This is a genomic window from Limnothrix redekei LRLZ20PSL1, from assembly GCF_043235035.1.
Classification (GTDB): Bacteria; Cyanobacteriota; Cyanobacteriia; order CACIAM-69d; family CACIAM-69d; genus CACIAM-69d.
The window spans coordinates 1-115,343 of record NZ_JAZAQF010000059.1 but is presented as its reverse complement, the minus strand read 5'-3'; the positions used below and the strand labels follow the sequence as shown (position 1 = coordinate 115,343).

At 54.3% G+C, this 115,343-nt stretch carries 105 protein-coding genes, 1 tRNA gene and 4 pseudogenes (1 of these 110 running past the window's edge); 50 read left to right on the top strand and 60 right to left on the bottom strand.

Annotated elements, in window-relative coordinates; all coding sequences use genetic code 11:
* Together VPK24_RS10230 and VPK24_RS10225 are read left to right on the top strand one after the other, a co-directional pair.
* Positions 1 to 568: the 3' portion of a cysteine desulfurase family protein gene (locus VPK24_RS10230; RefSeq protein WP_393012794.1), read on the top strand. 653 nt of this gene lie to the left of the window's left edge; only the last 568 of its 1,221 coding nucleotides appear in the window; its start codon lies off the left edge, out of view; its stop codon occupies positions 566 to 568.
* A 75-nt stretch (positions 569 to 643) separates the two neighbouring features.
* The gene (locus VPK24_RS10225) at positions 644 to 2,119 is read left to right on the top strand and encodes a sensor histidine kinase (protein ID WP_393012791.1); all 1,476 of its coding nucleotides are present in this window, start codon (positions 644 to 646) and stop codon (positions 2,117 to 2,119) included.
* A 29-nt stretch (positions 2,120 to 2,148) separates the two neighbouring features.
* Here the strand turns inward: VPK24_RS10225 and VPK24_RS10220 are convergent, their stop codons facing one another.
* The 4 genes from VPK24_RS10220 to dxs all read right to left on the bottom strand — a co-directional run bounded on the left by VPK24_RS10220 (position 2,149) and on the right by dxs (position 6,132).
* On the bottom strand, positions 2,149 to 2,346 hold the full coding sequence (locus VPK24_RS10220) for a hypothetical protein (protein ID WP_393012789.1): 198 nt from the start codon (positions 2,344 to 2,346) through the stop codon (positions 2,149 to 2,151).
* 273 nt (positions 2,347 to 2,619) lie between these two features.
* The gene (locus VPK24_RS10215) at positions 2,620 to 3,309 is read right to left on the bottom strand and encodes a PEP-CTERM sorting domain-containing protein (protein ID WP_190528211.1); all 690 of its coding nucleotides are present in this window, start codon (positions 3,307 to 3,309) and stop codon (positions 2,620 to 2,622) included.
* Between the two features lie 464 nt (positions 3,310 to 3,773).
* Positions 3,774 to 4,097, bottom strand: a complete 324-nt coding sequence (locus VPK24_RS10210) for a DUF2499 domain-containing protein (protein ID WP_190528209.1) — start codon at positions 4,095 to 4,097, stop codon at positions 3,774 to 3,776.
* 130 nt (positions 4,098 to 4,227) lie between these two features.
* Entirely contained in the window at positions 4,228 to 6,132 is a 1,905-nt protein-coding gene (gene dxs, locus VPK24_RS10205; RefSeq protein WP_393012785.1) for a 1-deoxy-D-xylulose-5-phosphate synthase, read from the bottom strand.
* A 533-nt stretch (positions 6,133 to 6,665) separates the two neighbouring features.
* On the opposite strand from dxs, the gene VPK24_RS10200 reads away from it, so the two are divergent.
* The 3 genes from VPK24_RS10200 to VPK24_RS10190 all read left to right on the top strand — a co-directional run bounded on the left by VPK24_RS10200 (position 6,666) and on the right by VPK24_RS10190 (position 11,970).
* Complete coding sequence (locus VPK24_RS10200; protein WP_393012782.1) at positions 6,666 to 9,710, top strand: GAF domain-containing sensor histidine kinase; 3,045 nt, start codon at positions 6,666 to 6,668, stop codon at positions 9,708 to 9,710.
* A 60-nt stretch (positions 9,711 to 9,770) separates the two neighbouring features.
* Positions 9,771 to 10,070 (top strand): 2Fe-2S iron-sulfur cluster binding domain-containing protein, encoded by a 300-nt coding sequence (locus VPK24_RS10195; protein WP_393012779.1) that lies wholly within the window; start codon positions 9,771 to 9,773, stop codon positions 10,068 to 10,070.
* 136 nt (positions 10,071 to 10,206) lie between these two features.
* Positions 10,207 to 11,970 (top strand): FAD-dependent oxidoreductase, encoded by a 1,764-nt coding sequence (locus VPK24_RS10190; protein ID WP_393013186.1) that lies wholly within the window; start codon positions 10,207 to 10,209, stop codon positions 11,968 to 11,970.
* Between the two features lie 85 nt (positions 11,971 to 12,055).
* Here VPK24_RS10190 and VPK24_RS10185 read toward each other — a convergent pair whose 3' ends face one another.
* The 5 genes from VPK24_RS10185 to VPK24_RS10165 form a co-directional block, all read right to left on the bottom strand.
* A complete protein-coding gene (locus tag VPK24_RS10185) occupies positions 12,056 to 12,817 on the bottom strand; it encodes a polysaccharide deacetylase family protein (RefSeq protein WP_393012776.1) in 762 nt (253 codons plus the stop codon).
* Positions 12,818 to 13,049: 232 nt separating this feature from the next.
* On the bottom strand, positions 13,050 to 14,198 hold the full coding sequence (locus VPK24_RS10180) for a hypothetical protein (RefSeq protein WP_393012774.1): 1,149 nt from the start codon (positions 14,196 to 14,198) through the stop codon (positions 13,050 to 13,052).
* A 93-nt stretch (positions 14,199 to 14,291) separates the two neighbouring features.
* Positions 14,292 to 15,203, bottom strand: coding sequence for a hypothetical protein (locus tag VPK24_RS10175; protein WP_393012772.1), 912 nt, complete (start codon positions 15,201 to 15,203; stop codon positions 14,292 to 14,294).
* A complete protein-coding gene (locus VPK24_RS10170) occupies positions 15,196 to 15,360 on the bottom strand; it encodes a hypothetical protein (protein WP_393012769.1) in 165 nt (54 codons plus the stop codon). Before VPK24_RS10170 ends, VPK24_RS10175 begins: the two co-directional genes overlap by 8 nt.
* Before the next feature lie 27 nt (positions 15,361 to 15,387).
* Entirely contained in the window at positions 15,388 to 16,056 is a 669-nt protein-coding gene (locus tag VPK24_RS10165) for an Npun_F0813 family protein (protein WP_393012766.1), read from the bottom strand.
* 606 nt (positions 16,057 to 16,662) lie between these two features.
* Between VPK24_RS10165 and VPK24_RS10160 the strand changes: the two genes are divergently transcribed.
* The 4 genes from VPK24_RS10160 (at position 16,663) to VPK24_RS10145 (ending at position 20,916) form a co-directional block, all read left to right on the top strand.
* Positions 16,663 to 16,735: transfer RNA gene (locus VPK24_RS10160), tRNA-Arg, on the top strand.
* Positions 16,736 to 17,255: 520 nt separating this feature from the next.
* The gene (locus VPK24_RS10155; RefSeq protein ID WP_393012763.1) at positions 17,256 to 17,996 is read left to right on the top strand and encodes an EndoU domain-containing protein; all 741 of its coding nucleotides are present in this window, start codon (positions 17,256 to 17,258) and stop codon (positions 17,994 to 17,996) included.
* A 160-nt stretch (positions 17,997 to 18,156) separates the two neighbouring features.
* Positions 18,157 to 19,608, top strand: coding sequence for a class I SAM-dependent methyltransferase (locus VPK24_RS10150; protein WP_393012760.1), 1,452 nt, complete (start codon positions 18,157 to 18,159; stop codon positions 19,606 to 19,608).
* 1,041 nt (positions 19,609 to 20,649) lie between these two features.
* Positions 20,650 to 20,916, top strand: a complete 267-nt coding sequence (locus VPK24_RS10145; RefSeq protein ID WP_393012757.1) for a hypothetical protein — start codon at positions 20,650 to 20,652, stop codon at positions 20,914 to 20,916.
* Between the two features lie 250 nt (positions 20,917 to 21,166).
* Here VPK24_RS10145 and recA read toward each other — a convergent pair whose 3' ends face one another.
* The 7 genes from recA to VPK24_RS10110 form a co-directional block, all read right to left on the bottom strand.
* Positions 21,167 to 22,213 carry a recombinase RecA gene (gene recA, locus VPK24_RS10140; protein WP_370567694.1) on the bottom strand — a complete coding sequence of 349 codons (1,047 nt, stop codon included), beginning with the start codon at positions 22,211 to 22,213 and terminating at the stop codon, positions 21,167 to 21,169.
* A 460-nt stretch (positions 22,214 to 22,673) separates the two neighbouring features.
* A complete protein-coding gene (gene ureC, locus VPK24_RS10135; RefSeq protein WP_393012754.1) occupies positions 22,674 to 24,383 on the bottom strand; it encodes an urease subunit alpha in 1,710 nt (569 codons plus the stop codon).
* Complete coding sequence (locus VPK24_RS10130; protein WP_393012752.1) at positions 24,368 to 24,991, bottom strand: glutathione S-transferase family protein; 624 nt, start codon at positions 24,989 to 24,991, stop codon at positions 24,368 to 24,370. Before VPK24_RS10130 ends, ureC begins: the two co-directional genes overlap by 16 nt.
* A gap of 318 nt (positions 24,992 to 25,309) precedes the next feature.
* The gene (locus VPK24_RS10125; RefSeq protein WP_393012749.1) at positions 25,310 to 25,684 is read right to left on the bottom strand and encodes an urease subunit beta; all 375 of its coding nucleotides are present in this window, start codon (positions 25,682 to 25,684) and stop codon (positions 25,310 to 25,312) included.
* A 99-nt stretch (positions 25,685 to 25,783) separates the two neighbouring features.
* Positions 25,784 to 26,086, bottom strand: a complete 303-nt coding sequence (gene ureA, locus VPK24_RS10120; RefSeq protein WP_099534820.1) for an urease subunit gamma — start codon at positions 26,084 to 26,086, stop codon at positions 25,784 to 25,786.
* A gap of 110 nt (positions 26,087 to 26,196) precedes the next feature.
* Positions 26,197 to 27,078, bottom strand: coding sequence for an urease accessory protein UreD (locus VPK24_RS10115; RefSeq protein WP_393012746.1), 882 nt, complete (start codon positions 27,076 to 27,078; stop codon positions 26,197 to 26,199).
* Positions 27,075 to 27,653: a Uma2 family endonuclease gene (locus VPK24_RS10110; RefSeq protein ID WP_393012744.1), complete on the bottom strand. Its 579-nt coding sequence runs from the start codon at positions 27,651 to 27,653 to the stop codon at positions 27,075 to 27,077. The genes VPK24_RS10115 and VPK24_RS10110 overlap by 4 nt, the downstream gene beginning before the upstream one ends.
* 811 nt (positions 27,654 to 28,464) lie before the next feature.
* On the opposite strand from VPK24_RS10110, the gene VPK24_RS10105 reads away from it, so the two are divergent.
* The 8 genes from VPK24_RS10105 (at position 28,465) to VPK24_RS10070 (ending at position 35,703) form a co-directional block, all read left to right on the top strand.
* A complete protein-coding gene (locus VPK24_RS10105; protein ID WP_393012741.1) occupies positions 28,465 to 29,658 on the top strand; it encodes a KamA family radical SAM protein in 1,194 nt (397 codons plus the stop codon).
* 61 nt (positions 29,659 to 29,719) lie between these two features.
* Complete coding sequence (locus VPK24_RS10100; RefSeq protein ID WP_393012738.1) at positions 29,720 to 30,298, top strand: GTP cyclohydrolase I; 579 nt, start codon at positions 29,720 to 29,722, stop codon at positions 30,296 to 30,298.
* Between the two features lie 28 nt (positions 30,299 to 30,326).
* Positions 30,327 to 31,304: a D-alanine--D-alanine ligase family protein gene (locus VPK24_RS10095; protein ID WP_393012735.1), complete on the top strand. Its 978-nt coding sequence runs from the start codon at positions 30,327 to 30,329 to the stop codon at positions 31,302 to 31,304.
* A 64-nt stretch (positions 31,305 to 31,368) separates the two neighbouring features.
* On the top strand, positions 31,369 to 32,415 hold the full coding sequence (locus VPK24_RS10090) for an amidinotransferase (protein WP_393012732.1): 1,047 nt from the start codon (positions 31,369 to 31,371) through the stop codon (positions 32,413 to 32,415).
* Positions 32,416 to 32,464: 49 nt separating this feature from the next.
* Positions 32,465 to 33,181, top strand: a complete 717-nt coding sequence (locus VPK24_RS10085; protein WP_393012729.1) for a methyltransferase — start codon at positions 32,465 to 32,467, stop codon at positions 33,179 to 33,181.
* An 8-nt stretch (positions 33,182 to 33,189) separates the two neighbouring features.
* The gene (locus VPK24_RS10080) at positions 33,190 to 33,849 is read left to right on the top strand and encodes a methyltransferase domain-containing protein (RefSeq protein WP_393012726.1); all 660 of its coding nucleotides are present in this window, start codon (positions 33,190 to 33,192) and stop codon (positions 33,847 to 33,849) included.
* A gap of 170 nt (positions 33,850 to 34,019) precedes the next feature.
* The gene (locus VPK24_RS10075) at positions 34,020 to 34,850 is read left to right on the top strand and encodes a radical SAM/SPASM domain-containing protein (RefSeq protein ID WP_393012723.1); all 831 of its coding nucleotides are present in this window, start codon (positions 34,020 to 34,022) and stop codon (positions 34,848 to 34,850) included.
* Positions 34,851 to 34,953: 103 nt separating this feature from the next.
* Positions 34,954 to 35,703 (top strand): capsular polysaccharide synthesis protein, encoded by a 750-nt coding sequence (locus VPK24_RS10070; RefSeq protein ID WP_393012720.1) that lies wholly within the window; start codon positions 34,954 to 34,956, stop codon positions 35,701 to 35,703.
* A 347-nt stretch (positions 35,704 to 36,050) separates the two neighbouring features.
* On the opposite strand, the gene bchD is transcribed toward VPK24_RS10070, so the two are convergent.
* Complete coding sequence (bchD, locus tag VPK24_RS10065) at positions 36,051 to 38,096, bottom strand: magnesium chelatase ATPase subunit D (RefSeq protein WP_393012717.1); 2,046 nt, start codon at positions 38,094 to 38,096, stop codon at positions 36,051 to 36,053.
* A gap of 341 nt (positions 38,097 to 38,437) precedes the next feature.
* On the opposite strand from bchD, the gene VPK24_RS10060 reads away from it, so the two are divergent.
* Both VPK24_RS10060 and VPK24_RS10055 read left to right on the top strand, forming a co-directional pair.
* Positions 38,438 to 38,896: a DUF29 domain-containing protein gene (locus VPK24_RS10060; RefSeq protein WP_393012715.1), complete on the top strand. Its 459-nt coding sequence runs from the start codon at positions 38,438 to 38,440 to the stop codon at positions 38,894 to 38,896.
* A gap of 11 nt (positions 38,897 to 38,907) precedes the next feature.
* Complete coding sequence (locus VPK24_RS10055) at positions 38,908 to 39,402, top strand: DUF29 domain-containing protein (RefSeq protein ID WP_393012712.1); 495 nt, start codon at positions 38,908 to 38,910, stop codon at positions 39,400 to 39,402.
* Positions 39,403 to 39,428: 26 nt separating this feature from the next.
* Here the strand turns inward: VPK24_RS10055 and VPK24_RS10050 are convergent, their stop codons facing one another.
* The 3 genes from VPK24_RS10050 to rsfS form a co-directional block, all read right to left on the bottom strand.
* Entirely contained in the window at positions 39,429 to 40,382 is a 954-nt protein-coding gene (locus VPK24_RS10050) for an asparaginase (RefSeq protein WP_393012710.1), read from the bottom strand.
* A gap of 205 nt (positions 40,383 to 40,587) precedes the next feature.
* Complete coding sequence (locus VPK24_RS10045; protein ID WP_190528179.1) at positions 40,588 to 41,088, bottom strand: CGLD27 family protein; 501 nt, start codon at positions 41,086 to 41,088, stop codon at positions 40,588 to 40,590.
* Between the two features lie 72 nt (positions 41,089 to 41,160).
* Complete coding sequence (rsfS, locus tag VPK24_RS10040) at positions 41,161 to 41,550, bottom strand: ribosome silencing factor (protein WP_370567079.1); 390 nt, start codon at positions 41,548 to 41,550, stop codon at positions 41,161 to 41,163.
* A 567-nt stretch (positions 41,551 to 42,117) separates the two neighbouring features.
* Between rsfS and VPK24_RS10035 the strand changes: the two genes are divergently transcribed.
* The 3 genes from VPK24_RS10035 to VPK24_RS10025 all read left to right on the top strand — a co-directional run bounded on the left by VPK24_RS10035 (position 42,118) and on the right by VPK24_RS10025 (position 43,698).
* A complete protein-coding gene (locus VPK24_RS10035) occupies positions 42,118 to 42,621 on the top strand; it encodes a DNA-processing protein DprA (protein ID WP_099533428.1) in 504 nt (167 codons plus the stop codon).
* 38 nt (positions 42,622 to 42,659) lie between these two features.
* A complete protein-coding gene (locus VPK24_RS10030; protein WP_393012707.1) occupies positions 42,660 to 43,073 on the top strand; it encodes an MAPEG family protein in 414 nt (137 codons plus the stop codon).
* 133 nt (positions 43,074 to 43,206) lie between these two features.
* Positions 43,207 to 43,698: a YajQ family cyclic di-GMP-binding protein gene (locus tag VPK24_RS10025; protein ID WP_099533429.1), complete on the top strand. Its 492-nt coding sequence runs from the start codon at positions 43,207 to 43,209 to the stop codon at positions 43,696 to 43,698.
* Here VPK24_RS10025 and VPK24_RS10020 read toward each other — a convergent pair.
* Positions 43,685 to 43,885 (bottom strand): hypothetical protein, encoded by a 201-nt coding sequence (locus VPK24_RS10020; RefSeq protein WP_393012704.1) that lies wholly within the window; start codon positions 43,883 to 43,885, stop codon positions 43,685 to 43,687. The genes VPK24_RS10025 and VPK24_RS10020 overlap by 14 nt on opposite strands.
* A 126-nt stretch (positions 43,886 to 44,011) precedes the next feature.
* On the opposite strand from VPK24_RS10020, the gene VPK24_RS10015 reads away from it, so the two are divergent.
* From VPK24_RS10015 to VPK24_RS10000, 4 genes are all read left to right on the top strand, one after another.
* Positions 44,012 to 45,043, top strand: coding sequence for a helix-turn-helix transcriptional regulator (locus VPK24_RS10015; protein WP_393012702.1), 1,032 nt, complete (start codon positions 44,012 to 44,014; stop codon positions 45,041 to 45,043).
* Between the two features lie 97 nt (positions 45,044 to 45,140).
* The gene (locus tag VPK24_RS10010; RefSeq protein WP_393012699.1) at positions 45,141 to 47,630 is read left to right on the top strand and encodes a TonB-dependent siderophore receptor; all 2,490 of its coding nucleotides are present in this window, start codon (positions 45,141 to 45,143) and stop codon (positions 47,628 to 47,630) included.
* 49 nt (positions 47,631 to 47,679) lie between these two features.
* Positions 47,680 to 48,837 carry a PepSY-associated TM helix domain-containing protein gene (locus tag VPK24_RS10005; protein ID WP_393012696.1) on the top strand — a complete coding sequence of 386 codons (1,158 nt, stop codon included), beginning with the start codon at positions 47,680 to 47,682 and terminating at the stop codon, positions 48,835 to 48,837.
* Positions 48,838 to 49,293: 456 nt separating this feature from the next.
* Complete coding sequence (locus VPK24_RS10000) at positions 49,294 to 49,815, top strand: ankyrin repeat domain-containing protein (RefSeq protein ID WP_393012693.1); 522 nt, start codon at positions 49,294 to 49,296, stop codon at positions 49,813 to 49,815.
* A gap of 140 nt (positions 49,816 to 49,955) precedes the next feature.
* On the opposite strand, the gene VPK24_RS09995 is transcribed toward VPK24_RS10000, so the two are convergent.
* The 5 genes from VPK24_RS09995 to ribBA form a co-directional block, all read right to left on the bottom strand.
* Entirely contained in the window at positions 49,956 to 50,735 is a 780-nt protein-coding gene (locus VPK24_RS09995) for a hypothetical protein (RefSeq protein WP_393012691.1), read from the bottom strand.
* Positions 50,736 to 50,752: 17 nt separating this feature from the next.
* Positions 50,753 to 52,501, bottom strand: a complete 1,749-nt coding sequence (locus tag VPK24_RS09990) for an ArnT family glycosyltransferase (RefSeq protein ID WP_393012688.1) — start codon at positions 52,499 to 52,501, stop codon at positions 50,753 to 50,755.
* A gap of 103 nt (positions 52,502 to 52,604) precedes the next feature.
* Positions 52,605 to 54,377 (bottom strand): hypothetical protein, encoded by a 1,773-nt coding sequence (locus VPK24_RS09985; protein WP_393012685.1) that lies wholly within the window; start codon positions 54,375 to 54,377, stop codon positions 52,605 to 52,607.
* Positions 54,350 to 56,167: a hypothetical protein gene (locus tag VPK24_RS09980; RefSeq protein ID WP_393012682.1), complete on the bottom strand. Its 1,818-nt coding sequence runs from the start codon at positions 56,165 to 56,167 to the stop codon at positions 54,350 to 54,352. The genes VPK24_RS09985 and VPK24_RS09980 overlap by 28 nt, the downstream gene beginning before the upstream one ends.
* 140 nt (positions 56,168 to 56,307) lie before the next feature.
* The gene (ribBA, locus tag VPK24_RS09975) at positions 56,308 to 57,993 is read right to left on the bottom strand and encodes a bifunctional 3,4-dihydroxy-2-butanone-4-phosphate synthase/GTP cyclohydrolase II (protein WP_393013182.1); all 1,686 of its coding nucleotides are present in this window, start codon (positions 57,991 to 57,993) and stop codon (positions 56,308 to 56,310) included.
* Positions 57,994 to 58,325: 332 nt separating this feature from the next.
* Between ribBA and argC the strand changes: the two genes are divergently transcribed.
* Both argC and VPK24_RS09965 read left to right on the top strand, forming a co-directional pair.
* Positions 58,326 to 59,384, top strand: a complete 1,059-nt coding sequence (argC, locus tag VPK24_RS09970) for an N-acetyl-gamma-glutamyl-phosphate reductase (RefSeq protein WP_393012679.1) — start codon at positions 58,326 to 58,328, stop codon at positions 59,382 to 59,384.
* 224 nt (positions 59,385 to 59,608) lie between these two features.
* Positions 59,609 to 60,649 carry a DnaJ C-terminal domain-containing protein gene (locus tag VPK24_RS09965; protein WP_393012677.1) on the top strand — a complete coding sequence of 347 codons (1,041 nt, stop codon included), beginning with the start codon at positions 59,609 to 59,611 and terminating at the stop codon, positions 60,647 to 60,649.
* 45 nt (positions 60,650 to 60,694) lie between these two features.
* On the opposite strand, the gene hisH is transcribed toward VPK24_RS09965, so the two are convergent.
* A complete protein-coding gene (gene hisH, locus VPK24_RS09960; RefSeq protein ID WP_393012674.1) occupies positions 60,695 to 61,351 on the bottom strand; it encodes an imidazole glycerol phosphate synthase subunit HisH in 657 nt (218 codons plus the stop codon).
* A 131-nt stretch (positions 61,352 to 61,482) separates the two neighbouring features.
* Here hisH and VPK24_RS09955 point away from each other — a divergent pair, with 131 nt between their 5' ends.
* Complete coding sequence (locus tag VPK24_RS09955) at positions 61,483 to 62,007, top strand: peptidase C15 (protein ID WP_393012671.1); 525 nt, start codon at positions 61,483 to 61,485, stop codon at positions 62,005 to 62,007.
* 12 nt (positions 62,008 to 62,019) lie between these two features.
* On the opposite strand, the gene VPK24_RS09950 is transcribed toward VPK24_RS09955, so the two are convergent.
* The 5 genes from VPK24_RS09950 to VPK24_RS09930 all read right to left on the bottom strand — a co-directional run bounded on the left by VPK24_RS09950 (position 62,020) and on the right by VPK24_RS09930 (position 66,617).
* Positions 62,020 to 62,748, bottom strand: a complete 729-nt coding sequence (locus VPK24_RS09950) for an ATP-binding cassette domain-containing protein (protein WP_190526321.1) — start codon at positions 62,746 to 62,748, stop codon at positions 62,020 to 62,022.
* A gap of 77 nt (positions 62,749 to 62,825) precedes the next feature.
* Entirely contained in the window at positions 62,826 to 63,983 is a 1,158-nt protein-coding gene (gene devC, locus VPK24_RS09945; protein WP_190526319.1) for an ABC transporter permease DevC, read from the bottom strand.
* Between the two features lie 93 nt (positions 63,984 to 64,076).
* The gene (locus tag VPK24_RS09940) at positions 64,077 to 65,375 is read right to left on the bottom strand and encodes an HlyD family efflux transporter periplasmic adaptor subunit (protein ID WP_393012667.1); all 1,299 of its coding nucleotides are present in this window, start codon (positions 65,373 to 65,375) and stop codon (positions 64,077 to 64,079) included.
* Positions 65,329 to 65,946, bottom strand: coding sequence for a TetR/AcrR family transcriptional regulator (locus VPK24_RS09935; protein ID WP_393012665.1), 618 nt, complete (start codon positions 65,944 to 65,946; stop codon positions 65,329 to 65,331). Before VPK24_RS09935 ends, VPK24_RS09940 begins: the two co-directional genes overlap by 47 nt.
* Before the next feature lie 506 nt (positions 65,947 to 66,452).
* On the bottom strand, positions 66,453 to 66,617 hold the full coding sequence (locus VPK24_RS09930) for a hypothetical protein (RefSeq protein WP_393012662.1): 165 nt from the start codon (positions 66,615 to 66,617) through the stop codon (positions 66,453 to 66,455).
* Between the two features lie 34 nt (positions 66,618 to 66,651).
* Here VPK24_RS09930 and VPK24_RS09925 point away from each other — a divergent pair, with 34 nt between their 5' ends.
* The 4 genes from VPK24_RS09925 (at position 66,652) to VPK24_RS09910 (ending at position 71,245) form a co-directional block, all read left to right on the top strand.
* Entirely contained in the window at positions 66,652 to 66,861 is a 210-nt protein-coding gene (locus VPK24_RS09925) for a glycogen debranching protein (RefSeq protein WP_393012659.1), read from the top strand.
* Positions 66,862 to 67,150: 289 nt separating this feature from the next.
* Positions 67,151 to 67,744: a hypothetical protein gene (locus VPK24_RS09920; protein WP_190353539.1), complete on the top strand. Its 594-nt coding sequence runs from the start codon at positions 67,151 to 67,153 to the stop codon at positions 67,742 to 67,744.
* A 161-nt stretch (positions 67,745 to 67,905) separates the two neighbouring features.
* Positions 67,906 to 70,347 (top strand): OmpA family protein, encoded by a 2,442-nt coding sequence (locus tag VPK24_RS09915; protein ID WP_393012657.1) that lies wholly within the window; start codon positions 67,906 to 67,908, stop codon positions 70,345 to 70,347.
* Between the two features lie 325 nt (positions 70,348 to 70,672).
* Entirely contained in the window at positions 70,673 to 71,245 is a 573-nt protein-coding gene (locus VPK24_RS09910; protein ID WP_393012654.1) for a Rab family GTPase, read from the top strand.
* Positions 71,246 to 71,381: 136 nt separating this feature from the next.
* Here VPK24_RS09910 and VPK24_RS09905 read toward each other — a convergent pair whose 3' ends face one another.
* Positions 71,382 to 72,137, bottom strand: a complete 756-nt coding sequence (locus VPK24_RS09905) for a 2-phosphosulfolactate phosphatase family protein (protein ID WP_393012652.1) — start codon at positions 72,135 to 72,137, stop codon at positions 71,382 to 71,384.
* Positions 72,138 to 72,720: 583 nt separating this feature from the next.
* On the opposite strand from VPK24_RS09905, the gene VPK24_RS09900 reads away from it, so the two are divergent.
* Together VPK24_RS09900 and VPK24_RS09895 are read left to right on the top strand one after the other, a co-directional pair.
* A complete protein-coding gene (locus VPK24_RS09900; RefSeq protein WP_393013179.1) occupies positions 72,721 to 73,404 on the top strand; it encodes a Crp/Fnr family transcriptional regulator in 684 nt (227 codons plus the stop codon).
* 107 nt (positions 73,405 to 73,511) lie between these two features.
* On the top strand, positions 73,512 to 75,290 hold the full coding sequence (locus VPK24_RS09895; protein WP_393012649.1) for a M61 family metallopeptidase: 1,779 nt from the start codon (positions 73,512 to 73,514) through the stop codon (positions 75,288 to 75,290).
* A gap of 222 nt (positions 75,291 to 75,512) precedes the next feature.
* Here VPK24_RS09895 and VPK24_RS09890 read toward each other — a convergent pair whose 3' ends face one another.
* From VPK24_RS09890 to VPK24_RS09855, 8 genes and pseudogenes are all read right to left on the bottom strand, one after another.
* A complete protein-coding gene (locus VPK24_RS09890; RefSeq protein ID WP_099535459.1) occupies positions 75,513 to 75,767 on the bottom strand; it encodes a phycobilisome linker polypeptide in 255 nt (84 codons plus the stop codon).
* A 115-nt stretch (positions 75,768 to 75,882) separates the two neighbouring features.
* A complete protein-coding gene (locus VPK24_RS09885) occupies positions 75,883 to 76,095 on the bottom strand; it encodes a hypothetical protein (RefSeq protein WP_393012646.1) in 213 nt (70 codons plus the stop codon).
* Between the two features lie 23 nt (positions 76,096 to 76,118).
* A complete protein-coding gene (locus tag VPK24_RS09880; protein ID WP_099535464.1) occupies positions 76,119 to 76,985 on the bottom strand; it encodes a phycobilisome linker polypeptide in 867 nt (288 codons plus the stop codon).
* Between the two features lie 138 nt (positions 76,986 to 77,123).
* Positions 77,124 to 77,612, bottom strand: a complete 489-nt coding sequence (gene cpcA, locus VPK24_RS09875) for a phycocyanin subunit alpha (protein WP_099535466.1) — start codon at positions 77,610 to 77,612, stop codon at positions 77,124 to 77,126.
* A 293-nt stretch (positions 77,613 to 77,905) separates the two neighbouring features.
* Positions 77,906 to 78,424, bottom strand: a complete 519-nt coding sequence (locus VPK24_RS09870) for a phycocyanin subunit beta (protein WP_393012643.1) — start codon at positions 78,422 to 78,424, stop codon at positions 77,906 to 77,908.
* 907 nt (positions 78,425 to 79,331) lie between these two features.
* Entirely contained in the window at positions 79,332 to 80,405 is a 1,074-nt protein-coding gene (locus VPK24_RS09865; RefSeq protein WP_393012640.1) for a lysylphosphatidylglycerol synthase transmembrane domain-containing protein, read from the bottom strand.
* Between the two features lie 44 nt (positions 80,406 to 80,449).
* Positions 80,450 to 82,102: a hypothetical protein gene (locus tag VPK24_RS09860; RefSeq protein ID WP_393013176.1), complete on the bottom strand. Its 1,653-nt coding sequence runs from the start codon at positions 82,100 to 82,102 to the stop codon at positions 80,450 to 80,452.
* A 194-nt stretch (positions 82,103 to 82,296) separates the two neighbouring features.
* A pseudogene (locus tag VPK24_RS09855) lies at positions 82,297 to 82,383 on the bottom strand (pentapeptide repeat-containing protein); the annotation flags it as partial.
* A 90-nt stretch (positions 82,384 to 82,473) separates the two neighbouring features.
* On the opposite strand from VPK24_RS09855, the gene VPK24_RS09850 reads away from it, so the two are divergent.
* Positions 82,474 to 83,481 carry an Npun_R2479 family HD domain-containing metalloprotein gene (locus VPK24_RS09850; protein ID WP_393012637.1) on the top strand — a complete coding sequence of 336 codons (1,008 nt, stop codon included), beginning with the start codon at positions 82,474 to 82,476 and terminating at the stop codon, positions 83,479 to 83,481.
* A 191-nt stretch (positions 83,482 to 83,672) separates the two neighbouring features.
* Here the strand turns inward: VPK24_RS09850 and psbO are convergent, their stop codons facing one another.
* Together psbO and VPK24_RS09840 are read right to left on the bottom strand one after the other, a co-directional pair.
* On the bottom strand, positions 83,673 to 84,503 hold the full coding sequence (gene psbO, locus VPK24_RS09845) for a photosystem II manganese-stabilizing polypeptide (protein WP_393012635.1): 831 nt from the start codon (positions 84,501 to 84,503) through the stop codon (positions 83,673 to 83,675).
* 624 nt (positions 84,504 to 85,127) lie between these two features.
* Positions 85,128 to 85,319 carry a hypothetical protein gene (locus tag VPK24_RS09840; protein ID WP_393012632.1) on the bottom strand — a complete coding sequence of 64 codons (192 nt, stop codon included), beginning with the start codon at positions 85,317 to 85,319 and terminating at the stop codon, positions 85,128 to 85,130.
* A 586-nt stretch (positions 85,320 to 85,905) separates the two neighbouring features.
* Here VPK24_RS09840 and VPK24_RS09835 point away from each other — a divergent pair.
* The 5 genes from VPK24_RS09835 (at position 85,906) to VPK24_RS09815 (ending at position 90,283) form a co-directional block, all read left to right on the top strand.
* The gene (locus tag VPK24_RS09835; protein WP_099535478.1) at positions 85,906 to 87,186 is read left to right on the top strand and encodes an aminotransferase class I/II-fold pyridoxal phosphate-dependent enzyme; all 1,281 of its coding nucleotides are present in this window, start codon (positions 85,906 to 85,908) and stop codon (positions 87,184 to 87,186) included.
* A gap of 218 nt (positions 87,187 to 87,404) precedes the next feature.
* The gene (locus VPK24_RS09830; RefSeq protein ID WP_393012629.1) at positions 87,405 to 87,605 is read left to right on the top strand and encodes a hypothetical protein; all 201 of its coding nucleotides are present in this window, start codon (positions 87,405 to 87,407) and stop codon (positions 87,603 to 87,605) included.
* 153 nt (positions 87,606 to 87,758) lie between these two features.
* Positions 87,759 to 88,862 (top strand): DUF3326 domain-containing protein, encoded by a 1,104-nt coding sequence (locus tag VPK24_RS09825; protein WP_393012626.1) that lies wholly within the window; start codon positions 87,759 to 87,761, stop codon positions 88,860 to 88,862.
* A gap of 90 nt (positions 88,863 to 88,952) precedes the next feature.
* Positions 88,953 to 89,534 (top strand): CPBP family intramembrane glutamic endopeptidase, encoded by a 582-nt coding sequence (locus VPK24_RS09820; RefSeq protein WP_199291363.1) that lies wholly within the window; start codon positions 88,953 to 88,955, stop codon positions 89,532 to 89,534.
* A 107-nt stretch (positions 89,535 to 89,641) separates the two neighbouring features.
* A complete protein-coding gene (locus VPK24_RS09815; RefSeq protein ID WP_099535483.1) occupies positions 89,642 to 90,283 on the top strand; it encodes an LON peptidase substrate-binding domain-containing protein in 642 nt (213 codons plus the stop codon).
* A gap of 105 nt (positions 90,284 to 90,388) precedes the next feature.
* Here VPK24_RS09815 and VPK24_RS09810 read toward each other — a convergent pair whose 3' ends face one another.
* The 3 genes from VPK24_RS09810 to VPK24_RS09800 all read right to left on the bottom strand — a co-directional run bounded on the left by VPK24_RS09810 (position 90,389) and on the right by VPK24_RS09800 (position 92,796).
* A complete protein-coding gene (locus VPK24_RS09810) occupies positions 90,389 to 90,982 on the bottom strand; it encodes a CatB-related O-acetyltransferase (protein WP_393013174.1) in 594 nt (197 codons plus the stop codon).
* Positions 90,983 to 91,203: 221 nt separating this feature from the next.
* Positions 91,204 to 92,199, bottom strand: a complete 996-nt coding sequence (locus VPK24_RS09805; RefSeq protein WP_393012621.1) for a Gfo/Idh/MocA family protein — start codon at positions 92,197 to 92,199, stop codon at positions 91,204 to 91,206.
* A 456-nt stretch (positions 92,200 to 92,655) separates the two neighbouring features.
* On the bottom strand, positions 92,656 to 92,796 hold the full coding sequence (locus VPK24_RS09800) for a hypothetical protein (protein WP_190530831.1): 141 nt from the start codon (positions 92,794 to 92,796) through the stop codon (positions 92,656 to 92,658).
* A gap of 38 nt (positions 92,797 to 92,834) precedes the next feature.
* On the opposite strand from VPK24_RS09800, the gene VPK24_RS09795 reads away from it, so the two are divergent.
* Positions 92,835 to 93,128 (top strand): 2Fe-2S iron-sulfur cluster-binding protein, encoded by a 294-nt coding sequence (locus VPK24_RS09795; RefSeq protein ID WP_393012617.1) that lies wholly within the window; start codon positions 92,835 to 92,837, stop codon positions 93,126 to 93,128.
* 206 nt (positions 93,129 to 93,334) lie between these two features.
* On the opposite strand, the gene rseP is transcribed toward VPK24_RS09795, so the two are convergent.
* Together rseP and VPK24_RS09785 are read right to left on the bottom strand one after the other, a co-directional pair.
* Positions 93,335 to 94,435 (bottom strand): RIP metalloprotease RseP, encoded by a 1,101-nt coding sequence (gene rseP / locus VPK24_RS09790; protein WP_393012614.1) that lies wholly within the window; start codon positions 94,433 to 94,435, stop codon positions 93,335 to 93,337.
* Between the two features lie 309 nt (positions 94,436 to 94,744).
* On the bottom strand, positions 94,745 to 95,467 hold the full coding sequence (locus VPK24_RS09785) for an ABC transporter ATP-binding protein (protein WP_393012612.1): 723 nt from the start codon (positions 95,465 to 95,467) through the stop codon (positions 94,745 to 94,747).
* Between the two features lie 99 nt (positions 95,468 to 95,566).
* Here VPK24_RS09785 and VPK24_RS09780 point away from each other — a divergent pair, with 99 nt between their 5' ends.
* From VPK24_RS09780 to VPK24_RS09770, 3 genes are all read left to right on the top strand, one after another.
* Positions 95,567 to 96,424, top strand: coding sequence for a sulfurtransferase (locus VPK24_RS09780; protein WP_393012609.1), 858 nt, complete (start codon positions 95,567 to 95,569; stop codon positions 96,422 to 96,424).
* Between the two features lie 244 nt (positions 96,425 to 96,668).
* Positions 96,669 to 97,337, top strand: a complete 669-nt coding sequence (locus tag VPK24_RS09775; protein WP_190526503.1) for a hypothetical protein — start codon at positions 96,669 to 96,671, stop codon at positions 97,335 to 97,337.
* Between the two features lie 445 nt (positions 97,338 to 97,782).
* Positions 97,783 to 98,238 (top strand): Fur family transcriptional regulator, encoded by a 456-nt coding sequence (locus VPK24_RS09770; RefSeq protein WP_099531468.1) that lies wholly within the window; start codon positions 97,783 to 97,785, stop codon positions 98,236 to 98,238.
* A 435-nt stretch (positions 98,239 to 98,673) separates the two neighbouring features.
* On the opposite strand, the pseudogene VPK24_RS09765 reads toward VPK24_RS09770, so the two are convergent.
* Positions 98,674 to 99,003 (bottom strand): annotated as a pseudogene (locus tag VPK24_RS09765) (winged helix-turn-helix transcriptional regulator); the annotation flags it as partial.
* A 613-nt stretch (positions 99,004 to 99,616) separates the two neighbouring features.
* Between VPK24_RS09765 and VPK24_RS09760 the strand changes: the two are divergent.
* The 3 genes from VPK24_RS09760 (at position 99,617) to VPK24_RS09750 (ending at position 101,423) form a co-directional block, all read left to right on the top strand.
* Positions 99,617 to 99,871 (top strand): CDGSH iron-sulfur domain-containing protein, encoded by a 255-nt coding sequence (locus VPK24_RS09760; protein ID WP_393012606.1) that lies wholly within the window; start codon positions 99,617 to 99,619, stop codon positions 99,869 to 99,871.
* 206 nt (positions 99,872 to 100,077) lie between these two features.
* Positions 100,078 to 100,830, top strand: a complete 753-nt coding sequence (locus VPK24_RS09755; RefSeq protein WP_393012603.1) for a pirin family protein — start codon at positions 100,078 to 100,080, stop codon at positions 100,828 to 100,830.
* Positions 100,831 to 100,958: 128 nt separating this feature from the next.
* Positions 100,959 to 101,423 carry a YggT family protein gene (locus VPK24_RS09750; protein WP_393012600.1) on the top strand — a complete coding sequence of 155 codons (465 nt, stop codon included), beginning with the start codon at positions 100,959 to 100,961 and terminating at the stop codon, positions 101,421 to 101,423.
* A gap of 116 nt (positions 101,424 to 101,539) precedes the next feature.
* Here VPK24_RS09750 and VPK24_RS09745 read toward each other — a convergent pair whose 3' ends face one another.
* Both VPK24_RS09745 and VPK24_RS09740 read right to left on the bottom strand, forming a co-directional pair.
* A complete protein-coding gene (locus VPK24_RS09745) occupies positions 101,540 to 103,036 on the bottom strand; it encodes a DUF3685 domain-containing protein (RefSeq protein ID WP_393012597.1) in 1,497 nt (498 codons plus the stop codon).
* Positions 103,037 to 103,051: 15 nt separating this feature from the next.
* Positions 103,052 to 103,630: a hypothetical protein gene (locus tag VPK24_RS09740; protein ID WP_099531474.1), complete on the bottom strand. Its 579-nt coding sequence runs from the start codon at positions 103,628 to 103,630 to the stop codon at positions 103,052 to 103,054.
* A gap of 432 nt (positions 103,631 to 104,062) precedes the next feature.
* Here VPK24_RS09740 and VPK24_RS09735 point away from each other — a divergent pair, with 432 nt between their 5' ends.
* Positions 104,063 to 106,999: an S-layer homology domain-containing protein gene (locus VPK24_RS09735; RefSeq protein ID WP_393013171.1), complete on the top strand. Its 2,937-nt coding sequence runs from the start codon at positions 104,063 to 104,065 to the stop codon at positions 106,997 to 106,999.
* Between the two features lie 295 nt (positions 107,000 to 107,294).
* A complete protein-coding gene (gene metH, locus VPK24_RS09730; protein ID WP_393012594.1) occupies positions 107,295 to 110,903 on the top strand; it encodes a methionine synthase in 3,609 nt (1,202 codons plus the stop codon).
* An 81-nt stretch (positions 110,904 to 110,984) separates the two neighbouring features.
* Here the strand turns inward: metH and VPK24_RS09725 are convergent, their stop codons facing one another.
* The 9 genes and pseudogenes from VPK24_RS09725 to VPK24_RS09685 form a co-directional block, all read right to left on the bottom strand.
* Positions 110,985 to 112,421 (bottom strand): Shedu immune nuclease family protein, encoded by a 1,437-nt coding sequence (locus VPK24_RS09725; protein WP_393012592.1) that lies wholly within the window; start codon positions 112,419 to 112,421, stop codon positions 110,985 to 110,987.
* Positions 112,422 to 112,663: 242 nt separating this feature from the next.
* Complete coding sequence (locus tag VPK24_RS09720) at positions 112,664 to 113,005, bottom strand: HepT-like ribonuclease domain-containing protein (RefSeq protein ID WP_393012590.1); 342 nt, start codon at positions 113,003 to 113,005, stop codon at positions 112,664 to 112,666.
* Complete coding sequence (locus VPK24_RS09715) at positions 112,992 to 113,330, bottom strand: nucleotidyltransferase family protein (RefSeq protein ID WP_393012587.1); 339 nt, start codon at positions 113,328 to 113,330, stop codon at positions 112,992 to 112,994. Before VPK24_RS09715 ends, VPK24_RS09720 begins: the two co-directional genes overlap by 14 nt.
* A 55-nt stretch (positions 113,331 to 113,385) precedes the next feature.
* Positions 113,386 to 113,721, bottom strand: coding sequence for a XisI protein (locus tag VPK24_RS09710; RefSeq protein WP_393012584.1), 336 nt, complete (start codon positions 113,719 to 113,721; stop codon positions 113,386 to 113,388).
* Complete coding sequence (locus tag VPK24_RS09705) at positions 113,709 to 114,119, bottom strand: element excision factor XisH family protein (protein WP_393012581.1); 411 nt, start codon at positions 114,117 to 114,119, stop codon at positions 113,709 to 113,711. Before VPK24_RS09705 ends, VPK24_RS09710 begins: the two co-directional genes overlap by 13 nt.
* Before the next feature lie 45 nt (positions 114,120 to 114,164).
* Complete coding sequence (locus VPK24_RS09700; RefSeq protein WP_393012577.1) at positions 114,165 to 114,521, bottom strand: nucleotidyltransferase family protein; 357 nt, start codon at positions 114,519 to 114,521, stop codon at positions 114,165 to 114,167.
* Between the two features lie 78 nt (positions 114,522 to 114,599).
* Positions 114,600 to 114,767 (bottom strand): annotated as a pseudogene (locus VPK24_RS09695) (element excision factor XisI family protein); the annotation flags it as partial.
* Between the two features lie 54 nt (positions 114,768 to 114,821).
* The gene (locus VPK24_RS09690; protein WP_393012574.1) at positions 114,822 to 115,064 is read right to left on the bottom strand and encodes a hypothetical protein; all 243 of its coding nucleotides are present in this window, start codon (positions 115,062 to 115,064) and stop codon (positions 114,822 to 114,824) included.
* A gap of 169 nt (positions 115,065 to 115,233) precedes the next feature.
* Positions 115,234 to 115,343 (bottom strand): annotated as a pseudogene (locus tag VPK24_RS09685) (IS5/IS1182 family transposase); the annotation flags it as partial.

The window sequence follows — 115,343 nt, the reverse complement described above, 5'->3', positions numbered from 1 at the left end:
GGCTCCCCAGTTGCTGGGGGGCGGCCAGGAGAGTAAACGGCGATCAGGAACTCAGGCCCTGCCGGCGATCGCGGCCTTTGGGGCGGCGGCGGAACGCATGGCCCAAACCTGGGAAACGGAGGCTCAGCGGCTCGGTCAACTGCGCGATCGCTTGTTTGAGCGTTTGGCTCCCCTGCCCGCTTTGCATCCCACGGGCGATCGGCTCCATCGCTTGCCCCACCATGTCAGCTTTTGTTTACGGGGGCGGTTGCCCCTGCCCAGCGGTCGGGATTTGGTGCGCCAGCTCGATCGGGCGGGCATTGCCGCCAGCTCTGGATCCGCCTGTAGCAGCGGCAGCCTGACCCCGAGTCCCACCCTGTTGGCCATGGGCTACGATCCCGCCGAAGCCACAGCGGCCCTGCGCTTAAGCTTGGGCCACAGCACCACGGAAGCGGATATTGATTGGACTGCGTTGGTGGTGGCTCAAGTGCTGGAGCGATTGGGCGTTGGCCAACTCAATGGCGGCGATCGCGACTCGCAACGTTCGGTTTTGGGGTGCGCGACTCTGGGGCCTTGCCGATACACTTGAGGCAAATCCCCTAAGTCTAAATCCCTAGCGCGTGTGACGACGCTCTCGACGATTGCGGCGAACCCCAAACCCGCGATGCCGCTTCCCTCCACTGCTCTGAGCGATCGCCCGCCCGATCGCCAACGGATCGATCGACCAACTATGAATGGATGGGTGTTACCAACGGTGGGTCATCTGCTTGCTCCCCTTACCCCCGGAGCGGGCCCAGGAACCCTATCCGCCGAGGCCCAATGGCAGGGGGCCACGAAGGCGATCGCCCAAATCATGGCCCAATCCATGGAAGCGGCCGACGCGATCGAAGCGGCCTTCATCACGGACTTTGCGGAAGCCTTACCCTCCGAAGCGATCGATCAAGGGGTGGTGCTGTTGGGGCCCCTGCCCTTGTTTACGGGATCCTGGCTCGATCGCCTCTCGGTCTGGACATTCAGCAGCCACCTTTGGCAATCCCTGTGGCTGTTGCCCTCCGCCGATGAGGGCGAACCCTGCCCGGAAGTGACGGAACGGGCGATCGGCCTAGCTCCGGTGGATCCGCTGGCCGCAGAATCCTTTTGCGTGGTGCGAATGCGGGACTTTAGCTTGGCCCTCTCGCTCCAAGAAGACTCCACCGGTCAACTGGTTTTTCGCTTCTCCTTTGATCCTCAGGCGATCGCCGCCGTCTGGCAAGCCTTGCGGGCCCGGGTGCAACTGAACGCCCCTCAACAGCTCGTGCCGTTTGATGCCCTGGCCCAACAGTTTCCCTTGGTGGAACCCAGCTATCGGATCGTCAGCGCCTTCACAGAGCGCCTGCTGCAAGCCCTGCCAGCTCCCAGCAACCCCGCCCATTCGGAGCCGCGCCGTCGCCCCTTACGGGCCTCAGCTCGGCCGCAACCGGCCAAACCCGCGATCGACCTGGAGCTTTTGCAAGCCCTCGCCCACAGTGTCCGCACGCCCCTGGCCACCATCCGCACCTTCACCCGCCTGCTGATGCGCCAGCAAAATTTGCAGGACAAGGCGGTGAACTACATCGAAAAAATCGATCGGGAATGTACCGAACAAATCAACCGCTTTGACCTGATTTTCAAGGCCGTTGAACTAGAAACCAGCAACAGCGCCCACCTGTCCCTCACGCCCATTCCCTTGGCCCAGGTGTTTCAATCCAGCATTCCCCGTTGGCAACAACAGGCCAGCCGCCACAACTTGGAACTGACGGTGAAGCTACCGCACAAACTGCCCACGGTTGCCAGCGACCCCACCTTGCTCGATCGAATGTTGGCGGAAATTATTGAAAACCTGGCCCGCACCCTGCCCGCCGGTAGCCGCATCGACATGGAAGCGGAAACGGCCGGCAGCCAACTGAAGGTGCAATTGCGCTACGACGCAATGGGCGCAGCCACCCGCCTGGAATCGCTGAAGTCGATCGGGCAGTTGCTGACCTTCCAACCGGAAACCGGCAGCTTTGGCCTGAATTTACATGTCACCAAAAACCTATTCCAGGCGATCGGGGGCAAACTCACCATCCGGCAGCGGCCCCAGCGCGGCGAAGTGATGACCATCTTCTTGCCCCTGCAATAGGGCGCTGCTAGAGGACGGCCCGCCATCCACTACCAACGGCGCGATCGCACCCCCCAAGCGCCCAACAGCAGCAACACCCCCATCGCCAAAAACAAAACGCCAAACACAATCCCCGGCACAAAGCCCAACAGCCCCATCCCCCGCAACAACCACAACACCGCCGTCACCAGAGCCAACAGGCCCAACCAATTCCACCAAGGAGCCGGCCGCAAATAGGGAGGGGTCATAGCAAAACGTTCAATTTCAGAATCAGGGACTTAACAAAAACAGCAGAGCCAGCCGCCAAGGGCTACCCCACAGGGTGAATCAGCTCTGGCTCTTCAGCCATCCTCGTATTAGGCAATTCTGCCATTCACGGGAGATCTTCAAAGCAAATCTTCAGTCGCCATGGGGATGTGAACAAAGCAAGGGCGATCGCCTGATGTCCAAGCGATCGCCCTCAACAGAACATGAACAGTTTTCAAAAGCTAGCCAAAACGGCAGCTCTTAGCAGTCGCGATTTAGTCGATCGCGTGCTGGCGCTTTTTCGCAGCCACGCCAACCGCCGTCCCCACAACCAACAGACCCAGCAAGCTAACCGGCTCAGGGGTGGAGGCCACTTCCGTCAAGATGACATTATCAATGTAGGCTCCGTGGGTGTCCCGCGTGCCCAGGTAGTTGAACTGCAAGCGCGTTAGATCAGACACCGCCTTCACCAACAGAGGGCCGCTGTTGAGCCAGTTGGTTTGACTGCCGCCGTTACCCGCATTGAAAACTTGGTTGAAGCTGGAACCAAACAAAACGGAGAAGGCATTTTGGTCTTTGCCGCCTTTCCAGTTGTTCGCAATTCCCGGACGAGCCGAGTAAACAAAGGAAAGTTCATAGGTCTTTCCTGCTTTGGTCACGATGTCTTGGAACAGGCCCAGCTCGGATGCGTTGCTGTCGTAGAAGTGGCTGTCGAGTTCCACCAGGTTTTTGCCGTCGTAGGCTTTCCCGGCCACCCCGGCTTGCACCTCAATTTTGCCGCCACTAGTGGCAGACCAACCCTCAATTTCGGAAAAAGTCCGCCAGCCGCCGTTGAGGGGAGCGCCTGGAGTCACTTCAAAGCTGCCGTTTTTAACCAGGTTGGCAGCCTGTGCGGGCTGGGTGGCAATCAGAGCAGGCACTAGGGCAAGAGCCAGGGTGCTAGCAATTTGTTGGAAGCGTTTCATAGTGACAATTTTTCCGCAGTAGTGGAGAGGTCTAGCACCCAACGTTTAGGTTCTTGAGTTACATCCTAGATCACACTTTGAAAAATCGGTTTAAAGATTAAGTGATCTCTAGACAAAGATTCTATGAAGCACGCTTAGCACTTCATGATCATGGCTTTGAATTATGAATTCAAGCCATAAATTTATATCCGAAAAAATGCTTTCAAGATAATGACAAGTATTTAGAAAATTTCTATTTTTTGATGGAATTAATTTATACAAAGGCTGAATCAAGCACAAAATTCAGAAAAAATGGTTGAATTTCAAAAAAAACAATTTAGATTACAACATTTTCTAACTCTTTCAATGCAAAAGATTTAAAATATTCACAAGGATTTGCTCTAGATCAACCACGATGCTCGTAATGACTAATCACAATCAAAGCCCCTGTTTGGGTCAGGGGGCTGACTTTTAAGACCGAATTTCTAGAGATCTTTTTCAGATTCTGACGGGCCGATCGGGCGCGATCGCCAGATCCACCAAGCCCCTGCACAGAGCGTGCAGTTACCGATTACCGTCGTGGCCGCTTGCACCGTCACCAGCCATTCCAAGCGCGGCGCATTGTCAAAAAAGTGCCAAGTACAGGCGCACATGGCGCTCACTAGGGCTGGCAACATGCCCCAACTGAGGGCCCGCCAGCTCGGATTGTCGGTGAGATCGCCGTAGCGCCAAATCAGCACGATCGCCGTGATCCACTCAATGACGCTAGAAACATGCACGATCCAAGTGGGAATTGATAGGGCATTCATAGAAAAAGTGGTCTACCGTTTTGATGCTTTGAGCCATTTTGAACAACTGGGGGAACGATTGGCAGAAAGATTGGGGGATGGTTGATCGCCCTGTCAGCCAACCATCCCCCAACTAACCGTTAGATCACCGTTAAACCGCTGCCATTTCCGGTTTGCGGCCCAACTGCATCAACAGGCGATCGGCAATTTGCGGCCCCGTCAGACCCAAACTTTGCATCGACTGGCTCGGCGTGGCGTGCTCCACCAAAATGTCCGGCACACCCAAGCGGGTCACCGGCACGGCCACACCCGCATCGCCGAGGGCTTCTAGCACCGCCGAACCGAAACCACCCATCAGGCAGCCTTCCTCGATCGTCACTACCCGGCCAATCTTCTGGGCCAGGGGCACAATCAACTCCGTATCCAGCGGCTTCACGAACCGGGCATTCACCACCGTAGCTTCAATGCCGTGCTCACTAAGGATTTCCGCCGCTTGCATGGCCGGATAGACCATCGTGCCGTAGCCCACCAGCAACAGATCATCGCCGGTTCGCAGCACTTCGCCCTTGCCGATCGGCATTGGCTCCCAACCCGCTTCCAGCAACGGCGCACCCACGCCACTGCCCCGGGGATAGCGCACGGCGATCGGGCCCGGATGGGTCACGCCCGTCACCAGCATCCGCTGGAACTCCGCCTCATCCTTGGGAGCCATGATCGTCAGGTTGGGAATGCAGCGCAGGTAGGCAATGTCATACATTCCCTGGTGGGTGGGCCCGTCGGCTCCAACCACGCCGGCCCGATCCATACAGAAGAAGACCGGCAGATCCTGGATGCAAACATCGTGGATCACTTGGTCAAAGGCCCGCTGCAAGAAGGTGGAATAGATCGTGACCACCGGGCGCGCCCCCTCGCAGGCCATGCCCGCCGCCATGGTCACAGCGTGCTGTTCGGCAATGCCCACATCCACATACTGGTTCGGCAGCTTGGCTTGGAATTTATCCAGGCCGGTGCCGGTGGCCATAGCGGCCGTGATCGCCACAATTCGAGGATCGTTTTCCGCAAGTGTAATCAGGGTTTCTGCAAAAACTTTGGAGTAGCTGGGCGGCGTGGGCTTGTTGGCCGGTTTGGCCTTGCCCGTTGCCAAGTCAAAGGGATTTTGAGCGTGGTAACCCACTTGATCTTTTTCCGCGATCGCGTAGCCCTTGCCTTTGGTGGTGGCCACGTGGACGAGCACAGGGCCCTTTTGCTTGTGACCTTCGCGGAAGATGTCAATCAGTTCTTTAATGTTGTGACCGTCAACGGGGCCCATGTAGGTGAAGCCCAGTTCTTCAAACACTGCGCCGACTTTCGATACGGCCAGGCGCTTCATGCCTTCTTTGACCCGATCGAGTTCCGGCGACAGGGAACCGCCAAAGAAGGGCAAATGCTTCACCTGCTCTTCGATGTTGTCCGTCAGGAATTGCATCGGCGGGCTAAGGCGCATTTTGTTCAGGTAGCGCGACAGGGCCCCGACGTTGGGCGAAATGGACATGTCGTTGTCGTTCAGCACCACCATCAGGTTGGTGTCGGGCAGGTGACCCGCGTGGTTAATGGCTTCAAGGGCCATCCCGCCGGTCATTGCGCCGTCGCCGATGATGGAAACCACCTTGTAGTTTTCGCCGGCCATATCCCGGGCGATCGCCATGCCCAAGCCGGCGGAAATGCTGGTGGAGGCGTGGCCCGCGCCGAAGTGATCGAACTTACTTTCACAGCGCTTGAGATAACCGGCAATGCCGTCCTTTTGGCGCAGGGTATGGAACTCGTTGTAACGACCGGTAATCAATTTGTGGGGATAGGCCTGGTGACCCACGTCCCAGATCACCTTGTCGCGATCGAGGTCAAGGGTTTGATAGAGGGCGATTGTTAATTCCACCACGCCTAAACCAGGACCCAGGTGACCGCCGCTGGTGGCGACGGTTTGCAGATGTTTTTCCCGAATTTGGCGGGCAATTTCTTCTAATTGGGCGATCGACAGCCCATGAAGTTGATTGGGGTGAGTAAGTTCGCTCAGATGCATAGGCGGCCACCTTGGGTGTTGGATATGGGGAATTTTGGTTTTGTACTGACCCCTATCGACTCTAACGAATCTCCATACCGTTTTTATATTTGGAGCAAATTGATTGCAGCGATCGACCGTCCATCAAGCGGGATCCAAAATCGTTGACCTTACGGTTTCAGCAGTGCGTGGTCAGTACATTGCTTTTGAGTGACCCATTCCCTGAAGATAGAAATTGACATCTGTAAAAGATTGGGATCTTGAGATCGAAGGATCTGCAAAGCAAGCGGCACTGGTGCATCGCCATTCAGCGCCTTGGGGTCAGCAGCTTGGGGATCAGCGCCTTGGGGGGAGCAGTGCCTTGGGGATCAAGGTCTGGGCGCGATGCTTTTGGGTTGTCTGTGGGTGGGGACGATCGATCCCCTGTTCAGCGCCGTCCAGCCCATCAATCGCCAATCTTGGGCCAACGGTGGCGATCGTGTTGATGCACAGGTTAAGCAGCCATGGAATTAGATTTACAGAAGCCACGCAAAGGCACTCAGGAACAGCTACTGATGGGGATTGCAAACCGGATTCGGCAGTCCTTGGAATTGAGCGAAATCCTGGCGGTGACGGTGGCGGAGGTGCGGGCTTTTTTGGAGACCGATCGGGTCAAGATTTACCAATTTTCGCCCGAGGGTCATGGCACGGTAGTGGCCGAATCCCTCGTGCCCGATCGACTGCCTTCCTTGAAGGGGTTGCATTTTCCAGTGGATGATATTCCGCCCCAGGCCCGCGAGTTGTTCGTGCGGGCCCGCCAGCGAGTGGTGGTGGATGTGGCTGAGTGTCAAACGGGCCTGAGTGCCATGGATCCCCCGGACGATGGGGAATTGCGTAGTCCTTCGACAATGCGCTACCGTCCGGTGGATCCATGCCATGTGGAATATCTGACGGTGATGGGGGTGCAGTCGTCGGTGGTGGTTCCGATCGTGCTGGATAACTTTCCGGCCACCTCTGAGCCGCCCGTTGCCAGCACCTTGCACATGGGCAACCTGTGGGGGCTGTTGGTTTCTCACCACGCGGAACCCCGATCGGTGGATGAGGAGGAACTGCAATTCATCCAAGCGGTGGTCGATCAGGTGGAAATCGCGATCGCCCAGTCAATTTTGGTGCAGCGGGTCACGGATCAAGCCCTTCAGGAAGCGAGCATTAACCGTGTCACGGCCCTGTTGCACGAAGCGCCCACGGGCCAACTGCAAAAGGCCCTGGAAGAAACGGTGCAAATTTTGGGAGGGAGCGGCGGCCGGCTGTGTCTCTGGCCCGGGGGCCAAACCGATCGGGAACTCTATACCGTGGGGCCCCAGCCCCATCCCCTGGCCACCACGGATCAGCGCCCCTTTGAGGAACACCGGCTGGTCTATGCCTTTTTGAAAGCGGGCGCAGTGCCCGAGCCACCGCCCAACTCCGCCACTCAGGATTGGTCTGTGGAGTGGATGCGCGCCAACTATGGCCTGGCGGCCCCACCCCAGGACAGCAGCAGTTTTAGCCAGCGCGTTTGGGCGATCGGGGACATTTACCGAGAACCCCTGCTACGCTCGGTGGCTCCCTCGTTTCAATGGTTGCCGATCCGGGGGCTGATTTTGGTTCCCCTCTATTACGGCAGTGAGTTACTGGGTTGTCTCAGCATTTTTCGGGATGAGGTCAACACCGATGAACTTTGGACCGGCTGGCACGATCCGGACACTCGCCAACTGATGGCCCGCCATTCCTTTGAAGTGTGGCGACAAATCAGGATCGGCCAGGCCCAGCAATGGACGGTCTCTGAGGTGAAGCTCGCCCAGGCGTTGGGGGAACGGTTTGCCACGGCGGTCAAGCAACATTGGCTGTATACAGAGGTAAACAGCCTGAACGCCAGCTTGGAGGCCCAAGTGCAAACCCGCACGGCGGAGTTGCGCCAATCGAATGAGGAACTTCAGCGATCGACTGCGGATCTGGAACGGGTGATCCATCAGCAACAAACCCTGGCACGATTGATTGCCAAAATTCGCGAGTCTTTGGATCTCGAAACCGTGTTTCGCACCACGGCGCGGGAAGTGCGGCAACTGCTGCGGGCCGATCGCGTGGTGGTGTTTGCCTTTAATTCCCAAGCCCCGACCGCCCAGGGCAAAATCATTGCGGAAGATCGGGCCCGGGGTTGCACCTCCATTCTGCACTTGGAATTAGAAGATCCCTGCTTTAGTGATCAGCATGTTCTTCAATACCAAGTGGGCAAAGTTCACAGCATTCCGAATGTCCACAATTCCACCATGCCCGATTGTCATTTGGAAATGTTGCGGACTTGGCAAGTGCAGGCCAATTTGGTGATTCCGATCATTCAAAGCGAGGAACTGTGGGGACTGATGGGCATTCATCAATGCACCGCTCCTCGCCATTGGCAAGACTCGGAAGTGGAGTTTTTGCGCCAGGTCTGTGTGCAATTGGGTGTGGCGCTTCAGCATACGGAATTGCTGCAACAAACCCGATCGCAAGCGACTGAATTGGCCCACACCTTGGATGAGCTAAAGCAAACCCAAATGCATTTGCTCCAAAGCGAAAAGATGTCGATTTTGGGGCAATTAATCGCTGGCGTTGCCCATGAAATCAATAACCCGATCGGGTTTATTCATAGCAACTTAGGGCCCATTCGCGAATATTCCGAATTTCTGATTCAACTGGCCCGGCTGGAAGCCCAGCAAGCGCCACAAGAGCAGATTCAAGCTTTGCTGGAAACTTTTGATTTGGATTTTCTGGCGCGAGATTTTCCAAAACTGCTGGACTCAATGCATTTGGGCACTAATCGAATTCGGGAAATTGTCTCGGCGCTGCGCGGTTTCTCACGAGTCGACCGCACCATTACCAACGCCCTGTACTTGCAAGAGGCGATCGAGTCTACTCTGATGATCTTGCAATATCACCTGAAGCCCAATGGCAGCTATCCCGAAATTGAAATTATTCGGAATTATGACAACGTGCCCCCCATTGAATGCTATTCCGGCCAAATGCATCAGGTTTGCATGAACCTGCTTTCCAATGCGATCGATGCTTTGCGCGAAGCCCAAGAAGAGCAACTGAGTCGCGATCAATTGCCCTTCATTGGTCGCATTTGGATTGAACTTTCGCAACCGGATCCTCAGCATATTAGTGTCACCATTCGAGACAATGGGCCGGGGATTCCGGAAGCCATTCAATCCCAATTATTTGATCCGTTCTTCACCACAAAACCCCTAGGCAAGGGCACGGGATTGGGCCTATCGATTAGCTATCAAATCATTCAGCGCCATCGCGGCAGCATGGTTTGTCGATCGGCCCCTAACCAGGGTGCGGAATTCACGATTACCTTACCTATTACCCAAACGTCGTCGGCCAATGGGGCCTCAGAGATGGGCCCCCATGGCGACGGCTTGCCCGCTTCCCAGCAACCCGCTTGGTCACCGGAGCTGAGTTTCAACACCAAGACCCGCCTGAACACGATCACCACGCGCCAATTGCCGCCGGGCCGCAAGCCAGGATTATCGTTCCTGCCGATCGAGCCGGACTCTCGGGGCGATCGACCCACCCTTTCCGCCGAGGCCACTGAATGAGCTGAGATCCCCCAATCCTTGACCCCACTGCCCAACCCCCAAACCGCCGCCATCCGCCCTATGAAGATCTTTGTTACCTTTTTGCCCGACCAAGTCACCGTCTCAGCCCAACCGGGCGAGATGCTGTTAACCGTGGCCGATCGCGCCGGGGTTGCTATTCCCACGGGTTGCCTGATGGGGTCTTGCCATGCCTGCGAAGTGGATTTGGCAGCGCAACCCCTACCCAGCCCCGATCGCCCCGATCCGTCAGCGGCCCCCGACCGTTCCGAAGACCCCCAAACTGTTTGTGCTTGCATCAGTGCCGTACCCACCGGAATCTCAGCACTGACGGTCAATTTGGGCATTGATCCCACGTGGTAAGGTTGGGCAGTTGATCTGCTCGGAGTAATGCTCGGTGACCACGGAACACTTCCCTCAGACAGCGATTGAGGGTTTTGCTCTCCCCTTGGGGGCGGTGTCCCCGACCCTTGATCCGCTGCCCCTAGACAGCCCCATTCTGGACAACCCGATCGCGGAAACCGATGTTTTGGTGGTGGGTGGCGGCACTGGGGGAACGGCGGCGGCCATCCAAGCGGCCCGCTGTGGGGTGCGGGTGCTGTTGGCCACGGAGTTTTCCTGGTTGGGTGGAATGTTGACGGCGGCGGGGGTCTGTGCGCCGGACGGCAATGAATTGACGGCCCTGCAAACGGGTCTCTGGGGGGCATTTTTGCAGGAGTTGGCCCAGCGTCAACCCCAGGGACTGGATTGGGGCTGGGTCAGCTTTTTCACCTATGAACCGGCGATCGGGGCGCAGATTTTTGCTGATTGGGTGGCGGCCCTGCCCAATTTACGTTGGATTTCCGGAGTGCGGCCGGTGTCGGTGCAGCGATCGGGCGATCGAGTCACCGGGGTTACCTTTGACTCGGGGTTACAGGTTACCGCCCAGATCACGATCGACGGCACGGAATTGGGAGATCTGCTGGCCCTGGGGGAGGTTCCCTATCGTTGGGGTTGGGAGTGGCAAGACCAATGGCAAGAGCCTACGGCCCCGGCGGGGCCCACGGCCTTAACCGAGCGATTTCCGGTGCAGGCTCCCACTTGGGTTTTTTATCTTCAGGATTTTGGCCCCGAAGCGATCGCCCCGGAAATTCCCTGCCCCGCTGACTATGACCCCACCCGCTACCAAGCAGCCTTTGCGGGCTATGCCAGTGCCCAGCGCGTGTTGGACTATGGGCGGATTGCGGGCGATCGGTTCATGATCAACTGGCCCCAGGCCGGCAATGACTATGGGGATGACCTCGATCGCCTGGTGGGGACAGCGGCCGATCGAGCAGCGGCCCTACAGGCTGCCCACGATCGCAGTTTGGGATTTGCCCATTGGTTACAACAAACCCTCGGACGGCGCTATGGCTTGGCCGATCATCTCTTTCCCGACACCGAAGCCTTTGCCCTATATCCCTACTTTCGGGAAAGCCGCCGCCTTCAGGGATTGGCAACGGTGACGGAAAACCAGATCTTGCCAGTGGTCGGAGGCTGGGGAGCGGCCCTGCCCCGAGATCCCCACAGCGGAGCCAGCAGCGCGATCGCCTATGGCAACTATCCCAATGATCACCACTACCCCGGGGAGGTCTTTCCCCTAGCGCCCAAATCGCTTCGATGGGGTGGTCGCTGGACGGGGACGGCCTTTGCGCTGCCCTATGGCTGCCTGGTGCCGCAACGGGTCGATGGGCTGTTGGTTTGCGACAAAAATATTTCCGTGTCCCACATGGCCAACGGAGCCACACGCCTCCAGCCGGTGGTGTTGGGGTTGGGTCAAGCGGCGGGGGCGGCGGCGGCCCTCTGTGTTCAGCAGCATTGCCAACCCCGATCGCTGCCGGTGGCCGCTGTGCAAACAGCCTTGCTCCATGACCCACAGGCTCCGGCGGCGGTGATTCCCTGTTTTGGCCTCACGCCCGATCGCGATGATTGGCGATCGCAGCAGAAACACTGGATTGCCCATCCCCAAGCCTACGAGCAACTGCTCACCCAGGAACATCCCCTGAATCTGATTCCACCGCCAGAACCTTCAGCCACCTTGGGGTTCACCGGTCAGTTTCAGCGGCGCGGCCCCCAGAACTATGCCTTGGAAACGGCCTTGACCCCGGAGCCAATTTCCCTGGTGGCGCTCCATCCTTGGGTGAATTACCACCTTGGCCAACTGGAATCCGGTAGCTCGATCGTTCTGCGAGGGCGCTATAACCCCTCTGGCCCCTGGATTATTGTGGAGGATCTGCCGGATTAGGGCCGGGAGCAATGGCGGGACTTTGCGATTGGCGACCCAACGATCACCGATCGACGGATACCAGCCACCGAACCTAGTTCATGCCTCAAGGTTTTGCTGGGTTTGGCCCTGGCTCCAGGGGAGGGCTTTCCCAGGGGCCGCCACCGCTGGGTTTTCCCGATCGCAACAGTTCCCCCAAGGTCACCAAACGATAGCCCCGAGCCTGGAGGGTTGGAATAATTTCACCCAGCGCGGCCACGGTGCGATCGCGGGGCTGACGGGTCTTGAAGCTGCCGTCATGGAACAGAACAATGGAGCCGGGCCGCACCCGCTGCAACACGCCTTGCACCAAATCCGCCACTGAATTGGCCGGGTCATAGTCACCGGAATCCACTTCCCACATGGCCAAGGTGCGCCCCGATCGCCATAGCCAGTAGGGCAACCCAAACCACCGCTTACCCAAGGGCGGCCGCAGGGCGATCGGTCCCTCAGCCCCCGCCGCCCGCAGTCGCCGATCGGTTTCGAGAATTTCAGCGGCAATTTCCCCCGGCCAACGCAGGATCAAATTCCGGTGTGAGTAGGAATGATTGCCCAACTCATGGCCCCGTTGCACCACCGATCGGGCTAAGGCCGGCTCCCGATCGATCTGCTGACCAATTTCAAAGAAAGTGGCCTTCACCCCAAAGCGATCCAACACCTGCAAGACCTGCTCCGTGTAGGGCGATTGGGGCCCATCATCAAAGGTCAGGGCCACTAGCGGCTCCGTGGTGAGCACCCGCCGCACCCCAAACAAAGGAAAACTATGGGCCACCGGCAGCACTGCCCCATACCAAAGCCCATGGGCCACCAGCAGCAACAGCACCACCATCACGCACAGGGATTGAACCCAGGATGTCCAGTGAGATCGGCAATTTTGCCGCCTGTGCCCATAGTCACCCCCCTGCCCGATCAATGCCGGTTTGTTTGTCCCGGATTTCAGAGGAGTCCCCTGCTCCGATGGTTCAGTCCAACCAGAAGGCGGACTGGGCTGCTGCTCCGTCTTCACGGGATGGGCGCTCCACAGACTTGAGGGGGTTAATCAAGAAATTTGGCAGCCAGGCCTATAGTAAATAAACCTGCCCATCGATTAACAGGTGAGTGATGCCCTTGGCCTGGAGATAGGGGCCTGTTTTCTGGAACAGGTCGTTGGCATCGGGCACTTTAATAATGCGCTGATTACGAGCCGAAAATCGCCGCGCCACGCGATGGTTGTCAAAGACCGGTAGGGTGCGACTGGCGGCTTCCTGGGGTGGAATTTGCCCCAATTCTCGAAAATCTTCTAAGGGACGGGCCACTAACTCCGCCGCTCGATCGATCACAAGATAGCAGGGGTTGGGGATCCGTGAGGTTTCCAGGGGCATGATTTCGATCGGTTGATCCGGATTGGCTCCGCGCCCAAACATGGCGGCAATGCCCGCTTCACCGTCGTCATCCCCAAACTCAAAATCATCTTCGTCTAGATCCAGATCGTCATCATCCAAATCTAAGTCGGCTCCCAGATCCGCATCGTCGGCTTCCTCCGCGCTGGCTTCGTTGATCTCTGCCACGACGGGGCCGCTACCTTTGCGCCGCCGATTCGATCGGCCCCCTTTCCCATTGGTGTTGGTGGTTGCTTCTGCCTGCTTCTTCACCGGTCGCCCCACCCGCGACGATCGCACCTCTTCCTTAGCCTCGGCTTCCAACTCCGCAACAACCTCGGACAGGGGTTCCGCCGAAGCGGCAGCAAAATCAGTGTCAAACAGTGGCAGGGTTTCCATGGCTGGGAGTTCCATGGGCTTGGCCGGCGTTGGCTCCGGGGCCATCAAGGACTCTGGCAGCACGGATTCCGATACCGAGGCTTCACTGCGCGACCGACGGCGCACCCGTCTTGTGCCCGTTGTGCCGTCCGTCGGCTCCGTGGGTTGGTTGGGGATCGATCGCCCGCCCGATCGTCCACCGGAGTCCACCATGGGATCCACTTGGGGCGGCTGAGGATCCAATTCCATCATCGGGGCTTCCGGTGCTGGAGTGACCACAGCCGGGGCGATCGGAGCCGGAACTGAAACCAACGATGGCATTGGCTCTTCGGCCGCCGCCAACTTCAAAATTCGGCCCACGGTTGAAGTGCTGACTCCATAGCGCTGTCCCAGGGTGGCCATGGTGTGGCCGCCCTGGCGATAGAGCGTAATCAGTTCGTGTTTTTCGGAATCCGATAACTTGGGAGGAGTCATGCCCAAACCTGGGGAATTGTGCAAATGCCTGCGGACAGTTCAGGGCTCCAAAGGATGGTCGCCACCGCCCGGGGCCAGCGACAACCTTGAACCCTAGTTAGCCGCTCCCGATGAGCGTCGACGGGCACTACGGCGCGATCGCGTCGAAAGATCGTACTCCAACACGGCACCGATGCCAAACAGAACGCCGCTGAAGATCCAGAACACCTCCAGCAGACTACCGCTTTCATAGTTGCAAATGTTGGCCGTGGCGTACTTGAACCACATATCCGCAATGTAAAGCGAAATGGAGGCCGCCGCAATCATTCGCCAAGATTGGGCCGATCGCCCGCCCCAAAAGGCCAACAACAGCGCCGAAGCCAACACCAACAGCACAATATCGCCAACGGTATAAACCGGCAGAATATAGTCAGAAATTGGCGTGAGGGCCCCTTGGATCTGTTCAGCCCAGGCCGGTACATTGGCCACCGCCTCTGCGGTTTGTTCCTGGCAAGCAGCCTCTCCTGAAACCAGCGGCGAGAAGGCAAAAGCAGTACCCGCCAAACCGATCCCCCCGATCGTCAGCCACTGCCACAGCTCCAAATTTAAGCGCCGGGGCAACACCGCCAACAACAGCCCGATCGCCAGGGAAGCGTAGGTCACGATGTAGAACAGGTCACCGGGACTCACATCCGGCTCAATCCCCAGACCAATTTCCCAATAGCTGAACAGCAAATTGCCCAGGCCATAGCAAAACATTCCCAACCCAATCAGCAGCCAAACCGTCCGACCACTGAGGATTTGGTTACTGCGCCAGTTGCGAAAGCACACCAGCGCCGCCCACAGATAGGACGTTGTTTCCAGCACTGAGGTGGCAATGCTGTACCACTGGGGCAGGGTTTCCCCCGGCGGAGTCACACTGAAAAACAGAAACACCGCCAAAGCAACCAGAGACCAAGAGACAGCCCCGATAATTAGGTTGCGCGATGAAAACAGTTTTGGCGATTCGCTCGCAGTCTTAGTCATAGGGGTTGGCTTCAAAAGGTTCTAAAAACCAGGAGGTGACGATCTCATGAGGGACACAGACCACCGCAGACCGGGGATGGATCGCCCAACATCCCTGAGACTGGAGCCGTCGATTGCAGTTGGGCATTCGATCGCCCCCATTGCCCCAGACGGCCATGGCCATTCGGTTTAGCGCCGCCCAGGGCTAGCGCCAGAGCTTGGCCACGGGCGATCGCCCCAGCCAGTCCGTAAATTCCGAACGCTCGCCCGCATCCATCTCCTGCAACGCATCAAACGCTCGGCTGGTGAAATTGGTATTGCCAAAATAGCCTTTGCCCAACGTGTGCAGTTCCTGTAGCAACCCCACGATTTGCAATTCTTGCCAGGGCGGCAAGGCCGTTTCAAAGGGGTTCACTTCCAAAATGTTGCTCACGGCCGGCTGGTTGTCCAGCCCTGGAAACTGGAGCCGCTTGAACACCTCGCCAATTTCCTGGCGAAACTTTGCGCCTTGGCGTTCTCCCAGCAAATCTTCAATGTCGAAGTACACCGCCTGGAGCAGCAGCATTCCCGCCAGCACATAGGACGATTTCGCCGCCCCACTGTCGCCTGCGCCAGCATCCGCGACTCCCAGGCGATCGAGCCGCACCTTGCCCCACACACTGAACCGATCCGGTTCTTCCAGCAGGACGCAAGCTTTCCCTCGGTTATCCGTCAGATCTCGCCACAAGGCCCGCGCCTCTTCCGCCTGATTTGCGCTAAAAACATTCAGCAACGTGAATGTTTGACCCTGATAGCTCAGGATCGGAATTTGCTGATCTTTTTCGGGATGCCGGACGTTGGAAATGTCCACGTCTTGCCGCTTCAGAATAAACATGCGTTATTCAAAGAACTCATGCTTGGAGCTATGCCATTCAAGCCAGAGACCACAGGGCCGGTCTAGCTTGAACTCATGCAGTCGGTCAACCAGAGCTGCTCCAGAAGCTAGCCCCAGCAGGGTCGTGAGGGCTGCATAGACAGCTTCCCAACCGGTGAACTGAGCCTGCGCTGGGCATCATTCTAGCCCAGGGTCCTTAGCGTAGAGCTATTGGGGGATCTAGGGTCGAAAATCAACTTTGGTCTCTCAAGTGTACCCCGCGACCTTCTAAAAACTGGCTCTTAGCGGAATTGCCTCTGAATGGATGTTCTGAGGGTGGGTTCATCACTCCCATCAACCTCCTCAACGGCCTTGCTTGGGATTAGGTTAACTCGATACAATTCGTAAACCTTGAAAGGCGGCCAGTCCGGGCGTGTCATCCTGAATCGCGGATGAAACCCACGCTGCCGCGATCGAGCCGGAAGCGCCCTGATGACAGCATTCGTTGGCGAACTGTTGCAATCAGGAGAAGCAATGGTTTTCTCAAGGCCCTGGGAACTTCCGCCGATGAATTTTCCCCGGATTATTCGTGGGGATTTTCATGGAAATCTCTACAGATCTCAGTCTGGGTGCGTAGCTCAGTGGATAGAGCAGCCGCCTTCTAAGCGGCCGGTCGCAGGTTCGAATCCTGCCGCACCCGTCCTCTGTTCGGGTCTTTCGCTTGTGTAGCAAGAGCTTGCTGAGCAAGGGGCTGGAAATTTTGCCCCGAACCGATGACTCTTAAAATATCGAAAAATTTCGACAACACCGATCGTGATGCTGATTGGGCCCAGCGTTCTGAACGCTTTGTCCTGAGAACGCTCCAATAATTGACGAGTCTATTGACAAGTAATTGACAAGTAATTGATGAACAGAGCGTTGGCCCCGAGGAATCAGCCATCTCAAGGATTCCAAAGATCACGGATTGAAACCTCGATCGCTTGAAAATTTTGAACATCATCCTGAGCGTTCAGCCCTGGGGCGAGGTAGAAACATGGCAAAAGTCAGGAAAGCATCACACATACGGCAATAGCAGGGTGCGAATTCAGCGAAAACCCAGCGAAAACTCAGCACAAACCTAGCGAAGACAAGTCACCGGCACAGCAGCCACACAAACAACACAGACAACACAAACAATACAGACAATACAGACAACACCAACATGACTCAACAACACCAACATGACTCAGCCGTTGAATCAGCCAACGATCGGGAAAACTGCCTCCTCCTCGGCTTACCGCAAAGGGCGATCGCGCTGGAGTCTGGTGCTGGCGGGGTTGGTGGCCCTGGTGCTGGCGGTTCCCGAGGGCCAAACCGCGGCCCCCAAACTGGTGAACTGCGATCGCCTGCCCCACTGGAGCAACTTTGCCAGCGGCCCCCAGGTGAACCAACCCCATATTTTTTGTGGTGAATTTAGCAACGGTCGGCCCAAGGGGTTCCATTCCCGACCGGGCGGAACCAATCCCCGCACGGTGGACCGGTTTCAAGTGACCCAACCACCCAACCGGCGAGGGATCTATGGGGTGCGCTGGAGCCACGGAGCCGATCCCAGTCGGGAAAAGTTTTCCACGATGTTTCCCGATCGCTGCTCCCAAGCCCAAGTGTTGGAATCGATCCGCTATGCGGCTCGCAATCAAATTAGTTGCCCAGGGGGTGCGCCCGATTGGGCTTGGTGCGGTTATAACCGGCCTGGCAACCGATCGACCTCGGCCCAAGCGGCGGTTGTGCCGGTTGCTCAACTCATGCCCGCTGCGCCTGTAACAACAGCCTTGGCACTCCCTCAGGATCCTTCGGTGGCAGAAAATTCCCCGATCGCCCAAGCCAGTCGGTTTTGCGAGGCCAATGATGGGCAGCGGTTTGTGATTGCAGGGGCATTTGTGCGGGGGCGCAATCAAATCAACACGGCTTTTCCCCTGCGCTAGGGTACAGGCCCGGGCGCATGATGAGTTCCCGGGCGCATGATGATTCGCGGTGCAGAATTTGCAGGGCAGAACTTGCCGGGCAAAGCTTGCAGCGCAGAATTTGCAGCGCAGAATTGCCCTTGCGTTATTTCTGGCTCGCGGTTTTTACGGATGGTTTTCCATGGCGGATTCTGTTGTTTCTTGCTTTGAGCAGGCCCAAGCGGCGATCGCAGCGGGCCAGGTTGATCGTGCCGGTCAGTTATATTTGCAGGCCACCGATTTTCTAAAACCCCAAGAGCATCGGCGTTGGGGCGAACTGTTCCAGCAGGCGGGCCAGTGGGATTGGGCGGAAGCCCTGCTGCGTCGCCTCGCTCGACAGCACCCCACCATGCCCGAGGCCTGGACGGATTTGGGAACCCTGTTGGTCAGTCGTGATCAGCTTCCGGAGGCGCAGGCCTGTTTTGCCAAGGCCCATCGCCTGCGGGGCTGGCCTGAAAGTGGCGATCGGGGCTATTGGTTTTCCCGAGACTGGTTTTCCAATCAATTGCCCAACTGGGTGAACTGGGTGCAGCCCTTGGCCAATCGAGGGCCGGTACAGGCTTTGGAAATTGGCAGCTTTGAGGGGATGTCTGCCTGCTGGTTGCTCGATCGCGTCCTGCTGGATCCTGAAGCAAGGCTCACCTGCATTGAGCCGGAAATTCGTTCCACCCTGCGGGACAATCTCGATCGCTCCGGTCGGGCCCCGCAGGTCACCCTTCTGTCTCAGCTCTCTTGGGAAGCCCTGGCCCAGCTACCGGTTGATCACTACGACCTGGCCTACATTGACGGTTGCCATGCACCTTGGGTGGCTTTCCGCGATGCCGTCATGACCTGGCCCCTGGTGAAGGTGGGTGGGCTGGTGGTGATTGATGATTATCGTTATGTGGGCTTGCCAGAGGATTGCCCACAATTCGGTGTGGATTTGTTTATGTTGCTGTTTACCCACTGTTTTGAGGTGGTTTTCAGCGGCTATCAGCTTTTTTTGCGCAAAGTTCGCGATTGGCAACCCCTCACAGTTCCCTGGCAACGGGCGGCCGAGGCCACAACGGATCCGCTGCTCTTGGATGCCCTGGCTTGGGCCTTGGCGCGATCGCACCAATGGGATGCGGCTCAACAACTCTGCGAACGGGCGATCGGATTGGCTCCCCAAGTGGCGGCCCCCTATCTCACCCTGGCGGAAATTTGGGCCCAGCACCAGCCAGAGTTTAGTGATCAAGACCTGGCGCACTATGGGCCCTTGACCCGATCACTAGTCCAGGTCTTTGGCCACAGTCTCCCTGGCTTTGCCCTCAAGACCGTGCCCGTCGGCACTGGCTACGATTTGGAACCCCTGGTGGCCTATCTGCAAGCCCTGGAAAAGAATACCTACTGGCACGAACCAGTTTCGAATCTTTTGACGGTTTTGGAACGACAGGGGAAACAACAGGGAATGCCGCAAGCCATGGCCGCTTGGCTCGATCGGCTGCATCATCCCCCGGCGGACGGCTTGGCCTTGCCCCACCGCCCCGATCTTTGGCGCTTGATTGGTGACTTGGCGATCGCCTCCAACAATGCCACCGCCGCCGCATTGGCCTATCGGTGCGCTCTTCATTAGCACCCACCCCCGGCCTTGGGCCGCAAAAACCGCCAGCCCTTGCCAATCCACAGCGACGGCTAGTCATCGACCCCCATGAGCCAGGCCCGAAGCGATGTTTAGGCGATCGCCCCACCCAGATCTCAATCCACCAGACCCAACCAGACCCAGCCAGACAAAACCCCACAACACCCCACAAAAAGTGATGATCACCACACCCAAATCCGAGAGCGGGTCGCTAAACTGAGATCCGACGATTGCGCTCGATTGCTACCACTTCCATGACAACCTGATTGAGTTGCCCTTCCCAAGGAACTTTTTCCTAAGAAACTTTTTGGGAAGACAGTTCGTCAGGGTTCAGCAAATTTGGCAAAAAATCTGAGGAATTTGCCTAGATCAACTTGAAAAACGGTTGATTGCTGTTTTTTTCCACTTTCTTCAGCCTTGAGCACTCTCCCTTGCCTTGCCACTGCTCGATCTACTCTTAGCTTCTAAACATCTCAATTAGGTTCTCCTTAGTCTCCCCGCGTCGTTTTTGTTCGTGTTTTCGTTCGCGTTTTCGTTCGTAATTGTTACCGGTTGCACAAGTTGGGCGGAAAAAAGCTTCGCTCTGGAATCTGAATCGTTGTCGAAACAAGGCTGTGATCGCGATCGACCCTCTGGCCCTCGGAATGGGAATCAAGGCTCATGGCTGCGGTCAGGAGCGCACTCAGCCATGGGCCTTAGATCCACGCTAGATCCACGTTCGCTCAATCACTCCACGAACCAGCAACCCAGCATCAGTCTTGGTTGCAGGCTTTGGCCTCGATCGGTCTTGATCGGCCGTGACTGAATTTCGGCCTGGCTGAATTCAAGGGCTGATCAGCCCACCGGGACTGGGGAACTCACCCTGTGACAGCGATCGCACCTAAGCCCTGTTTTGATCTCAGGGGATGACGCTCAAGATCCATGCGGGGTCAGCGATCGGTCACTTCGCTGATTGAACTTTCCCCCGATACTAAAAACTGTGGCAGCCGGAAAATTTCCAGATCCTTGCAGTCGTTGAGTAGGTCGCAAAGCAACATGACTTCCATTCGCGAGATTGTGTCCGAAGTGTTAGCTCGTCAATACCTGTCGATCGAGGCAGAAGAAACCCTGCGCCAACTCATGCGCGGGAAATATGGCCCCGATGACTTCGAAGCGTTTATGGCCCTTCAGCGGGCGTTTTTGTCAGGAAGCTTGCGCCAAGAGTCCCGTGAACGGTTATTGGGTCAGCAAAATTTCACGATCGCGGCGGTGGCTGACTCGATCGCCCCGGCCTGCACCACCCGCGACTTATCCTACGCCTAGACTTTCGGTCTCAGTTCAGGGATGCAATCTCCGAGATCCCATCCTCCCAGGCCTTCAACCCAGCCGCTAGCTCACGGGCTGCAAGGCCCATCAAAAAACAGCCAACTCCCCAACTGAATGAGGGAGCTGGCCGCTGAACTGATGATTGGGGTTAACGGTTAATGATTAACGATGTTCAGGGGTTGGTCTGGTTGGGTGCAATTCAGCTCGGCTCATCAGTTCAGCTTGATCGAGAGTTCCAAGATTTGCCCTAGAATGCTTCGCTCAGATCTGCCTCATCCAAATCGTCAGTGGATCCCCCAGTAATTGCCCCTGCTTCCTCCAGCTTTTGGCGCACGGCCAACTCCATTTCCGCCGCGATCGCCGGATTTTCCTTCAAGTACTGAATAGCGTTGTCACGTCCTTGGCTGATGTTTTCGCCCTTGTAGCTATACCAAGCTCCCTTGCGCACCAAAATTCCGGTGGACTCAGCCAAGTCCACTAAGCAGCCGATCGAGGAAATGCCTTCGCCAAAGATGATGTCAAATTCTGCGATCCGGAACGGCGGCGCGACTTTGTTTTTGGCGACTTTGACCTTGGCCCGAATCCCAAACTCTTCGGTTCCCTTCTTCAGGGTTTGAATGCGGCGAATGTCCAAGCGCACCGATGCGTAGAACTTGAGGGCATTTCCGCCCGTGGTGGTTTCCGGGCTGCCGTAGGTGACTCCAATTTTTTGGCGCAATTGGTTGAGAAAAATCACCGTGCAGCCCGATTTACCGATGTTGCCGGTGATGCGCCGCAGGGCATGGCTCATGAGGCGGGCTTGGCTGCCCACTTGGGCCGCGCCCATTTCTCCTTCAATTTCCGATCGGGGAACCAAGGCGGCCACCGAGTCCACCACCACCAGGTCGATCGCGCCCGATCGCACCAGTTGATCCACCACTTCCAGCCCCATTTCCCCCGTGTCCGGTTGGGAAACCAGCAGATTATCAATATCCACCCCAAGAGCCTTGGCATAAACCGGATCCAAGGCGTGTTCTGCATCCACAAAGGCCGCAATACCGCCCGATCGCTGCACCTCCGCGATCGCATGGAGTGCTAGGGTCGTTTTCCCAGAGCTTTCAGGGCCATAAATTTCCACCACGCGGCCCTTGGGAATGCCGCCGCCCAGGGCCAAATCCAAGGTCAAGGCCCCGCTGGGAATGGTTTCCACCCGCATTCGGGCCGCATCTCCCAACCGGACGATCGCCCCTTTGCCAAAGCTGCGTTCAATCTGCTGAACCACCAGCCCCAGGGCCTTTTCCTTTTCCTTGCTAATTTCCTTGGTAGGCCCTTCTTTGGCGGCGCTCTCTTTGGCCGACTCTTTAGCTGCTTCCTTAGTGTCTTTGGATCCTTTGGTGCTGCTAGCGGATTCCTTGGCGGTGGCCGTCTTCGCCGTGGGGTCAGAATTTGCGGATGCGTTGGAAGCCATAGTCGCCTGGGGGTCAACGGTGATGGAAGATTTTCTGCCTGATCGCACCGTGGCCGGAGCCGGCAAGCCCTCATCGGCCGGGGTGTCTGCTAGGGGAGCGATCGAAGCGGCTTCTATTGTAGGAGGAACTGGAGTCGCAACGGAGGCAGCGGCCATCCCGAAAACCCTCAAGACGAAAGAGCTTCCCCAGTTTAGCAAAAATCTGTACAGAAATCAAATAAGCACCTGACAGGGCCAGCGGGTTCAACCGAGCATCCCAAATTGGCCCCTTAGGCAAACGGCAATTCCTCAAGCGATCTGGAACAGGCTAGAACAGGAAATATCGCTGGGCCATGGGCAGCACCGCCGCCGGTTCGCAGGTCAACAGTTGCCCATCGGCAAACACTTCATAGGTTTGTGGATCCACTTCGATCGTCGGTTGGGCATCGTTCAGCTTCATGTCGGATTTGCGGATCGATCGAATCCCTGACACGGCGACGGCTTGCCGCTGGAGACCCAATTTATCGGGAACCCCGGCCTTGAGGGCGGCTTTCGAGACGAAGGTGAGGCTGGTGCTCTGGATTGCTTTGCCGAAGCTGGCGAACATCGGGCGGCCATGCACCGGTTGCGGCGTGGGGATGCTGGCGTTGGCATCGCCCATTTGGGCCCAGGCGATCGCCCCGCCCTTGATCACCAACTCCGGTTTCACGCCAAAGAATGCTGGTTTCCAAAGGCAGAGATCCGCCAGTTTGCCCGGTTCGATCGACCCCACATGATTGGCAATCCCGTGGGCGATCGCCGGGTTGATCGTGTATTTGGCGATGTAGCGTTTGGCGCGGGTGTTATCGTGGCGGGCCGGGTCTTGGGGCAGGGAGCCGCGTTGCACCTTCATTTTGTGGGCCGTTTGCCAGGTGCGGATGATGCTTTCGCCAATTCGGCCCATGGCTTGGGAATCCGACGACATCATGGCGATCGCCCCCAGGTCGTGCAGGATGTCTTCGGCGGCGATCGTTTCCCGGCGAATCCGCGACTCAGCGAAGGCCACATCCTCGGGAATGGCGCGATCGAGGTGGTGACACACCATCAACATATCGAGGTGCTCCTCGATCGTGTTCACCGTGTAGGGGCGCGTCGGGTTGGTCGAAGAGGGCAGCACGTTGGGCAAGCCGCAGACCTTGATGATGTCCGGGGCATGGCCGCCGCCCGCGCCCTCGGTGTGGAAGGTGTGGATCGTACGGCCCTTGAAGGCGGCCACGGTCGCTTCCACAAAGCCCGCTTCGTTCAGGGTGTCCGTGTGGATCGCCACCTGGATGTCATACTCTTCGGCGACGCTGAGGCAGGTGTCGATCGCGGCGGGTGTGGTTCCCCAGTCCTCATGTAGCTTCAGCCCGATCGCCCCGGCCTTCACCTGTTCCACCAGGCCCGCCGGTTGGCCGCTGTTGCCCTTGCCCAAAAAGCCCAAATTCATCGGAAAGGCTTCCGCCGCTTCCAACATCCGCGCCATGTGCCAGGGGCCGGGGGTGCAGGTGGTGGCGTTGGTTCCGGCGGCGGGGCCCGTGCCACCGCCGATCATTGTCGTGATCCCAGCGGCCAGGGCCGTTTCGATTTGTTGGGGACAGATGAAGTGGATGTGGGTGTCAATGCCGCCGGCCGTGACGATCGCCCCTTCGCCCGCGATGATTTCCGTGCCGGGGCCGATGATGATGTCCACGCCCGCTTGGGTGTAGGGGTTGCCGGCCTTCCCGATCGCCGCAATTTTGCCCTGTTTGATGCCAATGTCGGCTTTAATCACGCCCCACCAATCGAGGATCACGGCATTCGTAATCACCGTATCCATTGCGCCGTCACGATTGGTAATCGGTGATTGACCCATGCCATCCCGGATCGTTTTGCCGCCGCCAAATTTCACTTCATCGCCATAAACCGTCAGGTCTTTTTCGATTTCAATGAGTAATTCGGTGTCGGCCAATCGCAGGCGATCGCCCGTGGTGGGCCCGTAGGTTTCAGCGTAGGTGCGGCGATCTAGACGGTAGGGCATCCGACTTCCTCCAGAATGGAAATGTAGTTGGGCTGGGCTTTGACACGCTCAATCCAAGCCAAGACGTGGGGAAATGGGGCTAAATCAAATCCCCCCTCATCGGCTAAATGGGTATAAGCAAACAGCGCAATATCGGCAATGGAATAGCGATTTTCGACTAAAAAGTCCGACTGTTTGAGGGCTTGGTCGAGGACTCCGAGGGCGGCATAGCCAGGAGCTTGTTTTTGTTGAAGGGCTTCTCGATAGGTGTCAGAATCCTTGAGAATGGCTCGCCAAAATCGTGATGTAGCAATGTAAGGCTCGTGGCTATATTGCTCAAAAAACAGCCATTGCCAAACGGCCGCGCGCGATCGGCGATCGGAGACGTTAAAGGGGGTGTCTTCTGCCAAATAAGCCAATATGGCATTGGACTCGCTCAAGTAATCTCCCGGAGCCAGTTCTAACACTGGAATGCGGCCATTGGGATTGATGTTTAGAAACGCTTCCGTTCTGGACTCTCCGTTTAAGATGTCAATTTCATGGCACTCAAATGGTAGTTGCAATTGGGTTAAGAGCAGCCGAATTTTGTAGCAATTACCTGATGACTGAAATTGATATAGGCGATACATCGTTCAATTGCGTCCCCTATCGATAGCTGACATCGTTGATTGTGATTGATCGTGTTCGATGTTCACCACATACATCACAGTTTCATCGCCCACAATTGGGTAATCAAGATCGTTTTGTGGCACTACCCTGGTACTAGCAATTAACCCAAAAGCGAATCGCAAAACCCATTGCGTTGCTTGTTAATCAACCTCAAACTACTGATCGCCTTGATCGCTTGTGCTGACAGAAATTGAGGTTTGAGCATATGCCATACTGACAAAAACGGCTGCCAGTCAGACAGGCTCTCAACCTCATCTCGTAACCATCTCGAATAGACATTACTTGCGGGATTTTTTCTCAGCTTTTTTCTCGGATTTTTCCTTTGATTTTTTGCTGAGTTGATTGCCCTCCAGTGGCCCTTCTACCAGTGCATTAAACCCGTAGATTTCTCGGGTTCCGGCAAAAGGAACCAGCGTCACCGTTTTCTCATCACCCGGTTCAAAGCGCACCGCCGTTCCTGATGGGATATCCAAATGGGTTCCCCGAGCCGCGGCACGATCGAACACGAGGGCTTCATTCACTTCAAAAAAATGAAAATGTGATCCCACCTGAATCGGCCGATCGCCCCGGTTTTCCACCGTGATTGTCACGGGCGATCGGCCCACATTCAATTCAATCTCGCCGGGTTCAACAATTAATTCACCGGGAATCATGACATTCTTCCTTGTCGCAAATTTGAACAGTAGGGGCGCACATTCGGGATGCATGGCCATCCACTCCTACTAACGAATGGGGCACTAACGAATGGGGCACTAACGAATGGGGTCATGCACGGTCACCAATTTCGTGCCGTCGGGAAACGTCGCTTCCACCTGCACATCGTGGATCATCTCTGCTACCCCTTCCATCACCTCATCTCGGGTGAGCAGCGTTGTCCCCTCCGCCATCAGTTCCGCCACGGTTTTGCCGTCTCGCGCCCCTTCCAAAATGGCCGCCGTCAGATAGGCCACGGCTTCCGGGTAGTTGAGCTTCAGTCCGCGATTTTTGCGGCGCTCGGCCAGCAGCGCGGCGGTGAAAATTAGCAGCTTGTCCTTTTCTTGGGGCGTGAGTTGCATAGGGCGATCGCGCAGGTCATCTTGCCAATACTCTGTTGTTGGTTGTACCGCGATTTGTCTAGCAGGTCACCGATTGATTGCGAAGATTTTGGGTTTCGGGGCGATCGCAGCTATAGCGGCCAAAACCGGGAGACGATCGCGGGGCGATCGCGCTGGCTGCGGCGCACCAAATCCCACACCTGCCAGAACCAGCGCCGGGCCTCACTGACCGAATGGCCCCGATAGCGACAGAGCAGCCCCGTTTGCAGCCGCGTGATGCCGCAATCGACCCGATCGCCTGTGGGCAGGTGCGATCGCGCTTCCGCAATCAGCTCCTTGGGCAATTCCTGACCAATCCAAGCCAGCGTCCCGACGATCGGGCAACCGGCCAACCCATGGGAACCGTCGCGGGTGGCCGGGTCAGTCGCATCAATCCGTTGCGGATCGAGCCAGACCAATCGATCACCCTGCCACACTTCCAGGCGCGATCGCCACTCACCGCAGCCGTAGCGCTCACCGCCGGCCGTGCGCCCCAGCCGCACAATCTCACTACCCAGCCAACTGGCTCCGGCCGCCAGGTCAATGCGCGATCGCTGCTCATAGAGCGCGCCATCAAAAATAATCGTCTCCTGGGGCAACCATTCCAGGTGCGCCCCTTCGCCCACCCGCACCTGCACCGATTGCTGGGCAAACCGCCCGGCCGGGTCAACCAGTGATCGCCCCCGGCTGCCGTAGATCTTGGCCGCCGACACCGTTGTCACCAGGGCGGCCGTTTCCGGCTCCAAGTCCAACGTGATCGACAGGCGATCGCCCCCGACCATCCCCCCCGCCACATGCAACATGGCCGCGTGGCAAACCGCTGGCCCTTCGGGATAAAAGGGCCGCTGAAATTGCAAGGGCGATCGGGTTTTGGCCTGAACCTGGGTGCGATCGCCCGATCGGTCAAACCGCAACGCGAACGATCCATGCCAGGCGCGATCGGTTTCGGGCGTTGGCTGGGGCGCGACGGTCACGATGCTTCCTCCGGTTGTGAACCCACCTTCAGCCAACCAAAAATCTGCTCCGCCGTCAGGGTCAGGGGCAAGTCCGGCAAGCAAGGCAAGGGATCCGCCCGCCGACCGATTAACGGCGGGCGATCGGGCAATAGGGCAAGGATCGATTGATCCTGGGGATCAACCAACCAAGCCAACCGGCTCCCAAACTGCAAACTGTGCAGCAGCTGATCCATCACCCGATTAGCCGGTTGTTCGGGCGACAAAATTTCGATGATCCAATCTGGAGCCGCCAAGAATTGATCGATCGGCTCGCCCTCATCCGTCAGTGCCACCCGTTCCCAAGCAATCACCGCCACATCGGGGACGATCGAGCGATCGCCAAAGGTGCAGCGCAACTCCGGCATGGCTGTGTAGCGATCGCCTACCGCATCGATCGCTCGAATGAGGCGTTTTTGCAGTAAGGAATGGCGAAACTTGGGCATGGGTTTTTGGACTGCCACACCATCGAGATATTCCCAAGCAGGTGAATCTTCGAGATCGGGGCGATCGAGAAATTCCGCCAGGGTGGCGATCGGGGCGATCGAAACCGTCATAGGCACGCAGCCAGCGAACAGCGCCGCGAGATTGTTTCTGTTGATTGGATTCTATTGCAAATTCTGGAATGGGGCTGATGCTGCAATGGCTGATTTGCTGTGCCCCAATCGTCGTAACTAAGGGGCTTAGGGGCTGCTGTCATTTCAGTTCATCCCTCGAAAAGAGCCATGAGTCAAGCTTGTGCAGGGTCAATTTCCCTCACCCCAACCCCGCTCTTGACTTGGAAGAGAGATGACTCTGGCTCCCCTTAGGCGAAGGGGCTAGAGGATGAGGGCAACCGGGATTTCACGGAAAGATTAGGATTTCAGGCAACTGAGTCATACAGCACTTTTAAGGGCTATGAGGTATAGCCGAACCTCGAAAATACTTGATTTTAGAAGGCTCTAGCCTTCAGGTCACACTCTGTTTGACAAAGAAGTGCTTTATATATTTTTTTAAGATCTAAAGAAAATCTATTCATAAATAACAAATCACGAAATACCAGTTATATTCTACGGAATATTATCTGTGCCAATTCTGTTATCAAAATCAATCGACATCAATTTTAAACTTCCTAAACACTCCATGGTGTCACAGCGCTTAGATAGCTATCGCTATCCTAACAAGAGGCTATCTAGCAAGTATCTCTCGGCACTGATTACACACCAATGGTGGGGAGCAAAGAGATTGATCTCCTTGTTTTCGTTGATTGATAGAGCAAATAGAAAATCAACTCTAGCTTTTCAAGCAGATTCCAAGAGTAATTGATTGCGTTCTAAAAAAAGCGAGTTTTTAAGTTACGAATCTTGCATGGTCTATCTTTACAGCATCATGAAACCTGTTTCGACAATAGCAAGTATCGACCAATTAGTGAATTACCTGGATTCTCAAAAGGTTAGCAATGAGCTATGTTCTGAGATCGTTGGAGGTATTCAAAAGAATTCAATGGCTCTAAGGTTAACTCACCATGTCCTAAGATTGATTGATTGGCGAAGTATTCTCCAAGACCCAATCAGAAAGCAATTTCTTCCGTTGCAGTCAGAATATATAGAATCTCATCCCAAAGCAACACAAGACTCTCTGACGGAGAAGGTATTTCAGCCTCAAGATGGTTTGATTCATCGATATCCTGACAAAGTCTTATTCTTGGTTTCTAATGCTTGTCCAGCATATTGCTCTTTCTGTACTAGAAGCTATGCAATTGGCCCCAATACTGATTCTCTGACAAAGTATCGTTGGACTTCTTCAGGAAAGTCTTTTCAAACTCGAGTCAAAGATTTAAAAGAATACCTAGAAGTAAATTCTAATGTGACTGATATTTTGCTGTCTGGCGGTGACATTGCCTCTGTGGAGCCGCAATTGATTGATGAATTGCTGAATTGTCTCAGCAATATCCAATCTTTGCAGACTATCAGGCTGGCTACGAGAACATTGTTATTTGAGCCATCTTTGTTTTTTTTCGATACGCCACTCTTTAGAATCATTACACGACACGCTCAAAATTTGAAAAAAAGCAACCGAGAGCTATCCATTCAAAGCCATTTCAATCATCCTTTTGAAATTTCGTTAAGCTCTAGGACTGCGTCGCTTGCATTGAACCAAGCAGGCGTTACTATTCGTAACCAAACAGTTCTTTTGGATGGTGTTAATGCAACCTTTGAGATACAAAAAAGTCTGATTGAGAACCTCTGGATTTCAGGAATTCAGCCTTATTATGTTTATCAAATGGACATGGTTAGCAATGTAGAACACTTCCGCACAAAACTATCGACTGCCATCGATATCTCGAAACAACTGACAGGTGTGTTTGCCGGATTCAAGCTGCCTAGATTTATCGTTGATCTACCTTCTGGAGGAGGAAAACGAAGTGTTTATGAGTATGAATTTCACGATAGAGAACATGGAATTTACGGCTTTAGGTCTCCTTGTTTTTCTGACAACAAAATTTATTACTATTATGATCCATTAAGATATCTGGATAGCAGCACAAGTAAAGGAGCAGGAGGCATCAAGCTCAATTTCTGAAATTAACTGAAGCCAATGTCTCAGCGCGTACATTATAAATGTAGTAGTAGGCAATCACCTCATGATCAATGATGAATCCCATCCGGAGCGATATCTTTTCAAGTGGCTTTCTTCTTTTTTGGATGACCAAGACATCAGAAATTTTCATGAATCCATTTGTGGTAAGCCAGGCAGGATTACTAATGCCTATGAAGATCTGTTTCAAGGGTCAAAAGTAGAGAGTGCGGAGGAGATAATCAAAGTAACAGAGTTTCTGAAAGGTGATGTTTATCAAGGATTAGTGAGTGGGCTGAACATTCCATTTCTTTCTTTTTGTTCACATCATTTTCTCCCATTTCATGGAACTGTTGATCTAATTTATGAACCTGGAGAATACATAATTGGAATCGGCAAGCTATCCAGGTTGGTTGACTACAGGGCAAAAAGATTTAATATCCAGGAGCGTATTGCAGAGCAGTTATGTAGTGATTTAATGCAATTTGGACTAGCAAAAGGAGCCTTTGCCAGGGTAAAGGCTAGTCATATGTGCCTCTGCCATCGAGGCCCACAAAAATACAATTCAACCAACACTGTTTGTTATTGGACTGGGTCTTTTCTGGATTCATCAAAAAAGATTGAAGTTCAGCAAATGCTCAGTTAAGCGCTCGCACTAAATTCCAAAACTTGCCATGAAATTACAGTTAGTATATAACTTACGGAGCGAACATCCTCATAAGGCAAGTGACTGTCCTGTTGATGCCGATGCTGATTGGGATACTCCAGAAACAATCTCATTTCTAAACACCTCTTTGACTCGAATCGGATTCGATGTTACTGAGGTACGCTTTAGTCGAGAAGCCGTACAACATATTATCCAACGAGAAGTGTTGATTTTTAATATATGTGAAATGACTGGCGGAGCATACAGAGAAGCTCTTATTCCATCTTTGTGTGAAATCCATCAGATTCCATATGTTTTCTCTCAGCCTGATGTGATGGTTAAGGCATTGGATAAAAATATCTGCAACCTACTTGTGCAACAATCAGGTATAGATGTGCCTAGCTGGCTATTTTTAAAAACAGTGCGGGATCTAGAAATTTTAAAGTCCGCTAGTAATTATCCCTATATTGTCAAACCTCACTCTGAAGGTAGTGGAATGGGTATTTCTGACCAATCAGTCGTATACAGCTATCAAGAGTTATATGCCAGAGTAAAATATATACTTTCAGCTTACCGGCAGTCAGTCGTAGTTCAGAAGTACATTGATGGGCTTGAGCTGACCGTTGGAGTAATAGGCAATGGGGACAATGTAGAAGTTCTAGCGCCTGTCTTGGTTGAGTTACCAAATAGCCAGGTCTATGGCTATGTACAAAAGGAAGACTCGCAGAATCAAGTAACGTATTCACTATGTTCCGACGAAAAAGTTAACCGGAAAGTTCTTCGAGCTGCAAAGATTATTTATAATGTATTAGGATGTAGGGATGCAGCAAGAATAGATTTTCGTTTTGATACAGCTCGCGAAAAGCTTTACTTCCTAGAAGTAAATCCCTTGCCTCATCTACATCCACTCATTGGAGATTTTTGTCGTTCAGCGTATGGCTCAAAATATTCTTATGATAGCCTTTTAAAGAAGATTTGTAATTTCGCACTCCTTAGAGATAATTGATAAAATCACAGACAATTAACATGGCTAGACATCTCATTTAGGTTACGAAAAAGGAGAACTATTGATGGGTAGCTCAACTGAGTGGGATCTTCTGAAAGAAGTAATAGTAGGACGCTTAGAAGGCTCAATGTTTCCTAGCTGGGATAAGATTCTGATGAAAACTATCCCGCGAGATGCTCTTTCTGCTTACGAACTCCAATTCGCGCAAAAAGGCAAGCATATTCCTGAGCACATTATTGAAAAAGGAAATATCGCGCTTGACAATTTAGTATCTTTACTTAAAGCAGAGGGGGTTAAAGTTCAACGTCCTGAAATTTTTGATTTTAGTCAATCTTTTGCAACTCCTTTGTGGATGGTAGAGTCTGGAGTTTCAAGTGCCAATCCGAGAGATGTTTTTATGGTCATTGACAATAATATTATTGAATGTCCAATGGCTGATCGCGGTAGATACTTTGAAGCATTTCCGTATAGAAAGATACTCAAAAATCTTTCTGACAATGGGTGGAAATGGGCATCTGCTCCAAAACCCATGCTCAGTGACGATTTCTATACATCTAGTGATCACAACTTTCCTTATTCTATTACAGAGGCTGAACCGACTTTTGACGGTGCAGATTTTATGCGTTTTGGAGAAAACATCATTGGTCAACTCAGCCACGTGACAAATTATTCAGGAGTTAAATGGCTACAATCCTTTTTGGGAGATCAGTACAAAATTCATCTCATACAGTCAAAGTGTCCTGAGGCACTCCACATTGATACAACTTTAATTCCCCTTTGCAACAACAAAGTTCTAATCAACCCGGAATTTATTGATTCAAGCTGTCTGCCTGAATTTTTGAGTACCTGGAAATTAATTGAAGCGCCAAAACCAGATTCTTTTATGACTGAAATTGGCGAATATCGCATAGTCAGTGATTGGATGAGTGTTAATATTTTAAGCATTGATGAGAAGCGAGTCATTGTTGAAAAGAAGCAGCAGTCTCTAATCTCTTTGCTTAAGAGCGAGGGGTTTGAACCAATACCATGTGCTTTTGAAGACTATTATATTTTTGGTGGATCTTTTCACTGTGCAACTTTGGACATATGTAGGCAGTCATACAATCTGTAACTGAGTAAAGTATCAACAACAAAATAAATAGACACAAAGGCATGTAAATATGAATCAGCCAAATAAGTACAGCGCATTAACCCAGAATTATTTAATTAAAAATATGTCGCTAGAGAAAGTTTACACTTTCAAGTATCAAAACAAATATTTCCTCGGCTTGAATACAGTTTTTTCTCCACTTGTTTTCGAGGATACATATTTTTTTGCTGAACACGTTCCGTACAAGCCTGGTTCTCATTTTCTTGAAATCGGTGCTGGCACTGGACTGATTTCAATTATTCAAGCTCTACATGGAGTTAATGTGACTGCAACTGATATTAATCCCGATGCAGTGCTCAACATCAAGATGAACGCCATTTTACACTCTGTAGAAGAGCATATACAGGTGATTCACTCTGATCTTTTTGATTCTATAGAAAAGTCACATACATTTGATTCTATTTTCTGGAATCCTCCTTTTATTTTGAGCCATGAAACTCCCCAATCCTTTTTGGAGAAGAGCACTTTTGATTTTCAATATTCTAGCATTGAAAAATTCATGTCCTCTTTTTCTAAGTATTTAAAACCCGATGGACATGCATATATTGGGTTTTCTTCAACGAGTGGAGATATACTATATTTACAAGATTTGTGCTTCAGACAAAATCTATCATTAAGACTAGTTGTAAAAGGAGAACTAAGCGAAAATATATATGATGAGTTGTTCACAGTCGAGTTGTACGAAATTCTGCCAGCTAAGAAAGAGCTAAATAAGCCCGAATTCTAGGAGTTCTTATGTTTCACAAAGATGATCATCCACTGGAAAAGTTATCATTTCTAACACAGCGAGAAAACTGGAGGACTGAAAGTATTTATCTGGATGATTTCAGGCTTGAGATAGCTGGACACCCTGTCATGGAAAGTTGGGAAGATCCTTACATGAAGAAATTAGCAGAAATTGCAACTGGCAATGGAGGGAAAGTTCTAGAGGTTGGATTTGGCATGGGAATTGCCGCATCTTATATTCAAGAATATTCAATCAGTGAACATCATATTATTGAAGCTAATAATGAGGTATTTCGTCAGTTACAACACTTCGCAGGATCTTCTAAAGTCAATGTGATTTCATACCTAGGTTTTTGGGAAGACATCACCCAGCAGTTTGAAGATGAGTATTTTGATGGGATCTTATTTGACACTTATCCAATCATAATTGAAGAACTGTATACTGCCAGATTTTCCTTCTTTTCAGAAGCCTTTAGGCTTCTGAAACCAGGCGGTGTTTTTACGCACTACTCAGGAGAGCTGACTTTTACAGATGAATACACTGCGTTGCTCAAAGCAGCGAATTTTAGAAATTTTTCAAGTGAATTAATTTCTGTTAAGCCTCCGCATGATTGCTTATACTGGAATGAACCATATCTGATGGCTCCCAAAATTTTGAAAGATAACTAGTAGTTCAGATTAGCTAGCTACTTTGACTTTCAAATTAAGGTGGTACTACTACATAGTAATAATGAATATCACTCGTTTATCATTACTATATAAACAATTTTTTGACAAGAACCATCATCTCATAGAGATCACCCAAATTCATACTCAAGCTCAAAGATTTAATCAATTTCATGACTCACTTTAATAATACGGCTCAAATGGATATCACAACAACAATTGGTTGTACAGTTGGCTGTGCATACTGTCCTCAAAAGAAAACTTCACTTTTTTATAGAAACAAAGGTTTACCCGTCAAGAGTAATTTTATGAGTTTTGAGACATTTGTGGCATGCTTGAGCAAAATACCAAAATCAGTACAGATTAATTTTGCTGGATATTCTGAGCCATTTTTAAATCCTCTGTGTACTGAAATGATTCTCTACGCAAGGGCAGAAGGATACGCCATATCTCTCTACACTACATTAGTCGGATTAAGTGTAGAAAAAATAAAACAGCTTTCGCTTATTCCTTTTGTGTCGGTTGATATACACCTGCCCACAACCTTAGGTGAGGAAAGAATTCCAATAAATGATTCGTATAAAGAAAAATTGAGAATTGCGCTAGATATATTACTTAATTCAAATTGTGTGAAAATGGATTGGGAAGGAAACGATATTCTTATAGATACACTAGATAATTATGACTTAAAGTCTAGAATTTACAGCGTCCCGATTAATACTCGTGCTGCCAATTTGTCTAATGATCTTATACCACACCCTCCGCGCAGAAGCGGTAAACTTCAGTGCGATAGGCACTTATATTCAAATGTTCTACTACCCAACGGTGATGTAACCATTTGTTGTCAAGATTTCGGTATGAATCATATTATTGGAAATCTAATGAATGATACCTATGAAAATCTCTTTAAAAGTTCTGAATTTGATCGAGTCCAACGAGGTCTTCAGAATGAAAATGCAGATACTCTGTGTAGACAATGTGAGTATGCTCTGAACATTACTTAAATATGGATTCTTGAGCGCAGTAAAAGCGAGGTACTGAAACGATATACTTGGTTGCAAAAATACCTATTCAGAATGAAACTCTACTATTTAATCTGAGGTACTAATGTTGTCAACAAACTATGTTTTTACTTATTGGGAAGGAAATCAGTACGCTTTTACTAAAATTTGTATAGATTCTATTACGAGAATTTTTGGATCGCGCCATATTCATCTAACACCTGACAACTTAAGTGATTATATAGATCTGGATGGCAATATTAGAACATGTCAGCATCTTCCTTTTCGCTCAGATTACATACGTACAATGTTGCTAGAGAAATTTGGTGGCTGGTGGTTTGATTGTGACGTACTGCTTTTTAAAAACCCCCAAGAGTTAATTAATTCAGACAAGTCCTATATTTGGAATCTAATCTATCGTGTAGAAGATCATTGGGTTCCATTAATTAACAATGGTATCCTTTATTCACCGAAGAACTCTGGCTGGATAACTACAATTGCAGAGGATTTTAGGCGGGTGAATACAGAAAATTTAATCATGTCTTATGAAAATGAAGATATTGGTCAGAATATATACGAAAATCATTCTCTGAACAATTCCGATGTTGTAGTGGGCTGTGAATACGACTTCAATTCAACTTTCAACGTGAATGCCGACTACAAACCTTTCTGGGATGGTCGTATTAGATTAAATTCTGCAAACTACGGCATCCACATTGGTGCATCTCTAAGTAGATGGGCGGCAGCAACAGGTGATGTAACAGCTCATCACATCCTTTCCATTCAATCGCTGAATGACTTGATGGAGCAGTTTCCTTTATCTGTAGTGAGTCAGTATGTTAGTAATCATATGTAAAGTACATGCCAAAATTCAGCTCTATTTTTATTGAATGAAGAAGGAGTATTCATAAGCCATAAAATTGGGAGTGATACAACTATGCTGATTAAATACAGCCCTTACCCCGATTACTAAGCACAGTTGCCCGTAGGGTGGGCAATGCCCACCAAACCGTTGCTTCATGGCATCTGCAATATGGCGTGCCAATAATTCTAGGTAAAGGCTGTATGGGGCAAAGGTTGTAAGTCGCTGTCGTCATAATTAGTTAGTAAGGACGAGCTATTCGGCGGAAGTTTCTTTGGGGCGTGATGCTCATTTGGGGCGTGCTGCTGAGCATCACGCCTCCTCACAAGAATCGATCGCGCCTATTTCAAATCGGCGATCGCCCCTCGGGCCATTTCGGCGATCGCCCGATCGGTTGCTTTTGGCAGGTGATAATACTTGCCGCCCGCCGTTTCTGCCATTTCCTTGGCGAAACCGGTGGAAACGAATTTGCTTTGGGTGTCGATCACCAGCAGCTTGATGTTCAGGGCGCGGATTTTGCCCGCAATATCCAGCAGTTCTTGCTTCACATCGGGTTTCTCGTCTGGCTCCATCGGCTGGCCGAGCGATCGGGCTAGGGGCACATTCCCCCGACCGTCCGTAATCGCCACAATCACCACTTGCCCCACATCCCCCGACTGGCGGGCATTCGTCCCCACGCGCACCGCCTGGGTCAAGCCGTGGGCCAAGGGCGAGCCGCCGCCGCAGGGCATGGTTTCTAACCGCCGCTTGGCCGCCGAGATCGATCGCGTGGGCGGCAACAGCACCTCCGCTTGCTCACCCCGGAAGGGAATCAGTGACACCTGATCGCGGTTTTGGTAAGCCTCCGTCAGCAACCGCAACACCGCCCCCTTCGCGGACTGCATCCGGTTCAGAGCCATCGACCCCGACGCATCCACCACAAACACGACCAAGGCTCCGGCCTTTCGGGCCAGGCGCTTGGCCCGCACGTCGCTTTCTTCGACGAACACGCGGCGACCCGTTTCGCCCGCAGCAGCGGCCCGGGCGCGGCGGGCTTTTTGGTAGGGCGCGGCCGATCGCAGGGTGGCATCGACGGCAATTCGGCGCACGGGGCCGCGCGGCAACACGGGTTTGATGTAGCGCCCCCGATCGTCCGAGAAGATGATCGATCGACTGCCGGAGCTACCGCCCGATCGCTGGGCCGTGGTTTGGGCAAACAGCAACACCGACGGATCCATCACCACCCCTTCCGGGTCGAACACAAATTCCTCGGGGATCGCGGGCGGCTCGTCCGGTTGATCCTCGTCTTCGTTTTCGTCTTGATCTTCGTTGTCGTTGTCGGTTTCGTCGTCTTGCTCTTGCTCCGCTTCCGGTTGCTGTTGCGGCGGCGGGGGCGGCGGCGGCTGTTGCTCGTCCGGCGGCGTTTCAATCACCGTGGCCCGGGGCACAATCACCAATTCCACCGCCACCCGCAGGTCGTCGGCATTCACCACCGTTCGCCCATCGAGGGCCGCATGAGCCTTGGCCACGCGCACCGCAAACAGTTCCGCCCGATGGCCCTGCACCCGGCCGCGCACCGCTTCTTGCACCAAATATTCCAACTGCTCACGGCTGATGGTCACGTCTTTCAGCCATTCGCGCGCCAGCAGGATTTGGGTTTTCAGGCCGTCCAGTTCTTCGGCATATTGCCCCAGGAAGTCTTGGGGCGATCGCGCATAGCCCACGGCTCGATCGACCACTTCCACCCGCTGATCCAACCCCAAGGCTCCATCGGCGGACAGGGCGATCGCGATTCGATCGAGCAAATGCTCCCGCAGCGGCCCCTCTTCCGGGTTGTAGGTGGCGATCAGCAGCGCTTGGCAGGGGTGAGCAAAGCTGATCCCTTCCCGCTCAATTTGGTTGCGCCCTTCCCCGATCGCCCCCAGCAACAGGTTGGCGATTTGGTCATCGAGCAAGTTCAGCTCATCGACATACATCACGCCCCGGTTCGCCTCCGCCAGCAAGCCGGGCTGAAACACCGTTTCACCGCGCTTCACGGACTGGCCCACGTCCACAGAACCCAGCAGCCGATCTTCGGTCACGCCCAGGGGAATTTGCACAAAGGGCGCGGGAATCACTTTCCGGGGCACTTCGCCGCTAAATTGCAAGCCGTCTTCCCAGAGATCGGGCGCGTCCGGGTCGCAGTTGCTGAGGGAGCCGTCCACCACTTCGATCGGGGGCAGCAGGGCATGGATCGCCCGGGCCATCACCGATTTGGCCGTGCCGCGCCGACCGGCGATCGCCACGCCCCCCAGGCCCGGATCGATCGCCGCCAACAGCAAAGCCATCTTGATCGACTCTTGGCCGATCACCGCCGTCAGCGGAAAGGCGATCGGGTCTCGGGTTTGGGGCGGCGCAGTAACGGACATGGCGGGCGAAAAAGGGAAATTCTTATGATCAGTCTTGATGCTTTTCAGGATATCAGCGCAACGGGACAGCCGGGCCACTTCAGGCGGTTGGGGCCGTAGTGGCGTGACAGTCCGAAAATTGCAGGTTCCGCCGGGAGCTTGGCTGTTACCAAATCGTCAGGGGGCAAGGGGCTTAAGTCCCTTGTCTAGCAGGGTGGAACGGTTTTTGGATAAGGGTTTTGCGGGTTTGATGACCTTTCACGGACTGTGCCACCACGGTGCTGGATCTTGCACAATAGCAACAGCGACCTTGGGCAACATTGCAGTTTCTCGATGGTCAAGGCGCTGAGGAGTTTGAGCCAATGACTTCCAAAACGATCGCCCCGATCACCTACGACAGCGACTATTACGGCTGGGTGCAACAACAGGCCGAACTGTTGCGATCGGGGCAGTTTGATCAATTGGATCTGGAGAATTTGTTAGAAGAGGTTGAAAGCTTGGGGCGATCGGAAAAACGAGCCTTAACCAGTCAAATTGTCCGGCTCTATTGGCATTTGCTGAAGTGGCAATACCAACCCCAGAAGCGATCGAACTCTTGGGCATTTTCCATTGAAGATGCGCGGGATGAAATCTTGGAATTACTCGACGAAAATCCCAGCTTTCGGCGTGATCTTGCGGATTGGATCGTCAAGAGCTATGAGCAGTCCCGCAAAAAAGCCGCCCGAGAAACAGGCTTACCGATCGATACGTTCCCGATCGAGCCGCCGTTTACTTGGGAAATGGCGATGACCCTGCCGATCGAATATGTTGCTCGGGATTAGGATGCCCCCGCATGGAAATACAGACAACTATTGAGTCGATCGCCCCGATCACCTACGACAGCGACTATTACGGCTGGGTGCAACAACAGGCCGAACTGTTGCGATCGGGGCAGTTTGATCAATTGGATCTGGAGAATTTGTTAGAAGAGGTTGAAAGCTTGGGGCGATCGGAAAAGCGAGCCTTAGCCAGTCAAATTACGCGGCTCTATCTGCATTTACTGAAATGGCAGTTTCAACCCGATCGCCGATCGAATTCTTGGGTGTTTAGCATTCGTTCCGCCCGCCGTGAAATTCAACAGTTACTCACTGACAATCCGAGTTTGAAACCCTGGCTTCTCAGTGCGATCGAGCAGGTCTATCCCCAAGCCCGCGAGCAAGCTTTTGTGGAAACAAAATTGCCCTTGAAGACGTTCCCGATCGAGCCGCCGTTTACCTGGGAATTGGCGCTCACGATGTCGATCGAGTATGCCGATCAAGATACGGATCAAGATCAGAAATTGAGTTGATTTTGGTCTGCTCAACCGATCGAAATCTAGGCGATTTTTAGCTCCCCGATCGCCTCCAACCGCTTAAAGGCATTGAGCTGCACATATTTTTCTTCCAGCGCTTCCGACACATCGGGCCCAATCCAGCCCAGTTGTTTCAGGATGTGGATCGCAGCGGCATATTTGGCCCGCTTGGCCCCGTCCGTCACCTTGATGGCAACGCCCAACCGCTCACCCACGCGGCCCATACACTGCATCCCTTCGGCTCCTGCTTTGCTGACAATTTCGCCCCCCGTCAGCCGCATCAGATCCGTGTCAAAGCCACCATGGCCGGAAATCAGCTCCGGATAGCCGGTCATGGCCCGCACGATGCGCTCCAATTGCAGATTGTCGCCGGATGTGAGCTTGGCAAACAGGGTGGCCAACTCCTGAAGGGGCATCAGATAGGTGGGCGCGCCGCAATCGTCGCGGGCCACGACAAATTCTTGGGCAGGAATCCCGAGCAGCTCGCCAATGACACTAGAAACGGCTTGCTGGGCGGGGTGGGAATATTGCAGATAGTCCCCGATCGACCAATTGCCGTGGCGACACATGGCCAACATCCCCGCATGTTTGCCAGAGCAGTTGTGCTGAAGTGCGCTGGATTTGCCCTGGGGAATGGGGCATTGAAGGGCGCTGGGTTCAATGCCGCAATGCCAAAGGATGTTGAATACTTGGCGGGCTTGGGCAATGTCTCCCTGATGGGAACTGCACATGATCGCTAGGTCGCGATTGCTGAGACCAAAGTGATCCAAGGTTCCAGAGGCGACCACGGCCAGGGCCTGGAAGGGTTTCAGAGCCGATCGCGCAAAGCTGGAGATGCCGGAATCGCCCGCCAACATCAACAAGCGCCCCCGATCATCGCAGGCCACTGCTTGCACCATGTGGGTGGACTCCACCAACCCTTCCCGCAGCAAGCGAATTTCAATATCGGCCGCGCGCGTTAATTTGCCCCGAGTCATAAAAACTGGTTTGAAACTTGTTTAGTTAGACATTAATTCCGCCAAAAACTGCGATTGTTCATCGCAATTTAAGATCAGCTTCGGCAATCAGCCCATTTTTTCATTGCTTTCCATTTTTCAATGGGTCTTGCGCGGATCGGGGCCTTGCGATCGAGCGAGTGCGATCGCGCCCACCGTTCCCCATCCAGGTTAACCGAACCGGCCCCTAGACCAGGCCCCAAACGGCCGCCCCCGCCAGCAAGGTTCCTGCCAAAATCAGCACCAACCGCCGGAGCCGATCGAGCGTGGGCTTCACCTCATAGGAAACCACTAGCCGATCCTGAGCCAACATTTCCGGAGCCTTTTCCCAAACCTGGCCGTCATACCAGCCGGATTCTTCATAGATAATTTTTTCGCTGAACAGGCGACGGCCCACATAGCTCCAGGCCGAATAGATCCGCGCCAACACCAGCAACACGGGCAACACCGCCCCGCCACCGGCCCCCAACAGAAAGTGGGCCAGGTCTTTTTTGAGGGGGAAGCTGGCGGCGGCCACGGGCCCCACCACCAACCAGCTCCAGGCCCAAATCCACAGCAGCTTGATCACCAACCCTCGGCCCGGCAAGGTGGGCCAAGACAACAGCCAGGCCTCCTTCAACTCGGAAAACTCGTTGAGGGGTTGTTGTTCTTCGGGAACGGGACAAACCGAACGGGGCGATCGCGTCATAAACAAGGGATGAATCAGCTCTGTTGCGCCGCTCAGGCATGGATGATCAGCGGGGGGATCGAATCGAAATCCCTAGCCAGCCGTGTTGGACGATTCGGTGGCGGGCAGGGGCCGAAACTCCAGCCGCCTGCTGTGGCCCCAAAAGGCTTCTAAGTTGTAGTACTCGCGCTCCGTGGGCATCATCACATGCACCACCACATCGCCGTAGTCATGCAAAACCCAGCCGCCATCACCATAGCCAGCGGTGTTTTGGGGCCGGCGATCGAACTCGGTTTTCAGCTTCATCTCGATCGCGTCGGCAATGGCGCGAATTTGGGCCCGCGAAAACCCGGTCACAATCAGGAAATAGTCCGCCAGGTAGGAAACCTCCGTCACCTCCAGCAGCGCAATGTCTTCCCCTTTGCGATCGTCCGCCGCGTTGGCCGCCGCGATCGCCACTTCATAGCTGGAACCACGCCCCAGTTGATAGACTGCCCCCTTGGCCACAGGCGGCGCAAACTCCACTACCGTCTCATCGTCCCCTTCGTCTTCAATGCCCTCAGCCGTCAACAGGGCCAGCTCTTGCGCGTTCAACTTCAAATCCGGATCACTCATCAAAATTACGTCGCCGCGATCGGCTGGCGAGGTGAGTTCTACACAATGGCGCAACACAATGGCACCAAACAATGGCACAACGCAGGAACCCGAAACCAAAACGCTGATGAACGGTCGATCGATCAACCCAGCCTCCACCCCAAGCAAAACTTAAATGGTGGCAGCAAACTGGGGCGATCGGGTCATGAAGATGAGAGCGCAGCCCTCCGGTTCACGGGTTACTGTTTTGAGTCACGCGCCATTGAACCTCCAGTCTAGCAAAAGCCGTTGTTCTGCGAATTGATCCCCTGAATTACCATCCCCGAAAGCATCCTTCCGCCAATCCTGGCCTGAATTTGCACCCGCCAGCCCACCCCATTTTTAAATTCTTGGGCCGCAACGCCAGCCTCCAAGTCTCTGTTAAAATGGCGGCGTTGTTATTGCCCCGTAGCACCCTTGAGTCCGTCTCTCGATCTTCCCAAGGTTGACGATTTTTTGCAGGAACTCGCTGCAATCCAGCAAACCGGCTCCAAGCGGATCGCCATCCTGGGTTCGCGCCACGTGCCGATTACGCATCAACAATTGATTGAAACCCTCAGCTATGCATTGGTGCTGGCCGGGAATCAAATTATTACTTCGGGTGCTACGGGAACCAACGCCGCCGCCATTCGCGGAGCCATGCGCGCCGATGCCAATTTGTTGACCGTGATTTTGCCCCAAAGTTTGGAGCGGCAACCGCGCGAATCTCGCGATCAATTGGAATCGGTGATTCATTTGGTTGAAAAACCAGAAAATGACCAGCTTTCTTTGGCTGAAGCCAGCTCCCTGTGCAACCACGAAATTATTTCCCGTTGCCAGCAGTTAATTTGCTTTGCCTTCCATGACAGTGTGACCCTGCTGCAAACCTGCCGGGAAGCTGAAGAACAGCGCCGGGTGGTCACGCTGTTCTATTTCGACTAGTTGATTCGACTTCGTGAAATTCGACTAGGTGAAAACGCATGATTTTGGGTTTTAGCATTCCCACTTTGCTGCTGGGTTCAGTTTTTGTGGCGAGCTTTTTGGTCTATTTCCCTTACTTGGCGGTGGCCTATGCCCGGTTCCAGGTGGGGATGGATTTGGGTGCGCCCCGGGCCATGTTCGATCGCCTGCCGGACTATGGTAAGCGAGCCACTTGGGCCCACCAAAACAGCATTGAAACCTTTGCTCCCTATGCCGCTGCGGCCCTGGCGGCCTATGCCACCGGGGTCAACACCCCTGCGGCCGGTTGGGCGGCGGTGGCCTTTGTGGGAGCGCGGGCGCTGTTTTCGGTGGCCTATTTGGCCAACATTCCTCCCCTGCGATCGCTGATGTTTGGCATTGGGCAAATTGCAATGATTTCGCTGTTTGTGCAAGCGCTCCAGCAAATTGCCTAGGGGGGCTGAATCCACGGCTGCATCAGTCACCATTGGCGAGTCTGGTTCATGGGAACTCGATCGCCCCTGGCTGAAGATTGATCACGAATTGGGCGATTCATTTTGTATTGGTTTGGATTGAAAAATTAGGGTTATGGCTGCGACGTTTTCCTTTGATGTGGTGAGTGAGTTCGATCGACAGGAGTTGGTCAACGCGATCGACCAATTGCAGCGAGATTTGAAATCCCGCTACGACCTGAAAGACACCAACACGATCGTTGAGCTGGGCGAAACCGATCTCACGATCGAAACCGCCAGCGAAATGACTCTTGAAGCTGTCACGGCCGTTTTGCGCGAGAAAGCCGCCAAACGAAAACTAGACCTGAAAATCTTTGACTTTGGCGACATTGAATCCGCGAGCGGCAACCGTGTTCGCCAAAAGGTGAAGTTGCAAAAGGGCATTCCCCAAGACATCGCCAAACAAATCAGCAAATTGATTCGCGATGAGTTCAAAAAAGCCCAAGCCCAAATTCAAGGCGACGCAGTGCGCGTTTCCGCCAAATCCAAAGACGATCTGCAACTGGTGATCCAGCGCCTGAAGCAGGAAGATCTGCCCGTGGCGCTGCAATTCACTAACTATCGTTAGTCCCACCGGCTCCCCGATCCAGGAGCCGGCCCTGGCAACCCAAAGCATCTTCAAGCACTTTGCCGTTTTGGCAAGGTGCTTCATTTTGGCAATGGGATACTGCCGCACGACCACGGCCAGATGCAGCGCGATCGCCCCGGTGGAATGGCCGAACTCGATCGCCAAACTCGATCGTTGTTGCAGCCACAACGGGTTAGCAAATGTCCAGGAATTACGATGTTGTTGGCTTGCTCCAGCATCAATTCTAATGCAACAATTTCGCATTAATTATTCGCATTAATTAGAATCTGTTTGTTGAGCCAGTGCGATCGCCATGACCATCACCACTTCTGAACAAGCTGCCGTTGAGCTGTATCAAGAGACGGCTGCTCAGGCCCGGCACCCAGACGCAACCGATCGGTACGATCGCCTATTGGTTTACCCCGCTTGGCTCTGGGAAGGCTACATCCGAGAAGTGGAACTCCGAGAAGGCTTTGAAGTCCAAGTCCATCACTACCGGCTGCGCGATCGCTGGGATGCGGCCCTGGCCGAGCGTGCCGAGTGGCTATCGTTCCATTTCCACCTCTCCGGACAGCACCAAGACACTTACACCGAAGTCCACAACCTGGAATATGCCCTCTACGGCAGTGGCCTGGCCCCCAAGGATTGGATCATCGGCACAGACCGGAACCCGATCCTGGAAGTCCATATTTGGCTGTCGCCACAGGTCTTTCAGTCCTTTGCGGGTCAAGACGGTGAACTCCCTTCGGCCTTGCGCCACCTTGTGCGACCAGCCGACCAGCTCTACTACACCCGCGTGGGCAAAGTCTCAAGAGCCATGCAGCGGGTGCTGTGGCAAATCATTCGCTGTCCCTATCAGGGCATTACCAAGCGGATGTTTCTAGAGAGCAAGGCCCTGGAGGCGGTGATGCTGGTGCTGGCCGATGAGCTGCAAATTCAGCAAGAACAGCCATTAACCCATGGCCCAGCCGAGACTTGGGAGGACGGCGCGGCACTGGCGAACCTGAAGCCCGATGATATTGATCGCCTGCATCAGGCTCGATCGATTTTGCTGAGACACCTAGAGCAGCCCCCCTCATTGATGACTCTGGCGCAACAGGTGGGGCTGAACAGTCGGGCGTTAAAAGAAGGCTTTCGGCAGGTGTTTGGTCAGCCACCTTTTACCTATTTACATGACCATCGCCTAGAGCAAGCCAGACAGTTGCTCGAAACCGGTGAGCTAAAAGTGTCCGAAGTTGCGGCCGCCGTGGGCTTTGGCGATCGCAGCCACTTCGCCAAGCAGTTCAGAACCAAGTTCGGCATCAATCCCAAGCTCTATCAGGCCCAGCGCAAAAAGTTCTGCTAGCCCTCAAAAAAAGTACCGCGACTCACCAAAACGGCTTTGTTTTGCTGTTCGCCCTTGCTAGGCTCCTGAAAGTCTTTCTCAACTGCGGTGTGGGGTCATGGTGAATCGGTTGTCGGGTCTGGTTGTGGCGACTGTGCTGTCCGTGGTGGGGCCGCAGGCCGCTTGGGCCGAGGACAGCGCTCAAATTCCCCGAATACAAGACCTAGGGCAGCCCGCAACCAGCCTCCAAGAGTGGCGGGCGCAAATTGAGCGCACCACCGTACAAGTAACCGGCGTGCAACTGAACCGTATTGATACGGAACTCGAAATCGTTCTGGAAACCGCCGAAGATCAGCCCCTGCAAATTGATGCGACTCAGTTTCGCACCGAGGGCAATAGCCTCGTTGCTGATATTCCAAATGCCGTGCTGGCGCTCCCAGCAGGACAAGCCTTTGTGGCGGAGAACCCGATCGCCGACATTGCCACGGTGCAGGTGACGCAGCAAGACAGCAACACCATCCGGGTCAGCGTCACCGGAACCAACGCCCCGCCCACCACAGAAGTGATCCTGACTACCGCCGGCCTGGCCTATAGCCTCAACCCTGCCGGGGAGGAGCCAGACGAGGAACTCGTGGTCACCGGAGCAGGGCAACGGGGCTATCGCGTGCCAAACTCCTCCACCGCAACGCGGACAGATACGCCCTTACGCGATATTCCCCAATCGATCCAAATCATTCCCCAAGAACTGCTGCAAGATCAACGGGCTGACGTGACCAGTGCATTGCTGAATGCGCCCAGTGTGCGGGTTGGCTCGCCGTCTAACTTTGACGCGGTGCGGGCACAGGTGCGAGGATTTTTCACCTCGCCCACCGTCGATGGCATAGTCGCACGGGACTTTAACGGTGTCTCTGCCAATATTGGCCCTGACCTCACGGGTATTGAGCAAATTGAAGTGCTCCAAGGGCCCAACTCCATTTTGTTTGGCTCATCCTCTCCGGGAGGAACGATCAACTTTGTTACCAAGCGCCCTTTAAGCGATCCCTATTACTTCGTGGAAGCGAGCGCGGGCAGCTTCGATTTTTACCGGGGCGAAGTGGATTTGTCTGGCCCCCTCGATCGCGACAAAAACATTCTTTATCGACTGAATTCTTCCTATCGAGACCAAGAACTTTTCACGGATTCCAGCCGAACCAGAAACTTCGTGATTGCGCCGGTTCTGAGTTTTGCCTTGGGTGACCACACCACACTCAGCATTGAAGGTACTTATAAGCACTTACTGCGCGATAATGCCACCCATGGATTGCCGATTGTGGGCACAATTTTGGATAACCCCCTTGGGAATGTGCCGCGCAGCCGCAACCTGACGGAAAGTGATGCTGAGGTTAGACAGGCCCGAATTGGCTATAAGCTGGAGCATCAATTTAATGAAAGTTGGTCATTAAATCATGCGTTTCGATATGGGTCGATGGAGTTTGACACCTTTGGCCGATTTCCGGGAGCGCTTGGTGCTGACAATCGAACTTTGTCAACCAGCTTCTCTGACATTTCCGATCAGTATTTTGACTATCGGATGACTACGAATGTGGTGGGTAAGTTCGCAACTGGCTCCATTCAGCATCAATTATTATTTGGGGTTGATTTAGGGCGATCGGATATTGAACTACTCTTCACAGGGCTAGAAGGGCCGCCCATTGATCTATTTGATCCCACCTTTGACGCATCGCCTGGCGCGGTGACCTTTAGCAGTGAAGACAGCATTGTGACCGATGAACTGGGGATTTTGCTGCAAGATCAAATCACCCTAGCAGACAACTTGAAGGTGCTGATCGGTGGTCGGTTTGACATGTTTAGACAGACTGGCGATTTCGGCAATCCCGATCTGGTTCAGTCGGGCGAGGCGTTCAGTCCGCGTTTAGGGATTGTCTATCAACCGATCGAACCGCTTTCCCTGTACGCCAACTACAGTCGATCGTTTGAACCAACTATTGGTCGTTCTCGCGACGACAGTACTTTTGAGCCTACCCGAGGAACCCAGTTTGAAATTGGTGTGAAAGCCGATTTAAGCGATCGGCTTTCTGCAACCTTGGCATGGTACAACATCACTCAAAAAAATGTGCTGACCACCGATCCCGTTGATGACAACTTCTCAGTGCAAACGGGAGAGCAGCGGAGTCAAGGGGTTGAACTCAGCGTGGCTGGAGAGATTTTGCCAGGGTGGAATATCTTTGCCAGCTATGCTTACAACGACGCAAGAATCACCGAGGACAATAACTCGGATCTGGTGAATAATCGCGTCCAACGCACTGCGCCCCATGCTACAAGTTTGTGGACAACCTACGAAATTCAGGAAGGCGATTTGCAAGGGTTGGGATTTGGTGTGGGCTTGTTTTACGTGGGCGATCGCGCAGGTGACAATGCCAATACGTTTGAGTTGCCGAGCTACCTAACAACTGATGCCGCAATTTTTTATAAACGGAACGGATTCCGCGCGGCAATCAACATCAAAAACCTCTTTGATGTGGAGTACTTTGAAGGGTCTTTCAATCGCAACCGCATTTTTTATGGTGCGCCGCTGACCGTGCAAGCCAGTTTTTCTTGGACATTTTAGCTCAGCGATCGGAGATCGCTCAGTATTCATCAGCCGGGGTAAGCATGAAATGGAATCACCACAAAAGCCTTTACCAAAATCACTCACTCGCCTGTTTTCTGCCAAACTCAGGACGATTTCTTTCTTCATCCACCGCTGGTTAGGTTTGGCGATCGGGATTTTGTTGTGCATCGCAGGTTTGACTGGCAGTGTCCTCGTTTTTTGGCATGAAATTGATCATTGGGTGCTGGCTCAGCGGCTGGGAACCGTTGTGCCTGCGGGGGCAATGGTGCCCGTTGCTGCCATCATCGAGTCGATCAAAGCGGCCTATGGAAAAAAGCAATGGAACCTCAACACCATTGCGCCACCCCAATCAGCCCAGGAACCCTATCAGGCCTGGTTGGAAACCCCAGCCCATCACCATTGGCAGGTGTTTGTGCATCCCTACACGGGGCAAATTATGGGCGATCGGGAATGGGAAAGCAGTTGGGTTGGCCTAATTTATGACCTCCATTACAAACTGCTGGCGGGGGAAACAGGCACTCTCGTGATGGGCGTTGTTGCGTTGCTGACACTGATCTTGAGCCTCACTGGCATTGTGTTGTGGCCGGGCTGGCGCAATTTCATGGCTGGATTCAAAATCAAGTGGAAAAACGCCCATATCAAACGAACCAACTTTGATATTCATAAAGTTTCAGGCATCATTACTGCAATTTTTTTAGGTTTGATTGGGTTCACAGGGTTTGCTTGGAATGTGCCTCAAGCTAAGGTGAATGAGGCGATTTATGCTGTCACTTTCACACCCAAGCCAGCCGCGCCAGTTTCCAAGCCAATTCCAAGTCAGCAGCCTTTATCTATTGCTGAGTTGATCCAGCGAGCCGAAGCGGTCATTCCCGATGCGACGATGACCTATATTGTGCTTCCTCAAAAGCCAGATTCTCCATTTGTCGTAAGCAAGCGACAACCCCAAGAACGCTCGCAATGGGGCAATACCAGAGTGGCGATCGATCAGTTTACCGGTGAGTTAATTCAACTGACTGATGGGCTGAAGCCGACCCGGGCGGAGGCGATTATTAGTCAGTTTGATGCGGTTCACTTTGGGACTTTTGGCGGTCTGGCAACCCGAATTCTTTATGTTTTCGTTGGGTTGGCTCCCCTAGCACTGTTAATCACAGGTTTCGTGATGTGGAAGTATCGGCGCAGGGTTTCCAAGCTGAGTCATCCCTAAATCAATTTTGGTCAGCTTTGCTATCAAGTATGCGGCAGTTTCAAAAAATATCAAGCACCCAAGAAAGACTATCCATTCGATTAACGCACGGTGAAGCCAGTAGGGTGGACACTGCCCACCACTATTTAGCTAAGACAGCATCTATCTTCAAAAAAGGAGGAATTAATGATTGCACCTGTTGTCTATACAACGGTCGGTTCATGCGGGGTAGCGATGCTGCGAAGGTCTGGTGACTACCCAAATGTGCTGCGAGCAGTGTAAGTTCCGGAAACAGTGTTTTGTCCAAGAGCAACGCTTAGGGGTTCGATTCTCCTACCCCGCATTTCTGTTAACTACGCTGAACAGTAACTCGCGTAGACTGTCGCAAAACTTGCTGTCAACTGCTCCAATGCGTTCTTAAACCGCCAGCCGATCGCCCCCTAAATTCAGCCAATTTCCTCAGCAGGTCGATCTCCCATGGGTCTTGGTCTCATTCGTCGAGCGCATAGCTACATTCAACGCGGCAATCGGCGGCGGCTGCGATTGTTGTTGGGCAAACATCCCGAGCTTTACCAGTCCAACGAAGCCATGTTGCTGGACTACGCCATTTGGCACAACCGATCGATGGTGACTTGGCTGCTCGATCGGGGCGCGCCCGTGGATGGCCCGCCCGGCAACTTTGGCTGCACGCCCCTGCTGCATGTTGTGGTTGAAGGGGACTTGCCGATGATCGATTTGCTGTTGCGACGGGGAGCCGACCCCAACGCCGTCACGGATGATTCAGAAACGCCCCTTGGGTTTGCCGTGGCTTGGCGACAGGCCGGCGCGATCGGCCGCTTGCTGGCCGCCGGGGCCGACCCCAACCGAATCGGTGACCATGGCCCCGACTTCACCCATCTCGATCAGGCATTGTTGATGGATTGGCCCGAGGGAGCGGAACGCTTGCGGGCGGCTGGAGCAAAGCGGTTTTCGGAGTTGGCGGACAGCGCGGAACCCTAGTGGCGCGGCTGCCTTAACGTGATAGGCCAAGTCAACTGACTGTTGTCGCCACCAAACCGTTAGGCAGCAAGGGGCTTAAGCCCCTTGTTACGACGACTGCCTTTGCCGCTTTGACCCAATACATTAAGCCTGTCGCGCGACTAGGGCGAAGCGACCCACACGGCTTTGATGGCTGCGGTGGGGCGGTAACGTTGTGTGCTGTAAAAACTCTGGCTTTGGCCTTGGGTGGTGGGATAGTTGCCATCGAAGTCATCGGGCTGACCTCGGGTGCGAAAAATCAGACCCACCGGCTGGCTGGCAAATTTGACATATTCCCGCGCTTCATCATCCCAATTGAAACTGAGGGTGGCTTTGCCGTAGACCGCTTCGGCTTGGGCGATCGAGCTGCCGGGGCCGATTCCTTCGGCGGTTTTGTAGGCTGCGTTCTCCGTCATCAGCATGGAAATCGGGTCGCGATCGCGTGGTGTTCCGCCTGCTGCTTCGTAAATGACATAAAACAGGGTTTGCGATCCTGACTTGGCCGCGATGCCGCCAAAGTCCACCAGCAGATTAGGCACATTTTCCCAGCGCACATTGGGTCCCATCAGCCGCTTGGCTTCAGCAAGGGTCATGCCCAGCCGCACCCGCCCCAGGCGACCGTTAGCGATTTCGCGATTGGCATCCACCGCCGCCACCCGATCCACGGCGGGCGACTGGCCCGCTCCCGGAGCCGATGGGGTCTCGCTGTTCAAGGCCACAGGCTGGGTCGCTGGGGCCGCCGGAACTTCGGTGGTAATAGCTGCGTCGCTACGGTTCCCATTGCCACAGCCGATCAGTAAACAGGCCAAACATCCCCAGCCCACCACCCCAGAACGAGCCAGGAGGGACGCGAAGATCCGAGGGCGACGGGAAGCGCGGGGCACGGCGGGGGAGGGCATCATGATTAAAAGTTGGCGGTTTATTCAGTCGATTTATTCGATCGATAAATTGTGATTTCAGGGTCGATTTTGTCGAAGTTGGAATAAATTTTCATGTCATCCAACAGTCGATAGGTCACCGTGGGGCGATCGAACCAATACCACTTGGGCTTGGTTTGGTATTGCAGCGCCAGTTCGTAGCCCAATTTTCCCGATTGTAACTGCTCAAAAAATTGGTGACCTGGAGAATTTTGCGGAAAGCGCCGTTGGTCATAGCCACTGCTGACAATAATCCATTGGGGCTTGAGGACGCTCACCTGTCCCAAGTCCGGTTCTTCGAGCAATTTGGCTTGAAATCCTGTGGTGCGGGGCAAATATTTTTCAATGCCCACTTCCAGAATTAATTCATTGGCGGGAATTTGCGATCGCATCCATTCTTCAACAAAATAGCGTGAATCATGGATCATTAAACTGTTGACTGTCCAGCTATAACCCAGGCTGTAACTCAAGGCGAGGGTGGTGATTAAAGCACCGGGAAAAAACCAAGGTTTCAGGCGATCGCTCAACTGGGCCATGGCAAAACCCGCGAAGAAGGCAAAGAGGGGCATTAAGGGCATTAAATAGCGCACATCGTTATACAAAATAGGTGCGATATAAAACAGGTAATAGGAAATACCGGGAACCCAAAGATAGAGCGGCAACCATTGGCGATCGGTGGGATGAAGAGAGGTGCGGCCCGGTTGGGAATAGCCTCGGAGCGATCGAACTAATCGCCAGCCATAGAGCGCCATCCCGACCCAAGCCAGCCACCAAAGGGGCCAGCCAAAGGAAAATTGCAAATGCCCAAAACTTTGGCCCAGCATTTCCCACTGCCCTTGCAAACTTTCTTCGTAACGAGGGCGAATGCTGGCTCCTCCGTACAGAATTAAGTTGAATCGATCGATAAACCCTTGGAAGTTAAAGAGGGCATTTTGCAGAATTAAAAATGCTCCAACCCCTGCACCAAGGCCATAGCCCACCCGTCGATCGCGCACCGCTTGCCAAAGGGTGAATTGAGGGTTGCTCAGCCGTTGTTTTTGCCAATAGTGCCAAATCACAAAGAACGGCGTGAGGATGCAAAATCCATAGAACTGATCTTTGGTGCAAACGGCGATCGCGGCTAAAACTGCGCCGATGATGTAGTCGCGAAAGCGGTGATGGTTCAGAATTTCCACATAGAAAATTAAAAAGCCGATCGACCAAAACAAAACGGGAATATCTAAGTTGGCGATTTTGGCGTAGTAGACATAAAGGGGCGTGAGGGCCATGGATAAGGCCGCTAGCCAGCCCGTTTTGCGATCAAAAATCATTTCTCCCAACCGCACCATCAAGACCATAGTTCCCATGCCCATGACCACGCAAAGCAGCCGATTGAGATAGAACAAAAGGCTATAGGTTTTCAGATCTTCAAAGGAAACCCAGCCCAGTTGTTTCAGCACCAACAGGGGTGAATAGAGCAGGGTCAGTAAGTAATAGTGAAAGGGTGGATATTTATAGTGCCAACCGTTGGCAAATTTTTGATTGATCGCCTCTAAAACCCGTTCTGGCGTTAGCTCATCGGCGGCCCAACCTTTCCAGTCTGGCAATCCCCAGTTAATGCCATAGAGGGCGATCGCACCACTTAACAAAATCAGACCCAAGAGGGGTAAGGAAATTGTCCAGCGGGGAGCTTGGCGAGGACTTTGGAAACCGATTTGAAATCCCTTTTGCAAACCTGTCAGAATTTTTTGGCTAATTGTTTGGTTAGTCATCTTTGGAGAAATTGATCTGCAATGGAATGAAGGGCGTGAATCAAATTAAGGAATGAATGAGATTCATCAGTTAGCCCTGATCAGACAGGCTGAATGCATGGAATTAAAGGGATGATCTTAAGCAGTTGCCATTCAGAACAACCAATGATTGATCGGTGAATTGCTGACAACGATCGAGCAGCGTTTGCATCACGGGCACTTCGCCCCGCCGTAATTGCTCGATCGCTTGACGATGGGCGATCGCCAGGGGTTCTTGGGGGCTGGCGCGGAACCAACGAACCCAGCCCATTTTTTGGAGCTGATTGGGGTCAAAATCAGCCCGATCAAGCAACCAAAAATCCACTGAATAGCGGTTCAAAATCTCCCGTAGGCGATCGGGGTTCGGGGTATATTGACCCACAATTAAATCCGTTGCCCGCTGCAATAGCTCCGTGGCATAGCGACGATGGTAGCGCATGGTGAACCCGGGGCCGACCACAATGGAGCGTTGGGCAAAACTGGGCAAATTATCCGTTTCACGGGTGGTGGAAGCAATCCGAATGATAACCGGTTGGTTCTGAAAAAATTCATAGAGTTGGGGATGGTTGCCAATTTCGTATTGCGTGGCGGGAAAACCAGGAAAGGTGAAGGGATAAATCAGCAAAAAACCGGTGATGAGCAACACCAAGCCTTTGGCTTTTGGATTGCTCAATTTTGCATTGGGCGGGCGTGATTTGGCCCATTGCCAAGCCTTTTGCACCAGCCAACTCAGGACGATCGCACCCAAAATGGCTACAACGATACGCAGGGAATGTTCTGAGTAGCGGTTGGGCAAATGCAACCGAAAGAGCAAGAGATGGGCAACGGTAAACCAAGCCCCAGAGACGATTAATAATTGCGGCACAAAGACCAGGCTCGATCGCGTGGACTGGGACAGGGGAAACCGATCGCGCTGCCACCACAAAATCGGAAAGAGTAAGGTCAAAATAATTTGCGGGAAAGCGAAGTCAATTTCCCACCAATCGATCGGAATTAGCCCCGTGCGTCGATGTTTGAACCAATAGGCCCAAGCCGGTTCCACCTGGAAAAATTGGGCCCAAAAGGTTTTGGCTTCAGTGGCAGTTAGCACCGGGCCATATTGACTCGATTTTCCGAGGAAGGGCAATAGAACTAAGCCTGAAAATATCAGCAAGCTGAGTTCTAATCGACGCTGATTCCATAGGGTTTTCAGTAGCGATCGCACCTGGAACGGTGATCGCTGAGCAATTAGCCAAGTTTGCCAAATTAAATCTAGACCAATCAGAGAAGATCCCAATAAAACGCCATGAGGATAGAAGCCGGACAAAAGCCCAATGGCACTGAAGAGTTGCCAGGGCGATCGCCCTAACCAACCCTTTAAAAATAAAAAGAAAAGGGGATAAATAAAGGCAACGGGTACACCGGAAACGAGATCATCGGCAATCCATAAATTTTGATTTAAAAATACGCAGGCGCTGAAGGCCGCCAAGGGTACGGGCAACAGTTGCCAAACCACTTGAAAACACAAAAATGTGGTCAGGGTTCCTAGGCTGATCGGCAACAATTTATTGAAAACCATCGGATCCAAGCCGAGGACGCTGCCCAACCGATATAGGCCTTGATATCCCCAGGGAGCCACGGATTGGAAATAGTCTGCCATCAGGTCATTGGGGAAGCGATCGGGGTGGAGCCACCGTTGCATCCAAAACACATGTTGGCGAGCATCGTCTTGCACCACGTAGGGGCCGCTGAAGGCCTGAAAGAGAGCAGGCAGGGCACAACCGATCGCCACGGCCAAACTGAGCGCCAAGGCCCAGCGGCCCGCGCGATCGCCCCTGGGGCTGGTTGGGTCTAGGGCGCGGAGCCAGCCATTAAGCATTTCGCCTCCAACAGTGCCAAATCGCCCGCTTGCCACTGGGCGCAACGGTCGATCGCGCTAGGTAAAACCGGTTGTTCGCCCCGATCGAGCTGGGCTAATGGGGCTGCACCAATGTTGAATTGGCGAAACCGACGACTATCCAAAAAGTCCCGTTGAAAGCTCGATCGCTCCACTAACCAAAAATCCACGCCCGTCTCCGCCAAAAACCGACGAATGGGGGCCCAACTGGGGGCAAATTGGGCGCTCACGAGTCGATCGAGCCGCCGCACCAGTTCTTGATAAAACCCCAGATGATAGGGCAGCAGATAGCCTTGGCCGCCCACGTAGATCGATCGCCCCGCAAAGGCGGGCAAATTATCCCCCTCGCGGGCCAAGGAAGCGACCAAGGTATCACGCGGTTGTTGTTGCAAAAAAGCGTAAAGCCCCGGAGCATTGCCCGGCACGTAGTTGGTGACCGGAAAGGCGTAATTTTGAGCCGTCAGAGCCGCTGGATAGGCCACAAACCACAGAACCAACAGGCCCGCCCCCAGCCCGGCCCCGATCGCCCGGGAGCCACCCCGCCGCAGTAGTTGCACCGCCCGCTCCAGCACCGCCGCGATCGCCAAACCCGCCACTAGCGCCGCCACCAGCCGCACCGAATGCTCCCCATACCGATTGGGCAGGTGCAATTTAAAGAGCAACCCATGGGCCGCCCCGAACCCGATCGCGGAGGACAGCAACAGATCGCTCAACAGGGGCAAGGCTCCTTGGGCCGATCGCACCAGGGGGAAGCGATCGCGCTGCCACCACAGCAGGGGCCACAACAGGCCAAACCAAACGCCCAAAGGCAACACCAGCACCGAATGGAAGGCCATGATCCGACACCATTCGGTGGGCAAAAAGCCACTGCGTTGGCCACAGGCCCAATAGTTCCAAGGATCCCGCGTGAAAAAGGCAGACCAACCCTTATCGGCCAAGGTGGGCATCGCTCGCGCCACGTCCACGGACAGCACCGGCCCAAAGGGAGAATCGCGCAACAGGTAGGGAACCATGGTCACCACCAGCGCCCCCAAGCCCGCCAAGGCCACCCGCACCTCCGGGCGTTCCCAGGCCGCACGCCAGCGCCAAGCAACTGATCGCCCCGATCGCAGCAATTGCAGTCCTAACGCGCCGCCCAGCACCAGGGCCACTTGCGGATAAAACAAAGCCAGCAGCCCGATCGCCCCCACCGTTAATCCCAACCACCGACGGGCGATCGCCCACAACCCCCACAGCAACAGGGGCCCCGCAAAGGCCGCTGGTGTACCGGAAACCAAATCATCCCGCAGCCACAGGGCCTGCACCGCCAGCAGCCCACTCAACCCCGCCGCCAACGGAATCGGCCAGAGGGTCACCGCTAAGCCATAGGCTCCCACCGCCGCCAGCAGACTTAACCCCAGGGGCACAAATTTGTTAAACAGCAAAGGATCTAGCCCCAGCTTGGCCACCAAGCCATAGAGCCATTGGTAACCCGCCGGGGCCACGGACTGGAAATAGTCGGCAATCAGATCTTGGGGAAAGGCTTCTGGATCCCAAAAGCGTCGCATCCAAAACACATGCTGTCGGGCATCATCTTGGATCACATAGGGGCCCGCCAGGGCCTGTTGCAGGGCCAACCCGCCATAGGCCAGGGCCACGGCTCCGCAGAGGCCGCCCCAAAACCAGAGCCGTCGATCGCGCCCATGGGCGATCGGCTGAAAAAGAACGCTCCAAACTTGTGCCCAAAATGCCTGAATGGCCTGAGGGGGTTGATGGCCCGGTTCCTGTTGCACGCGCTGTCCTGCCCTGAAAAACCGTTGCCAAACCGCCGGAGAACCGCTAGCTAGGGGACATTTCCCGATCGGCGGCCCGCAGTTTGCAACAAAGGCACTTTAGCGCAGGACGATCGCCCCAACAGCCCTAACGCAGGCCGCTAGCGCAGGAAGCTATAAATTTGCTGGCTTTCCACATCTTGGCAAATGGTGGATGGTCGATGCCCGCTCGACAGCTTGTAGGTCAGGCGATCGAGCTTCACCTGTAGCCCGGCCATGGGGTCGCCCCCTTCACTGACCAAAAATTCCAGCCGCTGCACCGCTTGCCAGTCCGCCAACTGATCCAGGAGTTGGGCGATCGCCTCCAGGTAAGGATGGCCCGGCTCGCGATACCAACCGGCCATGGCCAAATTGGGTTGGTCAAAGCCCAAATGCACAATCAGCGCCGGGTTGCCAAACAGGGCCACCGCCACCGGCCGCGCCTCTTCCCGCAATCGCAAATCCCGATCGCTCACCAACTGTCGCAACTGGGCCAACCGTTCGTAGGCTTCGCTAGTGGTGGGGTGATCAGTCCAATGGAGGGCGATCGTCACCAGATAGGTTTGCAGAAGCAGATGCCCCAGCTTGGCCGCCTTGGTGGTCAGATAGCGCGTGTTGAAGGAGTTGGCCTCAATCAACAAGGGCACGCGATCGACCACTTCCAACCCATAGCCACGAACACCGGCAATTTTGCGCGGGTTATTGGTAATCAGCCGCACTTGGTTAATGCCCAAATCGTTCAAAATTTGTGCGCCCACGCCGTAATCGCGCAAATCTGCTGGAAAACCAAGCTTTTCGTTGGCTTCCACCGTGTCAAAGCCCAAATCTTGCAAGGAATAGGCCTTGAGCTTATTAATCAGGCCAATGCCGCGACCTTCCTGCCGCAGGTAAACCACCACCCCTTCATCGGCTTGCTCAATCATTTTCAGGGCCGCGATCAGTTGCGCTCGACAGTCACAGCGCAAGGATCCCAGCGCATCCCCCGTCAGACATTCCGAATGCACCCGCACCAAAACCGGGCGATCGTGGAAGGTGGCCGGGTCGCCCTTGACAATCGCCACATGGTCGGAACCATCAATTTCATTGCGATAGCCATAGATCTCAAACAGGCCAAACTCCGTGGGCAGTTTGGTGACCGTTTCCCGGATCACAAACCGCTCATGTTGCAACCGATAGCTAATCAAGTCCGCGATCGTGGCGATTTTCAGGTCGTAGCGCTGGGCATAGTCAATCAGTTGCGGCAACCGGGCCATGGAACCATCGGGATTTTGAATTTCGCAAATCACGCCCGCTGGATAAAGCCCCGCCAGGCGAGCCAAGTCCACGGCCGCCTCCGTGTGCCCCGCCCGCTTCAGCACCCCCCCTTCGCGCGATCGCAGGGGGAAAATGTGCCCCGGTCGCCGCAGATCTTCCGGCCGGGTTCGTGGGTCGATCGCCACTTGGATTGTTTTGGCGCGGTCTTCCGCTGAAATGCCCGTGCTCACCCCCAAGGCCGGCGAAGCATCGATACTAACGGTGAAGGCCGTTTGGTTGCTGTCCGTATTGTTGGTCACCATCAAGGGCAACTCCAACGCATCGAGCCGATCGCCCGTCATGGCCAAACAAATTAGTCCCCGCGCCTCCGTGGCCATGAAGTTCACCGCGTCCGCCGTCACCTTTTCGGCGGCGTAGATGATGTCCCCTTCGTTTTCGCGGTTTTCGTCATCCACAATCACCACGGGCCGCCCGGCCTTGAGGTCTGCCAGGATGGCGGGAATCGTGTCAAACACAAACGCGGGAACAGGCTGGGGGACGGTGTGGTGGGTCATTGCAGCAGCAACCAAAGACGAACGGTGCGTCCGTCAGCCAGAGGCCGGCACGGACGCTAATAAACAGTTACAGTTCTTAACTTATGGTCTCCATTGTATCCCCTGTAGCAGTTTCACCCGGCGGTGAATTGCGGCTTTTCTGATCCTGTGCGATCGCCCTGTATCCCCTAGGGGTGAGACCCCCTGCAACCGAACGCAGGAACACCGGCAAACGGTACTAGAATGCATGGCAACAAGCCGCGCGCACCCGCCGGCTGGCCCGCACCCAGCAGCACCGCGCCCGTCCACAGACACAGGCACCCACACAAGCAAAGGGAATCAGAAGCCGGATTATGAGTAATACAGACAAGATTCCAGTTGGCATCGTTGGCGCATCGGGCTACGGCGGCGTGCAACTGGTCAGAATTCTGTTAGATCATCCCCATGTGGAACTGACCTATTTGGGCGGCGAAAGCAGTGCCGGCCAAAGCTATGGGCAAGTTTATCCTCACCTGGCCCACCGCATTTCCCTGAAGGTGGAGTCGATCGACCTGGATGAGATTGCCCGGCGCTGTCGGGTGGTGTTTTTGGGGCTGCCCAACGGGATTGCCTGTGACTTGGCTCCTCAACTGGTCGATCGGGGCTGTAAGGTGTTGGATCTGTCGGCAGATTACCGGTTCCGGGATCTGAACACCTATGAAGACTGGTATGGCAAGAGTCGCAGCGATCAGGAAGTGGCGGCCATGGCGGTCTATGGGCTGCCGGAACTGAATCGCGAGGCGATCGCGGAGGCGAACCTGATTGGTTGTCCCGGCTGCTATCCCACGGCCAGCCTGTTGGCCCTGCTGCCCCTTCTGAAACAGGGGATTATCATTCCGGAAACGGCGATCATTGATGCCAAGTCCGGCACGTCTGGCGGCGGTCGCCAGGCCAAAACCAACATGCTGTTGGCGGAAGCGGGCGGTTCCTTTTCTGCCTATGGGGTCGGTCGCCATCGCCACACGCCGGAAATTGAACAAATTTGCACGGATTTGGCGGGTCATGAAGTGCGGATTCAATTCACGCCCCACCTGGTGCCGATGCCGCGCGGCATTTTGTCCACCGTCTATGCCACCCTCCGCGATCCGGGCCTGGTGCGCGAAGACCTGCTGACCATCTACAACGCTTTCTATCGCAACAGTCCTTGGGTGAAGGTGTTGCCCAGTGGGGTCTATCCCCAAACCAAGTGGGCCCTAGGAACCAACCTCTGCTATTTGGGTGTGGAGGTGGATCCACGCACCGATCGGGTGATTGTGTTGTCGGCGATCGATAACCTGATGAAGGGCCAATCGGGTCAGGCGGTGCAGTGCATGAACCTGATGTTGGGCTTGGATGAAACGATCGGGTTGCCCCAGTTGGCGTTCTATCCCTAGGCTTGCTCCCGAAATGGTCGATCAATCTTGGTTTTCCCAACCCCTTTCCCATGGCCGGAAAGGGGGCGGAAACCGCTGAGGATCAGGATCCAGGCGACAGCCAAAATCTGGTTAGGTTCGGGAATTGCACCAATCAGCGCGATCGCACCCGATCTCCAGCCAGCGCTAGACTTCGTTAGGCTAAATCCATCCCGATCGACCGCAGCAAAATAAGGTGATAGCGCATGGCCGCGACAGATTTTAAGGATTACTATGCGGTGCTGGGTCTGACCAAAACCGCCAGTGCCGAGGAAATCAAGAAAACCTATCGACGGTTGGCGCGCAAATACCACCCGGACTTGAACCCGGGCGACAAACAGGCAGAGGCGCGGTTCAAGGAAGTGAACGAGGCCTATGAAGTCCTGTCCGATGCGGACAAGCGCCAAAAGTACGATCGCTTTGGTCAATATTGGCAACAGGCCGATCGCGCCGGTCAAGCCTGGGGAGGAGCCGGGGCCGGGGGAGCCGGGTTTGATGATTTTGAGTTTGGCCGCTACGGCAGCTTTGATGAATTTATTAATGAGCTGCTGGGACGATTTGGCGGGCCAGGGGCCGCCGGGACGCGATCGAGCAACTACAACTATCGCAGCGGCACAGGCAGCAACTACAGCGGCAATTACAACAGCAGCAATTTTGGGGGTGGCTTCTCCGGCTTTGGGGATGTGGGCGGCTTTGGCCCCCAATCGGCCGCGGGCGATCGAGAAGCCACCTTGGCCCTGTCCTTTGGGGAAGCCTTTAATGGCACACAAAAGCGCCTGAGCCTGGGAGCCGAAACCATCACCGTGCGCATTCCTCCCGGGGCCAAACCGGGCAGCAAAATTCGCCTCAAAGGCAAGGGGCAATACGACCCCTACAGCCGTCAACGGGGAGATCTGTACCTGAAGGTCAGTCTCAATAGCCACAACTTCTTCCAGTTTGAGGGCGATACCTTGGTTTGCGAAATCCCGATCGCCCCAGATGAGGCGGTGTTGGGAACCAAGGCCGATGTGCCCACCCCCGATGGGTTGGTGACCATGAATGTGCCAGCGGGTATCAAGTCGGGTCAAACCCTGCGGTTGCGAGGCAAGGGTTGGGTTGAACCCAGCGGCAAACGAGGGGATTTGTTGGTGCGGGTGGCGGTGACCTTGCCCAGCTCGCCCACGGCGGCCGAGCGGGCCGCTTACGAGCAGGTGCGGGCCGCGCGATCGACCGATCCCCGATCGCACTTGCGCTCCGTTCAGCTTTAAGCGTTTTTAGGCATTTTTAAGCGTTGCCAAACCGGTCGATTAACCCTAGCAGGGAACCATCGATCGAACCGTGGTGGCAAAGTTCGCCAAGATTCGCAGGCCCGCCGCCGCTGACTTTTCCGGGTGAAACTGCACCGCCATCACATTGGGCCGACCGGAACCGAGCGCTTCGCAGTGAATGGCGGCTGTCACCGTTTGGCTGCCGTGGGTGGTCGTGGCGGCGATCGCCCCTGGATCCGCCGGATCCACATAGTAGGAATGGACAAAATAGGCCCAGGGCGACAGCTCCAACCCTTGCCACAGCAGGGATGTGGGTTGGGTGAGGGTCAACTGATTCCAACCCATATGGGGAATAGTGATTCCTGGTTCTGGCTGAAAAGCCCGCACGGAGCCGGGCACGATGCCCAGGCCCGGTTCCCGGCCCTCGCTGCTGGTTTCAAATAGCATTTGCAAACCCAAACAGATGCCCAAGAAGGGTTTTCCTTGGGCGATCGCCTGGCGAATGGGCGCTTCCAATCCCCGATCGCGCAGTTGCTGCACCGCCGGATCAAAAGACCCGACTCCCGGCAGGACGATCGCATCGGCGCGATCGATCACCGTTGCCGAGTCAGTCACGATCGGCTCAACTCCCGCCTGGGTTAGCCCCTTGCAGGCGGAATGCAAGTTGCCCATATCGTAATCGACCACGGCAATCGTTGTCATAGGACACCAAACCCCTGCAATTGCTGCAATTGTATTGACTGAAACTGTGATTTTGATGATGGGCGATCGAAAGCGATCTTAATCATCCAAATCATTCAAAAGATCGAAACCACTGAAATTATAGGTTTGAAATGGCGCAATCTCCATGGCTGATCACCTCCTTTCAAACTTGGTTACCCCATCAGAAATCGAACGCTTCCGATGATTTGCTGGCTTTGCTGATCGAACAACGGCAACTGCCCCCGCAGGCGATTTGCTTGCGGCAATTACCCGTTGATTTTGATCTGGCTCCTCAGCGGGTGATTGGGGCGATCGAGCAACATCGCCCTCGGCAAATTGTGTTATGTGGCATGGCTGAGGGGCGATCTCACCTATCCCTAGAAGCCCAAGCTAACCAAGGGGGGAGTTGGTTAGCAACGGGTTTTCATTTGCCACAACTTTTGGCGGGAACTGAGTGTTCTGAAATTAGCTTTGATGCAGGAAATTTTGTTTGCAATGCGCTCTATTACCGAGTCTTGCAATGGCTGTTGCTCAACCGCCAATTAGCCAAGGCTCTATTTATCCATGTGCCAGTTTTGACCCTTGAAAATCAAGGAAAAATCGCAGCAGATTTCCGTCAAATTTTGCACAACCTAGAGCACGATCGCCAAGTTTAATTTCCTGCAAATCTACTCAGTCTTATCCTTCACCAATCGCCCGTCTTCCATATACAGCAGTCGATCGGCAATATCCAAAATGCGGTTATCGTGAGTAACCAACAAAATGGTGCAATCTCGCTCCTTGGCCAAGCGTTGCAAAATTTCCACCACATCCCGCCCCGACTTGCGATCGAGCGCGGCCGTTGGCTCATCGGCCAAAACAATTTTGGGAGAACTCACCAGGGCCCGGGCGATCGCCACCCGCTGTTTTTGTCCCCCTGAAAGCTGCTCGGGATAATAGTCCAATCGCTCTCCCAAGCCCACCGCCGTCAACATTTCATCCACCAGCCGATCGCACTCTGCATCGGTGTAATGGTCATGTAATTCCAAGGACAAGCGGACATTTTGGCGAGCTGTTAGAAAGCTCAAAAGATTATGGGCCTGAAAAATATAGCCAATGTTGCAGCGAGTTCTTAGAAGCTGTTCTTTGCTAGCTCCACACATTTCTTGACCCAAAATTTTCAAGCTCCCTTCATGGGCCGATCGCAACCCTCCCAACAGGGTCAATAGGGTGGTTTTTCCAGAGCCAGATGGCCCCGTCAGCAACACAATTTCACCCGCTTGAATGGTCAAATTAATGTCATAAAGCACCTGTTTTTTGAGGTCGCCATTGCCAAAATAGTGATTCAAATCCTGAATCGTAATGGCATTAGCTTGGCTAGATGGTTGCCCAAGGACTTGATTCGTAACCTGATCCATGACCTGATCCATAACCTAACCCTCTGCTAGATTGATCTCTCCAAAAGTGGGCAAAAATCCTGAGTGGGCAAAAATCCTTAGAAAATATCCGCTGGATCCGCTTGATAAAGCTTTTGCATGGCAATCACGCTGGAGGCGCTGCACATGGCAACGGTCAACACAAAAACGGTGATGGCGCGATCGAGCTGCATGAAAATCGGCAAAAGGGTAGCGGAATAGGTAATTTGATATAAACCCATTGCCAAAACCATGCTGGGTAAAAAGCCAATTACTGCCAAAATTAAGGCTTCAGTAATCAGGACGCGCACCAGAAAAACGTTGCTGTAGCCCATGGCTTTCATGGTGGCAAATTCCGACAAGTGATCGGACACATCGGAATAGAGAATCTGATAAACGATCACGATGCCCACAATGAAGCCCATGATGACCCCGAGACCAAAAATGAAACCAATACCGGTTCCTTCGGCCCAATATTGCTTTTCAACGTTGGCAAATTCTTCAACGGTTAAAACTCGCACATCCTTGGGCAAAAAGGCGGACAGTTTGCGTTGCATCACCACCGGATCGCTACCCGGTTGCAGTTGAATTAACCCCACTTCAATGTTGCTGGCGGAGCGATCGGGAAACAAATGTAAAAAGGTGGAATCACTGACGATCGTGTTGCCATCCGCCGCAAACGATGCCCCCAAGGTGAAAGTACCGCTGACGTTCAAGAGCCGATCGCTCAACTCCACTTCTAAACCCTGGGGCGACCGGGCTAACCAATCGGCCACCATGCCATATTCCGGTCGTCCCGCTTGGTCAAACAAAACGGTCTTCAGCAGGGTGATTTCGGTAAGTTGCTGTTCCACTTCCGGCAGCTTGAAACTGGGCTTTCCAGGTTCGACTCCCCAAACCAAAATGGCGCGACTTTCACGGGTTTCTGGATTGCGCCATTGGCCGGTGTTGATATAAATAGAACTCACCTCTTTCACTTCGGGCAGTGCGCGAGCTTGATAGAGCCGTTCGCGTTGGAAGCTTTTAACAGAAAAAAGTGTCCGAAACTGGGGATTAATGAGGACTAAATCCGCATCCAGGTTGAGGTGAGGCTTGATGGCTGCGTCGTATAGGCCACTTTGGAACCCCAACTGCATGAACATCAAAATATCAGCAAAGGCAATGCCAGCAATGGCTACAACGAGGCGGCTTTTTTGGCGCACCAATAATAGCCAAGAAAGGGGAGTTTTTTTGGGCATGGGATCGGTTGCAACGCTAGCAAGCGCGCTGACAAAAGAATTGATTCAGTAACAATCAAATGACCATTAATCAAATGACCGCCAATTAGCGAGTTAGCGAGTGTTGCCCGTGCCGGTTTCGATGCTCACTTCCACTTGTAAATTGGTGAACGATCGCACGCGGGCCGTGCTGGCCGGATCGAGCAAAATGCGCACTTCCACTACCCGTCGATCGAGGTTTTCGCCCGGCTGATTGCTAAACACGTTTTGTCGCAACACTTGCAGTCCCACTTGGGCCACCGTGCCGCGCAAGCTGCCCTGAATCGCTTGGCCCACAACGGTTGCTGGTTGGCCAACGCGCACCAACCCCACATCGGTTTGGTAAACCTCCGCCACGGCCACCATTCGATCGGTCTGAGCCAGATCAAGCAGACCGTCATCACCAATCTTTTCGCCCGCCCGGGCATGGATCTTCAAAATTTGCCCATCGCTGGGGGCCCGCAGATAAGCCCGTTCCAAGGCCGCCGCCGCCCGATCGCGCGCGGCCCGCGCCGCCGCCACTTCCGCCAAGGCCGTGCGCACATCCACCGTCCGCACTTCCGCCACACTGCTGAGGGTGGACTTGGCCTCTTGCCATTGTTGTTGGCCCGCCCGCTCAACCCGACTCAGCACCGCCGCGGCCTCTTGCACTTCCTGGCGACCGGTACGATCGAGCCGGTTCAGTTCCGCCCGGGCTTCCTGAAGTTGCCGAAACAAGGTTTCCACCGACAGCCGCTTGGAATCGTACCGAGAGGCAGATTCCGCCCCCTCTTGATAGAGCGCCTCGTAGCGCCGATATTCCGATTGGGCATTGGCTAACTCCGCTTCCAAGCGACGAACGGCGGCCGACTGTTGGGCCAACTGCCCTTGCCACTGGGCCCGCAACCGGCTGAGCTGGGCCCGTTGAGCATCGGTGTTCCCTTGCCATTCTGCTTGCACTCGGTTCACGGCGGCCCGCTGGCTGTTGATGTCGCCGGTTTTGGCTCCGGCTCGCACTTGAGCCAAGCGAGCTTCGGCCACCTGCACTTGGCGGTTCGCTTCGTTATATTCGGCAACCAACACGGTTTCCGAAGCCAACACGGCCACCACTTGCCCCTCCCGAACCCGATCGCCCTCCCGCACGCGCAACTCACTGACCCGATCGCCATCCAGCGCCAAGGGAGCCGCCAGCCGCACCACCTCCGACTCCGGCTCCAGCCGCCCCAGGGCCGTCACGCCCGATCGCACCACCGGGCCCGGGGTTGGGCTTTGGGCCTGCTGCTCTGCCGTTGCCCGGTTCCACTGCGACAGCCCGATCGCCCCCAGGGCAATGCTTGCCGCCGCTGCGCTAGCCGCCAGAGCCAGCGTGTTGAAATTCCTGAACTTTGCAATCACGATTGGTTTGCTCCCAGTAGCCCGCTAGCATCTTGGACATCAAAACTGCCTGTTCCGCCAAATCCAACTGCTCGCCCAAAAGCATTCGGCGGTACAGCAAGCCACTCACCCAAGCCAAAAAACACTCCAAAACCGGACGATCGTGAATTCCCAAAAAGTCTGCCAGCGCCTGAACATAGCGATCGTGGGCTCCCTGAATCAGGGGATTTTTGCGCACCACTTCCCCCTGATGGCGGCAAAACTCCGCAATTAACAGATCCTGCTGGCGAAAATATTCCTCGTTGTCAATCACGCAATCCATCACCACCACAATTCGTTCAGCCAGGGTCAGCGGATGGCTCAACTGACTGAGCACTTGCTCTCCCGTATCCTCCAAGCTCAGGTAGTCCATGAGTTGGATGAAAAGGTCTTCTTTACTCTCGAAGTAGTGGTAAAGGGTTCCAGTGGAAACACCGAGTCCTTTTGCAATTTCCCGAATCGTGAGTGCGTGGTAGCCCCGTTCGGCAAACAAAGCAAAGCAACGACTCAGGAGTTCTTGGCGATAGCTCTCGTGATCAACAATTTTGGGCATTGGCTCAATACGCAAGTGTTTTTAATCGGTTTTTGTGCGGCCACACTACCTCACCTGCGCAAAATTGGCACTGAAATTGGCCTTGAAATCGACATTGTGCAATGCATGATCAGGGGTCGATCGATGCCTAATGAATGCCGTATTCATGCCGAATCGATGCCTGAGCAATGCTGGATCAAGGAGTTCATCAGTGAAATCACCAGCGACTTGTTGAGGAATACTCTCGATTAGTTCTCTAGAGCAATTCTCTTGGGGGTTGTTGTCAGAAACGGCGATCAAGAATGGTTGGTCATTGTTTTCAGGCTTGGATGACTGAATCTTGTAACCGAAATGGTGGCAACTTGGGACGAGTCCTCAGCCAAAAGATTCAAGATCCAAAAATTTGCATTTAGCTCTGCATCTTCAGGACTCGAACCCTCGGAATGGGGTCGCAGGCTGCCGGTTGATGAGTTGAGGGTTGGGGTTCTGAACTCGGATTTATTTTAAATCGAACGTTCGTTATTTTTCTAGTCCCCGGCTAAAATTTTTGTCAAAATTTCCGGATGGTTGATTTTTTGGGGCAGTTCGTGGATGGCCCGATCGCCCCAACCCTTGCATTGCCGACCCGACACATTTCCCAGAGCGCTGGGTGGGAGTGGGTAGACTGGAGGCGGATATTGCAACCTATCCATTGCTCTCCCTTGCAGCCATTGAGAATCAGTCGTCATGACCATTTGGGTAAACGAACAAATTGACCCCGCAGGCATTTCCCATGCTTGCATTGCTTCTACCAGCGAAGAACAGGCCCAGGCCTGCTATGAGTCTTTCCAGGAAAATCTGACCGATGAACAGCGCCAGGAGGGTTGGGTGGTGACCATGCGCACCGTGGATTCCTGGGATGATGTGCCCGTGGCGGCCCTGAAGCTGAGTGTTTAAGCCGGTTCAGTCGATCGCCTCCCGATCGCCCCTGGCGCTGCTTGAGCCTATGCAGCAGCCCAGATCAGATTTTGAGCCTGTGGTTTTGCGCCCATGGTTAACGAATCCGGGGCCGACCCTAGGGGGCGATCGAGATACAATCAGGCCGTTCGGGGCTATTTCTGTGCCATTGCACCCTGTGCCATCACAGATCGGCTTTTGCAGCGCGCTCCTGCCGAACCACACCCACCCTCTTTTTCTGACAAGCTCTGTCGTTTGTTTTTAGGTATCAGCAACAGCGAGGCAAGCCATGGATCGCCAAGACATTCGGGAACGGTTAGGCAACATTGATCAAATCCGCGACATCTTGGTCGGCTCCCAGCTTCGCGACTATGAAAATCGCTTTGCGCAAATGGAGTCGGAACTCAATCTGTTGCATCAGGATTTGCAGGATCGGATTGAGGAGGTGAAGGTTTCCCTCTCAACTCAATTGCAAGCTTCCCTGGAGGCGCTGGATAAGCGGTTGAAGGGGTTCACCACCAAGATGCAAGAGGAAACAACGGACTTGCAGCAACAGAACGATCGCCTGGGGCGGCGGGTTCAGGCCATCTTTGAGGAGTTGGATCGAGCCTTTGAGGAAAAAACCACGGCGATCGACGGCCGTTTGAACGAAAGCCGCGACAAGCTGCAAGAGGACATCCGCACCCTGCGTACTCAAATTTTTGAGGAGTTGGATGCGCGGTTCTCGTCCTTGCGCGATAACAAGGTGGAGCGCGAAACCTTGGCAGAGTTGATGTTTGAGCTGGGAATGCGCCTGAAGGGTCAGGATGTGGTTCCGGCGTTGCAAGCGGCGATCGATCCGCCAAGTGCCCTGTCGGTGGAGTTGGTGTCGCCAGAAGGTTAATCAACGGTTAACCGAACTGGGGCGCAACGATCATACGGGCCGGTTCGCCAATCCTGGCCGATCGGGCATTGGGCCAACGGTGGGTTTTTCTCAGGAAGATTTCCTAGACTGGATGGAACCCGTTGTCACTGTTGGATTGAGTTGGTTGGAGTGCTGGCCCTATGCCCGATCGCAATCATTCCGAGTCGGAACCGGTGGAGGATTGGCTAGATCTGCTAAGTCAGTTGGGCCGATCGTCCCAGTCGCCCACGGAGCGGCCGCCCAGTTCGATCGCTCCGCACCCCCAAGGTTCGGTGGCGAGCCGTCTCGCGGGCCCTGATGAAACCCTGCAAGGCCGAGCGGGATCCGACTTAACAGGATCTCGCTCGACCTTGGTAGAAGCTGACTTTACAACCGACTTGGCAGCCAACTTTGTGGAAAATTTGGCAGACCGTGATCAGCCGCAGGTGAATCCGTTTGGGGCCGATCCGGACTTGTTGACCCCGCCTCCGCCTGCAGCGGGTCGATCGCCCCTAGCTGCCCGATCGGGGCAAGACACAGCCCCCCCAAAAGGAACCAACGGGGCCAACGGCAACGGCACACCCTCCGAAGGTAACGACAGCTCAGGGGAAGATGCCTGGGAGCAGTTGCAATCACTGTTGATTGGTGACAACTTTGTCCGCGTGGAAGATCGGGTGGAAGCCCTGCGCGGCAAAATGCAACGGGTTCAACAGCAGGTGGATGCAATCGAGTCCCTGCTGCAAAATGCCGACCAACTGGTGGCGCACCTGTCGCCCCTGATTGCGCGGTTGATTGAACGGCGGGTGCTGGATGCCCGCGAAGAAATTTGCCAAGCCCTGTTACCCACGATCGATCGGCTGATTTACGAGCGATCGCTTCAGGATCGGCAAGCCATGGCCGAGGCGATCGCCCCCGTGCTGGATGCCGCGATCGTCCAGCGAATGCAAGATGCTCCCGCTGATTTGGCCTTGGCGATCGCCCATGCCATTGCGCCCGAAACCGCCTCCGCCATGCGGGAGCAGTACCAGCTTGATGCGGACTCGATGATTCAAGCCCTCGGGCCCATGATGGGGGCTTCGATCAAAGAGCAAATTGCCCTAGAACGGGATGCCATGGTGGATGCGCTCTATCCCGTCATTGGCAACACGATCGCCAAGTACATGAAAGACGCGATCGACTCCATCAACGAAAAGGTGCATAACACCCTGAGCATGGAAGGGGTGGGCCGCAAGATGCGAGCCAAAATGCAAGGGGTCTCCGAAGCGGAGCTGATTTTGCGGGAAGCCATGCCCTATCGGGTACAGGCTGCTTTTTTGATCCACAAGGCTTCGGGCCTGGTGATGAGCGAATGTCAATCCGCTGACCAAGATCCCCTCGAAGGGGACATGCTGGCGGGAATGCTCACGGCCATTCGCAGTTTTGTGAATGATTGCATGGTGCAAGATGGCAACGTGTCCGAATTGCACGAAATTCAGTACAACGATTCGCAAATTGCCATGGAGGTGGCCGGTTACTGCTATTTGGCGGTGATTGTGAAAGGTCAACCGTCCAAGGGCTTTTACCGCCAGTTGCGATCGACCCTGGAGCGGTTGGTGGAACGGTACGATCGCCCCCTGCAATCCTTTGATGGCGACTCCCGCACCCTGCCGGCCCCCGTTCACACGGCCGTGACCGGTTTGGTGCGCCCCATCCAACAGCGTTCGTACCTGAATCGGCGGGGTGGGTTTCCTTGGGCCCTGACGGGGCTAATTTTGGTGCTGAGCGCGGCGATCGCGGCCCCCTGGATTTGGTGGAACTATCAAAACCAGCGCAACCGAGGCCTGTTGGCGGCCGTGCAAGGGGCCCTGAATACTTCTCCCCAATTGGCGGTGTATAACCTATCCGTTGATTTACAAGGCGATCAGTTGCGATTGCGGGGCAAAGTTCCCTATCCTTGGCTGCGATTCCAGGCGGAACGCACGGCCACCGACACCTATCGGGCGATCGACCCAAAACGGTTTCAGCAAGCCACACCCCCCAAAAATCAAATCATTGCCGTGCAGTTGCCCACAGATCCCATTCTGGCGGCTGCCGAGGTGCAGCGGATTGCCAAAACCTTGAACCGGGATGGCAACGTGGTCAACGCTAGCTACAGCATCGATGCGCAATCCGGCGGAACGGTCACCGTCACCGGCTCCGCCCGCAGCCGAGCCGAAGCCAGCGCGATCGCGGCGGCCTTTGAGCGGGTTCCCGGCACTAACCGTGTCGTCAATTCGTTGCAAATTGTGATTCCGAGTCTGACCGTTCGGTTGTACTTTGAGTTAGGAGCCGATCGATTCGTTGATGTCGATATTGCCGGCAAAATCGATCCCATTCGCCAATTCCTGCAAAGTTATCCGGATCTCAACCTGCGCGTGGTGGGCCACAGCGCCCCCACCGAGCCGAATGCATCGGCCCTGGCCTTGCAGCGAGCGCAATTGGTGCGATCGGCCCTCATTAGCCGAGGCATTTCGGCCCAGCGGCTAGTGCCCAGTGCCCAGGTTGGGCCCCCGCCGGACGTGACCCAAGGCGATGGGGAATGGATGAGTCGTTGCGTGCGCTTTGAAGCAATCCCAGCGCCTTAAATTCCTGATCCATTCCCCATCCATCGTGAAGCCAATCGATTCACGATTCGATTCACGATGTTCCTCCCTGGCTTACCCATGAATGAGCCATCGCTTCGGTTTGCTGGATTTGCCTGCTATGTTCGACCAGCTTGATTTGCATCATTAACCCGCTGGAACAAGGCTCCTGAGCAATTCCCTTGCTTTGAATCATTTCCTGAATTGCCCATCCGCGATCGCCAGGGGGCCCGAGAATCGGGAGTTTTGCCGTTGAATTTCGGCCAGTTTCCATCCTGTCTTCTACAATCGGCCCAGTCGCCGGTGCGTTTGCCAACCCCTTAAAGCCATGCAAACCCTTTCAAAAAAAATTTGTTTGGTCGGTGATTATGCAGTTGGCAAAACCAGCCTGATTCGTCGATTTGTGGATCGGCAATTTAGCGATCGCTACTTATCCACCATTGGGGTAAAAATCTCTCGGAAGATTGTGCCCGTGCCCCTGCCAGATATGTCCCCCGATCGGGCCTCTGAGCGGACGGAGCCGATGGAATTGCAGTTGCTGATTTGGGATGTGGAGGGCCAAACCAAGTTTCAGCGGATCGCCCCCAGCTATCTTCAAGGATCCTCTGGGGCGATCGTGGTGGCCGATGCCACCCGCCCCGACACGGTTAGTCATCTGCGCGACCATGCCAATTTAGTGCGATCGGTCTCGCCCACCAGTGTCGTGATTTTGGCCATCAACAAAGTCGATTTGATGGACGAGTCCCATAAACACCATCTGCAGCTTCAGGTGGAAACCCTCCTGGCCGGCGTGACCTACTCGCTCTATTGGACTTCCGCCAAAAGTGGCAGCAATGTGGATGAGATCTTTAGTGAATTAGCCCTGTCCATGGTGCAGCCAGCCATCAGCCGGGGCCGATAGCTGACGGGGCGTTGGGTTTGGCTCAGGGTTTGGCTCAGAGTTTGGCTCACTCAGTGCGAATGACGCAAATTGAGCAAGAACTCAGCAAGAACTCAGCAAGAATTCAACGCCAAATTAAATGCCAATTAAGTGCAAACTAAGCGCGGGTCAACACTGCCGGAGCCGTTTGAATGGGCACCACATCTAGGCGATCCTGACTGGCGCAATATTCCAAATCCTCCAGCAAACCCAGCCGCAGCAAGCGTTGGCCGTGGCTCGCCTGGTGAAACAGTTGCAGCAGTCGATCGCGCCATTGGTCATAGAGCGCCAACGCCGCCACGGCCTCATCGTTGCCGAACCAATCTGAGTCCTGACCTAGTTTTTCCAACAGGGCAGAAATAATCGCACCGGCGCAGACCGTATCTTCCAGGGAAAAGCTGCCTTCCCAGCCGGAAGCAGTCATCCAGAGGGTGGCGGGTTGTTGGGCCAACACAAAGTCCACGATCGCCCGTCGATTCACCAGGGCCGCCGCCAAAACAACCGGGGCGCTTTGAATGGTTTGCAGGGCCCGAGTGCCGTTGGTGGTGCTCATGAACAGGCGTTTGCCCGCCACCCGATCGGGGGTACAGTCTAGGGGAGAGTTGCCCAAATCACAGCCTTCCACGGTTTTGCCGCCCCGCTCGCCAATCCGAATGCGACGATCGGCCGGCCAAGCCTCGCTGGTGGTCATCAATTCTTCAAGGGTGCAAAAGGCCTGAACCGATTCCGCTCCGGCGGCCAGCGCTGTGGCGATCGTGGTCGTGGCCCGCAACACATCAATGGCGATCGCACAGTCCGGCGCTGGGGTCGTCGGCGACTCGCTCCCCGAAAATTGGGGGGTTAACTCCGGGGTATGAAATACAGAAATCTTCACAGAACAGATTTCTTTACAGAACGCAACGACACCCTTTAGTGCATCACGATGGGGGCGATCGCGCAAGCATGGTCAGCCCCAAGATGTTCTGGGAATTGTGGATCGGTGCTGAGCCTAAAGGGCCGGAATTTCGTTTGGTTTTGGGAGGATTTTCCCCATCAGCCGACGAAGACCCTAAGGAGGGGATGATTAACGGGAATTAACCACCAGCAACTAGGGTTAATTCAGGCTAGCCGGAATGTTGCTTCAGAACGTCATCGAAGATGATTCAACCAGACCATTCAACCAGACCATTCAACCCAGTTAACCCGTGACCAGAAGATGGCCATGGGGCGCTAAATTCAGCTAAATTCAACCGATGGCTGACGGCGGCCCGTTGCGGCCAGCCATTGAGCGAAGTCATGGGGTCAGGCATTTAGAGTCACCATTGAGACCCATAACTGAGCGTAGGAGAATGGGGCGATCGCGCCATCTCGAACCGCCGAAACCCAATCGCAATTCGTCAAGACTCTGGGTGTTTCATCTGCCATCTAGGACAGAATCTTGCTAGGCTCAAAGAACCATGCCAACTAACTCTCCGGCAATGCAAACTGAAACCTTTACAGAGCTTTTTCCATTATTCAATGCGGCCAGTCAAGAAACGCTCGATTGGCTGTTGGCAGCCGCAGTCGAGCATGATTACCCCGCAGGACGCGCCGTTTTAATGGAAGACTCTTGGGGAAATGCGGTCTATTTCATTGCCTCCGGATGGGTGAAAGTCCGTCGGCTTTCGGGGGACAAAGACATGACCTTGGCCATTTTGGGTCAGGGTGACTTTTTTGGAGAAATGGCTATCTTGGACGAATCGCCTCGATCGACCGATGTGCTGGCCCTTAGCGAAGTGGAACTATTTAGCATCTCCGCTCAACGATTTGTCCAAACCCTGTTTAAAGATTCTCAACTGCACCACCGACTGCTGCAACTCATGGTGCGCCGGGTTCGGAATGCCAACACCCGCTTGCAGTTGCGCCGGAAACCGAGCGCCGTCAAATTAGCAAACACCTTAGCTTCTTTGGCTGATGATTATGGACAGCCGGCCGATCGGGGACGCGACATTCTGAATATCCCGCTCAAGGATTTGGCAGAAGTCAGTGACATTACCCTCGAAGAAACCGCCAAAATTATGGCGAAGCTGCAAGAAAAAGGTTGGGTGAAGATCGATCCGCACGAAAAAATTATGCACTTGCCCTTTCTGCCACAGTTACGACAACTGGCAAGCCAAGGTTAGTGAGAGGCTATTGAGTGGCATGGTCAGGTGGCATGGTCAGTTTGTCGCTGACCATTTCCTCTGCCGTGATTGCATTCTGTTGATGACGTTTTCTCTTTCTCCAGCCCATGACCCAAGCAATTGCTACCCCGCCCGATCGTCGAGCAGCCCAGTTGCCACGGTTAACCTATCAAGTGGCCATGCCCGAGCCACAAACCCACCTTTTTGAAATTGAACTGGTGCTGGAGGGTTGGCAAAGCACCACCTTGGATCTCAAGTTTCCCGTTTGGACTCCCGGTTCCTATCTGATTCGGGAGTATGAACGGCATCTGCAAGACTTCAGTGCTTGGGGGGAAAACCAACAGCAACTGCTGTGGCGAAAGCTGGCCAAAAATCACTGGCAAGTGGCGATCGGGCAGTTAGAAACGGTCACCATTCGCTATCGACTGTTTGCTAACGAATTGACCGTGCGCACGAACCATCTCGATCGCACCCATGCCTACTTCAACGGGGCAGCCACTTTTCTCTATCCCGTTGGAGGGTTGGAAGTTCCGTTGCAAGTGACCATTGCCCTGCCCCAATCGGACTGGCAAGTGGCTACTGCTCTGCCCTTGGTTAACGACCAAGGAACCCACAAAACCTTTCAAGCTGCCAATTTTGATCAACTGGTTGATAGTCCCTTTGAAATTGGAACTCATCAACTACATCGCTTTGAAGTGCTGGGCAAGTCCCATGAATTAGCGATCTGGGGCAATGGCAACCTGGAACCCCAATCGATCATTGATGACTTTGAAAAAATCATCAAAGTTGAAGCTAACCTATTTGGCGGACTGCCCTACGATCGCTACCTATTTATTTTGCATCTCACCGGTCAGGGCTATGGCGGTCTAGAGCATAAAAACTCCTGCTCGCTGATTTATAACCGCTACGGATTCCAGCAAACGGAAAAACGCCATCAGTTCATGCAACTGGTGGCCCATGAATTTTTCCATCTTTGGAACGTGAAGCGGATCCGGCCCAAAGAGCTAGAAATCTTTGATTATGATGCGGAAACCTACACGCCGTCCCTGTGGTTTTGCGAAGGAACCACTAGCTACTATGATTTGCAAATTCCCTGTCGTGCGGGTATTTATAGCCGAGCGGATTTCCTAACGCAATTGAGCAAGGAAATCACTCGCTATTTGAATACACCGGGACGGTTAGTTCAGCCTTTGGCCGAATCGAGCTTTGATGCTTGGATTAAGCTTTATCGGGCCGAAGCTCACAGTGGCAACAACCAAATTTCCTATTACCTAAAGGGAGAAATGGTTTCCTTATTATTGGATTTAAAAATTCGAGCTAAGTTTGACAACACTCGATCGCTCGATGATGTTTTGCAGCGCTTGTGGCAAGCGTTTGGCCAACCAGAGGTGGGCTTTACCGCTCAACAATTGGAATCCATTATTGCTGAAGTGGCTGAAGAAAACCTGAGCGATTTCTTCCAGCGCTATTTGCACACCACCGAAGAATTACCAATCCAAACCTATCTGCAACCCTTTGGCTTAGAGCTAAAGGGAATTGTCGATCGCACAGTTCCTTACTTGGGCCTGCGTCTGGCCACCGAGCAAGGCCGCGAAATGGTGAAATTCACCGAAGCTCAATCACCCGCCCATCATGCGGGCATTGATCCTGGAGATGAAATCCTGGCCTTGGATGGCATTCGGTTAGCAGCGGGACAATTGCCCGATCGCCTTCGGGACTATCAACCGGGCGATCGACTCACCATCGCCTATTTCCACCAAGATCAGCTCCAATCCACCACCGTAGAGCTGGCTGATCCCAAGCCCAGTCGCTACGAAGTCGCCCCTCTCAAAGACATCAGCCCGCTGCAAGACCAACTCCTCGCCGGTTGGTTGGGAACTGCCTAGGGAATGCGATTCGTTATGCAAAAAGCGGGAGCCACTTCGGATGTTGAAGCTGGACTCCCGTTTACAAGATGGATCTTAGCGATTGAAAGGAATGCCGAAAAGGCGTGAAACTGGCAAGCAAGTCACAGAACCTCATCCATGGGCTAATTCCCACCGGAACTAACCCCTACAGATTCGAGCAGATTCGAGAATCGATTCAAGAACCTGGGGATGAAACCGTAACTATTCGGCCGCGCCTTCGTCGCCCACAACCACAGGGGTGATGTTGACGATTTTGCCGCCCAACCGCAGAATTCGTTGCATTTCTTGGTTCATGCGGCTGTAGGGCACGTTAATGAAGATACTGCCGCTATTGCGCACAGAATAGGACTGGCGATCGGTTTGGTCATTTTGAGCCAAACCCGTCACTTCATAACGGAACACACGGGCCCCAGCAGTGGTGTTGGCCGACGAACCCGCAAGCGCTTGACCGAGCATAAACTCTCCCTCAAACTGTTAAAAAACTTCGCAGTTAAATGTCGCAGTTTAACTGTGGAATACTGTCTTTTTCAAGACGATAGAAAACGAGGTACAACGCATGAATAAATCATGATCATTGCACCTCGTCAATCGCAACCACTACAAGCAAACAGGAGCAAGCAAACAAGTCCCAGCCATTCATGGTTTGGCCCTGTTGCGGCGTGTCACCGCTGTGCTGCATCAGCCCAGTCAGCAGCCGTTGCCATCCGACAATCCAAGGCGATCGAGCTGGGTACAGGGCAGGGTGACCAAGCAACACAACCTTCCAATGGGGCTGAGTCATCATTCCATTTGTGTCAAGCCAAGGCCCTAAACAGGGGTGACGCTGGCGATTTTGCCGCCTTGACGTTGGATCTTTTGCATTTGATCCGACAACCGCGAGTAGGGAACCGTGAAGGTGCGGCTGCTACGACGCACGGCCGGATAGCCAGCACCCAACAGGCCCGTTGCTTCCACGCGATACAGGCGATCGCTTTGGCTTTGGCCAAAAGAGGTGGGGGTGAGGCTGCCTTGGCCCAGGTCTTGCGAATTACGGAAGGCCCAGCCAATGTTGCTGCCCGAGGGCCCCACAACGGCCGAAGCAGAATTGCGTCCCAACTCCGTGGCTAGACGCGGGCTGATTCCTTCAATCTGTGCCCGATCGCTATTGGCATAGCCCCGGTACAGGTGGAACATACGCGTAAAGCCCACGGTCTTCTGACCCGTTTGGGTCGCGAAACCGCGGTAGTAGGGAACAATATTTTCGCCAAAAGCGTTTTGATATTCTGCGGAATCGATGTAGGAATCGATGTCAGCATCAAAGCCTTCGTTTTGGTAGCGATCGAGGTGTTCAATCACTTCCGACTCATCGTAGGGCGCACGACCCAACAGATGCTTCAGATTCAACTCGATCGTCCGAGTTTGGAAGTTGTTATACAAAAACTTCTCTTTGTATAGATCGGACTTCGCCACGGAGCGGACAAATTCTTGCACCGTGATCGAACGATTGCGCAGCAGCGACTCAGAGCTGATCAAGCGCTGGGACTGCATCACATAATCGTTGCCCAGTACCTGACGGTAAACCGCCCGGATCACCAGTTCAACATCATCTGCCGAAGCATAGGCCCGCAGCTCAACGGGTGCAGCATCTGCATAGGCTGCCGTCCCCAGGCGCGAAGCAGCAACAGTAACGGCCATGAACAAATCTCCCAAAAATCACAGCAAGCACGGCTTACAAAAAAGCTCCCGGAAGAGGAGCCAACCAATTGAACCAGGTTACCGTTGCTGGGCAAACCAGCCACAACCGGCTCGGACACTCTTCCGGGATTGCATCAACTAGCTCAGGGCTTGGATAGCGTAGTCGATGTAGGTGTTTGCTTCGTTAGCAGCTTGACCGCTCAGACCGTGGTTAGCCTTGATGCTCTTGAGAGCTTCAACGTACCAGCTGGGGGACAGTTCGAAGGTGCTGTTGATTTCAGCCAAACCAGCGATGAGGTAGTCATCCATGGGGCCGGTGCCACCAGCAACCAAGCAGTAGGTGATCATGCGCAGGTAGTAGCCCACGTCACGAGCGCACTTGTCCTTGCCGGTTTGGGTCGAGGCGTAGTTAGCGCCGTTCATTTGGGTCGTGTAGGGGAACTTGCCGTACACAGCTTGCACAGCAGCGCTCACCAGGCTGTCAGCCTTGGTGGTCAGGGCGCGAGCAGCTTCCATGCTGGCTTGAGCGCGCTCGAAACGACCGCGAGCCGATTGCAGTTCAGCGTTGCTCAGGAAACGACCTTGCGAATCAGCAGCTGCGATAGCTTCGGTGATCGGAGTCTTCATAGTCCCGTGTTAGGTGTCTCTAAAGTTAGCGTTGTTGACATCTTCACCCGCCGCAAGCGAACGGGGATTCCCAAACCTCACGATTTGGGTTTCTACGTCACAGCACTCGACCTCACCTCGAAAGGCTCTTGGGCTTTGTGGCTGCTCCGCAGACTGAAACCGCTAGCCTAGCGGCCATCCATCGACTAAAACGCCCTGAAGGGCGGGGCTTTAAACCCTGTTTTCCGATAAATCGAGACGAGATTGAAGTCAAAAGAAGATTGAAATTCTAAGTGACTTCACGGCAGCTTCGATTAGGCAACTGCACCAGCAGCGCGATCGAAGTAGCCAGCCACTTCAGCAATCAGCGAAGAGCAATCGCCGGGGGTGATACCAGCGGGATCGTTAGCGATCGCGATCGCAGCATCCTTCATCTTGGCAACGCCAGCAGCCACCGAAGCGCCGGGCACGCCCAGAGCAACGTAGGTTTCGCGCAGACCGTTCAGGCAACGATCATCCAGAACGCTAGCATCGCCAGCCAAGGTTGCGTAGGTCACATAACGCAGGATGATTTCCATGTCGCGCAAGCAAGCAGCCATGCGACGGTTGGTGTAAGCGTTACCACCGGGAGCGATCAGTTGAGGTTGCTCAGCGAACAGAGCGCGAGCAGCATTGGCGACGATAGTCGAAGCGTTGCTGGTCAAGCGGTTAACAACGTCGAGACGCTTGTTGCCGCTAGCAACGAGGGCGCTCAGAGCATCCAGTTGCTCGTTGCTCAGATAAGCACCACGAGCGTCGGCTTGAGAAACAACCTTCGCAAATGCGTCGAACATGGAATCGATCTCCTAAGGAATAGGTGTTTGTCGAGGTTGGTTGTGGTTTTGCGCTGTAGACAACTCAGTTCGCTGCCTTCACCTGCTAGCGCAGTGCGAGAAGGTTTTTCAGCTCAACCTTAGTTCAGCAACGCTTTGCTTAAATTGGGAATCTCAATGGGTAGCCATGGCAAATCTGCCGGTTAAATTAACCGCAGTCATGGCTCAAAATCTGAGAGACTTTTCAAGTTTTATGAGAACCGAAAAAAATCCCTAGCAGTAGCGCGTTGACTAACGTTTGCTTGTTAAACACCTCTCGGCTATTTCTTTATACAACGCAGAAAGGGGTTTGGTCATTACAAGTTGTTAAGTTTCTTCAGGGATGTTCGGCATGAGCAACGAAGGATTAAGGAAACTCCCGTGTTGCTAAAGGCTGAGGGCGATGGAAGAGGATTTCTGGGCTGTTGGGAACTCAAGGTTTTGTGGTGTGGGGATTTACTGAGTTTTGTGCTTTTTTGCAAAGGTTAGGTATAAAAACTTAGTCCGAAGAATCAAGAACTGAAATCGCCCCGATCAAAAACGGTAATTGTCTAGAATTTCGTCAGAAATCCTTAATGTTTCCTTTAGAAAAGGTCAAAACCTTTAACAAAAATCGATGTTGGCTCCTGGCTGTGAAATCCTTGAATAAGGGCTAGCAAATCGGTCAATGGGCAAGATCAGTCTGCGGAAATGCCCGATGGATCTCGGTTTTGGCGGTTGGCATCCTCTGGCAATTGGATTCGCAAACTTTGCATGGCTTCTATGCGAAATTTGCTTTGTTGGCAACCCACCTTTGGTAAACCCTCTGTTGATCAACCTGGTTGTGGATGAGATTGCAAGGATGGGATGGCAAATGGGTTTGCGGCATCTCTAGCGAACCGAGAAAAGTTTATTGGTCGGGGCCGGCTGTGGGCTGCTGCCAGCGCTTGAGCTGAAGTAGGTATTGCCCTAAAAACGGTAGCCCTCCAATCGCGGGGAGCAGGTAGCGGGAGGTACACAACAGCCCAAGGGCGGCCCCGATCGGGGCGGCAAAGTAGGGTTGGTAAAACAAAATGAGGGCTGCGTCCCGAGTGCCCACGCCCGCGAAGGTTAGGGGCAACAGGCCGGCCAGAATGGCCAGCGGCGAGAGGGCTAAGTTAGCCAGGAAGGGCGCAAAGGCACGCAGGGCCAAGATGAAAAACCAGATTTGTAAAAGATGCAGAAACCAAATCACGATCGAGGTGAGGGTGACAATCGCGAGTTGGCGGCGATCGCTCCAAAAGTAGTCGTGCATCAGTTGCCAGGAGCCGCTGAGCCGATCGAGCTTGCGGCGCATCTTGCCGGGGGCGATTCGCTGACTGGCGGCAAAGACCGATCGCGCAAAGGCGGGCCAACTCAACAGTGCCACCCCGGACACCAGCCCCCCGATCGTGGCCAACGTCATGATCCAAAACAGCGGATCCTTGCTGGGATAGAGCAGCAGGCCAAACCCGCACCACACCAGCAACGACAACATATCGCAAGCCTTTTCAAACACCACCAACGAAAAGGCTAGGGAACCCTCTAAATGTCCCCGATCGCGCATGAAATAGGACTTGGCCAGGTCGCCCATTTTGGACGGCAGCACCATATTCAACACACTGGCCGCCAAAATCAGCCGATTGGCTTCTCCAAAGCTCAAGGTTGCAGCGGAAACCGCCGCCGACTCGATCGCCGGGGATGCTGCTCGGTCTGAATCCTCCGAGCTTGCTGGGTTGGGCAACGGAGTCCCGTGCGGCATAGCCCCCTGGGGCCTGGCCCGGGGCATTAACTGCTGCAACCGCCAGGCCGTCAGCAAGGTTAAGGGCACAACCATGCCCAAGCTGATGGCCATCCATACCGGATCGCATTGCTGAAATACTTGCACCAACCCGGCAAAGTCGATGCGGGTGTAAATCACAATCAAAATCAGCAAGCTAACGGCAATTGAAACCCAACGCTTCATAGAAAATCTCAGGCAGGAAGGATGATGGGGATAGGTTGGCGGCTTTAGGAAAACAGGCGATCGACCTTCAGGGGTTCACCAGGCTGGAGATGCTGAACCTGAGTCGTCAAATTCCAGCTTTTTTGGAGCTGACCCGCTTGGTAAGTGCGGCTCATCACCACATAAATCGAAGTTTGATCGGTACCGATTTCCACGCCTTGCACGGGTTGCCAATCGGGAGCCAGCAACTCATCTTGCACCCGCCAGCCTTGCCCCACCCATTCCAAACGACGAATGAAACGATAGGGGGTCGATCGCTTGCCCACGATCAAAATCTGCTGCAAAATGCGCCGAATAAGGTTCGGAAAAAATCGCCCCACACTCAACATAACCAACCGCAAAATCATTAACTTGCTAGGGGTCATGAGGGTTTGTTTTGCCCAGCCCAGTTGCCCACAAATGCCAATGCGATCGGGTTCCACTTGCAGATCGTATTGATCCACCAGGTGACCCACAGCATTTTTCAGTTTTTTGCCCTGTTGCACTTGCAGTGAAAATTGCGTATCGGATGCCAATAGGTGTTGGTTTCGGAAAATTTTGAAAGTGCCGCCTTTGTTGAGGGCTAACAGTAAGGTCAACCAGTGACCTTCGTGGTTTTGGCGACGATCGATCAAAATTCTGGCTTCCGGTAGCCAAATTCGCAGGGGCTTGGGATCTGGAATGGGCGGGCGATCGGGCACAAAATCCCGCCAGGCTAACAAATAATTCCAAGTGTGATGACCCACAATATGGTCATCCGCATAACAGGCCCCTAATCCCCGTGCGAGTCCTTGTAAAACTTGGTCATTAATTGCCAGAGCCGAAGGCATCCACCGCCCCACCAATTCAAAGCCATGGGGGAAGAAATTATAGGTATTTCGGCTCGTATATTCCCCCCCAAAAGAGCCATCGGGATGCACAAACCACTGCACCAACTCCACCGCTTGGGCTAAGGCGGGCTGCAGTCTTGGATCTGCCTTGTCGCCCTGCAAAGTCAGCAACCGTGCCAAACAGGAAATGGTGAGGGTGTGGTAGCCCGGATCGCACCCTTCATATTCTTGAAACCAGCCTTCGGTGCTCTGCCAAGACAAAACCTGATTGAGGCGATCGACCTTGGCCCGTTGCCATCGATCGGTCTGGAGCCGCTGCCCCAGCAACTCCAAACACAGCACAATCAAGGCCTGGTGATTGGTGAGCCGGCCGCTTTCTTGGTGATGGGCCAACCAATCGGCCCGCCGACTCAAAAATTGCCAAATTTGCGGATCATCTAGCCCAATTAGCTCACAGGCATCAATGCAGGCCAGCAAAGAAAAGGCCGCCGCCCCACCAGCTCGTTCAAAGGGAAAATAATCATCACAGGAGCCGTCCGGGTGAGAGCTTTGGGCCCCGTAGCGAATGCCTGCTTCCACCCAGCGCTGGAGGTTAGGCTGCTGATAGAAAGGATTGTTCGGTAAAGGCAGGGCCCAAACCAACGCCAGGGGCAGCACAAATTCCTGGCTCATGCCGCTGGGAAAGTCAACGATTTTGTATTGCCAGTAGTTGCGATCGAAGCAGCCATAGGTGGGGCTATGGGGGTTGCGATCGCACAGGGTCAAAATTTTGGGAATTTGGGCGATCGCCGCCTGGGCAAACTGATCCCGATCGGGCTGCGACGGGAAAGATGGAGGCTGATGAGGCATGGAGCTAGAAAACTCATCGATCGCCATAGGGAAGTGCGGGTGTAGTTGAGCGGATGTGTGAATTGAGGCGTGGGGCACGGGTCACCAACAATCGCGAGTTCGATCGCAGCAACAACCAAGATACGATCGCCCCGGGCCCCCACCATCATCACCAGCCATCCCAGCCCCTGTCACAGTATCCCGCCGGCCACTCGCTAGGATAGAAACATCATGCAGGTTAATTTCGCGCCAGTTAATTTCGCGCCAGTTAATTTCGCGCCAGTTAATTTCGCGCTAATGAATTTCGCGCCAGTTGATTTCTCAACAACTGCCTTGAACCCCTTGAGTGCCTTGCCCTCTCAATTCAGCCGACTCATGCGGAGGTAGCGATCGTGCTCAACCCCACAAAGTCGATCGTGGACGAACTCACCCGAGAACTAGCAGACGGCTACCGCCAAACCTACGGCGGCATGAAACCGGACTATGCGGAAATTCTCGGGTGGGTTGCCAACATGGCCCTAGAAAACATCGCCAACAGTGACGCGCTCTACCACAACGTCGAGCACACCATGTACGTCACCCTGGTGGGCCAAGAAATTTTAAAAGGCAAGCATATTCGCCAAGGCGGCGTGACCTGCGAAGATTGGCTGCTCTTTCATGTCTCGCTGCTGTGTCACGACATTGGCTATGTACGCGGCGTTTGTCACCGCGATCGACCCCAGCAGCGGATCTACGCCACCGGCATTGACGACGAAACCATCGCCCTCCCCACCGGAGCCACCGATGCCAGCATGGCCCCCTACCACGTCGATCGGGGCAAACGTTTCATCAAAGACCGCTTCAAAAAGCACCGCCTCATCGACACCCAGGCCGTGCAAGACAACATTGAACTCACCCGCTTCCCCGTTCCCCAAGACAACGACCACGCCGACACCGTAGGCTATCCCGGCCTGGTACGAGCCGCCGACTTGATCGGTCAACTCTCCGACCCGCGCTATTTACAAAAAATTCCCGCCCTCTATTACGAATTTGAGGAAATTGGCACCAATCAACAATTGGGCTACCACAGCCCCGATGACTTGCGCGCCAAATATCCCAGCTTTTATTGGAATGTAGTTTACCGATACATTGAGCCGGCCCTCGGCCTGTTGGAGCTAACCCAAACCGGCAAGCAAATTGCCGCCAACCTCTATGCCAACGTCTTCCGGGTCGAGCACCAGCAATACACGCCCTTTTTTGCCCCCGAAGCCCACTCCTTAAGCTCAGCCACTTCCGCTAATTCCACTTCAGTGTCCCCTTCAGTAGTAAGCTCAGGGACTTCAGCCAACTCAGGAAACTCAAGCAGTGGAGCCATCTCCACCAAAAACAACGTGCAAACACAAGGAAGCCACGCCGATTAGGCATGGCTCCCAAGCAAAAGTTTCTAGGCAAAGAATTCCCAAGCAAAGAATTCCCAAGCAAAGAATTCTCAACCAAAGAGTTCTCAACCAAAGAACTTAGGGGACGTGGTATGAGGGCTGCGTTGTCATGGGGGTTCGGTTTCCCCTGCCCAGCGCTGGCCCTGCATATCCCCTTTGTCTTTTGTTATGGCCTAGGCATCGCTATCCACACGGGCATAGAAACGACCGACAATCTTCATGTCGCTCGGCTTCTTGGAACCCATGTCGGTATCCGAGGGTTGGTAGCTAACGAAAGTGCCGGCAATTTCGTTGGTGTCAGCGTCCACCTTCGACACTTGCAGCGAGATGCTACCCGTGCCGATGTCGTATTTCTTGACGTTTTCTTTCACCAGTTCGTCGCTGTCAGCATCAGCGGGCAGCGCCACGGCATTGTCATAGCCGCTAGCCAAGCCACGACCCTTCGGATCCAGGAAGGTGGAACCACGATAGGAGGGAACGCGGAATTGACCCTTCAGGTCGGTGGAAGAGGTGATGGCGGCTTGACCGGCTTGGCTGGTGGCCACCAGTTGCTTGATCGTGAACAGGAAGGGCACTTCTTCGCCACCGGGCAGCAGCACGGTTGAAGGCTGGAAGTCAAAGCCATCTTCCTCGGTGAAGACCAGCGAGCCATCGCTGTTCACGGTCAGGGAGCCTTGAATTTGGTCGAGGGAGCTGGTTTTGCGGGTCAGCAAGCGGCCTTCCACAAATTCCGCTTCTCTGCGCTTGTTAAGGCCTTCTTCTTTTACGTAGTAATTAAGGGGCTGTAGGCACAGGGCTTGAATGCTGTAATTTTTACCTGCTTCAAGGGCGATCGAACCGCGCGTGACGGTATCGACATCAGGGCAGTTATTCGCCAGACCGGTGTTCCGAATTTCTTCGTAGGTCAGGGGGCGATCGCTGGCCATTGAGGCATCGCCGCAGGCCGCCGTTAGCACACTCAGGCACAGGGCCAGAAGCGCGGCGATCAAAGCTTTGTATCGCATGGTGAACCTCAATCTCTAAAGTCTTGCTAAGGTCTCAAGGAATATTAGAAGAAGACTGGGACAAGTCTCGTGGCAGCGATCGGCGAGGGGTCACGACCGTAAGGGGCAAGCAGGCTACCCGATCGGGCAGTTACTAAACCCAAGCCCGCTGTCCAAGGTTTTCTAGATGGCCCGCGTGAAATCACCCGAAGAATCCGCTTGAGCAAGCGATCTACAGCGCAACACCACGCCACTAGGCATCCGAATTTTGGGGTTAATTGAGAAAACAATCAATCTCAATCAATCCCAACGATCGCTGGATATACCAAGCCAAGCGTCCCAATAGAGCATTCTACACGCCTCAGCGACCGCCCAATCGATTTCGCTGATTTGATCGATCGCTTTCGATCATCACCCAAGGACACCGTCCCCAAGCTGGTTTCTGAGCCAAGCCCCCAAGCGCAGCGGGGCCAGATTTAAACATCCGGCCCCGCTGCTGATTTGGTGTTTGGTTCTATGCTTGACCCGGTGGTTCCCTCAATCGCCCCTGTTGTGGAGCAGGGGGCTGGTGGGTTGGGTCTGCATCAGGACTAGGCGATCAGTCGATTAGTCGGTCAACCGATCGCCCGGAACATTGACGTTTACCTAGCTCATGGTGGCCGGGCTGCGATCGTAACTATCGCTAACCAACTTGCCTTGGATGTGGGTCAGGCGATTGGCCGCATCGGTGGTCAGGCCCATCGTGACGCTAGCGCGGCCTAGCAGGGATTGATGACGGTGCTTAACGGCATGGTGACGTTGGGTCATCAGGGCACGAGCGCGGTCGAGACTAGACATGGGAGCAACCTCCGAGGAAGAACTGATTGAGGGTTATAGCGACAACAACCGTTGATTAACTCCCGGACTGTTGGAGGGCGATGCAGGCATTGCGCTGGGTCGGCGGCAATCCCTGGCCCGATCGGGCCTTGGTTACTGGCTCTGCTGGGTCAGAAATCAAGGTCGGTTTCAGGCCGTTGTCCTACTTCTGAGAGTAGCGCAGATAAAAAATTCTGCCAAATTTCTGTATCAAGAGTTACGGAATACAAATCTTTAGAATTGCCCCAAAGGGGTTGCGCGCGATCGCGCGGGGTGTAGAGAGGGGCCCAATTGCACGACCAATCCATTGCCCCTTGCAAGAGCAGGCGCGAACTGAGATACAGTTAAGAGCAATTTGCGAGCGCAACAAATCGCAATACACCGAAACCATCGCAACCCCACACCCTGCCCAGTGACTGGGAAGGAGACTCGGATCATTCCCCCCGACTCCTAACCCCTCCTAAGCTGTTTTGGCGGGAAATCTGCGGCAGTGACTGCAACGACGCGATCGCACCCTGGGTCGGATAAGGATCGATCGCAACCAGCAATTTGAGGCGAGGAGAAACCTGTGGAAGTCGTCAAAGAGTACGTCCAGCGCTGGTATGAGAGCGATCTCGATCCAGATGAATATATTTGCCACCAGAAGCAGGGCAACTGGGTCGAAATTGAGGAGGCGACAACGGGGGAACGCTTCGAGGTGCTGACCTTTTGTACGAATGACGTACTGGGGTTAACGATGAACCCGGCCGTGCGCCAGGCTGCCATCGACTCAATTTTGCAATATGGCACCTCGAATAGTTCCTGCTCGGTGTTAAGTGGTCGGATTGATCTGCACCGCCAACTGGAAGATGAAATTTCCAGCTTCAAGCATTTGCCTCACACGCAACTGTTCATGAATGCCTGGATGGCCATGCAGGCCGTGATTGATGGTTTCTGCCATTTGGCCATTCAGGTGCCGGGTTTTACCCACGATCGCGAAACCCTGATCATGTCGGACGTGCTGAACCACGGCTGCATTATCTCGGCCTTGGCTCACGCCCGGACGCGATCGGGCAAAACGTTCAGCTATAGCCCCCATGTGCGGGTGAAGGCTTACCGCCACTGCGATGCGCAAGATTTGGCTCGCAAGCTGGAACGCCATGCGCGGCCAGGCGATCGCATTTTTGTGGTGTCGGATGCGGTGTTTTCGATGGATGGGGATGTGGCTCCTCTGCCGGAAATGATCGAGGTGCTCAGTCGCTATCCCGGCTCTGTGCTGTTGATGGACGAAGCCCACGCCAGCGGCGCGCTGGGGCCCACGGGCCGCGGCATCTATGAGCATTTTGGGATTTTGCCCAGCGATGCGATCGCCAAAGGCGTTGTGCCCCTGATCATGACCACCTTCTCGAAGTTTGCGGCTTCGGCCGGTGCGGCCATCAGCACCCATGTGGCGGAATTCAAGCCGCTGATGAATGTGTCGCCCACCTCGATCGGGACAATTTCCCTGCCACCGCCAATGACCGCCGCCGCACTGGAGAGTATTCGCCAAGTGCGCCAACATCCAGAGCTGGTGAAGCGCCTGCAAGACAACACTCGCTACTTGCGATCGCGGTTGACGGCCGCCAACTTTGAAGTGATGGGCGAAACCAATGTGTTGCCCGTGTTGTTGCCGCCGGACATGAACCCGAAATATTTTGCCCGCCAACTGATGGCTGAGCATGGAATTTGGGTTTCTCCGATTTGGTTCATTGCCAAGCCTCGGGTGCGGATCACGGCCAATGCGCTCCATACCCAAGACGAGATGGATCGGTTGGTGGATGCCATGGTGCAGGTGCGCGAATCTATGTATGCCGCCAGCAAGTCAGCCTAGGTTGACCCCGTTGGGCCCCAGTGGGCCAAGAGCTGCCTAGGATAGATAGCAACTGCTGGGACGGCTTGCCAAGATTCTTTGCCGAAACTAGTTGTCAAGGTTGCTGGCTAAGGTTGCTGGCCAAAACTCCTTGCGCCAATCAATCCAAGCTCTTGCCTTAACAGGCCCTAGGGGGCTGCCCTGGCCGCTGCTGATTTCTCATCAATTTGGATAATTCTATGACCACCCATTTCATTGAGTTTGAGATTGACTTGAATGAGTCGCCGATGGTTCTGCCCCAGGCGATCGAAACGGAATTGCAAAAACGGGGTGAGCCGTTGCGTTGGGCGGTGACCCAGGTGGAGGATGATCTGGCCCATGTGGAGGCGATTGTGACCACGGGCATGGTGACCAGCGACCCGATCGAGTCGAACGTTTAACGGCGCACCCCTGGCCTTAAACTCCAGGCCGGAAGTTCTGGTTTGGCTCCCGGCTGAACCCCGCAAAGACCCGGCTCGAACCCGGCCAATGCGCGAGGCCGGGGGGCAAGCCGCCGCTCTTTCATGTCCTACGTCTGATGCAATCTGTGTCTGATGCAATCTGCGATCGTTGACCGAACTCGCCCGTTTACGGCGGTCTTGCTGATTCCCACCGGCATTGGTGCAACGATCGGGGGTTACGCAGGCGATGGGCTGCCGGTGGCGCGGGCCATGGCCTCGGCGGTGGATTGTTTGATCACCCATCCCAATGTGTTGAACGGGGCCATGCTCTATTGGCCGTTGCCCAACACCCTTTATGTGGAAGGCTATGCGCTCGATCGCCTCGCGGCGGGTGACTGGGGGCTGCGGCCGGTGCGCCAAAACCGGATTGCTCTGATTTTGGATCGGGCCATTGAGCCGGAATTGCAACGGCGACAACTGCAAGCGGCCGACGCGGCCCGGGCCACCTTGGGCATTGATGTGATGGCGGCAATTGTGACCGATCGCCCCCTGGGAGTGGCTCTCAAAATTTCCGCTTCCGGAGCCTCTTGGGGAACCATTGCCCAACCCGCCAGCCTGCTGAGGGCAGCGGAACGGGCGATCGAAGCCGGAGCCGAGGCGATCGCTGTGGTGGCCCGTTTTCCCGACGAAGACACCCCCCTAACCACCGCCTATCGTCAAGGCCGGGGCGTGGATCCGATTGCCGGAGCCGAAGCGGTGATTAGCCATTTGGTGGTGCGAGAATTTGCCGTGCCCTGTGCCCATGCGCCGGCCTTGGTCAGCGGCCCCCCAGCGGCAGACTTGGCCCCGCGATCGGCCGCCGAAGAATTGGGCCATACTTTCCTGCCCTGCGTGCTGGCTGGCCTGTGGCGATCGCCCCAATTCCTGCGCGATTGGGCCCAATGGCAGCCCCTAGACATCACCCGCAACTCGATCGACGTGGTGATTACGCCCACCAGCGCCTGTGGCGGCGCGGCCGTGTTGCATTGGGCCGCCGCCGGGGCCGATATCCTCGCGGTGGACGACAACGCCACCGCGATGCAAGTCTCCCCCGAAGCGCTGAACTTGCGAGCCACACGGGTGCGATCATACTTAGAGGCGATCGGTTGGCTCACGGCCCGCCGGGCCGGCCTCTGGCCCGATGCCTTGCGACCAGATCCGATCATGCCGTTGTTACCAACACCGTTGTTGCCAACCGTTGATTGGCCTGGTGATTAAGCGCCACCCATCACCGCTCATTCGCCCTTCAGAGCCATTTTTCATGCACCCTTGCCCTCGCTCCATCCCCGCCCCGCCCCGTCAAGCACTGTGAATGATTTTGAGGATTTGGATCTAGAACCCCTAGAGCGATCGCAGCTTTTGATGACGATCGCCCTCACGGCCCTGGCCTTTTGGGGAGGGGCGCAACTGTGGCTCTGGTTGGGCCAAGTGCAGCGCTGGCCTGTGATTTGGTCTTGGACTGGGGTGGCGATCGGACTGGGGCTAGGCCTCGCCATCACCGGCCTCAGTGGCGCGATCGCCCTAGTTTGGCCCGGATATCGCCGCAGCGCCCAAGCCTATCTCAACTGGTTGATGCCTTCCCTCTTGCCTTGGGACGCATTGTGGGTGGGCCTGTTGCCCGGAGCCAGCGAAGAACTGTTCTTTCGGGGGGTGATGTTTCCCGGCTTGGGCGCTGACTGGCTGGCCCTGTTGGGATCTAGCCTTTGCTTTGGTTGGCTGCATTTGGCAGGACGCAAGCATTGGCCCTACGCCGCTTGGGCCGGCATCACTGGGGCCATTCTCTGCGGCAGTGCTTGGTGGACGAGCAATTTGCTGGTTCCCACCATTGCCCACATCACCACCAATGCATTGGCTGTGTTGATCTGGCACTATCAACGAGCCAAGGCCTAGGGGCGAAACCGTTCAGTACCCGCCCAGTGCGATAGACTAGGGGCTGCCAGCATCCGCCCGCCATTGCGGTTTGCGGCGGCTTTGTTCACTCTCTCAGCTTTTTGCCGATGGGTTCTCCGTCCTCGATCGCCGTCCGTGAACTGCCGTTGTTCCCCCTTAACGACCTCGTGTTGTTTCCAGGACAACCCCTGCCGCTGCACATTTTTGAATATCGCTATCGGATCATGATGAACACCATCCTGGAAACCGATCGACGGTTTGGGGTGTTGATGTCCGATGAGCAAAGCGGCGAAATTGCCACCATTGGTTGTTGTGCGGAAGTCCTGCGCTATCAACGGTTACCCGATGGCCGGCTGAAGATGTTGACCCTCGGCCAACAACGCTTTCGGCTGTTGGAGTATGTGCGCGAAAAGCCCTACCGCGTTGGCTTGGTGGAATGGATCCAAGATGATCCACCCAGTGATGATCTGTATGGGTTAGCCGGGGAAGTGGAAACCCTGCTGAAGGACGTGGTGCGGTTGTCGGCCAAATTGTCCGATCGGGAAATTGAGCTACCGGACGAAATTCCCACCCTGCCCACGGAATTGTCCTACTGGGTTGCGGCCAAGCTCTATGGCGTGGCGGCGGAACAACAGGCCCTGTTGGAAATGCAAGATACGGCGGTGCGCCTGCAACGGGAAGCCGAAATTCTGAGTTCAACGCGCAACCACCTGGCGGCTCGCACGGCCCTGAAAGACGCACTCCCTTGAGGTTTTTTAGGGGTTTCTGGTTTTCAGCTTCTGGTTTTCAGCCTGGGCGATCGCCCCATGATAGCCATGGTCATGAGCCGATCGAGGGCGGTTATTGGGCTATTGCTATTGGGCCGATCGCAGCGCTGCCAAATCGCCACCACAGATGGCGGGCAAATTGCGGGTGATTTTGGCAATCTCCCAATCCCACCAACGAATTTCTAGCAACGCGGCGATCGTTTCCTGATCAAACCGCTGCCGAATGGGTTGGGCCGGATTGCCACCCACGATTGTGTAAGGATCAACCGATCGGGTCACCACTGCCCTCGTCGCCACGATCGCCCCATCCCCAATTTGCACCCCCGGCATAATCGTCGCCCCATAGCCCAACCACACGTCATTGCCGATCACCGTGTCGCCCTTGTGGGGCCAGTCGTCGGGCATGGCGGCTTCCCAACCGTTGCCAAACACGGGGAAGGGATAGTTCGTGAACCAATCGGTGCGGTGGTTGCCACCGTTCATGATGAATTTGCACTCGGCGGCGATCGAACAAAATTTGCCGATCCGCAGTTTGTCGCCAATGAAGTCAAAGTGGTAGAGCACATTGGCTTCAAAGCGTTCTGGCCCAGCGGGGTCATCGTAGTAGGTGTAGTCACCCACAATGATTTGAGGATTTTTAATTAAAGGCTTCAAATAAACCAAGCGCCCTTGACCTGGCATGGGATAGGGCTGTTCCGGATCGGGGCCGCAGGAGTCAGGATTGAAAGATTCAGAGCTAAAAGACTCAGCACTCACAGATTCAGGGCTAACAGATTCAGGGCTAACAGATGCTGGGCTAACAGATTCAGGGCTAACAGATGCTGGGCTAACAGATTCAGGACAAGAGGACATAGACAATTGCTGATAGTCACCGGTTCCGTCGAACTCGCTTCAAGCAAGTTCTAGAGCAGGTCGATCGGGCGGCCCGTATTGGCCGATCGCGCCGCCGCATCCGCCACCCGCAGTGTGTATAAACTCTCTTCCGGGCGCACATACAGCGGCGTGCCATTCAGCAGGTAGGCCAAAACCGCGTGGGTGTCGCGGGCAAACAATCCCCGCCGACCGCCCACCTCCAGCGGTGTCACCTGATCGCCTTGGATCAGTTGCCCCTGATCGCCCTCATAAATCAACGTGCCCTGACTGCCGCGCACTTCCAACAGCCGCTGGGAACCGTGAAATCGATCGCCCTTGCCATAGGTGACCGTGGCGATCGGGCCGCTGCTAAAGATCAGCCTTGCTTCACACCAACAGGCGTGATAATCCTCCACCTCCGCTGGCCAGTAGCGAGCCACAGCGCCCACCTGGCGGACGTTTTCAAACACATCCACCAGACGATGGAGCCGAGATAGGGCCCCCACCAGCGGGAATCCAAACAGCGATCGGTTATAAGTCCATTTGCCTGGGGTGGGAATTTGCGGCGTGATGGTGCTGTAGCGAGCGGAGATCACCTCGCCCACTTTGGGCAGCCAAGTTCGCAGCGATTGATGCACACCGCCCAACAGCTCAATGTGCTCCACGTGCAACAGCCGATCGCGCGATCGGGCCAATTCCACCAATTCCGCCGCCTCGTTGGGATCCAGCGCCAGGGGATATTCCGTCACCACGTGGCGATCGGCCTCCAGGGCTGCCCGCACGATCGCCCCTCGCTCGGCGTTGGTGTTGCAAACCATCACCAAGTCCACATCCGCGTGACTGACTAGCTCCCGCCAAGAGTCCAGGGCGATCGCCCCGTAAGTTGCCGCAAAATCCGCCACCTTCTCCGGTGTGCGACCCGCCACCGCCACCAGCTTGGCCGCCAACCAATCTCCCTGTGCATCCGGCAACAGGGCCTCTGCCCGCAACTTTGCCACAAAGCCCGTGCCCACCAGGCCGACGCGCACCGGATTACCCAATAGCATGACTACAGATCACCAACATAGCCCCCCGATCTTAGCCTTTTGCCCTGGTCTCCTAGCGCTGATTTCGGGTGGCGGAAGGGCCGGAAAACCGACAATTCGGGGTGTTTTTATAAAAATTTCTTATTTCAAAACAAAGCTTTAGCTAGGGTTATAAATCGAAGCAGTCTCAGAACAATAAGCCTGGAAAGCCTTGAAAATATTGGTTTCAAGACTTTAAGTTGAGCCAAGAACCCACAAAAACTCCGCCGATTCTCGCAAAAATATCCAATAAGTATAAGTAATTAGAATCGAATCTGGAAAAACGATTAAGAATAACGTTCTCGGATCTCTGTGCTCATCCGTAGTAGCAATAAAAATTTCTCGTAACATCAGAAGGCGAGGTTGGCTACGCCGAAAGTGAACCATGTTTTAACCCCATGGCTTCAATTGTCGGTGGCCTCAAACGTAACTAAGGGTTCAGTGGGCATCCCGCCGATCGCGTTGACTGAGACTCCCGATCGCGACTGTTGTGTCAGCAGTCAAAATCCCATGGTCGCAAGTTGGCAACCCCGTGCAAGCTGCGCCATTGACCCGGTTAATCCGTTGCGTTAGCCCCATACCGCCCCTGTTTTTACGCGAGAGAGAGAGTCACAACCATGGCGACCTTCAAGGTAACGCTCATTACTCCCGACGGCGAAAAGGTGATCGATTGCGCCGACGATCAGTTCATTCTCGATGCGGCTGAAGAGGCAAACCTCGATCTGCCTTACTCCTGCCGTGCGGGCGCTTGCTCGACCTGTGCTGGTAAGGTAACTGCCGGTTCGGTGGATCAATCGGATCAGTCTTTCTTGGATGACGATCAAATCGAAGCGGGCTATGTGCTGACCTGTGCCGCTTACCCCACTTCAGACTGCACGATCGAAACCCACAAGGAAGAAGAGCTGTACTAAGCCTTTCTTCGGGTAGCAATGCCCAACTCATACGAAACGGGGCCGACGATGGTTGGCCCCGTTTTGTTTTCACTTCTGAGTTTTCGCTTCTGAGTTGTTAGCCTTTGGCTTTTGGGGCCCAGTCGGGCCCCATCCTTGGGCTGGGTTGGCTGATTTAGCCTAGGCAAGCTGATTGGATTGGCAAGCTGATGGGCGAGCCTATTAGCCTATTGTTGTTGCAGCAGCCGTTGCACCCATTCCAGTTGGGTGGTGTCGCGCACGATTAACAAAATGCCCAAGCCCAACAGCAGCACCAAACCCGTTTGCATGACGTTTTCTTGAAATTCCTGGGGCAAGGGCCGACCGCCTCGCAGGGCCTCGATCGCCAGGAAAAAGAGTTGCCCACCATCCAGGGCCGGCAGGGGCAGGATGTTGATGACGGCGAGGTTAATGCTGATCAGCGCCATGAAGGGAAAGAGGTTCCCGGCATCGGATTGGGCGATGTTGGCTCCCCATTCAATAATTTTGACGGGGCCAGACACTTGGGGTGCGGTTTCTCGGAAGTTGGCCGCCAGGGTCAAGAAGCCGCCAGCGGTTTGGGTCACCATGTTCTGGAACCGATCGGCCGCCAGGGTCAACACTTCGATCAGGTTGTGGGCGGGGCGATAGACCGGTCGGCCATTGGGGGCCAGTTGCACACCGATGCGCCCTTGGCCCGCTTCGTCCAGCTCAGGGGTGACCCGGAGGGTGAGGCGATCGGCTCCCCGTTGCACTTCCAGGATCAAAGGGCGATCAGGACTCGCCTTGATCTGCTCCATCAACACCTTCACGCTTTCTTGTTCGGCGTTGAGGGTTTGCCCATCGATCGCCTGCACAATGTCTCCCGCCTTCAGTCCGGCTCGCCCGGCCGGATTGTCAGGAGCCAGCACTTGGGGCACAATCACCCCTGCTTCATAGCGGAAGCCATCGGGCACGCCCATGAAGCCATATTGAGCCGCCAAAACTCCATAGGCGAAAATCAAATTAGCCACCACGCCGGCCGCAATCACAATGGCTCGATCGGCGATCGGGCGATTGCGCATCAAGTTGGGGTCATCGGCGGGAATGGAGCTGTCTTCGTCGTCATCCGGGAAGCCCACAAAGCCCCCGAGGGGAATGGCACGAATGGCGTATTCCGTTTGCGGCCCCTGATATTTCCAGAGGACGGGCCCAAACCCCAAGGAAAACTTGTTGGCGTAAATGCCCTGTAACCGAGCCGCTGCGAAGTGTCCTAATTCGTGAACGAACACCAGCAACGCCAATACACCGATCGCCACCAATACCGACATAGGCTTGCTGCTCAATAGAAATGCAAAAAATGCAAATGCGTGAAAGCTAACGCAATGGATGAGGGCTGATACCTGCGAAGAATGCGCAGTGATGCCATACAGAATCCAGCGCAGAAAATCCAGTTAAAGATTCTCTCTAGATTTCTCAGTATAGAAGGCTGGTGAGATCTGTGGGTGCAAGGCCCAGGTTGGGGGTCTGTGGGCTGTTCTTTGGGGTAACCGATCGGGGATCGCACAGCCAATGGATCTTGAAGGAGTGATTAGAGCAACGGGATGGGAGGACGAGCGGCAAACCAACTATTGGGCGGCCTAGTGGGCGGCAGCACCACCAAGGTAGAGTTCCGCCACTTTTGGATCGTTGAGCAGATCGCGGCCGGGCCCCGTGAAGCGATCGCGCCCTGCTTCTAGCACATAGCCCCGATCGGCCATTTCCAAAGCCTTGCGGGCGTTTTGCTCAACCAAGATAATCGAAGTGCCTGTGCTGTTGATGGCCTTAATTTGCTCAAATACGTCGTTGACCAAAATGGGCGAAAGCGCAGCGGAAGGCTCATCCAACACCAGCAACGCTGGTTCCAGCATCAGGGCCTTGCCCATGGCCAACATTTGTCGCTCACCGCCGGACAATGTGCCCGCTCGCTGGTGGCGGCGCTCGTGCAATCGGGGGAACATGGTGAAGATGCGTTCCTTCAGCGACCCGATCGGTTGTTCTAGGATGAATGCGCCCATTTCCAGGTTTTCTTCGACCGTGAGCGATCGAAACACGTTGGCAATTTGCGGCACATAGCAAACGCCCCGTTGCACCACCTCATTGGCCTTCAGGTGCCCGATCGACTCGCCATGGAACAAAATCTGGCCCCGATTGGGGTTCAGCAGCCCCGCGATTGTTTTGCCCAAGGTGGATTTACCCGCACCGTTGGGGCCAATGATCGCCACCAGTTCGCCGGGGGCCAGGGTCAAATTTACCCCCTGTAAGATGTCGAGGCCCTTCAGGTAGCCAGCGTATACGTCTTTGACTTCAAGGAGAACTGACACGATCGAGCAGGGGTGGAAGTTTCAACTAATCGTAATACCATTTTTGGCGAATGCCTTGTTTTGGCGAATGCCCTGGGGTTCAGCATGGAAAACTCAATCATGGCCGCGAAATTGCTGTTGGAGCAACTGATTTCTCCGGAACAGTTGGCCCCAATGCTGTCGGATCCGAATTGGGTGGTGGTGGACTGTCGGTTTTCCTTGGGCGATCGCAACTTGGGACAACAGCAATACCAAACTGCCCACATTCCCGGCGCGGTCTATGCGGATTTGGAGCGGGATTTGTCTGGGCCCGTTGGCCCCCATGGCGGTCGGCATCCGCTGCCAGTGCTCGATCGCCTGGTGGATCAACTGGGCTTTTGGGGCATTGATACCGATCGGTGGGTTGCGGTCTACGACGATTCCCAGTTTGGGTTTGCGGCCCGGTTCTGGTGGCTGTTGCGCTATTTGGGCCACGATCGAGTGGTGCTGCTGGATGGCGGTTGGTCGGCCTGGCGAAGAGCTGGTTTGCCCACCACCAGTCAACCCAGCCACCCGATCGTCCGTCAGTTTGTGCCCCGCCCGCGCTTGGAACTGCTGGCCTCGATCGACACCATCAAACAAGCCCAGCGGTTGGCAGAAGGAACCATCATTGACTCCCGAGAACCCGCTCGATATCGCGGTGAAGTGGAGCCGATCGACCCCGTAGCTGGCCACATTCCCGGAGCCATTAACTATCCTTGGGTGCAGGTTTGCGACCCAGAAGGCCGCGCCCACTCGATCGCCTCCTTGAAATCCCACTTTCAGGACTTGCCCCCCAATCCACCCCCGATCGTCTACTGCGGTTCCGGCGTGACGGCCTGCGTTAACCTGTGGGCCCTGGCCCGCGCTGGACTGCCCCAAGCTCGTCTCTACGTTGGCAGTTGGAGTGACTGGTGTTCCTATCCCGACTTGCCCACCGTCACTGCTCCGCCTGAGTGAGTATGTTTGAGGAGCCTAAATGATGATTCTGCTGACCGATCGATCGTCGAAGACAAGGGGCTAGCAATCACCAAAGACAAGGGGCTAGCAATCACCAAAGACAAGGGGCTTAAGCCCCTTGCCCCTATGGTCGTTATTCTTTCAATCAACTTTTCAAGGTAATTTTTCTAATCAAATCTAATCAAAGAACTTCTCAAGAATTTCCCTCAAAAAAGCTTGAAATTGTCAACGGAGTATCATCAACATGGCCCTTTCTGAAAAACTCATTGAATTGGTTGTTGATAAAGTGCTCATTGGCGGCATTGTGCTGATTGCTGGCTATTGGTTAAACAAGCGATTTGAAATTTTCAAAAGTGACATTAATGAAAAATATCGCCAGCGCCAAATCCTAGTCGATTTAGAAAATCAGCAGAAACAGCGCGTTGCCGAATTAGAACAAGAAATTGTGCTGGCTCGTCATCAAGCGGAACTGGAATTCTTGGAGCGCCAAATTTCCGAATTCTATTGGCCAATTTATTTACGCCTTGAAAAAGATAACGCCATGTGGCAGCGAATCGCCACTTTGGGCGCAAGAGATCATGCGTTGCCGGATTCTGCCGGAGAAATTATTGAGCGGGACTTTATTTTAAAAAATCACGATGAAATTGTTGCAATCATCGAATCCAAAATTCACCTAGCTGAACAGGCGGAAAATAGCCAAGAGCTGATTGAAGAATTGCTGAAATATCTGAAACACGTGGCAATTTACAAAGCTGTGCGATCGATCGAATCCATGCGCGGGGTGAACCCAATGGATTTAAACGAACCCTTTCCGTCCAAGCTGTTTCCCCTCATTCAGCACAACTTTCGATCGCTCCAAGCTCGGTATGAGCAACTGAAGCAAGCCAAATTCCGGGACTTGAACCCCTCCTGAACCAATCCGGGCGATCGCCCAGGCCTCGGCGGCCAATTCACCAACCATGGCCAGCGCGATCGCTGCAATTTCTCCTTTTTGGCCGCTTTAGCGTCCCGATCACGCCCATATTTGCAAAGATCTGCATTTAAACAGGGTGGTTGTCGCCCTTAATCGCAAGTTAATCGCTCTGATCCCTCGGGATCTATAAACTTTTGCAAAGGGGCGATCAGCCCCCAATTGACCCGGCGCGATTCCGGCGCGATCGCCCTAAAGCCCCATCCCCTAACAACTTGGTGACCCACCCGATCGCCAGACCGATCAGCCCGGGGAGACCCAAGCGGCCCATTCCCTAAAACTAGACTTAAGATTTATTCTCAATAATGCGAGCTTCTTGCAAATGCTCATTTATACCTGTTACCATTTGGCAGAGGGAAACGCTTCAGGTCAAACCTCGCCAACCCCTATGTTTTCCTACACACCACAGTCCCTAAAAGCCGAGTTAAACGAGCGCGGTTGGCGGATGACTCCCCAACGCGAAGTGATCCTCAATGTCTTCAAGGATCTGCCCGAAGGTCGCCACCTCAGCGCCGAAGATCTGTATCACTTGCTTGAAGAGCAAGACCAAGGCATCAGCCTTTCTACGATCTATCGGACTCTGAAATTAATGTCGCGCATGGGCATTTTGCGCGAACTGGAATTAGCAGAAGGCCACAAGCACTACGAACTCAATCAGCCCTATCCCCATCATCACCATCACTTAATTTGCGTTAAGTGCAATAAAACGATCGAATTCAAGAACGATTCGGTTTTGAAAATGGGAATTAAGCAATCGGAAAAAGAGGGCTACCATCTGCTCGATTGCCAATTAACCATCCATGCCATTTGTCCCTCCTGTCAGCGATCGCTTCTGCCGCTTTAGCTTGTGAATAACGATCCTAAATTAGGGGTTGGCTGAGTGGAAATCCATGGAGCCAACCCTTGATTATGATTGAGTGTCCTAGGCTCTTATATTCTGAAATGTCTGTATTCTGAAATCTAGGCGTTTTAGCGGCTTCAATTCTAGGCCATCTGAGCGATTGGGGGGCTATTTAGACTGTTTCCGCACCTTGAACTATCTGAACCCAGTGAACTAATCGAGTGAACTAATCGAGTGAACTAATCGAGTGAACTAATCGATCGAGTCCTGAGCGTCCAAATTTTGATTGCCAGAGTCTTGATTGCCAGAGTCTTGATTGTCTCAGTCTTGATTGTCCAAGTCTTGAGCGCCATAGCCTGGATCGCCATAGTCGATCGGCAAACGTGGCAATGCTGGTTCCCCATGAACCGGATGGTCAGCGATACCTTGGGCGGTTTGATAGTGCAGCCCCCAGTTGTGCATCGCTTCCAGCACTGACCACAGGGATTCCCCCAAGGGCGTGAGGGAATATTCCACTCTGGGTGGCACTTCTGGATACACTTGCCGGTGAACAATGCCATCGGATTCCAACTCCCGCAACTGCTGAGTCAGCATTTTTTGCGTCACGCCCTGAAGCGCTCGCCGCAGTTGAGCAAAGCGCATGGTTCCTGCAAATAGCTCGCGCAAAATCAGGACTTTCCATCGCCCATCAATGATGTTGAGTGTTGTTTCGACGGCGCAACTGAGGCGCGTGAAGCCTGTGGTGGGTGCTGGATTCGGGGTAATCATGGGCGATCGATCCTCGTACAGCGAAGGAAGCCATAGCAAACCATATCAAAAGCAATATAGATCAATTTCTTCAAGTTGATGTTTGAAATGTTTTTTGAATATGCCCTTGAATGCTCTCTTGAATTTTCTAGAAATTACATTTAGAAATTACATTTAGAAATTATACTTCCGAGAAAACCTAAAATTGAGTTGTAGTTGTAGATTAGATTGAGGCACGAAACCCAACCACAGCAAAGTTCGTGATGATTGAGTGTGATTGAGTTGGGTTTCGCAAAGCTCAACCCAACCTACAGAAGAAACACATAGGAACTAGGTGCTTATAAAGTTTGTTAGTCAATCAACAATCTTGGAAAAGAATTTAGAATGAAGATCGTGATTAATGCAAGAGACCTGCTGAGTTTTAGTTCAGTAAAGTCTTCAAGTTTTTTCTAGTTCTAAGTCTCTTCATTGAATCAATTGATTGATTTGATTAATTGGGTTTAATTGATTGATTTACTGGGTGGTTTCTTTTTGGTAACTACCGCACTTTTTTGTGCGTACTTGTTGCTGCCAAGAGAAGCCTCTAGGATCAATTCAATCGCCTAGTTTACTGAATCGAGAGAGAGTTTTAAGCATGACTGCTCCTAATGAGGCTGTGATTGCTGATACAAAGCCTGAGGTGATTGAACTGGCACCGGGGAAATACTTCTGGTGTGCCTGTGGTCGATCGGCTTCTAAGAAATTCTGCGATGGCTCCCACCAGGGAACGAGTTTTACGCCCTTCGCCTTTGAGGTGACAGAAACGAAAAAGGTTGCAATTTGTAATTGCAAGCAAACTCAAAATTCACCTTTCTGTGATGGTTCCCATCAGCCGCTGATGGCTGGTTAGGACTCAGATTCGGTGAAAATGGCTGATTTTTTTCGGTGCATTGAAATGGTCAAAGGCTGATCAGATCATGATCCTGAGGTGAATCGGCCTTGCCGGTGGTTTCGGTTATTGATGTGATTTGCTGATTGCTGGATTTTGCGTTTCTGAGTTTTGCGTTTCTGGGTTTTGCAGGGTTTGCTTAGGTTGAACAGTGGAGTAATTGAGCCATGACTATTTCGTCTTCTGCTGCTGCCTCGATCGCCCCGACCACTACGGGCAACATCACGATTCGGCGATCGGGCGATCGGGGCCATGCCAATCACGGTTGGTTGGATAGCTATCACAGTTTTTCGTTTAGCAGTTACTACGACCCCAATCACATGGGATTTCGGACGTTGCGAGTGATCAATGAGGATGTGATTGCCCCCAAGCAAGGGTTTGGCACTCATGGCCATCGCGACATGGAAATTGTGACCTATGTGCTGAGTGGGTTGCTGGAGCACCGGGACAGCATTGGCAACGGCTCCCTGATTCGGCCGGGCGATGTGCAACGGATGAGCGCCGGAACGGGCATTTTGCACAGCGAATTTAATGCGTCGGATTCGGAGCCGCTGCACCTGTTGCAAATTTGGATTTTGCCCGATCGCAACAACTTGCAGCCGGGCTATGAGCAGGTGTACTTTGCGCCGGAAGATAAGCAGGGGCGGTTACGGGTGGTGGCTTCGCCCGATGGTCGCGATGGCTCGGTGACGATTCATCAGGATGCGCTGATTTTTGCCAGCTCGTTGGCGGCGGGCGATCGGGTGGTGCATCAATTTGCCAGCCCTGAGCGCGGCGGATGGTTGCAGGTGGCTCGTGGGGCGATCGCCCTGAATGGGGTGACGCTGGAGGCGGGCGACGCGGCGGCCATCACAGCCCTGGAGCAGGTGGAAATTACGGCTTCCGAGAATGCGGAGCTGTTGCTATTTGACCTGGCTTAAGGCTGGCTTAAGGCCGAGCCAATGGCCGCTGTGTGGATGATGAATTGGGAGGGGCGATCGCTTGACGACGGAGCCGCAAAACGATTGCATGGATTCGATCGCTGTTTTTAGGGCCTGATCCCGAATCCATGAGCACCAACGGCAATCCGTTTCACGATCGCCCCTCTGAACCGGGCGCTGATAGCCTGCCGGGTGACCAACTGCCCCCCGAAGACTACGCCCGCAAGCTCTATGAAATGCAGTTGCGGGCGGAAGAGCGCCGCTTACGAGAAGAGGCCCGGCAAATGGCGATCGCGCGGCGCAATGAGGTATTGCGGCGGGTGCAACAGGGAACCTATTACCTGATTGTGGCCCTGGAAATTTTGATTGGGATGCGATTCCTGTTGCAATTGACGGGAGCGAATCCCCGCAGTCCTTTTGCTCAGGGCATTGAGTTTTTGGCCAATCCCTACATTGGCCCCTTTTCGACGTTATTCCCGGTGTTTCGGTTTGGTCAGTTCAATGCGTTGGATCTGAACGCGATCGTGGCGATGCTGACCTATGCCCTGTTGGGGGTGCTGTTTGTGCGGCTGCTGAAGATTGTGTCGGATTAGCCGATCGGGGCCAGTGATTACCCTCGAAGGCTAGCGATCGAGGGCGTTGGGCGTTGGGTCGCAGGGGAGCAATGTCCATCCGGCAGCCCCAAAGAAAAGTCTTGACTCGCGATCCATCAAGTCTTGCGGCGATCGAGCGCATCGCCCAATCCTTGAATGATGCCGCGGCCAATGAAGCCAAGGCCTCGCCCGATCGCCTGGAGCACCATCAGGGCCCCACGACCGGCCAGGGTGACCGTGGCCCGCACCCGAGGGGCGATCGCGTCGCGGGCTTCAATCAGCAACGTGACCCCCAAGGGCACACCAGACAGGGCCCGCCATTCCTGGTTGCGGGGCGCATAAACCGGCAGGGCCACAATGCCCCGATCGCTGGCCGTCAGCAGCCAATAGCGACTTTCGTAGATGGCTTTGGGTTCGCTGACCCAGCGTTGCACTCGATATTTCCAAGCCAGGTCATTCCGAAACCGTTCCACTTCCCGGGTGGGCAACCAGCGCCGATCGAACAGGGCCAGCTTCAGGCCTTCCCGATCGCCATAGCGATTCAACACCGGTTGCACCACAGCGCAGGCCAAACAAAGCACCAGATTGTGGAGCAGGGCACTGGCCCGATCAAGGGCGGCTCCGGTTCCCGCCTCCACCGTCACCCCATCCACCGTTAAGGGCAGGCCCCATAGCAGATGCTCCAGCAGGGGGCCCAATTCCACGGCACGATTCAGAATATCTGTGGCCACAATCGACCAATCCTGAAGCAATCGATCACGCTGGAGCCGCAAGGCCCCACTGCCCGATCGCAGGGTTGAGCGCTCCGTGAGCCAGTCGCCTAAAAAGTCATCCAGAAGCTGAACCCACCAAGTTTGTAACAAGGCTTCCTGTTGGGCCAGCAGCCGATCGCCCCGCAGTCGATCGCGGCGCACTTCCTCCAGGCCCCGTTCCACCCGCCGCAACACCAGGGCTAAAAGCTCCCGGCGGCGATCGGGATGCAAAATTTCAATTTCCAGGGGAGAACCGGTCAAATTCACCAGTCGATCGACCGTCAGCCGGGCCACCGCATCGTCAAAGAGGGTCGATCGCCAGAGGGTCAGGTCTAGGGCGGTCGGTGTGGAACCACTCGCCGGATCCTCAGGGGGCGGGGGCGGATTACGGCCGGGGTCGATCGCTCCGGAGCCGATCGGGCGATTGGGTGACGCATTGGCCGATGGATTGCCCCCACCCACAGCCTGATTAGCGGCTGAATTGGCCGGTTGCGTTGGTGGGCGGTTAATCGGGCGCGTTGCCGATCGACCCAAAGGCGAATTGAGCACCGATGCTGACGATGCCGTATCGCCCTCTGGATCCCAGCCGCTCCCTTCCCAACTCGTTGGATCCACATTGGTTAGATCCATATTGGTTGGATCCATATTGATCGATGGGTCAGGAATGCCACCCGCCAACCAGCCCAAAACCGAGCGGGCCGCCCGCAACTCGCGCTGCCGGCCCGCCAAGACCCACTGATCCCACCAGGGGCGATCGCGCCGTTGGGCCAACGTGGCCCCGTCTCGCAGGGCCCGATCAACCTCCAGCCACTGGGATTGGAACCAGCGCTGCCGATTGCTGAGGGCTGGCGGTCGGCTCAATTGTCCCTACCCCAACTAGCGAGGTGTGGCAGCGGGAGCCGGTGCGGGCGCTGGACGCAGGGCCCCCGGACTGATGAAGCCCAGCTCCGCCAGTTGTTGATAGGCCTTGGTTCCCAAATCTCGTGTGGGGCTTTGGCTCGAAACAATCTGCACCAACAGAGGAATGGCTAATTCCGGTTGATTTTGGGCCCGGTGAACCAAAGCAAGCTGATAGGTCGATAAATCGCGCATTTGGGCCGCTTCAAGGGCGTTCTTGCGCTGTTCTTGGGAAATGCGGTTGTCGATCGCGGAAAATGCACCAGACAATTGCTGATGAAAATTCGACAACTGGTTAAACACCTGTCGAGCTTGCTGCAAGCGCTGTTGAGCCAAACCGTAGTTTTGGGACTCGATCGCGCGGGCAGCTTCATCCATCAGGCGTTGACCGCCGGCCATGCTCAACAGTCCCGTTGCTTGAACCACCGCCGGTTCAGGGTTAGCTGGCGTGGCATCGGGCAAATTCGTTTCTTGGGCCCGCACGCTGGGGGCCAGCGCGGCAACTGCCAACAGGGGAAAAACAACACGCAGCAACCGAGGGAATCGAAGGGCTAGCATGGGCTGGGTGGATTGAGTAGGAGCCGCTTGACATCCTCCCCACCCCAAGGGCGTGGGGATTCTGGTGCTAACCAAGCAACCGAAGTTGCTCGACTAGACCATGGGTTGACGCTTCATGGGCCGCCACCAGCGAACTGGATTCACGCTGGCCTCTGCGTCCGTTTTGAGTCTCGGACTGCCCGCCCGCGACTGGGATCAAGCCACTCTCTAAGGGCGAGGCTTGTGTCCATTACTTTGGTCAAATCGGCTCTATTCTACGACAAGGTTCGATCGCCCTTGGGCCCCTCCGCGCCCGATCAGCCTAGATTGGTGGCGGTATTGACCATTCTGGCTGGCTGATTTCCGTCGCCGTCGATGATCCCCCCTGTCGTCTTCAGGGCAATCTTCCAGCCTGTTTCCAGCCTGTTTCAGGAGATATTCCCCGTGGCGGATTTGCAACCTTCTTCTCATCCCGTGCCGTCCGATTTGGACTCTGTGGGGGCCGTTGGCGTGCCGCCCCAGTTTCTGGGCCTGGTGTTGCAACGGGGCGGAGATGAAGTCCTCCTAGAAAAAGTGCCCGATCGCTTCGTGGTGCGCCCCAAAGCCGCCCAGCCGATCGATCCCACCCGCCTGCCGGACGTAACCCAGGTGCGACCTCTGGGGCGAGGCATGGCCCTGGTGGAGTTGCTGGTGGCTCCGGCCCGGTTGGATCCGGTGATGGACGAGGCTCGCCGATCGGGAGCCTTTGACTACGTGAGCCATGTTTATCAGTACCAAGGCCAAGGGGCCACAAGGGTCTATTTGGGGGATGAGGTGACGATCGTGTTTCATCCCACCCTGGTGGCCCAGGCGGTGGATGCGATCGCCCAAGGCCTGGGGCTGGTGTTGGTGAAGCCCCTGGACGGCATTCCCAATGCGTTTATCTATCGCCTGAGCGATCGAACGCCCCTCAACCCCCTAAAAATTGCCAACACCCTGTTGGAAAATCCGGCCGTTCTGAGCGCCGAACCCAACGCCATCATCGAGAGCCAACCCTTCTACCGGCCACGGGATGGGTTTTACAGTTCCCAGTGGTATTTGCAAAACAACGGGGGCAGTAGCATCACCGCCGGTTCCCACATCGATGCGGAAAAAGCCTGGGACATTACCCGGGGCGATCGATCCATCATCGTCGCGATCGCCGACGATGGCATCGACCTCAGCCACCCGGACTTTCAGGGAACCGGCAAAATCGTCAGCCCCAAAGACTTTAAAGACAACGACTTTAACCCCCTGCCCGGCACGCGGGACGACAGCCACGGAACCGCCTGCGCCGGGGTTGCCGTGGCCGAAGAAAACGGCAGCGGCATTGTGGGAGTGGCTCCCCGTTGTGCCTTGATGCCCATTCGCACCACCGGTTATTTAGATGACCAAGCGGTGGAAGAACTGTTTGATTGGTGTGTGTCCCGGGGGGCCGCCGTGGTCTCCTGTAGCTGGGGCCCGGGCAGCATTTACTTTCCCCTGTCTACCCGGCAGCGAGCGGCCCTTAACCGAGCCGCCACCCAGGGCCGCAACGGCAAAGGCTGTGTGATTGTGTTCGCGGCCGGCAACGCGAACCGGCCCGTGAATGGCACGGTGAATGAGCAGGGTTGGCCCAACAACGTGTTGTCGGGATCCACGGAATGGCTGTCCGGGTTTGCGGCCCATCCAGACGTGATTGCCGTTTCCGCTGCCACCAGCTTGAACCGCAAAGCCGCCTACAGCAATTGGGGCGATAACATTTCCGTTTGTGCCCCCAGCAACAATGCACCGCCGGGAATTTGGTTGCCGGAAACTGGCGCAATTCTGACTCCCCCCCAGGTGACCAGCAACCTGGCCGGAGCCGGAGTGTTCACGACCGATCGCCTGGGGGCAGCGGGCTACAGCAGCACGGACTTCACCGCCGACTTTGGGGGCACATCCAGCGCTTGCCCGGTGGTGGCGGGTGTGGCGGCCCTGGTGTTGTCCGCGAATCCCAACCTGACGGCGCGGGAAGTGAAACAGATTCTGGAATCAACGGCGGACAAAATTGTGGACACCAACGCCGATCCACAGTTTGGATTTCGCTACGGTTCCTATGACAGTCGCGGGTTTTCCCGGTGGTTTGGCTACGGCAAGGTGAACGCTTACAAGGCGGTGTTGGAGGCCCGAAGACGGGCGGGCGGCGGCAGTCCGGCTCCGAGTCCTGGCCCAACCCCCAGTCCTGGCCCGCTGGGGGATGACGTGACGGGCCATTGGGCCGAAGCGTTTATTCGCCAGTTGATCCAACGGCAAATCATGAGCGGCTACAAGGAGGATGGCACTTTTCGCCCCAACACCAACCTGACGCGGGGGCAGTTTGCGGCCCTGTTGGTGAAGGCTTTTCCCAGTTTGCCTAACCTGCGATCGGGGGCGAAATTTTGGGATGTGCCGGCCAGTTTTTGGGCCGCCGGGGCGATCGACCAATGCTATCGACGCGGATTGCTGGCAGGGTTTCCCGACGGCAGCTTTAAGCCCAATGCCAACCTCACCCGGGCCCAAGCGTTGGTCGCCCTGGTGAATGGTCTGGGTTTGACGGGGGGAACCTTGAGTGTTTTGAGCTATTACAGCGATGCGATTCGGATTCCCAACTTTGCCCGCGACGCGATCGCCACGGCCACGGTGCGGCGCATGGTGGTGAACTATCCCGACCTGACCCGCCTGGAGGCCGAGCGGGCCATCACCCGGGGTGAAGTGTCCGCCTTCCTTTACCAAGCCCTGGTCACCAAGGGCCTGGCCAGCGCCCTGCGATCGCCCTACATTGTCGATTTGGGCAGCAACAACACCAACAGCGATCCGGCCAGCAGCGCCTTCAGCGACATCACCGACCATTGGGCCGCCCCCTTCATCAATACCCTGGCGGCACAGGCCATTCTCAGCGGCTACGAGGACGGCTCGTTCCATCCCGATGAGCCGATTAACCGGGCCCAATTGGCGGCGGTGTTGGTCAAAGCCTTCGATCCAGGCGATCGGCGATCGGGCAAGGTCTTTCAAGATGTGCCATCGGGCTATTGGGCGGCGGCGGCGATCGATCGCGCCTACCGGGGTCAGTTCCTCTCGGGTATGGATGCCGATCGATTTGGCCCCGAGCTGGGTGTGCCCCGTTGGCAGTTGGCCGCGGCCCTGGCCGGAGGGCTGGCTTGGCCCGATGAGTCCCCCGAAGGCTTGGCAGCGCTGGACGATCGCGCCGAAATTCCCAGCGCCGTGCAGGGCAAAATTGCCGCCGCCCTCAAGCGCCAAATCCTGCAAGGGCAACCCAGTCCCGATCGCCTGAATCCCAACCAACCCACCACCCGCGCCGACCTGGCCAGCTTCATTCACCAGGCTCTGATCGCCGAAGGGCGACTGTCTTAGCCCATGTCTGAGGAGTCAACTGGGTGACTGGCCAAGCCTTCGCAGTCCTGGGGGGCAGGGTTTGAGCATCTGGTCTCTGCTGATTGATGAGGCTCACCCGATAGCCGTTTGGGCTGTTTAGACCTCCTGGGCGATCGGTGCTGCTTGGTTGCGGAAATCACGCCGGGCCTAGACCTCTCGGCCAAATCCGGCACAATAGGGACATTGGCCCCATGGGCTAATCAACCGTGCTGGTCAACAGTACAGTGCCACGCCCCAACCTGTTCGCATTCCAATTGCTGCTCCATCCCTGACCATGACTCATCCCTTTTTGGAACGGTTGCATCACCCTTCGCGTCCGGTCATCGTTTTTGATGGCGGCATGGGGACGCTCCTCCAGGCGCAGAACCTGACGGCCGAAGACTTTGGCGGCCCGCAGTATGAGGGGTGTAATGAGTATTTGGTGCAAAGCAAGCCGGAAGCCGTGGCCTATGTGCACCGGGAATATCTGAAGGCAGGTGCAGATGTGATCGAAACCGACACCTTTGGGGGAACTTCGATCGTCTTGGCGGAATACGATTTAGCCGACCAAGCCTACGCGTTAAACCGCAAGGCCGTGGAACTGGCCAAGGAACTCACTCGCGAATTTTCCACCCCAGAAAAACCGCGCTTTGTGGCCGGTTCCATGGGGCCGGGAACCAAACTACCGACCCTGGGCCACATTGACTACGACACGATGAAAGCGGCCTACGCCGAACAGGCTTCGGCGCTGTTTGATGGGGGCGCAGATTTGCTGATTATTGAAACCTGCCAAGACGTGTTGCAAATTAAGTCAGCACTGAACGCGATCGAGGAGGTTTTTGCTGAGAAAGGATCGCGGATTCCATTAATGGTTTCGGTGACGATGGAAACCACCGGCACGATGTTGGTGGGGACGGATATCAACGCCGTGGTGGCGATTTTGGAACCCTACCCGATCGATATTTTGGGGTTGAATTGTGCCACTGGTCCCGATCGAATGGCGGAGCATATTCGCTATCTCTGCGAGCGATCGCCCTTTGTGGTGTCCTGCATTCCCAACGCGGGCTTACCGGAAAACGTCGGCGGCCATGCCCACTACCGCCTGACCCCGATGGAATTGCGGATGGCCCTGCACAAATTCGTGGAAGATTGGGGCGTGCAAGTGGTGGGCGGTTGCTGCGGCACGCGCCCCGACCACATCAAGGAATTGGTCGGCATTTCCGAATCCTTGCAACCCAAAGCCCGCGAGATTCGAGTTCCCGAAAACCTGGAACCGGGCCGGTTCGATCGCAACCCATTACATTACGAACCCGCCGCCGCTTCGATTTATGGCACTCAGCTTTATCAGCAGGATAATTCCTTCCTGATTGTGGGTGAGCGGCTCAACGCCAGCGGTTCCAAAAAATGCCGAGAACTGCTGAACGCTGAAGATTGGGATGGGCTAGTTTCCCTGGCCAAAGCCCAAGTTCGCGAAGGGGCCCACGTGCTGGATGTGAACGTGGACTATGTGGGCCGCGATGGCGAACGGGATATGCGGGAGCTGGTTTCACGGCTGGTGAATAATGTCACTTTGCCGCTGATGTTGGACTCCACGGAATGGCAAAAAATGGAAGCCGGTTTGAAGGTGGCCGGCGGCAAATGTTTGCTGAATTCCACCAATTATGAAGACGGCGAAGAGCGCTTTTTGAAAGTGCTGGAGCTGGCCAAAACCTATGGCGCTGGGGTGGTGATCGGGACGATCGATGAAGACGGAATGGCCCGCACCGCCGAGAAAAAATTTGCGATCGCCCAGCGAGCCTATCGGCAAGCGGTGGAGTTTGGGATTCCCGCCCATGAAATCTTCTTCGATACCCTGGCCCTGCCGATTTCCACTGGCATTGAAGAAGACCGCAAAAACGGAGCCGCCACGATCGAATCAATTCGCTTGATTCGGGAAAATCTGCCTGGCTGCCACATTTTGCTGGGTGTTTCTAACATCTCCTTTGGTTTGAATCCGGCGGCGCGGCAGGTGCTGAACTCCATGTTCCTGCATGAGTGCATGCAGGTGGGGATGGACTCCTCGATCGTCAGTGCGGCTAAGATTTTACCCCTAGCGAAAATTGAGCCAGAGCACCAGGAAGTTTGTCGCGATTTGATCTTCGATCGTCGCCGATTTGAGGGGGATGTTTGTGTTTATGATCCCCTGACCCAGTTAACTCAACTCTTTGAAGGAGCCACCACCAAAAAAGCGGCGGGTGTAGATGAAAACCTCTCCCTTGAAGAGAAGCTGAAACGCCACATCATCGATGGCGAACGGTTGGGCCTCGAAGCCATCTTGCAGCAGGCCATGACCCAATATCCACCCCTAGAAATCATCAACACCTATCTGTTGGATGGGATGAAGGTAGTGGGTGAATTGTTTGCCTCGGGTCAAATGCAATTGCCCTTTGTGTTGCAGTCGGCGGAAACCATGAAAGCGGCGGTGGCCTTTTTGGAACCGCACATGGAGAAATCCGAAACCAGCAACAACGCCAAGGGCACTTTCGTGATCGCCACGGTCAAGGGCGATGTGCATGACATTGGCAAAAACCTGGTGGATATTATCCTCACCAACAACGGCTATCGGGTGATTAATTTGGGCATTAAACAGCCCGTGGAAAACATCATTGATGCCTATGAGCAACACAAGCCCGATTGCATTGCCATGAGCGGTTTGTTGGTGAAATCCACAGCGTTCATGAAGGAAAACCTGGAGACCTTCAACGATCGCGGGATTACTGTGCCCGTGATTTTGGGCGGCGCGGCCCTCACGCCGAAATTTGTCTATGAAGATTGCCAAAAGACCTATCGCGGTCGGGTGATCTATGGCAAAGATGCTTTCTCGGATCTCAGCTTTATGGATAAGTTGATGCCCGCGAAGGCCGCTGAACAATGGGACGATTTCCAGGGCTTTTTAGGGGAATTTGCCGATGATCCGGCGGCGTTGGGTCGCTATGGCCAAGCCAAGGCGGATGGCGACGATGCGGCTGAGAAACCCGCCAAAGCTGAGAAACCGAAGGTGATTGACACGCGACGATCGGAAGCAGTTGACCCAAACATCGATCGCCCCCAACCGCCGTTCTGGGGCAGCCAATTGTTGAACCCATCGGACATTGCGATCGAGGAGGTGTTCAACTATCTCGACCTGCAAGCCTTGTTCGTTGGTCAATGGCAATTCCGCAAACCGAAGGAACAATCCCGCGAGGATTACGATGCCTTTATTGATGCCAAAGTGCGGCCAATTTTGGCGGAATGGAAAGCCAAGGTGCTGGCGGAAAACCTGTTGCAACCGCAAGTGATCTATGGCTATTTTCCCTGCAATGCGGCGGGGAATACGCTCTATATCTACGACCCGGAAGCGGTCAGCGCGGGGGAAACCAACCTGGAGCCGATCGCCCAATTTGAGTTTCCGCGCCAAGGTTCTATGCGCCGCCTTTGCATTGCCGATTTCTTTGCACCGAAGGAGTTGGGCATCTTTGATGTGTTCCCGATGCAAGCGGTGACGGTGGGCGAAATTGCCACGGAATATGCCCAAAAGCTGTTTGCGGCGAATCAATATTCCGATTATTTGTACTTCCACGGGATGGCGGTGCAAACGGCGGAAGCGCTGGCGGAATGGACGCATGCTCGCATTCGGCGGGAACTGGGGTTTGGTGCGCAGGAACCGGACAAATTGCGGGACATTTTAGCCCAGCGTTATCAGGGATCGCGCTACAGCTTTGGCTATCCGGCTTGTCCGAATATTCAGGATCAATTGATTCAGTTGCAGTTGCTGCAAACCGATCGAATCAACATGTATATGGACGAGAGCGAACAGCTTTATCCGGAGCAGTCCACCACGGCGATCGTTGCTTACCACCCGATCGCGAAGTACTTCACGGCGTAGGAGTAATTTTGCTTAATTTGAGACTGCACTCATCTTTATGGGTGTAGTCTCAATCGTTCATTGCGGCAAGAAACTAAAAGACTACTCGGTTGTTTCTGACCTACTAGTTGAGTAATAGGGGTAGCTTTCAGTCTTGGGAGGATAGTAGATCTGTGTAGTGCCACCTGAATCCCACATAGGCCCAAGCAAGTTCTCTAGCACTGCCCGAGCGTTATCATAGATATCGTCGTAAGTCATGATTCGGAGCTTTGGGCTTTCGTTCATCATGGTCTGTAGTTTGCGCCGATCTCTAGGCTGAAGAGAGCTAGAACGGCCGATGACAAGAAGCCCGTTCGGGCTTGCGGAAATGCTGGTCAACCCAAGCTCTCTCTGAACTGTTTGAAGGTTATCTTCTAGATAGCGCTTCCAGTCCACAATCTGCCCTTGAGCATGAGTGAGATCAGCCGTAGGGTGGCCATCTTGCCGAAAGAGTGGCAATGTAGATCGCTCCAATTCCACAAGTAGGTACTCGCCGGTAGCCGTGCAAAAGACGAAGTCAGTGACATTAGACCCAAGTGGCAACTTAGGCCACATCCGAGCATAGGTTGGACACAGCAAAATCGGATGGCTTTGTAGGAACGTCTGCAGCACTTGCTCACGTTCTGGATTTGAGTCAAGCAGAGTCTTGAATTCTGTGAGAAGTTTGGCGTACGCCCGGCGTGCGGAGGCTCTTGGATCCAGAGTACTTAATTGAGCCTCTGCCGTCTGAGCAATGAGTAGAGCACCGAGCAAATCCCGTTCTGCCCATAGGGGTGCGCAGTTAGGATTCCAATTGCTGTCGTCAGTGCCGGGGAAGACTTCTATACAATCCCACCCCACATCCACTCGCAATGAAGATCGGGCGATGAAGGGTTGTTCAGGAGTCAGCTTCTCGTCCGTTCCAAGTAAGACTCCGTGCAATTCCAGATCTATTTGGTTCCTTACGGACAGGAGGCAGTGTGGCTTTGCACCTGGAGGATTAGATGCTTCCGGAAAGGCATTTTCTACATGAAACCAAAGGCGCAATGCCATTACATCCCGAGGCTCACCTTGCTGGGGAGAAATAACACAAAGCTTGAGATCTGCACCGAATTCCTGGCTCTCTGGGAGAGGAACTGCTGGAGATGCGATGTGCACGAGGTTTTGAGACAAGATAGCAGCCCCAGTCACGATACTTTGTGGAAGAACAGCGAACAGCAAACGTCGCTCTTCATCTCTTTTCCTCTCATAGCGGACAACAACTCCGTCGGAGCAAATAGCTATGAGAACGTTTCCAGGGTCAGCAAGATAAGCAGGAATTGCATCCCTCAAATGTGCGTATTGTCCAGCACTCAGAGATTCAGTAGCCTTGAGATACGCCTTGATGGATGCTGAGACAGCATCCACAAACGCGACCTGCTCTGATGTCAACTGCTGTGTGGCCTCTCCTTCCTCCTCCGTCAATACCATTGGGCTTGCACCATCTAGCGTCAGTTGCCACTTTTTAAGCCCACTTTTCATATGCTTTTCTGAGTACTAGCTGCGTATCATATTGTAGCGAGCAAGTAGGGTGGGCAATGCCCACTGCTATCCAGCCAAAACAGCATTCATCCTCAAAACAATGATCGCCTCTTCCGGCAGTGCAATCAGATTGCATTAGCGATGAGCTATAGGTGTAGGTGGGCAATGCCCACCCTACTGCTGCTCCCACTGTGATTAATGCGCGATCAAACTTTGATAATAGGTTTTGACTAGCCTAAGTTTTAGTCATCTAGACTTTCTAAAATCGCTTGAATTTTTGAACAAATATCAGGCAAGTTAATATGAATTACGTTCCAAAGAATATCGAGATCCAGTTCGTCATAATCATGAATCATAACATCTCTTAAACCAGCCATTTGCCGCCAGGGAATCGTTGGATATTGCGAACGAAATTCATTGGATAGACGTTTGGTTGCTTCTCCAATAACAATGAGTCGATATAGAATTGCAGCTTGTTTTTCATCATCTTGTTTTAGGCTATCTTGATCGATACCCTGAGCGTACAGTAATGCTTGTTGGGTGGCAGTAAAAATATCTACTAATGTCTGCTTATCTCGCTTCATAAATGACTTCCGCTGAATCTAAGATTGCTTGGCGGCGAAGGGCGTTATGGCTGTTCATCACACTTTGACGAGTTAATAAATCAACTGGTCGTTGCAAGAGAGTCGCTAATTCTTCTCGCATTTGAACAAACTCCAAGCCCCAAGAATGATGAGGAGCAAAGTTGACCAAGATATCTACATCGCTACTCACGGAAAAGTCATCTCTGAGAACTGAGCCAAAGAGAGCAAGTTCAGCCACTTTCCATCGTTGGCAAAACTCAGCAAGCTGTTCTGGAGTAATGCCTAATCGGGATTGGAGGTTAGGGTTGAGTTGCTGTGTAGTCATTAATCATCGGTTTACAGGGTTAGATTAATGTCATGCATGAGAAACTTACTGCTTGTTAACTCACTGCAAAGCCATCATATTGGCGCATGAGGGGCGAGTGATAAGCTAGCACAATTTCTTCTTTAGGAATTCCACGCTCGACTAGCTCGTTGGCAACCCCAACTTCTGTGCCGTCATATTGAATCCAGACTTTTTCTTGCTCTAGGTCAATGTGAATTAATGTGCCATAGACCCGGCGTTCTTCAAGCCAGCCTGTACGCAGCAGTTGATAGCGATCGCGCTCCACATCAAACATCAACTTCATCTGAATTTCGCCATAGGCAGGCTGAATTTGGCTATGCTCAGTCAGAACTTCCTGAATGATTCGCCGGTAGCGTTCTAGTTTATCCATTGAATACCTCCGATTTTAATGTTGTAAACCACAATCAAAATCTGCTGCTCTTTCACAATTTCTTCGACAAATTTAAGTCTAAAAAATTGATCATATATTTGACTAGGTACAGCTAAATATAACTTTCTATTCGCTTCCTGAGCACGTAACGCATGGCGATAATTGAAATATTGACCGACAGCCGTGTGAAACTCGGAAATAGCTGAGGGGTGAGTGAAGCTTTTGACCTCAACGGCAATTTTCTCGGAATTGCGTTGAGCTGCAAGTAAGCGTTCTGCCCCCAGATCAATTTGCATTTGCACATCACCGTAGTCCACAGGGAAAGGATCATGGGTAATCTCCCAGCCCTCAGCAATCAGGGCTGACTTGACAATATGGTGAAACAGATCTTTTGCCATCAGTGACCACCTCCGACACCATACCCCTCGATGGATTGCAACATTTTAAGCAGAAATTGCAGACCCCGTTGCATAAATTACCTGAGCAGAAGAAAGAATTTCGTGGCGGCGTAGATAGTTGCGACTGCTGGCAATTCCTTGGCGAGTAATTAAATCAATCTCCCGATCGAACATAATTTTCAGCTCTGCTTCCATACGGTCTAAGGTGCTGAATGTGGGGCGAGCTTCTGGATGAAACTCAACCATAATATCGATGTCGCTGTCGGGTCGGAAATCGTCGCGGAGAACTGAGCCAAAGAGTGCGAGTTCAACCACTTTCCATCGTTGGCAAAATTCAGCAAGCTGCTCTTGAGTAATGCCTAATCGGGATTGCAGTTTAGGGTTGAGTTGCCGTGTAGTCATTAATCGTCGCCTCTGTTGTCTCTAATTCAATGGTTTACAGGGTTAGATTAATGTCATGCATGAAAATCTTATTGCTAGTCAACTCACTGCAAAGCCATCATATCGGCGCGAGAGGGGCAAGTGATAAGCCAGCACAATTTCCTCTTTGGGAATTCCACGCTCAACTAGCTTGTTGGCAACCCCAACTTCTGTGCCGTCATCTTGAATCCAGACTTTTTCTTGTTCTAGGTCAATGTGAATTGTGGACGATCGAGCCGATCGAGCAATAGGTCTCAATGGTCGATCGCCCTGTGGCCTAATTTAATCCTCCGTTGTTACTAAATCCAACAGCGATCGCCCCAATAGCCGCGCGTCCTCATCAGACATCACCAAACACAGCGATTCCGTTTGCCCCAAGCAATCATCCAAGGCTTGAGGCTGCTTCAACGCAAAGCTCAAATGAACCTCATTCGTTAAATGACAGATCCGTTTTCCCACGATCGTCACACTGGTGCGATCGCTCATCAAAGTCATGTCATGGGTCACCAGCGTTTGAATCTGCATTATCCTTCTCTCCTAATGATTTGGGGGTGTTTTGGAACACTTGGGGATACTTTGAAAAGGCTTGAGGACTAAACTTCAACCCAGAATCCAATTAGCCCTTCAACACTGGACACATCAGCCAGAGCAAACAGAACATTACGACTCGGATTCATTAGACCTCTTGCACGAATCAAATTGGATGTGTTGCCTGGTAGTTGAGCAACCCGGCCAGCAGATGAAGCCTCAAGCCAAAACGGCGACGACGATTGCGATAGCGTCCTGAGAAGATCCGAAATCGCT

Bases quoted from the DNA above. Each gene is read 5' to 3' on its own strand.
- VPK24_RS09935 (WP_393012665.1), bottom strand. From the start codon at position 65,946: ATGCCCAAAATTGTTGATCACGAGAGCTATCGCCAAGAACTCCTGAGT.
- VPK24_RS09705 (WP_393012581.1), bottom strand. From the start codon at position 114,119: ATGGCAAAAGATCTGTTTCACCATATTGTCAAGTCAGCCCTGATTGCT.
- VPK24_RS09770 (WP_099531468.1), top strand. From the start codon at position 97,783: ATGTTTTCCTACACACCACAGTCCCTAAAAGCCGAGTTAAACGAGCGC.
- VPK24_RS09885 (WP_393012646.1), bottom strand. From the start codon at position 76,095: ATGATGACTCAGCCCCATTGGAAGGTTGTGTTGCTTGGTCACCCTGCC.
- VPK24_RS10165 (WP_393012766.1), bottom strand. From the start codon at position 16,056: ATGTTTATTCTGAAGCGGCAAGACGTGGACATTTCCAACGTCCGGCAT.
- VPK24_RS09860 (WP_393013176.1), bottom strand. From the start codon at position 82,102: ATGCCTCATCAGCCTCCATCTTTCCCGTCGCAGCCCGATCGGGATCAG.
- VPK24_RS09780 (WP_393012609.1), top strand. From the start codon at position 95,567: ATGGCCGCGAAATTGCTGTTGGAGCAACTGATTTCTCCGGAACAGTTG.
- VPK24_RS10060 (WP_393012715.1), top strand. From the start codon at position 38,438: ATGACTTCCAAAACGATCGCCCCGATCACCTACGACAGCGACTATTAC.
- VPK24_RS09955 (WP_393012671.1), top strand. From the start codon at position 61,483: ATGGCGCAATCTCCATGGCTGATCACCTCCTTTCAAACTTGGTTACCC.
- VPK24_RS10185 (WP_393012776.1), bottom strand. From the start codon at position 12,817: ATGGTGGTGCTGTTGCTGCTGGTGGCCCATGGGCTTTGGTATGGGGCA.
- VPK24_RS10075 (WP_393012723.1), top strand. From the start codon at position 34,020: ATGACTCACTTTAATAATACGGCTCAAATGGATATCACAACAACAATT.
- VPK24_RS09930 (WP_393012662.1), bottom strand. From the start codon at position 66,617: ATGGATAGGTTGCAATATCCGCCTCCAGTCTACCCACTCCCACCCAGC.
- VPK24_RS10080 (WP_393012726.1), top strand. From the start codon at position 33,190: ATGTTTCACAAAGATGATCATCCACTGGAAAAGTTATCATTTCTAACA.
- VPK24_RS10005 (WP_393012696.1), top strand. From the start codon at position 47,680: ATGGAATCACCACAAAAGCCTTTACCAAAATCACTCACTCGCCTGTTT.
- VPK24_RS09915 (WP_393012657.1), top strand. From the start codon at position 67,906: ATGCCCGATCGCAATCATTCCGAGTCGGAACCGGTGGAGGATTGGCTA.
- VPK24_RS09840 (WP_393012632.1), bottom strand. From the start codon at position 85,319: ATGTCTAGTCTCGACCGCGCTCGTGCCCTGATGACCCAACGTCACCAT.
- VPK24_RS09720 (WP_393012590.1), bottom strand. From the start codon at position 113,005: ATGAAGCGAGATAAGCAGACATTAGTAGATATTTTTACTGCCACCCAA.
- VPK24_RS09755 (WP_393012603.1), top strand. From the start codon at position 100,078: ATGACTATTTCGTCTTCTGCTGCTGCCTCGATCGCCCCGACCACTACG.
- VPK24_RS09710 (WP_393012584.1), bottom strand. From the start codon at position 113,721: ATGGATAAACTAGAACGCTACCGGCGAATCATTCAGGAAGTTCTGACT.
- VPK24_RS09690 (WP_393012574.1), bottom strand. From the start codon at position 115,064: ATGCAGATTCAAACGCTGGTGACCCATGACATGACTTTGATGAGCGAT.
- VPK24_RS09830 (WP_393012629.1), top strand. From the start codon at position 87,405: ATGACCACCCATTTCATTGAGTTTGAGATTGACTTGAATGAGTCGCCG.
- VPK24_RS10105 (WP_393012741.1), top strand. From the start codon at position 28,465: ATGAAACCTGTTTCGACAATAGCAAGTATCGACCAATTAGTGAATTAC.
- VPK24_RS09825 (WP_393012626.1), top strand. From the start codon at position 87,759: ATGCAATCTGCGATCGTTGACCGAACTCGCCCGTTTACGGCGGTCTTG.
- VPK24_RS09725 (WP_393012592.1), bottom strand. From the start codon at position 112,421: ATGAAAAGTGGGCTTAAAAAGTGGCAACTGACGCTAGATGGTGCAAGC.
- VPK24_RS10085 (WP_393012729.1), top strand. From the start codon at position 32,465: ATGAATCAGCCAAATAAGTACAGCGCATTAACCCAGAATTATTTAATT.
- VPK24_RS10045 (WP_190528179.1), bottom strand. From the start codon at position 41,088: ATGACGCGATCGCCCCGTTCGGTTTGTCCCGTTCCCGAAGAACAACAA.
- bchD (WP_393012717.1), bottom strand. From the start codon at position 38,096: ATGTCCGTTACTGCGCCGCCCCAAACCCGAGACCCGATCGCCTTTCCG.
- VPK24_RS09815 (WP_099535483.1), top strand. From the start codon at position 89,642: ATGGGTTCTCCGTCCTCGATCGCCGTCCGTGAACTGCCGTTGTTCCCC.
- VPK24_RS09910 (WP_393012654.1), top strand. From the start codon at position 70,673: ATGCAAACCCTTTCAAAAAAAATTTGTTTGGTCGGTGATTATGCAGTT.
- VPK24_RS09700 (WP_393012577.1), bottom strand. From the start codon at position 114,521: ATGACTACACGGCAACTCAACCCTAAACTGCAATCCCGATTAGGCATT.
- VPK24_RS10220 (WP_393012789.1), bottom strand. From the start codon at position 2,346: ATGACCCCTCCCTATTTGCGGCCGGCTCCTTGGTGGAATTGGTTGGGC.
- VPK24_RS10175 (WP_393012772.1), bottom strand. From the start codon at position 15,203: ATGACTAAGACTGCGAGCGAATCGCCAAAACTGTTTTCATCGCGCAAC.
- ureA (WP_099534820.1), bottom strand. From the start codon at position 26,086: ATGCAACTCACGCCCCAAGAAAAGGACAAGCTGCTAATTTTCACCGCC.
- ureC (WP_393012754.1), bottom strand. From the start codon at position 24,383: ATGCCCTACCGTCTAGATCGCCGCACCTACGCTGAAACCTACGGGCCC.
- VPK24_RS10150 (WP_393012760.1), top strand. From the start codon at position 18,157: ATGGCGGATTCTGTTGTTTCTTGCTTTGAGCAGGCCCAAGCGGCGATC.
- VPK24_RS09900 (WP_393013179.1), top strand. From the start codon at position 72,721: ATGCAAACTGAAACCTTTACAGAGCTTTTTCCATTATTCAATGCGGCC.
- VPK24_RS10050 (WP_393012710.1), bottom strand. From the start codon at position 40,382: ATGACTCGGGGCAAATTAACGCGCGCGGCCGATATTGAAATTCGCTTG.
- VPK24_RS09950 (WP_190526321.1), bottom strand. From the start codon at position 62,748: ATGGATCAGGTTACGAATCAAGTCCTTGGGCAACCATCTAGCCAAGCT.
- VPK24_RS10070 (WP_393012720.1), top strand. From the start codon at position 34,954: ATGTTGTCAACAAACTATGTTTTTACTTATTGGGAAGGAAATCAGTAC.
- VPK24_RS10200 (WP_393012782.1), top strand. From the start codon at position 6,666: ATGGGGATTGCAAACCGGATTCGGCAGTCCTTGGAATTGAGCGAAATC.
- rseP (WP_393012614.1), bottom strand. From the start codon at position 94,435: ATGTCGGTATTGGTGGCGATCGGTGTATTGGCGTTGCTGGTGTTCGTT.
- VPK24_RS10180 (WP_393012774.1), bottom strand. From the start codon at position 14,198: ATGACTCCTCCCAAGTTATCGGATTCCGAAAAACACGAACTGATTACG.
- VPK24_RS10215 (WP_190528211.1), bottom strand. From the start codon at position 3,309: ATGAAACGCTTCCAACAAATTGCTAGCACCCTGGCTCTTGCCCTAGTG.
- VPK24_RS10095 (WP_393012735.1), top strand. From the start codon at position 30,327: ATGAAATTACAGTTAGTATATAACTTACGGAGCGAACATCCTCATAAG.
- VPK24_RS09760 (WP_393012606.1), top strand. From the start codon at position 99,617: ATGACTGCTCCTAATGAGGCTGTGATTGCTGATACAAAGCCTGAGGTG.
- VPK24_RS09750 (WP_393012600.1), top strand. From the start codon at position 100,959: ATGAGCACCAACGGCAATCCGTTTCACGATCGCCCCTCTGAACCGGGC.
- VPK24_RS09870 (WP_393012643.1), bottom strand. From the start codon at position 78,424: ATGTTCGACGCATTTGCGAAGGTTGTTTCTCAAGCCGACGCTCGTGGT.
- argC (WP_393012679.1), top strand. From the start codon at position 58,326: ATGAGTAATACAGACAAGATTCCAGTTGGCATCGTTGGCGCATCGGGC.
- VPK24_RS09995 (WP_393012691.1), bottom strand. From the start codon at position 50,735: ATGATGCCCTCCCCCGCCGTGCCCCGCGCTTCCCGTCGCCCTCGGATC.
- VPK24_RS09800 (WP_190530831.1), bottom strand. From the start codon at position 92,796: ATGGGGCTAACGCAACGGATTAACCGGGTCAATGGCGCAGCTTGCACG.
- VPK24_RS10130 (WP_393012752.1), bottom strand. From the start codon at position 24,991: ATGTATCGCCTATATCAATTTCAGTCATCAGGTAATTGCTACAAAATT.
- VPK24_RS09810 (WP_393013174.1), bottom strand. From the start codon at position 90,982: ATGCCAGGTCAAGGGCGCTTGGTTTATTTGAAGCCTTTAATTAAAAAT.
- VPK24_RS09920 (WP_190353539.1), top strand. From the start codon at position 67,151: ATGGATCGCCAAGACATTCGGGAACGGTTAGGCAACATTGATCAAATC.
- VPK24_RS10010 (WP_393012699.1), top strand. From the start codon at position 45,141: ATGGTGAATCGGTTGTCGGGTCTGGTTGTGGCGACTGTGCTGTCCGTG.
- VPK24_RS10155 (WP_393012763.1), top strand. From the start codon at position 17,256: ATGACTCAGCCGTTGAATCAGCCAACGATCGGGAAAACTGCCTCCTCC.
- VPK24_RS09775 (WP_190526503.1), top strand. From the start codon at position 96,669: ATGGCCCTTTCTGAAAAACTCATTGAATTGGTTGTTGATAAAGTGCTC.
- VPK24_RS09865 (WP_393012640.1), bottom strand. From the start codon at position 80,405: ATGAAGCGTTGGGTTTCAATTGCCGTTAGCTTGCTGATTTTGATTGTG.
- VPK24_RS09925 (WP_393012659.1), top strand. From the start codon at position 66,652: ATGACCATTTGGGTAAACGAACAAATTGACCCCGCAGGCATTTCCCAT.
- VPK24_RS10145 (WP_393012757.1), top strand. From the start codon at position 20,650: ATGACTTCCATTCGCGAGATTGTGTCCGAAGTGTTAGCTCGTCAATAC.
- VPK24_RS10100 (WP_393012738.1), top strand. From the start codon at position 29,720: ATGATCAATGATGAATCCCATCCGGAGCGATATCTTTTCAAGTGGCTT.
- VPK24_RS09895 (WP_393012649.1), top strand. From the start codon at position 73,512: ATGACCCAAGCAATTGCTACCCCGCCCGATCGTCGAGCAGCCCAGTTG.
- VPK24_RS10195 (WP_393012779.1), top strand. From the start codon at position 9,771: ATGAAGATCTTTGTTACCTTTTTGCCCGACCAAGTCACCGTCTCAGCC.
- VPK24_RS09985 (WP_393012685.1), bottom strand. From the start codon at position 54,377: ATGCTTAATGGCTGGCTCCGCGCCCTAGACCCAACCAGCCCCAGGGGC.
- VPK24_RS09805 (WP_393012621.1), bottom strand. From the start codon at position 92,199: ATGCTATTGGGTAATCCGGTGCGCGTCGGCCTGGTGGGCACGGGCTTT.
- VPK24_RS10210 (WP_190528209.1), bottom strand. From the start codon at position 4,097: ATGAATGCCCTATCAATTCCCACTTGGATCGTGCATGTTTCTAGCGTC.
- VPK24_RS09890 (WP_099535459.1), bottom strand. From the start codon at position 75,767: ATGCTCGGTCAAGCGCTTGCGGGTTCGTCGGCCAACACCACTGCTGGG.
- ribBA (WP_393013182.1), bottom strand. From the start codon at position 57,993: ATGACCCACCACACCGTCCCCCAGCCTGTTCCCGCGTTTGTGTTTGAC.
- VPK24_RS09990 (WP_393012688.1), bottom strand. From the start codon at position 52,501: ATGACTAACCAAACAATTAGCCAAAAAATTCTGACAGGTTTGCAAAAG.
- VPK24_RS10110 (WP_393012744.1), bottom strand. From the start codon at position 27,653: ATGACGGTTTCGATCGCCCCGATCGCCACCCTGGCGGAATTTCTCGAT.
- VPK24_RS10225 (WP_393012791.1), top strand. From the start codon at position 644: ATGCCGCTTCCCTCCACTGCTCTGAGCGATCGCCCGCCCGATCGCCAA.
- VPK24_RS09965 (WP_393012677.1), top strand. From the start codon at position 59,609: ATGGCCGCGACAGATTTTAAGGATTACTATGCGGTGCTGGGTCTGACC.
- metH (WP_393012594.1), top strand. From the start codon at position 107,295: ATGACTCATCCCTTTTTGGAACGGTTGCATCACCCTTCGCGTCCGGTC.
- VPK24_RS09740 (WP_099531474.1), bottom strand. From the start codon at position 103,630: ATGCTAGCCCTTCGATTCCCTCGGTTGCTGCGTGTTGTTTTTCCCCTG.
- dxs (WP_393012785.1), bottom strand. From the start codon at position 6,132: ATGCATCTGAGCGAACTTACTCACCCCAATCAACTTCATGGGCTGTCG.
- devC (WP_190526319.1), bottom strand. From the start codon at position 63,983: ATGCCCAAAAAAACTCCCCTTTCTTGGCTATTATTGGTGCGCCAAAAA.
- cpcA (WP_099535466.1), bottom strand. From the start codon at position 77,612: ATGAAGACTCCGATCACCGAAGCTATCGCAGCTGCTGATTCGCAAGGT.
- VPK24_RS10170 (WP_393012769.1), bottom strand. From the start codon at position 15,360: ATGGCCGTCTGGGGCAATGGGGGCGATCGAATGCCCAACTGCAATCGA.
- VPK24_RS09880 (WP_099535464.1), bottom strand. From the start codon at position 76,985: ATGGCCGTTACTGTTGCTGCTTCGCGCCTGGGGACGGCAGCCTATGCA.
- hisH (WP_393012674.1), bottom strand. From the start codon at position 61,351: ATGACAACGATTGCCGTGGTCGATTACGATATGGGCAACTTGCATTCC.
- VPK24_RS10125 (WP_393012749.1), bottom strand. From the start codon at position 25,684: ATGATTCCCGGTGAATTAATTGTTGAACCCGGCGAGATTGAATTGAAT.
- VPK24_RS10055 (WP_393012712.1), top strand. From the start codon at position 38,908: ATGGAAATACAGACAACTATTGAGTCGATCGCCCCGATCACCTACGAC.
- VPK24_RS10025 (WP_099533429.1), top strand. From the start codon at position 43,207: ATGGCTGCGACGTTTTCCTTTGATGTGGTGAGTGAGTTCGATCGACAG.
- VPK24_RS09715 (WP_393012587.1), bottom strand. From the start codon at position 113,330: ATGACTACACAGCAACTCAACCCTAACCTCCAATCCCGATTAGGCATT.
- psbO (WP_393012635.1), bottom strand. From the start codon at position 84,503: ATGCGATACAAAGCTTTGATCGCCGCGCTTCTGGCCCTGTGCCTGAGT.
- VPK24_RS10030 (WP_393012707.1), top strand. From the start codon at position 42,660: ATGATTTTGGGTTTTAGCATTCCCACTTTGCTGCTGGGTTCAGTTTTT.
- VPK24_RS09795 (WP_393012617.1), top strand. From the start codon at position 92,835: ATGGCGACCTTCAAGGTAACGCTCATTACTCCCGACGGCGAAAAGGTG.
- VPK24_RS10090 (WP_393012732.1), top strand. From the start codon at position 31,369: ATGGGTAGCTCAACTGAGTGGGATCTTCTGAAAGAAGTAATAGTAGGA.
- VPK24_RS10000 (WP_393012693.1), top strand. From the start codon at position 49,294: ATGGGTCTTGGTCTCATTCGTCGAGCGCATAGCTACATTCAACGCGGC.
- VPK24_RS10015 (WP_393012702.1), top strand. From the start codon at position 44,012: ATGACCATCACCACTTCTGAACAAGCTGCCGTTGAGCTGTATCAAGAG.